The 115,343-nt window shown below is 53.1% G+C and carries 96 protein-coding genes, 1 tRNA gene and 1 other RNA gene (2 of these 98 running past the window's edge); 31 read left to right on the top strand and 67 right to left on the bottom strand.

From position 1 onward, the window contains the following. The 5 genes from uxaC to JYE50_RS14005 all read right to left on the bottom strand — a co-directional run. Positions 1–60: the 5' end (the start) of a glucuronate isomerase gene (gene uxaC, locus JYE50_RS14025; protein WP_084096215.1), read on the bottom strand. The gene continues 1,356 nt to the left of window position 1, outside the view; the window shows 60 of its 1,416 coding nt (coding positions 1–60); the start codon lies at positions 58–60; its stop codon lies beyond the left edge, outside the window. 72 nt (positions 61–132) lie between these two features. Next, on the bottom strand, positions 133–1,230 hold the full coding sequence (locus JYE50_RS14020; RefSeq protein ID WP_084096214.1) for a sugar kinase: 1,098 nt from the start codon (positions 1,228–1,230) through the stop codon (positions 133–135). Positions 1,231–1,235: 5 nt separating this feature from the next. Next, positions 1,236–1,874 (bottom strand): bifunctional 4-hydroxy-2-oxoglutarate aldolase/2-dehydro-3-deoxy-phosphogluconate aldolase, encoded by a 639-nt coding sequence (locus JYE50_RS14015; RefSeq protein WP_084096213.1) that lies wholly within the window; start codon positions 1,872–1,874, stop codon positions 1,236–1,238. Between the two features lie 34 nt (positions 1,875–1,908). Further along, positions 1,909–3,393 (bottom strand): UxaA family hydrolase, encoded by a 1,485-nt coding sequence (locus JYE50_RS14010; RefSeq protein WP_084096212.1) that lies wholly within the window; start codon positions 3,391–3,393, stop codon positions 1,909–1,911. A 13-nt stretch (positions 3,394–3,406) separates the two neighbouring features. After that, positions 3,407–4,897 (bottom strand): tagaturonate reductase, encoded by a 1,491-nt coding sequence (locus JYE50_RS14005; protein ID WP_084096211.1) that lies wholly within the window; start codon positions 4,895–4,897, stop codon positions 3,407–3,409. Between the two features lie 294 nt (positions 4,898–5,191). On the opposite strand from JYE50_RS14005, the gene JYE50_RS14000 reads away from it, so the two are divergent. Further along, positions 5,192–6,880: a bifunctional metallophosphatase/5'-nucleotidase gene (locus JYE50_RS14000; RefSeq protein ID WP_084096210.1), complete on the top strand. Its 1,689-nt coding sequence runs from the start codon at positions 5,192–5,194 to the stop codon at positions 6,878–6,880. A gap of 142 nt (positions 6,881–7,022) precedes the next feature. Then, on the top strand, positions 7,023–7,898 hold the full coding sequence (locus JYE50_RS13995; protein ID WP_084096209.1) for a DegV family protein: 876 nt from the start codon (positions 7,023–7,025) through the stop codon (positions 7,896–7,898). Between the two features lie 209 nt (positions 7,899–8,107). On the opposite strand, the gene JYE50_RS13990 is transcribed toward JYE50_RS13995, so the two are convergent. The 14 genes from JYE50_RS13990 to JYE50_RS13925 form a co-directional block, all read right to left on the bottom strand. Further along, positions 8,108–9,034 carry a SufB/SufD family protein gene (locus tag JYE50_RS13990; protein WP_084096208.1) on the bottom strand — a complete coding sequence of 309 codons (927 nt, stop codon included), beginning with the start codon at positions 9,032–9,034 and terminating at the stop codon, positions 8,108–8,110. Continuing rightward, on the bottom strand, positions 9,028–9,783 hold the full coding sequence (locus JYE50_RS13985) for an ABC transporter ATP-binding protein (protein WP_084096207.1): 756 nt from the start codon (positions 9,781–9,783) through the stop codon (positions 9,028–9,030). Before JYE50_RS13985 ends, JYE50_RS13990 begins: the two co-directional genes overlap by 7 nt. Before the next feature lie 62 nt (positions 9,784–9,845). Continuing rightward, entirely contained in the window at positions 9,846–10,760 is a 915-nt protein-coding gene (locus JYE50_RS13980) for a Ppx/GppA phosphatase family protein (RefSeq protein WP_179138359.1), read from the bottom strand. 11 nt (positions 10,761–10,771) lie between these two features. Then, complete coding sequence (locus JYE50_RS13975; protein ID WP_084096205.1) at positions 10,772–11,110, bottom strand: hypothetical protein; 339 nt, start codon at positions 11,108–11,110, stop codon at positions 10,772–10,774. A 167-nt stretch (positions 11,111–11,277) separates the two neighbouring features. Beyond that, positions 11,278–15,741 carry a PolC-type DNA polymerase III gene (locus tag JYE50_RS13970; protein WP_084096204.1) on the bottom strand — a complete coding sequence of 1,488 codons (4,464 nt, stop codon included), beginning with the start codon at positions 15,739–15,741 and terminating at the stop codon, positions 11,278–11,280. A 58-nt stretch (positions 15,742–15,799) separates the two neighbouring features. Further along, entirely contained in the window at positions 15,800–16,864 is a 1,065-nt protein-coding gene (ispG, locus tag JYE50_RS13965; protein WP_084096203.1) for a flavodoxin-dependent (E)-4-hydroxy-3-methylbut-2-enyl-diphosphate synthase, read from the bottom strand. Between the two features lie 37 nt (positions 16,865–16,901). Further along, on the bottom strand, positions 16,902–17,972 hold the full coding sequence (locus JYE50_RS13960) for a M50 family metallopeptidase (protein WP_084096202.1): 1,071 nt from the start codon (positions 17,970–17,972) through the stop codon (positions 16,902–16,904). Between the two features lie 100 nt (positions 17,973–18,072). Further along, positions 18,073–19,236 (bottom strand): 1-deoxy-D-xylulose-5-phosphate reductoisomerase, encoded by a 1,164-nt coding sequence (locus tag JYE50_RS13955; protein ID WP_283399226.1) that lies wholly within the window; start codon positions 19,234–19,236, stop codon positions 18,073–18,075. A 127-nt stretch (positions 19,237–19,363) separates the two neighbouring features. After that, entirely contained in the window at positions 19,364–20,182 is an 819-nt protein-coding gene (locus JYE50_RS13950) for a phosphatidate cytidylyltransferase (protein ID WP_084096200.1), read from the bottom strand. A gap of 162 nt (positions 20,183–20,344) precedes the next feature. Further along, entirely contained in the window at positions 20,345–21,106 is a 762-nt protein-coding gene (gene uppS, locus JYE50_RS13945) for an undecaprenyl pyrophosphate synthase (RefSeq protein WP_084096199.1), read from the bottom strand. Between the two features lie 72 nt (positions 21,107–21,178). Further along, positions 21,179–21,736, bottom strand: coding sequence for a ribosome recycling factor (gene frr, locus JYE50_RS13940; protein WP_084096198.1), 558 nt, complete (start codon positions 21,734–21,736; stop codon positions 21,179–21,181). Positions 21,737–21,911: 175 nt separating this feature from the next. Then, a complete protein-coding gene (locus JYE50_RS13935) occupies positions 21,912–22,712 on the bottom strand; it encodes an ABC transporter permease (RefSeq protein WP_084096197.1) in 801 nt (266 codons plus the stop codon). A gap of 4 nt (positions 22,713–22,716) precedes the next feature. Beyond that, positions 22,717–23,469, bottom strand: coding sequence for an ABC transporter permease (locus JYE50_RS13930; protein ID WP_143763639.1), 753 nt, complete (start codon positions 23,467–23,469; stop codon positions 22,717–22,719). Positions 23,470–23,774: 305 nt separating this feature from the next. Continuing rightward, positions 23,775–24,584, bottom strand: coding sequence for an ABC transporter ATP-binding protein (locus JYE50_RS13925; RefSeq protein ID WP_084096195.1), 810 nt, complete (start codon positions 24,582–24,584; stop codon positions 23,775–23,777). Between the two features lie 241 nt (positions 24,585–24,825). Between JYE50_RS13925 and JYE50_RS13920 the strand changes: the two genes are divergently transcribed. Then, on the top strand, positions 24,826–25,374 hold the full coding sequence (locus tag JYE50_RS13920) for a hypothetical protein (protein ID WP_143763638.1): 549 nt from the start codon (positions 24,826–24,828) through the stop codon (positions 25,372–25,374). Next, positions 25,371–25,874 (top strand): hypothetical protein, encoded by a 504-nt coding sequence (locus JYE50_RS13915; protein WP_084096193.1) that lies wholly within the window; start codon positions 25,371–25,373, stop codon positions 25,872–25,874. The genes JYE50_RS13920 and JYE50_RS13915 overlap by 4 nt, the downstream gene beginning before the upstream one ends. 67 nt (positions 25,875–25,941) lie before the next feature. Here the strand turns inward: JYE50_RS13915 and JYE50_RS13910 are convergent, their stop codons facing one another. The 6 genes from JYE50_RS13910 to JYE50_RS13885 all read right to left on the bottom strand — a co-directional run bounded on the left by JYE50_RS13910 (position 25,942) and on the right by JYE50_RS13885 (position 33,678). After that, positions 25,942–26,211, bottom strand: coding sequence for a hypothetical protein (locus tag JYE50_RS13910; protein ID WP_084096192.1), 270 nt, complete (start codon positions 26,209–26,211; stop codon positions 25,942–25,944). Then, positions 26,192–27,202, bottom strand: a complete 1,011-nt coding sequence (locus JYE50_RS13905; protein ID WP_084096191.1) for an ABC transporter ATP-binding protein — start codon at positions 27,200–27,202, stop codon at positions 26,192–26,194. Before JYE50_RS13905 ends, JYE50_RS13910 begins: the two co-directional genes overlap by 20 nt. Beyond that, complete coding sequence (locus tag JYE50_RS13900) at positions 27,199–28,215, bottom strand: ABC transporter ATP-binding protein (protein WP_366212359.1); 1,017 nt, start codon at positions 28,213–28,215, stop codon at positions 27,199–27,201. Before JYE50_RS13900 ends, JYE50_RS13905 begins: the two co-directional genes overlap by 4 nt. A 152-nt stretch (positions 28,216–28,367) precedes the next feature. Continuing rightward, complete coding sequence (locus JYE50_RS13895; RefSeq protein ID WP_084096189.1) at positions 28,368–30,131, bottom strand: ABC transporter permease; 1,764 nt, start codon at positions 30,129–30,131, stop codon at positions 28,368–28,370. Between the two features lie 19 nt (positions 30,132–30,150). Then, positions 30,151–31,146 carry an ABC transporter permease gene (locus tag JYE50_RS13890; RefSeq protein WP_084096188.1) on the bottom strand — a complete coding sequence of 332 codons (996 nt, stop codon included), beginning with the start codon at positions 31,144–31,146 and terminating at the stop codon, positions 30,151–30,153. A 114-nt stretch (positions 31,147–31,260) separates the two neighbouring features. Beyond that, on the bottom strand, positions 31,261–33,678 hold the full coding sequence (locus tag JYE50_RS13885) for an ABC transporter substrate-binding protein (protein WP_179138358.1): 2,418 nt from the start codon (positions 33,676–33,678) through the stop codon (positions 31,261–31,263). A 317-nt stretch (positions 33,679–33,995) separates the two neighbouring features. Between JYE50_RS13885 and JYE50_RS13880 the strand changes: the two genes are divergently transcribed. Beyond that, a complete protein-coding gene (locus tag JYE50_RS13880; protein ID WP_084096187.1) occupies positions 33,996–35,030 on the top strand; it encodes a M42 family metallopeptidase in 1,035 nt (344 codons plus the stop codon). 232 nt (positions 35,031–35,262) lie between these two features. On the opposite strand, the gene JYE50_RS13875 is transcribed toward JYE50_RS13880, so the two are convergent. Continuing rightward, positions 35,263–36,726 carry a C69 family dipeptidase gene (locus JYE50_RS13875; RefSeq protein ID WP_084096186.1) on the bottom strand — a complete coding sequence of 488 codons (1,464 nt, stop codon included), beginning with the start codon at positions 36,724–36,726 and terminating at the stop codon, positions 35,263–35,265. An 89-nt stretch (positions 36,727–36,815) separates the two neighbouring features. Then, complete coding sequence (locus JYE50_RS13870) at positions 36,816–38,384, bottom strand: alpha-amylase family glycosyl hydrolase (protein WP_084096185.1); 1,569 nt, start codon at positions 38,382–38,384, stop codon at positions 36,816–36,818. Between the two features lie 121 nt (positions 38,385–38,505). On the opposite strand from JYE50_RS13870, the gene JYE50_RS13865 reads away from it, so the two are divergent. The 6 genes from JYE50_RS13865 to JYE50_RS13840 all read left to right on the top strand — a co-directional run bounded on the left by JYE50_RS13865 (position 38,506) and on the right by JYE50_RS13840 (position 47,021). Continuing rightward, a complete protein-coding gene (locus tag JYE50_RS13865; RefSeq protein ID WP_084096184.1) occupies positions 38,506–39,540 on the top strand; it encodes a hypothetical protein in 1,035 nt (344 codons plus the stop codon). Then, positions 39,537–41,498 (top strand): glycosyl hydrolase 53 family protein, encoded by a 1,962-nt coding sequence (locus tag JYE50_RS13860; RefSeq protein WP_084096183.1) that lies wholly within the window; start codon positions 39,537–39,539, stop codon positions 41,496–41,498. Before JYE50_RS13865 ends, JYE50_RS13860 begins: the two co-directional genes overlap by 4 nt. Positions 41,499–41,711: 213 nt before the next feature. Then, complete coding sequence (locus JYE50_RS13855; RefSeq protein WP_084096182.1) at positions 41,712–43,232, top strand: extracellular solute-binding protein; 1,521 nt, start codon at positions 41,712–41,714, stop codon at positions 43,230–43,232. A 107-nt stretch (positions 43,233–43,339) separates the two neighbouring features. Then, positions 43,340–44,875, top strand: a complete 1,536-nt coding sequence (locus JYE50_RS13850) for a carbohydrate ABC transporter permease (RefSeq protein ID WP_084096181.1) — start codon at positions 43,340–43,342, stop codon at positions 44,873–44,875. Further along, complete coding sequence (locus JYE50_RS13845; RefSeq protein WP_283399225.1) at positions 44,875–45,744, top strand: sugar ABC transporter permease; 870 nt, start codon at positions 44,875–44,877, stop codon at positions 45,742–45,744. The genes JYE50_RS13850 and JYE50_RS13845 overlap by 1 nt, the downstream gene beginning before the upstream one ends. 149 nt (positions 45,745–45,893) lie before the next feature. Then, the gene (locus tag JYE50_RS13840; protein WP_084096180.1) at positions 45,894–47,021 is read left to right on the top strand and encodes an ABC transporter ATP-binding protein; all 1,128 of its coding nucleotides are present in this window, start codon (positions 45,894–45,896) and stop codon (positions 47,019–47,021) included. Between the two features lie 271 nt (positions 47,022–47,292). Here the strand turns inward: JYE50_RS13840 and JYE50_RS13835 are convergent, their stop codons facing one another. From JYE50_RS13835 to JYE50_RS13825, 3 genes are all read right to left on the bottom strand, one after another. Beyond that, positions 47,293–47,997 carry a CvpA family protein gene (locus JYE50_RS13835; protein ID WP_143763637.1) on the bottom strand — a complete coding sequence of 235 codons (705 nt, stop codon included), beginning with the start codon at positions 47,995–47,997 and terminating at the stop codon, positions 47,293–47,295. Between the two features lie 5 nt (positions 47,998–48,002). Continuing rightward, entirely contained in the window at positions 48,003–49,787 is a 1,785-nt protein-coding gene (locus tag JYE50_RS13830) for a L,D-transpeptidase (protein ID WP_084096178.1), read from the bottom strand. Between the two features lie 112 nt (positions 49,788–49,899). Beyond that, a complete protein-coding gene (locus tag JYE50_RS13825; RefSeq protein WP_179138357.1) occupies positions 49,900–52,872 on the bottom strand; it encodes a transglycosylase domain-containing protein in 2,973 nt (990 codons plus the stop codon). Between the two features lie 782 nt (positions 52,873–53,654). Here JYE50_RS13825 and clpB point away from each other — a divergent pair. Further along, positions 53,655–56,252 (top strand): ATP-dependent chaperone ClpB, encoded by a 2,598-nt coding sequence (gene clpB, locus JYE50_RS13820; RefSeq protein WP_084096176.1) that lies wholly within the window; start codon positions 53,655–53,657, stop codon positions 56,250–56,252. A gap of 94 nt (positions 56,253–56,346) precedes the next feature. Here the strand turns inward: clpB and JYE50_RS13815 are convergent, their stop codons facing one another. From JYE50_RS13815 to JYE50_RS13785, 7 genes are all read right to left on the bottom strand, one after another. Then, positions 56,347–57,150, bottom strand: a complete 804-nt coding sequence (locus tag JYE50_RS13815) for a DUF4367 domain-containing protein (protein ID WP_084096175.1) — start codon at positions 57,148–57,150, stop codon at positions 56,347–56,349. Next, a complete protein-coding gene (locus JYE50_RS13810; RefSeq protein ID WP_179138356.1) occupies positions 57,147–57,710 on the bottom strand; it encodes an RNA polymerase sigma factor in 564 nt (187 codons plus the stop codon). The genes JYE50_RS13815 and JYE50_RS13810 overlap by 4 nt, the downstream gene beginning before the upstream one ends. 151 nt (positions 57,711–57,861) lie before the next feature. Continuing rightward, complete coding sequence (locus tag JYE50_RS13805; RefSeq protein WP_143763636.1) at positions 57,862–58,236, bottom strand: hypothetical protein; 375 nt, start codon at positions 58,234–58,236, stop codon at positions 57,862–57,864. 101 nt (positions 58,237–58,337) lie between these two features. Beyond that, positions 58,338–59,000, bottom strand: a complete 663-nt coding sequence (locus JYE50_RS13800) for an ABC transporter ATP-binding protein (protein ID WP_084096173.1) — start codon at positions 58,998–59,000, stop codon at positions 58,338–58,340. After that, positions 58,997–60,736: a hypothetical protein gene (locus tag JYE50_RS13795; RefSeq protein ID WP_143763635.1), complete on the bottom strand. Its 1,740-nt coding sequence runs from the start codon at positions 60,734–60,736 to the stop codon at positions 58,997–58,999. Before JYE50_RS13795 ends, JYE50_RS13800 begins: the two co-directional genes overlap by 4 nt. 209 nt (positions 60,737–60,945) lie before the next feature. Further along, positions 60,946–61,797, bottom strand: a complete 852-nt coding sequence (locus tag JYE50_RS13790; RefSeq protein WP_143763634.1) for a hypothetical protein — start codon at positions 61,795–61,797, stop codon at positions 60,946–60,948. 203 nt (positions 61,798–62,000) lie between these two features. Continuing rightward, positions 62,001–62,375, bottom strand: coding sequence for a hypothetical protein (locus JYE50_RS13785; RefSeq protein ID WP_084096170.1), 375 nt, complete (start codon positions 62,373–62,375; stop codon positions 62,001–62,003). Positions 62,376–62,846: 471 nt separating this feature from the next. Here JYE50_RS13785 and JYE50_RS13780 point away from each other — a divergent pair, with 471 nt between their 5' ends. The 6 genes from JYE50_RS13780 (at position 62,847) to JYE50_RS13755 (ending at position 67,801) form a co-directional block, all read left to right on the top strand. Next, the gene (locus tag JYE50_RS13780) at positions 62,847–63,365 is read left to right on the top strand and encodes a sigma-70 family RNA polymerase sigma factor (RefSeq protein ID WP_283399224.1); all 519 of its coding nucleotides are present in this window, start codon (positions 62,847–62,849) and stop codon (positions 63,363–63,365) included. Further along, positions 63,352–64,329, top strand: coding sequence for a hypothetical protein (locus JYE50_RS13775; protein WP_084096169.1), 978 nt, complete (start codon positions 63,352–63,354; stop codon positions 64,327–64,329). The genes JYE50_RS13780 and JYE50_RS13775 overlap by 14 nt, the downstream gene beginning before the upstream one ends. 172 nt (positions 64,330–64,501) lie before the next feature. After that, positions 64,502–64,978, top strand: a complete 477-nt coding sequence (locus JYE50_RS13770; RefSeq protein WP_084096168.1) for an RNA polymerase sigma factor — start codon at positions 64,502–64,504, stop codon at positions 64,976–64,978. Positions 64,979–64,981: 3 nt separating this feature from the next. Then, a complete protein-coding gene (locus JYE50_RS13765) occupies positions 64,982–66,106 on the top strand; it encodes a hypothetical protein (RefSeq protein ID WP_084096167.1) in 1,125 nt (374 codons plus the stop codon). A gap of 191 nt (positions 66,107–66,297) precedes the next feature. Beyond that, positions 66,298–66,822 (top strand): RNA polymerase sigma factor, encoded by a 525-nt coding sequence (locus JYE50_RS13760; protein ID WP_179138355.1) that lies wholly within the window; start codon positions 66,298–66,300, stop codon positions 66,820–66,822. Continuing rightward, entirely contained in the window at positions 66,815–67,801 is a 987-nt protein-coding gene (locus JYE50_RS13755) for a hypothetical protein (RefSeq protein ID WP_084096165.1), read from the top strand. Before JYE50_RS13760 ends, JYE50_RS13755 begins: the two co-directional genes overlap by 8 nt. Before the next feature lie 94 nt (positions 67,802–67,895). On the opposite strand, the gene JYE50_RS13750 is transcribed toward JYE50_RS13755, so the two are convergent. The 7 genes from JYE50_RS13750 to JYE50_RS13720 all read right to left on the bottom strand — a co-directional run bounded on the left by JYE50_RS13750 (position 67,896) and on the right by JYE50_RS13720 (position 74,799). Then, positions 67,896–69,188, bottom strand: a complete 1,293-nt coding sequence (locus JYE50_RS13750; RefSeq protein WP_084096164.1) for a helix-turn-helix domain-containing protein — start codon at positions 69,186–69,188, stop codon at positions 67,896–67,898. A 137-nt stretch (positions 69,189–69,325) separates the two neighbouring features. After that, positions 69,326–69,928: a class I SAM-dependent methyltransferase gene (locus tag JYE50_RS13745; RefSeq protein ID WP_084096163.1), complete on the bottom strand. Its 603-nt coding sequence runs from the start codon at positions 69,926–69,928 to the stop codon at positions 69,326–69,328. Then, a complete protein-coding gene (locus JYE50_RS13740; RefSeq protein ID WP_283399223.1) occupies positions 69,925–70,647 on the bottom strand; it encodes a pseudouridine synthase in 723 nt (240 codons plus the stop codon). Before JYE50_RS13740 ends, JYE50_RS13745 begins: the two co-directional genes overlap by 4 nt. A gap of 10 nt (positions 70,648–70,657) precedes the next feature. Then, positions 70,658–71,479 (bottom strand): hypothetical protein, encoded by an 822-nt coding sequence (locus JYE50_RS13735; protein ID WP_084096162.1) that lies wholly within the window; start codon positions 71,477–71,479, stop codon positions 70,658–70,660. Positions 71,480–71,593: 114 nt separating this feature from the next. Next, on the bottom strand, positions 71,594–72,121 hold the full coding sequence (locus JYE50_RS13730) for a hypothetical protein (RefSeq protein WP_084096161.1): 528 nt from the start codon (positions 72,119–72,121) through the stop codon (positions 71,594–71,596). Positions 72,122–72,158: 37 nt separating this feature from the next. Next, positions 72,159–72,665, bottom strand: coding sequence for a hypothetical protein (locus tag JYE50_RS13725; protein WP_084096160.1), 507 nt, complete (start codon positions 72,663–72,665; stop codon positions 72,159–72,161). Positions 72,666–72,828: 163 nt separating this feature from the next. Further along, positions 72,829–74,799, bottom strand: a complete 1,971-nt coding sequence (locus JYE50_RS13720) for a clostripain-related cysteine peptidase (RefSeq protein ID WP_084096159.1) — start codon at positions 74,797–74,799, stop codon at positions 72,829–72,831. A 142-nt stretch (positions 74,800–74,941) separates the two neighbouring features. Here JYE50_RS13720 and JYE50_RS13715 point away from each other — a divergent pair, with 142 nt between their 5' ends. Continuing rightward, positions 74,942–75,694, top strand: coding sequence for a LytR/AlgR family response regulator transcription factor (locus tag JYE50_RS13715; RefSeq protein WP_084096158.1), 753 nt, complete (start codon positions 74,942–74,944; stop codon positions 75,692–75,694). After that, complete coding sequence (locus tag JYE50_RS13710) at positions 75,691–76,992, top strand: ATP-binding protein (protein ID WP_084096157.1); 1,302 nt, start codon at positions 75,691–75,693, stop codon at positions 76,990–76,992. Before JYE50_RS13715 ends, JYE50_RS13710 begins: the two co-directional genes overlap by 4 nt. A 59-nt stretch (positions 76,993–77,051) precedes the next feature. Here JYE50_RS13710 and JYE50_RS13705 read toward each other — a convergent pair whose 3' ends face one another. Beyond that, positions 77,052–78,980, bottom strand: a complete 1,929-nt coding sequence (locus JYE50_RS13705; RefSeq protein WP_084096156.1) for an aconitate hydratase — start codon at positions 78,978–78,980, stop codon at positions 77,052–77,054. Positions 78,981–79,251: 271 nt separating this feature from the next. Here JYE50_RS13705 and JYE50_RS13700 point away from each other — a divergent pair, with 271 nt between their 5' ends. The 4 genes from JYE50_RS13700 to JYE50_RS13685 all read left to right on the top strand — a co-directional run bounded on the left by JYE50_RS13700 (position 79,252) and on the right by JYE50_RS13685 (position 84,431). Further along, positions 79,252–81,087 (top strand): alanine--tRNA ligase, encoded by a 1,836-nt coding sequence (locus tag JYE50_RS13700; RefSeq protein ID WP_283399222.1) that lies wholly within the window; start codon positions 79,252–79,254, stop codon positions 81,085–81,087. A 167-nt stretch (positions 81,088–81,254) separates the two neighbouring features. Continuing rightward, positions 81,255–81,827 carry an NUDIX domain-containing protein gene (locus JYE50_RS13695; protein WP_084096155.1) on the top strand — a complete coding sequence of 191 codons (573 nt, stop codon included), beginning with the start codon at positions 81,255–81,257 and terminating at the stop codon, positions 81,825–81,827. Positions 81,828–81,941: 114 nt separating this feature from the next. Then, positions 81,942–83,054 (top strand): alanine dehydrogenase, encoded by a 1,113-nt coding sequence (gene ald / locus JYE50_RS13690; protein WP_084096154.1) that lies wholly within the window; start codon positions 81,942–81,944, stop codon positions 83,052–83,054. A 3-nt stretch (positions 83,055–83,057) separates the two neighbouring features. Beyond that, positions 83,058–84,431, top strand: a complete 1,374-nt coding sequence (locus JYE50_RS13685) for a DEAD/DEAH box helicase (protein WP_084096153.1) — start codon at positions 83,058–83,060, stop codon at positions 84,429–84,431. A 141-nt stretch (positions 84,432–84,572) separates the two neighbouring features. On the opposite strand, the gene JYE50_RS13680 is transcribed toward JYE50_RS13685, so the two are convergent. The 7 genes from JYE50_RS13680 to JYE50_RS13650 all read right to left on the bottom strand — a co-directional run bounded on the left by JYE50_RS13680 (position 84,573) and on the right by JYE50_RS13650 (position 91,584). Further along, positions 84,573–85,451 carry a phosphodiester glycosidase family protein gene (locus JYE50_RS13680; protein WP_179138354.1) on the bottom strand — a complete coding sequence of 293 codons (879 nt, stop codon included), beginning with the start codon at positions 85,449–85,451 and terminating at the stop codon, positions 84,573–84,575. A gap of 19 nt (positions 85,452–85,470) precedes the next feature. Beyond that, on the bottom strand, positions 85,471–87,882 hold the full coding sequence (locus JYE50_RS13675; RefSeq protein WP_084096151.1) for a homocysteine S-methyltransferase family protein: 2,412 nt from the start codon (positions 87,880–87,882) through the stop codon (positions 85,471–85,473). Further along, positions 87,879–88,490 carry a vitamin B12 dependent-methionine synthase activation domain-containing protein gene (locus JYE50_RS13670; RefSeq protein ID WP_084096150.1) on the bottom strand — a complete coding sequence of 204 codons (612 nt, stop codon included), beginning with the start codon at positions 88,488–88,490 and terminating at the stop codon, positions 87,879–87,881. The genes JYE50_RS13675 and JYE50_RS13670 overlap by 4 nt, the downstream gene beginning before the upstream one ends. Beyond that, the gene (metF, locus tag JYE50_RS13665; protein WP_084096149.1) at positions 88,490–89,371 is read right to left on the bottom strand and encodes a methylenetetrahydrofolate reductase [NAD(P)H]; all 882 of its coding nucleotides are present in this window, start codon (positions 89,369–89,371) and stop codon (positions 88,490–88,492) included. The genes JYE50_RS13670 and metF overlap by 1 nt, the downstream gene beginning before the upstream one ends. A gap of 217 nt (positions 89,372–89,588) precedes the next feature. Continuing rightward, positions 89,589–89,990, bottom strand: a complete 402-nt coding sequence (locus JYE50_RS13660; protein WP_143763633.1) for a hypothetical protein — start codon at positions 89,988–89,990, stop codon at positions 89,589–89,591. Then, positions 89,981–90,340 (bottom strand): hypothetical protein, encoded by a 360-nt coding sequence (locus tag JYE50_RS13655; protein WP_143763632.1) that lies wholly within the window; start codon positions 90,338–90,340, stop codon positions 89,981–89,983. The genes JYE50_RS13660 and JYE50_RS13655 overlap by 10 nt, the downstream gene beginning before the upstream one ends. Before the next feature lie 320 nt (positions 90,341–90,660). Next, positions 90,661–91,584, bottom strand: a complete 924-nt coding sequence (locus JYE50_RS13650) for an NlpC/P60 family protein (protein WP_084096147.1) — start codon at positions 91,582–91,584, stop codon at positions 90,661–90,663. Between the two features lie 238 nt (positions 91,585–91,822). Here JYE50_RS13650 and JYE50_RS13645 point away from each other — a divergent pair, with 238 nt between their 5' ends. Both JYE50_RS13645 and cysK read left to right on the top strand, forming a co-directional pair. Then, positions 91,823–92,383, top strand: coding sequence for a hypothetical protein (locus JYE50_RS13645; protein WP_084096146.1), 561 nt, complete (start codon positions 91,823–91,825; stop codon positions 92,381–92,383). 220 nt (positions 92,384–92,603) lie between these two features. Further along, positions 92,604–93,533: a cysteine synthase A gene (gene cysK / locus JYE50_RS13640; protein WP_084096145.1), complete on the top strand. Its 930-nt coding sequence runs from the start codon at positions 92,604–92,606 to the stop codon at positions 93,531–93,533. Between the two features lie 71 nt (positions 93,534–93,604). Here the strand turns inward: cysK and JYE50_RS13635 are convergent, their stop codons facing one another. Then, the gene (locus tag JYE50_RS13635; RefSeq protein WP_084096144.1) at positions 93,605–94,186 is read right to left on the bottom strand and encodes a replicative helicase loader/inhibitor; all 582 of its coding nucleotides are present in this window, start codon (positions 94,184–94,186) and stop codon (positions 93,605–93,607) included. Further along, on the bottom strand, positions 94,149–94,922 hold the full coding sequence (locus JYE50_RS13630; RefSeq protein WP_084096143.1) for a hypothetical protein: 774 nt from the start codon (positions 94,920–94,922) through the stop codon (positions 94,149–94,151). Before JYE50_RS13630 ends, JYE50_RS13635 begins: the two co-directional genes overlap by 38 nt. Before the next feature lie 385 nt (positions 94,923–95,307). Here JYE50_RS13630 and JYE50_RS13625 point away from each other — a divergent pair, with 385 nt between their 5' ends. Then, on the top strand, positions 95,308–95,973 hold the full coding sequence (locus JYE50_RS13625; RefSeq protein WP_084096142.1) for a hypothetical protein: 666 nt from the start codon (positions 95,308–95,310) through the stop codon (positions 95,971–95,973). Positions 95,974–96,040: 67 nt separating this feature from the next. Here the strand turns inward: JYE50_RS13625 and JYE50_RS13620 are convergent, their stop codons facing one another. Then, on the bottom strand, positions 96,041–96,466 hold the full coding sequence (locus tag JYE50_RS13620; protein WP_084096141.1) for a zinc ribbon domain-containing protein: 426 nt from the start codon (positions 96,464–96,466) through the stop codon (positions 96,041–96,043). Between the two features lie 417 nt (positions 96,467–96,883). On the opposite strand from JYE50_RS13620, the gene JYE50_RS13615 reads away from it, so the two are divergent. Continuing rightward, positions 96,884–97,720 (top strand): MerR family transcriptional regulator, encoded by an 837-nt coding sequence (locus JYE50_RS13615; RefSeq protein WP_084096140.1) that lies wholly within the window; start codon positions 96,884–96,886, stop codon positions 97,718–97,720. A gap of 234 nt (positions 97,721–97,954) precedes the next feature. Here the strand turns inward: JYE50_RS13615 and JYE50_RS13610 are convergent, their stop codons facing one another. From JYE50_RS13610 to JYE50_RS13595, 4 genes are all read right to left on the bottom strand, one after another. Continuing rightward, positions 97,955–99,598 (bottom strand): hypothetical protein, encoded by a 1,644-nt coding sequence (locus tag JYE50_RS13610; protein WP_084096139.1) that lies wholly within the window; start codon positions 99,596–99,598, stop codon positions 97,955–97,957. A gap of 34 nt (positions 99,599–99,632) precedes the next feature. Next, positions 99,633–100,538, bottom strand: coding sequence for an exonuclease domain-containing protein (locus tag JYE50_RS13605; RefSeq protein WP_084096138.1), 906 nt, complete (start codon positions 100,536–100,538; stop codon positions 99,633–99,635). After that, the gene (locus JYE50_RS13600) at positions 100,535–101,026 is read right to left on the bottom strand and encodes a hypothetical protein (protein WP_084096137.1); all 492 of its coding nucleotides are present in this window, start codon (positions 101,024–101,026) and stop codon (positions 100,535–100,537) included. The genes JYE50_RS13605 and JYE50_RS13600 overlap by 4 nt, the downstream gene beginning before the upstream one ends. A 237-nt stretch (positions 101,027–101,263) precedes the next feature. Beyond that, on the bottom strand, positions 101,264–103,387 hold the full coding sequence (locus JYE50_RS13595; RefSeq protein WP_084096136.1) for a zinc-ribbon domain-containing protein: 2,124 nt from the start codon (positions 103,385–103,387) through the stop codon (positions 101,264–101,266). A 394-nt stretch (positions 103,388–103,781) separates the two neighbouring features. Here JYE50_RS13595 and JYE50_RS13590 point away from each other — a divergent pair, with 394 nt between their 5' ends. Together JYE50_RS13590 and JYE50_RS13585 are read left to right on the top strand one after the other, a co-directional pair. Further along, entirely contained in the window at positions 103,782–104,630 is an 849-nt protein-coding gene (locus tag JYE50_RS13590) for a hypothetical protein (protein ID WP_084096135.1), read from the top strand. Between the two features lie 118 nt (positions 104,631–104,748). Continuing rightward, positions 104,749–106,446: an AIPR family protein gene (locus tag JYE50_RS13585; protein ID WP_084096134.1), complete on the top strand. Its 1,698-nt coding sequence runs from the start codon at positions 104,749–104,751 to the stop codon at positions 106,444–106,446. A gap of 73 nt (positions 106,447–106,519) precedes the next feature. On the opposite strand, the gene JYE50_RS13580 is transcribed toward JYE50_RS13585, so the two are convergent. The 8 genes from JYE50_RS13580 to ffs form a co-directional block, all read right to left on the bottom strand. Beyond that, positions 106,520–106,602: transfer RNA gene (locus tag JYE50_RS13580), tRNA-Leu, on the bottom strand. A 52-nt stretch (positions 106,603–106,654) separates the two neighbouring features. Next, positions 106,655–108,415 carry a VanW family protein gene (locus JYE50_RS13575; RefSeq protein ID WP_084096133.1) on the bottom strand — a complete coding sequence of 587 codons (1,761 nt, stop codon included), beginning with the start codon at positions 108,413–108,415 and terminating at the stop codon, positions 106,655–106,657. A gap of 24 nt (positions 108,416–108,439) precedes the next feature. Further along, the gene (locus tag JYE50_RS13570) at positions 108,440–109,693 is read right to left on the bottom strand and encodes a peptidase U32 family protein (protein ID WP_084096132.1); all 1,254 of its coding nucleotides are present in this window, start codon (positions 109,691–109,693) and stop codon (positions 108,440–108,442) included. Continuing rightward, complete coding sequence (gene mltG / locus JYE50_RS13565) at positions 109,693–110,874, bottom strand: endolytic transglycosylase MltG (RefSeq protein WP_084096131.1); 1,182 nt, start codon at positions 110,872–110,874, stop codon at positions 109,693–109,695. Before mltG ends, JYE50_RS13570 begins: the two co-directional genes overlap by 1 nt. 3 nt (positions 110,875–110,877) lie before the next feature. After that, on the bottom strand, positions 110,878–111,228 hold the full coding sequence (locus JYE50_RS13560) for a YlbF/YmcA family competence regulator (protein ID WP_084096130.1): 351 nt from the start codon (positions 111,226–111,228) through the stop codon (positions 110,878–110,880). Positions 111,229–111,338: 110 nt separating this feature from the next. Next, the gene (locus JYE50_RS13555) at positions 111,339–113,015 is read right to left on the bottom strand and encodes a ribonuclease J (protein ID WP_283399221.1); all 1,677 of its coding nucleotides are present in this window, start codon (positions 113,013–113,015) and stop codon (positions 111,339–111,341) included. Between the two features lie 333 nt (positions 113,016–113,348). Then, positions 113,349–114,584 (bottom strand): serine hydroxymethyltransferase, encoded by a 1,236-nt coding sequence (gene glyA, locus JYE50_RS13550; RefSeq protein WP_143763631.1) that lies wholly within the window; start codon positions 114,582–114,584, stop codon positions 113,349–113,351. A 61-nt stretch (positions 114,585–114,645) separates the two neighbouring features. After that, an RNA gene (gene ffs, locus JYE50_RS13545) (signal recognition particle sRNA large type) lies at positions 114,646–114,839 on the bottom strand. A 156-nt stretch (positions 114,840–114,995) separates the two neighbouring features. Here ffs and JYE50_RS13540 point away from each other — a divergent pair. Further along, on the top strand, positions 114,996–115,343 hold the 5' end (the start) of the coding sequence (locus JYE50_RS13540; RefSeq protein ID WP_084096128.1) for a DUF1846 domain-containing protein. It continues 1,137 nt past the right edge of the window; the window shows 348 of its 1,485 coding nt (coding positions 1–348); its start codon is at positions 114,996–114,998; its stop codon lies beyond the right edge, outside the window.

The raw sequence follows: 115,343 nt of genomic DNA, 5'->3' as shown, positions 1-115,343 counted from the left end.
GTAAAGCTTTTTCGCCGCTTCCGTGTTCAGCAGGAAATCCCGGTCCATAAATGCTCCCATAATCTCTCTTCCTTCCCCTTGCTCAGATTTTTATATAGTGCCTGTTTCTGTAATCTTCCGAACAGAAACCGATTACCGTTTCACACGGGCGCTGCCATTCCTGATAATGGATTCGACTTCTTCCTTGCTGGCCATGCTGGTATCCCCGGGCGTGGTCATGGCCAGTGCGCCGTGGGCGGCACCGTAGTTCACAGCCTGTTCCGGATCGCCGGTGGTCATCAGGCCGTAGATCAGACCGGAAGCAAAGGAATCGCCGCCGCCGACACGGTCCAGGATCTCCAGTCCGTCAAAAGCCTTAGACATATATACTTTCCCATCCGCCCAGCAGATGGCTTTCCAGTCATTCACTGTCGCTGTACGGACCGTGCGCAGTGTAGTGGCGATCGCCTTGAAGTTGGGATACTGCTTCGCAGCTTCCGCGATCATTTTATAGTATCCGTCCAGGTTCAGCTCCTTCAGGTTTTCGTCATTGCCTTCCACCTGCAGACCCAGGCACGCTGTAAAGTCTTCTTCATTGCCGATCATCACATCCACATACCCGGCAACCTCCCGGTTGACTTCACGGGCCTTCTCCAGGCCGCCGATGGCTGACCACATGGAGGGACGGTAATTCAGGTCATAGGAGACCAGCGTGCCGTATTTCTTTGCAGCCTTGCAGGCGGCAATGACTGTCTCACAGCTCTGCTCGGACAGTGCCGCGTAAATGCCGCCTGTATGCAGCCACCGTACGCCGAGTTTACCGAAGATGTAGTCAAAGTCAAAGTCATCAGGGGTAGCTTTGGAAATAGCGGTGTTGGCACGGTCGGAGCAGCCTACCGCTCCCCGGATACCAAAGCCGCGCTCGGTGAAATTCAGGCCGTTCCGGCAGACCCTGCCGATACCGTCTGTCTTTTTCCAGCAGATCAGGCTGGTGTCCACGCCGCCCTGCTCGATCAGGTCCTTCATCAGCTTGCCGACCTCGTTATCCGCAAAGGCAGTCATGACACCGGTCCTCAGGCCGAAGCACTTGTGCAGCCCCCGAACCACGTTGTATTCGCCGCCGCCTTCCCACACTTTAAATTCCCGTGCGGTACGGATCCGGCCTTCACCGGGATCCAGGCGCAGCATGATCTCACCCAGGGATACCGCGTCATAACGGCACTCTTCGGCGGCTTTCAGATTCAGTTCCATTTTTCTTACCCCCTGATTTCCTTAACAATATCTGCGGCTTCCCGCACCAGTTTCTCAATTTCATCAAACTTGCCTTCTTTGACCAGCTTTCCGCTGACCATCCAGCTTCCGCCGCAGGCCACAATCCTGTCATAGGCCAGGTAATCCCGGACATTTGCCGCGTTGATGCCGCCGGTGGGCATAAAGTGAAGGCCCACATACGGTGCCGCCAGGGCTTTGATCATCTTCAGGCCGCCGGCCGGTTCCGCAGGGAAGAACTTCAGCACATCCAGGTCAAACTGCAGCGCCGCTTCGATCTCCGTCGGGGTGCATACGCCGGGTGTCATGGGAACGCCCTTCTTCAGCACATGCTCTGTCACCTTCGGATTAAAGCCGGGGCTGACAATAAATGTCGCACCGGCGTCGATAGCCCGATCCGCCTGCTCTGTTGTCAGCACGGTTCCCGCGCCGATGATCATTTCCGGAAAAGCCTTGGCCATCCGGCGGATCGATTCCTCCGCCGCCGCGGTCCGGAAGGTCACTTCCGCGCAGGGCAGTCCGCCGGCCATCAGCCGTTCAGCCAGCGGAACCGCGTCATCCGCGTTTTCCAGTACCACCACCGGCACAATGCCGATTCCCTGCAGTTTTTTCATCATATCCGTCATTTTCCTGTCCTCCACAGTTCATTGTATTTATTCATCACAGCGTAACACCCTGTTTGAAAATGGCCATATCATGGAATCCGTTCCGTTCACCGCGGGTCTGTTCCCCGGAAGCAGTCCGCAGCACCAGGTCCAGCAGTTCTTCTCCCATTTCCTTCATCGTCCTGCCTGCCAGCAGCCTTCCGGCATCAAAGTCGATCCAGTTCCGTTTCTTTTCCGCCAGCGGTGTATTGGAAGCAATCTTCACCGTTGGTACCGGGCATCCGAAGGGTGTTCCCCTTCCGGTGGAAAAAAGCACCAGCTGTGCGCCGGAAACCGCCAGCGCGGTGGACGCAACCAGGTCATTTCCCGGAGCGGACAGCAGGTTCAGCCCCGCTGCTTCCGCCCTCTCTCCGTAAGCCAGCACACCCTTCACTGCGGAGTGTCCGCTCTTCTGGGTGCAGCCCAGCGCCTTGTCCTCGAGTGTTGTAATACCGCCGGCCTTGTTGCCGGGAGACGGGTTTTCATACACCGGCATATGATAGCTCTCGAAATACGCCTTGAACCCGTTGATCAGATCCACAGTCTTCCGGAACAGCTCCTCGTTCTCGCAGCGGTCCATCAGGATCGTTTCCGCACCGAACATTTCCGGCACTTCCGTCAGGATCGTTGAGCCGCCCATAGCTGTCAGCAGATCGCTGAACACCCCGATCACCGGATTCGCCGTAATGCCTGAAAGCCCGTCGGAACCGCCGCACTTGAGTCCCACCGTCAGCTGATCAGCAGTACAGGGGACCCGTTCGTCCTGCCGCATACGCTGCGCCAGTTCTTCCAGCAGCCGCATTCCCTCTTCCTGCTCGTCCCCGCACTCCTGGCAGACCAGGAAACGAACCCGGCTTTCATCAAAGCTGCCCATATAGGGCCGGATCTGTTCTATGCCGCTGTTCTCACATCCCAGTCCCAGCAGCAGAACACCGCCGGCGTTGGGATGCGTTGCCAGTGCGGCCAGTGCTTTACGGGTGTTCTCCTGGTCATCCCCCAGCTGACTGCAGCCGTAAGGATGCGGGAACGCGTATATTCCCTCCACCGCGCCGCCCGCCAGCGCCTGTGCTTCCCGGGCAAGTGCCTTTGCCGCGTCGTTCACGCAGCCCACAGTCGGCAGAATCCACAACTCGTTCCGCACTCCGGGCCGGCCCGCCTTCCGCGGATAGCCCATAAAGGCTGCCGGACGGCATTTCTCCTCCTGTGTCGGATACACAGGATGCCACTCATATTCCTTTTCCCCGGACAGCAGAGTATGCAGGTTGTGGACATGTACATGTCCGCCGACCGGGATATCCTCTGTCGCTTCCCCGATCGGATAGCCGTACTTGATGACTGCTTCTCCTTTTCGGATATCCCGCAGGGCAGCCTTATGGCCCATGGGCAGGTCATCCCGCAGGGTGACCGTTCCATCCCCGAAAGAGACCGTTTTCCCGGCTTCCAGGGGTGCCAGTGCCACCGCCACCGTATCCGCGGGATTGATGCGCACCATTTCGTTCATGTTCTTCCTCCCGTCAGGCCAGGCAGTTTTCAAACGCCTTCAGGGCGCCCTCCGTGCGGATGGTTTTCAGGATTCCGGCCGCCGCAGCCTCAAACCCGTTCACTTTCGTCAGGTCTGTTCCCCACATGTCTTCATTTGTCATCACGGCATGAATCAGCTCCTCAGGGCTGTCATTCCTGTGCTGCCAGTAGAACTCCAGCACAGACCGGTCATCATTCACCGTGTACTCATTTCCCTTCGGCCGGCGGCAGATAAGCCCCTGTTCCGTCAGAGCCTGCGATTCGCTGGAATAAAACGCCACATAGGCGGCAAAGCTGGTGGTCAGGCAGGGCGGCAGTGTCCCCTTTCCCTGTACATAGTCCAGGAAGGATGGCATATTCCGTGCCCGCCACTTGCTGGTACTGTTCAGGCTGATACTCATCAGCTCATGGTTGACAAAGGGATTGTTAAACCGGTCCTGTACCGCCCGGGCAAAATCCTCCAGGTCTTTCTTCTCCAGCGGAAGGGTGGGGATCACTTCGTCATAGAGCATCCGGTTCATATATCCCAGTATGGTTTCATCATGCATGCAGTCCCGAACAATATCATATCCGGCCAGGTAAGCGCCGGGCACAAATCCTGTGTGCGCGCCGTTCAGGATACGGACTTTCCGTTTCTTGTACGGTGTCACGTCCGGTACCACGATCACAGGAACGCCGGCCTTCCTGAAAGGAAGCCGCTCTTCCAGTTCCTGCGGACCTTCGATGACCCAGATGCCGAAAAACTCTCCCACATCCGTCAGCGGATCCTCGTATCCATTGGCAGCAGCCAGCGCCTCCGCTTCCTTCGGATCACGGATCCGTCCCGGAACGATCCGGTCCACCAGTGTGGAGCAGAACAGGTTTTCCTCATTTACCCAGGTGCGGAAACCGCTGTCCAGCTTCCAGTCATCTATGTACTGATTCACGCATTTCTGCAGTTCCCTGCCGTTGTTGTCGATCAGTTCACAGCTGAGCACCACAACTCCTTTTTGTCCCGCCGTATACCTTTCATACAGCACACGGGTCAGCTTCGCCGGGAAACTGACCGGCGGTTCCTGGTCAAAGGCGCTCTCCGTATCATGGACAATGCCCGCTTCCGTTGTATTGGATACAACAATCTCCAGGTCCGCGCTCCGGGCCAGTTCAAGCACTTTATCCCAGTCTCCGTAGGGATTGATACAACGGCTTACCGCGGAAATGACCCGTTTTTCATCTACCTTCACACCCTTGTCGCTGCCGCGCAGATACAGCGTATAAAGGCCTTCCTGTTTGTTGATCAGGTCAGTCAGTCCCTGGGCGATGGGCTGTATAAGCGCCACCTTGCCGTTAAATCCCGCTTTTTCATTCGCAATGTCAAAAAAGTTGTCCGCAAAAGCGCGCAGGAAGTTTCCTTCACCGAACTGCATCACCTTTTCCGGCGCGTTTTTCAGGATAAATCCGTCATATCCGGACTGTTCCAGGACCCTGTAATTCAACTGTGCCATTTTCCTGCCCTCCGACATGGAATTTCTAATACTAATTTACACTACAAAACGGCTTTTCGTCAAGGATTCATACATCTCTCCATCCGGTGTACAAAAAGGAATATTCGTCCGGAAAGCAAGGAAAATCAAGGGCTTTCAAACAAGGGCCTCTTATATGGACAAAACGGATATTCTTTGTGTGTTTTCGGAGAAAAATGTTTTTCCCCGGGTCATTGATTTTCCCTGGTTCCTTTGCTATACTTTTCGAAGACCTACATATTCATATCAACCATGCATCTAAGGAGGGTATTTTGCATGAGGAAACTTCTTGGTATTCTGTTGTCCCTGTGTCTTCTGCTGGGTTGCTGCGCCGGCTTTGCGGAGGAAGCTGACTGGTCTTCCGCGGATTACGCCGCGAAAGCGAACATCCAGTATGAACTGGCCAAGGACTACACCGGCAAGACCGTCATCCTGCATTCCAACGACGTACACGGTCAGATCGACGGTTATGCCTATATCGCCGGCCTGCGCGATTACTTCAAATCCCTGGGCGCTGAAGTGATCCTGGCCGACTCCGGCGACTTCAGCCAGGGCACCGTTTATGTCAGTTCCAGCAAGGGCGCTTCCGCCATTGACATGATGAATGCCGCCGGCTACTCCGTCGTCACCCTGGGCAACCACGAATTCGACTTCGGTTATGCCCAGCTGATGGAAAACCTGTCCAAAGCCAGCTTCCCGGTGATCTGCGCCAGCGTCACGCTGGATGAGACCGGTGAGACCATCCTCCCCGCTTCCACCATCATCACCACTGAAAGCGGCCTGAAGATCGGCTTCGTCGGCGTGGAGACTCCCGAAACCGTCACCAAGGTCAATCCCGGTCTGATCAACATGATCACCTTTGCCGCCTTTGACAAGCTTTATGAAACCACCCAGAATGCCGTGGATGCGATCCGTGCTGACGCGGACCTCGTGATCGGTCTGTTCCACCTGGGTGTTGACGCTGAATCCAAGGTAAACGGCTACCGTTCCGTTGACGCGCTGGCCAGGGTGACCGGCATCGATATGGTACTCGACGGCCACAGCCACACCGTCATGACCGCCGGCCAGGACGGCCAGTCCATCCAGTCCACCGGCACCAAGTTCGCCAACATCGGCGTCGTGGTCATTGACAACGAATCCAAGGGAATCGAAAGCAATTTCCTGATCCCGACCTACATCGGTTCCAAGCTGTACAGCTTTAAGTACATTGACCAGACAGTCCTGGCTGCTGCCCAGGAGATCACCGCTAAAGTAGATGAGGAATACAACACTGTATTCGCTGCCACCGATGTCCTGCTCAACGGTGATAAAGCTCCCGGAAACCGTACTGAAGAAACCAACCTGGGCGACCTGATCACCGACGCCATGGTCTGGTCTGTTGTGAAGGAAGGCGGCATTGAACAGGTTGAACCCAATGCGGTTGTTGGTATCACCAACGGCGGCGGCATCCGTGCTGCCATCGCGGCGGGCGATATCACCAAGAAGGATATCAACACCGTGCTGCCCTTTGGCAACACCGTTGCCGTGGTTTATGTCACCGGTGCCGAATTGCTTGAAGCTCTCGAAGCTTCCACCTTCTGCACACCTGACGCGATCGGCGGTTATCCCCAGACCTCCGGTATCGAGTGGACCCTCGACACCACCAAAGCCTTCGACCAGGGAAATGTATACACGCTTGACGGCAAGGAAAGCAGCTACTTTGCTCCCGCTTCCATCAACCGTGTCACCATCACCAAGATCAACGGTGAGCCCTTCAATCCGGAAGCCACCTATGCGGTTGTGACCAACAACTTCTGCGCTGCCGGCGGCGATACCTACAATGTATTTGCCCGTTCCAGCGCCAGCTTCGACACCGGTATCCCGATGGACGAAGCGGTTATGGCTTACGTCGCTGAAGTGCTCCAGGGCAAGGTCACTGCGGAAGCCTATGGCCAGCCCCGCGGTTCCGAAACCCAGATCAAATAATTACCAGGCGCTCCAGGCCGGGCAGTGACAAACTGCCCGGCTTTTCTGTTTCAACGGCTGTACTTGCTTTTTTCCAGTTCCTGCTATAGAATAATTTTGTTATACGTCATCATCATACTTATCCCTTGAAGGAGGCACCGCCATGGAACAGACATACGTTTTTATGACAGACAGCGACAGCGACCTGCCGTTTCACCTGAAGGAGCAGTACGACATTCCGGTCGTCTACATGCCCTATGCCCTGGATGGCAAAGAATACTTTGATGATCTTGGCCAGATGCTTGATCACAAAAGTTATTTCACCGCCATGCGCAACGGCGCCGTTCCTGTCACCTCCGCCCTGAACGAAGCGGCTTATATGGATTATTTCGAGCCGATCCTGAAGGAAAAGGATCTGCTCTTTGTTGCTTTCTCCAGCAAGCTCAGCTGCACCCTGCAGGCGGTTTACAGTGCCCGTGAAAAGCTGCTCGAGCAGTATCCGGAACGGAAGTTCATCGTTGTGGATACCCTGCGGATTTCCGGTCCCATGACTCTGCTGGTCCTGAAAGCCCATGAGATGTACCGTGCCGGAAAATCCATTGAGGAAGTCGCCTCCTGGCTGGAGGAGAACAAGCTCCGTGCCCAGGCGTACTTTATCGTGGACGACCTGAAATACCTCAAGCGCGGCGGACGGATCTCCGCCACAGCCGCCACCGTCGGCACCATGCTGGACCTGAAACCCATTATTTCCGAAGCTGTTGACGGCACCCTGTCCGCCAACGACAAGATCCGCGGCCGTAAAAAGGCCATCGCCTTCATCGTGGACAAGATGCTGGAGTTCGCTCCCGATCCGGAAGAAAGCCCCATCATCGTCCTGAATGCGGACTGCCTCGAAGATGCCGAACGCGTCAAAACCCTGATCGAGCAGAAGCTTCCCGGTGCCAATGTGCTGATCGAGAATGTCGGCCCGGTCATCGGTGCCCATGCCGGCCCCGGAACCATCGCGCTGTGCTTCATCGGCACCAAGCCCCAGGTTTAACAGCACAATCAAATGTAAAGACAGCAGAGCATTCGCTCTGCTGTCTTTTTGTCATTCAGTAACTATCACATTCGCCGCTTTGCGGCGAATAATTCACATCTGCCAAAGGCAGATATTTCACATCGGGCGGTACGCCCGATAATTCATATTTTCCGAAGGAAAATAATTCATTTAATCCCTGTTCTGCTTATGCAGAACAGGGATTAACTTCACTGCAGGAATCCGTTAATAATCTGTTCCTCGGCTTCCGCTGCGGTCAGTCCCAGGCTCATCAGCTTGATCAGCTGTTCCCCGGCAATCTTGCCAATGGCCGCCTCATGCACCAGCTCTGCGTCCACGTTGTTGGCCTCCAGGGCAGGTACTGCCAGGATCCGGCCCTCATCCATTATGATGGAATCGCATTCCGTATGCCCGTGGCAGGCAGCATTGCCGACGATCTTCGCGTCAAACTTCTGGAAGGAATGATCCCGGGCTACCGAGCGGGAAACCACGTCCGCGCTGGCACCTTCCCCGTTCAGGTTCACCACATAGTTGCTGATCGCCCTCTGTTCCCCGTGGGTCATCAGCCGTTCCCGGACCACCAGTTTGGATCCGGCTGCCAGTTCCGCCGTCGTTGTGCGCACCGTATCATCCACGCCTTTGATCTGGACCATTTCCATCTCGGCGTAGCTTCCCTCTTCCATGTATACTTCCGTACCCGGATTCAGGATCCGCTTCCCGCTGCCGTCTCCGGAACCGTAATGCTTTTCCACATACCGGATCCGGGCGTTCTTCCCGACAAAGAAGCGGTGAATACCGTCATGCTGGGAATCCTGGTTGCCGCAGTTGTCAATGCCGCAGCCCGCGATGATCACCACGTCCGCGCCTTCACCGATGAAGAAGTCGTTATAGACCACTTCCTTCAGTCCGCTCTGGGTCATCACCACGGGAATATGCACGCTCTCGTTTTTCGTTCCGGGTTTGATCCGGATTTCCAGGCCGCTGACGTCTTCCTTGGAAGTGATCTCAATATTGGCAGTTGACTGCCGGCCCGCGGAAGCGCTGTTGGAGCGGATATTATACGCGCCTTCCGGTATTTCATGCAGGTCTGCCACCTCGCGAAGCAGCCGCTTCTGAATCTCGTCCAGCTTCAGCATTCCGTCTCCCCCTTTACCGGTGCCTTGAACGGACCTTCGCACAAAGCTGCCTTTTCATTAATCATCAGGTGCGGGAAAACCTCATCCCGCGCTCCCTGTTTCTCCACCTGGCCGTCCTTCAGCACAATGATCTCGTCCGCGATCTCCAGGATCCGTTCCTGATGGGAAATGATCAGGATGGAGCTGTCCCGGATATCCTCCCGCATCCGCTGGAAGACCTCCGTCAAATTCCGGAAGCTCCACAGGTCAATACCCGCTTCCGGTTCGTCAAACACCGACAGCACGGCCTTCCTGGCCAGCACCGTGGCAATTTCAATCCGTTTCAGTTCGCCGCCGGACAGGCTGGCGTTCACTTCCCGGTCCACATAATCCCGGGCGCACAGGCCCACAGAGGACAGGTATTCGCAGGCATCGGATATGGAAAGGGTCTTTCCGGCCGCAATGCGGATCAGGTCCAGGACCCGGATGCCCTTAAAGCGTACCGGCTGCTGGAAGGCATAGGCAATGCCTTTCTGCGCCCGTTCCGTAATTCCCAGTTCCGTAATATCTTCCCCGTTGAAAAAAATATGCCCGCCAGTGGGCTTTTCAATGCCGGCGATCAGCTTCGCCAGGGTGGATTTGCCGCCTCCGTTCGGTCCGGTCACAACAACCAGTTTCCGGTCCGGTACCGTCAGGCTGACATTCCGGATGATCTCTTTATCCTTTCCCTCCGCGTCCACCAGGAAGGAAACATTCCTTAACTCAAGCATTTCTTTCTCCCGTTCAACACTATGACATTTTTAAGTTTTATGTCTTCATTTTTCAGTTTTCATTACAAAGAATTACGGCAGTAATTCTTTGTAATATACCCGTCCAGGTTTCCCCACTCGCTGACGGTGATCTGATCCATCCCGAGCCGTCCCATGACACCCAGCAGGATGCAGATGCCGTGCACCACAATGTCCGCGCGGCTCGGCTGAAGTCCCGGAAGCTGTTTCCGTTCCTCAACGTTCATCCCGGCCAGTTTCTCACCGATTTCCCGGATCTGGCCGCAGGTGATCACGGTTCCCTGTACGTTTGTCCGGTTTGTCCAGGGCTGCTGCAGCGCCATTGCTGCCAGGGTCGTAAAGGTTCCGCCGGTGCCGACCCAGTTTTCCGGCAAGGCCAGTCCCGGAAACTCACGCAGTTTTTCATCCAGGATCTCCGCCGCCGCGACTTCCACCGGCCTCATGTCTTCTTTGCGCTCCAGGCGCAGCCGCCGGTACAGCCGAACCGCTCCCATCTGGCAGGAGAACGCGCATTCAATGCCCGCCGGGGTTCCGATAGCGATCTCTGTGCTGCCGCCGCCGATATCGATCATCCCACAGCGATCCGCGGATGCCGCCGCTGACGCGCCTAGAAAACTGAGTTCCGCTTCTTCCTCTCCGCTGATGATCCGCAGCGGAATACCCGTGGCTTTCTCTACCGCCGCCATGAACTCGGCTCCGTTAGCCGCGTCCCGGGCAGCGCTGGTCGCGAAGATGGCCAGTTTTTCAGCGCCAAGTCCCTTTGCGTCCAGTGCCATTCGCTGGACCGCGGATACGGTTTTGTCCATGCTGTCCCGGTCCAGGTTGCCCGCCTCATCCAGGCCGGCAAACAGGCGTGTTCCTTCACGGTCCCGCTTGAGACGCTGGAATCCGGTCCCGCTGACCTCCGCCAGCAGGCTCCGCACTGAATTGGATCCGATCCCGATCACAGCAGTTCTCACGGTGTGCCTCCTCAGTTGTTCATTTCATCCATCAGAATCTGCAGTTCCTCTTCCGTATAGGCGTACAGCGCCTCCGGATTGGTATATTCAAAGCGGATCGCGTCCTTCTGGACATAGGCGTAATCCCTCACCGCGCTGGTCATGATATAGTCATCTGTACCAATGATGTTCAGTTCATTGTTCAGATTCTTAAATTCTTCTTCCAGCTTCGTTTTCTGGATCTTCAGGAGCTGCGCCTTTTCCGCCTTCTCATCAACGGCGCTTTTCATGGTCAGGTGAAAAACAAGAAAAATAACCAGCATAACCGCCAGGATCAGCACAAAGCCCTTCAGATTCATTGAGCGATACATGCCTGTCATCCCTCCTTAACCGTTATCTTATACATTTCGCCTTTCCTGCCGTTTTTTCCTGCTCAATCCCTTGAAATATAACCTTTTAGTCATTTTCAACCATTCATATTCATTAAGAATTATGAATTGTGAATTATGAATTGATCAGTATGTTCTGAACCGTTGGTTCAGAACATACTGATCTGGTTGGTTTCGCTCAGTCCCTGCAGTGCGCCGTGCGTGCGCAGCATTTCAATTACGGATGAACCTACTTTGCCGCGGACCTGCAGGTCTTCAATGCTGATAAATGGTCCGTCTTTCCGCGCTTCAGCGATCGGGATTGCGGCGCTTTCACCCAGGCCCGGCAGGCTGATAAACGGACAGCGGATGTTTCCGTCTTCAATCCTGAACTTCTTGACATCGCTCTTGTACAGATCCACCGGCAGGAACCGGATTCCGCGCATATTCATTTCCAGCACCAGTTCCAGGCACGTTGCCGTATCCTTGTCCCGGGCTGTCGGTGAATCCATGTTCCGGATTTCCTTGATCTTTTTCCGGGCATCTTCCGGCGGCAGGATCATTGTGGAGGCATCAAAGCCGTCGCCGCGGACCGTGAAATAGGCACAATAGTAAGCCAGGGGTTCATGCAGCTTGAACCAGGCAACGCGCAGGCTCATGGTCACGTAGGCCACCGCGTGTCCCTTCGGGAACATGTATTTGATCTTCTTACAGCTGTCCATAAACCAGTCCGGAACGTTCTGGTCCAGCATGGCCTGTTCCATTTCCGGCTTCAGGCCCTTGCCCTTACGGACGCTTTCCATCGTGGTGAAGGCCAGCTTCGGCTTCACGCCCTTGTCGATCAGGTAGTTCATGATATCGTCGCGGCAGCAGACGCATTCGCTCAGCGTTGCCGTACCGGACGCGATGATCTCCTGGGCGTTACCCAGCCACACGTCTGTACCATGGCTCAGACCGGATATCCGCAGCAGTTCCTCCATGGTGTGGGGTTTGGTTTCCTCCAGCATGCCCCGGACAAAGCCTGTACCGAATTCCGGAACGCCGTAGGTGCCGGTGTTGCACAGGATGTCCTCCGTGGTGACGCCCAGCGCTTCGGGGGAAGCAAACAGGCTCCGCACCCCCTGATCGTCCAGCGGAACGTCCTTGAAGTTGATCCCCGTCAGCAGCTCCAGTTCATGCAGCATGGTCGGGTCATCATGACCGAGGCAGTCCAGCTTCACCAGGATGTCGTGCATGCTGTTAAAGTCGAAGTGCGTCGTGGTGAAGTCGCTTTCCAGGTCATCCGCCGGATGCTGTACCGCGGTAAAGTCATAGATCTCATATTCCAGGGGCACAACAACCATGCCGCCCGGGTGCTGGCCGGTGGTCCGCTTGACACCTGTACAGGTCAGGGCCAGCCGTTCCTTTTCTGCGTTGCCCGCCTGGATGCCGCGTTCCTCCAGGTATTTCAGCACATAACCATATGCTGTTTTGTCCGCCAGGCCGGAAATCGTACCCGCGCGGAACACGTGGTCATGTCCGAACAGTTCTTCCACATAGTGGTGCGCCCGGTTCTGGTATTCACCGGAGAAGTTCAGGTCGATATCAGGTACCTTGTCTCCCTCAAAGCCTAGGAAAACTTCGAAGGGGATATCGAATCCGTCCTTGGTCAGGGGCTTTCCGCAGTCCGGGCAGTCCTTGTCCGGAAGGTCCACACCGACATGATACTGGCTCTTATCCACGTCGAAGAAGCCCTTGTGGCAGTGAGTACAGCGGTAATGAGGCGGGAGCGCGTTAACTTCCGTGATACCGCACATCCGGGCCACCAGGCTGGAACCGACACTGCCGCGGCTGCCGACCAGGTAGCCATCCTGCAGGGAGCGGGAAACCAGCTTCTGGGCAATGGAATACAGCGTGCAGTAGCCATAACCCACGATGGATTTCAGTTCCTTCTTCAGCCGCGCCTCGACGATCTCCGGCAGGGGCGAACCGTACAGCTCCTCCGCCGTATCCCAGGTCATCTGCTGGATCATGTCCTCCGCGTCATCCCAGAAGGGCTGGAAAGTATCCTCACCCTTCGGATGCTTCGGGAACAGCTTGATCTCCTCCACCTGCTCCGCGATCTTCCGGGGATTGTCAATAACGATCTCCTTCGCCTTTTCCGGGCCCAGGTAGGAGAATTCCTCCAGCATTTCATTGGTTGTCTTGAAATACAGCGGGGGCTGGTTGTCCGCGTCATCGTATTTCATGCCCGCCTGGATGATCGCCCGGCCGATGGCGTCCTTTGGATCCAGGAAATGCACGTCGCCCGTTGCAACAACCGGAATATTCAGTTCTTCACCCAGCTTAATGATCTCCCGGTTCAGGTCCCGCAGCTCTTCCTCGGAGGAAACCTGTCCCTCCCGGAGCAGGAAGGCGTTGTTTCCGATGGGCTGGACCTCCAGGTAGTCATAGAAGGAGGCGATTTGTTTCAGCCGTTCATGGTCTTCCCGGTTCAGCACCGCCCGGAACAGCTCGCCCGCTTCACAGGCGCTTCCCAGGATCAGGCCTTCCCGGTATTTCTGTATCATATGCCGCGGCATATGGGGTACACGTTTGAAATAATCCAGGTGCCCGATGGAAACCAGCCGGTTCAGGTTCACCAGGCCGGTCCGGTTCTTTGCCAGCAGGATGATATGCCAGCTTTCCCCGATGGCGCCACTCGTCAGTGCGGCATTCAGTTCCTTCTCGCTTTGAACACCCGGATGCGCGGCCCGGGTGTCCTCAAACATGCGTTTCAGGCACAGGGCCGTGGCGGTCGCGTCATGCACCGCCCGGTGCGCGTTCTTCAGGCTCACTCCCAGGTGCTTGCACAGGGCTGCCAGGCGGAAGGATTTCAGGTCAGGATAAAGCTTCCGGGCATAGCTCAGGGTATCCATCACAGGATGGTCAAAGGTCAGCCCCAGGCGTTTCAGTTCCGCTTTCAGCAGGCTGGCGTCAAAATGCGCGTTATGCGCCGCGATCGGCAGATCGCCGATAAACTCCAACAGTTTCGGCAGCGCTTCCTCTGCCTTCGGCTGTCCCTCCAGCATCGCGTCGTTGATGCCGGTGATCTCCGTAATCTTCGGACCCACAGGTTGTCCGGGATCCACCAGCTGCTCAAGACTATCGATCACCGTACCGTCCTGCAGTTTCACAGCGCCAATCTCAATGATCCGCGCCTTGCCGGTGTTCAGACCCGTGCTTTCGAAGTCCAGCACAACGATCGGGCCGTCATAGGGCCGCTCGTCCGGATCCTCCACAATCGGTTTTTCGTCAATCAGGTAGCCTTCGCAGCCCGGAATCAGTTTGATCTTGCCCTTTGCCGCCCGGAACGCCGCCGGGAAGGACTGAAGGACACCGTGATCCGTCACAGCCACAGCCGGATGACCCCACTTTGCCGCCCGGGAGATCAGCTTCTCCACCGGCGTCAGGGCATCCATCGTGGACATGTTGGTATGCATATGGAGCTCAACCCGCTTTTCTTCCGCGGTATCCTCGCGCTCCTCTTTCTTTGTCTCCACCATGTCACGGACCGAAATGCTCAGGTCCCTGGCATAGTTGTCATACAGGCATTCACCCCGGACCCGGACACACATGCCTTCCTTGATCCGGTCCACCTTTTCCTTAACTGCCGCGCGCTCCTCATCGGTGATCGGCGTTGCTTCCGCCTCTTCCTTCTTCATGTAGCGGGCACGGTAACGGAAAAAGATCTTGCACAGCACGGAACTGGTGTAGTCGGTCACCGCGAAGGTCACCAGCAGCATTTCGCCGCCCTTCAGTTCTTTTTGTTCCAGCTTGAACACTTCGCCCTGGACCACTACCAGGCCGCTTTCACCGGTCAGTTCTTTGATCTCAACAGGCTTGTCCGCAATGCTGCGGCCCATGATCGGCTTACCAACAGGCGGTTCCGGAGCCGCCGGGGCAGCGGGTTTTGCCTTGGCACCCTCCGTCTTTGCCGCCGGCTTTCTCTCACCTGCCGGTTTTTTCGGAGCTGTTTCCTTCTCGCCTCCGATTCCGGTTCCGTAGCGTTCCGCCATTTCTTCCGCCGTCACGGTCAGCACAACGTTCTGGCGCTCTTCAATCATCCGGCGCAGGCGTTCTTCCCGCGTTCCCTCCACGGTCATCTCCACCCGGAGATTCGCCGCGAAGATCTCCCGGATCGCCACTGACAACCGTTCGGCAACGTCGCTTTTCCGCATCACCTGCAGACTGATATCATCCGGGAAAACAAGGGTCAGCAAACCTTCCTCCCGGTTTCCGCCGGGAAGATCCGTTGTTTCCGTCAGCTGGTTTTTCTCCATCCGCCAGTCGATCTTTCCGATCCAGCCGCGGGCCATAGGATAATTCCTGCGCAGGAAATCATCCAGTACCTGCCGGTAGGGGGACGGATCCTCCAGAAAGGCGGATTTCAGTCCGGGAGAAATGATCCGTACAGCCAAAGGACGACCGGGAAACAGATCCCGCAGGATCGATTCCAGCTTCAGGAATTCCCTCTCTCCCGCCAGTACGGAGCTTTCAAAGGTAATATATGCTTTTTTCAAAGATTTGACATAGGTTACCCGCGGTGCCGACAGTTTTCCCGCCAGTGCCGGGATTTCCCGCGCTATTCGCGCCATCAGATCTTCGTAGCTCATTTCCACTCCAGGTATTTGCCCGAAGAAAGAGCCTCATGCTCTTTCTTCGGAGCCACCATTAATTGTTCATTGTAAATTGTTCATTGTTAATTATTTTTCTGACTTCTTCAATCAGTATTTCTGCCAGATCGCCCTTCACTTTTCTCGGTTCCTGTCCTTTCACGAACAGTACCCCGCCATCCTTCCCGCCGGCAATGCCTACATCCGCTTCCCGGCCTTCGCCCAGGCCGTTCACAACGCAGCCCATCACGGCCACTTTCAGCGGAACTGTCACATCCGAAAGCTCCGCCTCCACCCGGCGGGCAATCTGCTCCACAGGAATGCACGTCCGTCCGCAGGTAGGACAGGCGATCAGCTGTACGCCCCGCGTCCGCAGGTTCAGTGCCCGCAGGATATCCCAGGCCGCCTTCGCTTCCGGTACCGGATCTCCGCTCAGGCTCACCCGGATCGTATCACCAATACCGTCCGCCAGCAGCGCACCGATACCGATGGCGCTCTTGACAGTTCCCTGTCCGGGCAGTCCCGCTTCCGTAACGCCCAGGTGCAGGGGATAATCACAGCGTTCATGCGCCAGCCGGTAAGCATCGATGGTCAGCTTCACATCGCTGCTCTTCATGCTCAGCACAATATCGTCAAAACCGGCTTTTTCCAGTATCCTCGCGTGTCCGAGCGCACTCTCCACCAGGCATTCCGCCGTGGGACCGCCGTACTTCGCCAGCAGGTTCTTTTCCGCCGATCCGCTGTTCACACCGATCCGGATCGGGATGCCATGGGCTTTGGCGCAGTCCGCCAGTTCCCGTACTTTGGCTTCCCCGCCGATGTTGCCGGGGTTGATCCGCAGCTTTGCGATACCGTTTTCCGCGGAGCGGATAGCCAGTTTATAGTCAAAATGAATATCGGCAACCAGCGGCACAGGGCTCTTCGCGGCCAGTGTCTTCACCGCTTCCGCACAGGCCTCGTCGTAGACGCTCACCCGTACAATATCGCAGCCCGCGTCATGCAGCGCGCAGATCTGCTTCAGCGTTGCCTCCGCGTCCCGGGTATCCGTATTTGTCATGCTCTGGACCAGCACCGGGTTCCCTCCGCCGAGCAGCAGCTCTCCGACCTTCACTATTCTGCTCATGATTTCCCTCCTACCTCCTACTTCCTACCTGAAATTGTCACCCAAACAGTTTCATAATGTCCTTAAATGTGATAAATATCATAAACCCGAACAGTACCACCATGCCCGCCAGGTGCACCATAGCTTCTTTTTCCGGCGGCACAGGTTTTCTCCGGACAACCTCCACCAGGCCGAATACCAGGCGGCTTCCGTCCAATCCGGGAATCGGCAGCAAGTTCATCAGGCCAAGGTTAATGGAGATGACCATCAGCAGCCTTATAAAAGCTCTCAGCCCCTCTTCCTGGACTTCAGTCGATACCATGCTGACAATTCCAACCGGTCCGGAGGTCTGGTCAAGGCCTTCCCCTGTGGTCACCAGGTCTTTCAGCGCCCGAAGCATAACACCCGAAGCATAACTGCACCAATCCCAGGAATCCTTTATGCCGCCCAGGAAGGTTTCCGGCTCGGTTTCTGTACGGTATTTCCCGCCAATGGTCACGCCGATCCTCATTTTCTGTTCTTTCTCATCCCAGACCGGAGTAAGTTCTGTTTCAACTGTCTCCTCGCCCCTCAGGATCGTCATTTTCAGCGGCGCGTCGCCTTCTTTCCAGTTGCCGATGGTATCCAGCAGCGTTGTTTCTGTACCATCCAGCATGTTCACGCCGTTGATTTCCGTCACCACGTCCTTTGCCTGGATTCCGGCGGAATAAGCCGGTCCTGCAGCCATAACATCAACAATATATGGATCGATGCCTGTTATTGTCTCAACGCCGTTCACCCAGAAAAAGACGGTACCCACCACAAAGGCCAGTACAAAGTTCATCACCGGGCCCATCAGGATGACAAACAGCCGCTTCCAGACATTCTGCTTCGGAAACGCCCGGGGATCGTCCTTTGAAATACCCTTCGCGTCATCCTCTCCGTAGAAAGCACAGAATCCGCCCAGCGGGATCGCCCGGATGCTGAAATCCGTATCGTACTTCTTGCTCTTCCAGCCAATCAGCTTCGGCCCCATGCCGATAGCAAACTCCCGAACCTCGATCTTCATTGCCCGGGCTGCCAGGAAATGTCCGAATTCATGCACCGTGATCAATATTGCCAGTAACAATAACGCTAATATGATATACAAACTAACGCCCTCTCAAATAATCTGTTAAATCATAATGTTTGTTTAACCGTACGCCTGTACAATCCGCCATACTCTCATAGTACGCAAAATGCCGCAGGCATTATAATTCTGAATTCTGAATTCTGAATTCTGAATTGGATACAGCTCTGGCGAGCCGATCAGCCTCCCAAATGTCCTCAATGCAGTTTGCCGGCAGTCCGGCCAGTTTCTCCAATGCCCGTTCCACCCGTACGGCGATTTCCCCGAAGGGAATCTCTTCCCGCAGGAAAGCGGCAACCGCTTCTTCGTTCGCTCCGTTGAACACGGTGCAGGCCGCACCGCCGGCCCGCAGGCATTCCCTTGCCAGTCGCAGCGCCGGGAACTTATCCTCATCCGGCTTTTCAAAGGTCAGGCTGCCCAGTTTGAACAGATCCGGCGCGGGTACGCCGGTCTCAATGCGTTCCGGATAAGCCATGGCGTAGCCGATCGGCACCCGCATATCCGGCTCACCCAGCTGGGCCAGTACCGCGCCATCCTGATAGACCACCGCGCTGTGCACGATGCTTTGGGGATGGACAACGACCTCTATTTTGTCTTCGGGCATGTCAAACAGCCACCGGGCCTCCATGATTTCCAGGCCCTTGTTGAACATGCTGGCACTGTCCACGGTAATCTTGGCGCCCATGTTCCAGTTGGGATGTTTCAGCGCTTCCGCCTTTGTCGCCTTCCGGATCCTTTCCTTATCCCAGGTACGGAAGGGGCCGCCGGAAGCGGTCAGCAGGATCTTCATCGGCTTATTGGTTCCGTCTGCCTGCAGACACTGGAAGATTGCGCTGTGTTCGCTGTCCACCGGCAGCAGGGGCTTCCCCGCTTTCCGGGCAAGGTCTGTCACCAGGTGGCCGCCGGTTACCAGCGCCTCCTTGTTGGCAAGCAGGACCTGTTTTCCGGCTTTCAGCGCATCCATCACGCCCTGCAGTCCGGCAATACCCACGATGCTGACCAGCACCATGTCCGCGTCCGTTTCAGCGGCAGCCGCGTGCAGTGCTTCCTTTCCGGAAAGGAAACGGCAGAATTTCAGGTCTTCCGGGATTTCCGCGGGATCAAAGCCTTCCGTCAGGCCTGCGGTCTCCGGCCGGAATTCCCGTACCTGTTCAAACAGCTTTTCCTTGCTTCCCCGAGCAGTCAGCGCGGTCACCTTATACCTGTCCGGATGTCTCCGGCACAGATCCAGCGCCTGCGTCCCGATGGACCCCGTAGACCCCAGAATAGCAATACTTCTCATCATACTGCCTTTCTTTTCATTATCCGATTCATAATTTACAATCACAAACTGTACTGGCTATTGGAATAGAACAATACATAATTGTTCATTGTTCATTATTAATTGTTCATTGAGTATTGCTGTTTAATGTTCATTTGAACATTAAATAGCAATACATTAAAACTGCCATAAACAGCACGCTGTCCAGCCGGTCCAGCATTCCGCCGTGACCCGGGAACAGGTTGGAGAAGTCCTTCAGTCCGCTGTGGCGCTTCACCAGGCTGGCAAACAGGTCGCCGATCTGTCCGGCGATGCCGCCCGTGAAACCAAGCACCAGGTAATGCCACCATACAGGCAGTTTAGCTAGGGTCGACGCGTTGCAGATAGCAACACTCAGTCCGTATACAGCCATTGCGGCAATTACACTGCCTGCCAGGCCGCCGATACTGCCGGCGATCGTCTTCTTCGGGCTGACAGCCGGGCAGAACTTCGGTCCGCCGATCGCGCTGCCGACAAACAGCGCCATCACGTCACCGAGCAGCGGTACCGCGAAGGTCAGGCAAAGAAGCACCACTTCCACGGCCTTCTGGTCCGGGATCAGGCTCAGGGCCACCAGGCTCAGTCCGGGCAGTGCCACCGTCAGCAGCGGCAGCGCGCTCATACTCAGGTCAGTCAGCTCCGGCTCCTTCCGGAACAGGATCTGTGTGATCATAATAAACAGTGCCAGGGCCAGCAGCGGCACGATCACCTTCACGCCGAAAAGCCAGGTCAGCGGCATTGATACGCCCAGGATCACCCAGGTAGGCCAGGTCACGACCCGGTGTCCGGCTATGGACAGCGCGTGATATTCTTCCCATACAGCGAAACAGATGCAGACCAGTGTTGCCAGGGCCATGCACCAGTTCGGCAGCCACAGATTGATCGCCAGAAAAGCCGTCAGCATCAAACCCGTAATAAACCGTTGTTTCATTCTTCGTCCTTCTCCTGTAATGTATATATCATGTTCGTCGCCAGACGAACATTTCACATTTGCCGAAGGCAAATATTTCACATCCCGCGAAGCGGGATATTTCACATCGCGAAGCGATATTTCATTGATTCGAAAGCAGAATCAGAGATTCTGTTTTCGAATTTATCGTCCTCCGAACCGTCTTTCCCTGTGCGCGAACGCGTCCAGCGCTTCATCATAGTCATGCACAGTAAAGTCCGGCCAGAGAACCGTCGGGAAAACGAATTCCGCGTACGCGTTCTGGTACAGCATGAAATTGCTCAGCCGCTGTTCCCCGCTGGTCCGGATCAGCAGGTCCACGTCCGGCTGTCCCGCGGTATACAGGTAATCGGAGATCGTCTGCTCGGTGATCTCGTCCTCCCGCAACGTCCCGTTCCGGACCAGTGTTGCGATCTGCCTCGCGGCCCGCACCAGTTCCGCGCGCCCGCCGTAATTCACGGCGATATTCAGCCGGAGTCCTGTATTCTTCTTTGTCCGGTTTTCCGCCTCGATCAGCGTTTCCCGCTGTTTCTCCGGCAGGCCGCCCTTGTCTCCCAGGATCAGGATCCGTACGTTCTTGGCATCCAGCTCATCGATCTCGGAAGCAAAGAAATCCAGGATCAGCTGCATCAGCGCGGCTATTTCCTCTTCCGAACGGTTCCAGTTTTCCGTGGAGAAGGCATAAAGACTCAGGGCGCCGATCCCCAGGTCATCCGTATGGCGGATGATCTCCCGCAGGGTTTCTGTTCCCTGCCGGTGCCCCTTGGACACGTTCAGCTTATGCTTCTTTGCCCAGCGGCCGTTCCCGTCCATAATGATAGCTACATGCTTCGGCAGCTTGTCAAACTCATCCGATGTCCTTGGCGTCTTTTTCAGTGCCAGTGACAATGCCGTCTTCAGCTTCATGCGTTTATCTCCTCATAATACTGCCAAAAACCCGCCTTCCGGCGGGTTTTGGTTTTCTGCCGGAGTTGTCCGTCAGACCTCCATGATCTCTTTTTCTTTTTTAGCTAAGATCTCGTCAACTTCCTTAACGGCCTTATCGGTCAGCTTCTGCATATCTTCTTCGGCGTCCCGCTGGTCGTCTTCGGTGATCTCGCTGTTCTTCTTCAGCTTCTTGATCTGTTCAATGGCATCCCGGCGGATGGAGCGGATGGCAACCTTCGTTTCTTCCGCGCCCTTGGACGCAACCTTGGTCAGGTCCTTACGGCGTTCCTCGTTCAGTTCCGGGAACACCAGGCGGACGATCTTTCCGTCGTTGGAAGGATTCAGACCCAGGTCACTCTTCTGGATGGCCTTCTCCACCTGGGGGATCATCTTGGGTTCCCAGGGAGCGATCACAAGCAGCCGGGGTTCCGGGGAAGAGATGTTGCCGATCTGCGGAATCGGAGTGGGTGTGCCGTAATAGTCCACCATAATCCTGTCCAGCAGTTTGGGATTGGCGCGGCCGGCCCGCAGTCCCATCATATCCCGCTCATAAACTTCGCAGGATTTTTTCATTTTGTCTTTTGCGTTATTTATAATATCCTGAAGCATGGGGTCCCCTCCTCGTTTCAGTATCCGAAAATGTCTGCGAATATTATACCGTTTTTTGCCTTCTCTGGCAACTCATTTTTCGTTTCCATACGGGCTGTTTCACCGTCTTAAGCTTTTGCCCTGAGGGCTGTTATTTCATTTCACAGAACACAGTCGGACCATCTGTATTTTGTGATCAGTTTCCCGTTGACCGATAGTACTTCATCGCTTTCCTGAACAGCAGATACATCACGCCGAACAGTACCACCCCCGCCAGGGGCGTCACAAGCCCGGTCCATACCGGCCAGCCGAACAGCGGCTTGTCCAGGATGATGGATGCCGGCACATGCATCACCAGTGCGAACGGCGCGATAACCGTAAACAGCACTCGAAGAGGCCTGGGATAGATATCGCTCGGATACTCGCAGGCACTGCGCCCGCCGTAGGTCAGTGTATTGGCCAGTTCAATGGACTTCACACTGTGGATGGTCAGAATAGCCTCTACCATAAACAGCCCCAGGATCAGCCAGAAGCTGAAAAAGACGGATTCCGCCATCATCAGCGCTTTCAAAGGAGACCAGGTAATACCGGAAATCCGGCTGCCCATGATCAGGCTCACCGTACCTACGGCAATGCAGGCAATCCGCCTGGGATCCGCCCCGCTGCACAGTACCTGCGTGAGGATGCCCCTGGGGCGCAGCATCAGCGTATCCAGCTGTCCGTTCCGCACCATGGACGGGAAATTGCCCGTCAGTCCCCTGCCGAAGATTTCCGTCAGGTAAAAAGAAACTGACATCAGGCCGAAAAAGAAATACAGGTCTCCGGGTCCCCACTGGTTTACCCGGTCAAACCGGTCAATCAGCAGGATCACTGCCATCAGTTCGCCGCCTTCCATCACCAGCTGGGCCAGCGTCTGCATCAGGAAGGAAAGCGGATACTGCAACTGGCTTTTCATCAGCATTGCCATGGACCGGCAGTACAAGCGAAGGGTATTCATCTTCTCAGCCTCCCTGTACAATCATTTTCTTCTGGTTCGCGCGCCACAGCAGGCATCCGCCCGTCACCAGCAGCCCAGTCCAGCAGATCTGGATGATCATCACTTCAGGCACCTTATCCAGTGCATATTCTCCGTTATACAGCCGGATCGGCGCGTCCAGCATCTGGGCATAGGGCAGCAGGGTAATTACCCGCTGCCAGCTGTCCGGGAACAGTGTCAGCGGCAGGATATTGCCGCTGAACGTCATCAGCAGCAGGTTCAGCATTGCCTGCACACCCCGGGGATCCAGTGTACGCATTGTCAGTCCCATCGTAACGTTTTCCAGTGCGCAAATACAGAACAGTCCCAGGATCAGGGCCGCCAGGGCAGTCAGCAGTGCCGGCACGGAAGCCGGCAGGGCAAGTCCCCATCCCTCCGGCAGCAGCGCCGCGATCACCAGCATCGGCAGGGCACGCAGTATGCTCCCGGTCATTTTCATTGCCAGAATCCGGGAATAGTAATATCCATACAGGTGCAGCGGCCGGCACAGGTCATAGGCAATCGCCCCTGTCCGGATCCTGTCCAGCAGATCTGTGTCCATACTCAGTAACATTCGGAAAAACGCCTGCTGCAGCCATACATAGGTGGTAATACTGCTCAGCGGCATGGGCTGCGGTTTGCCTGCGTACATAGCCCGGTAGATCGCCACCAGCACCAGTCCGAAGAACGTCTGGCAGATCAGTCCGCCCAACACCGCTCCCCGGTACTGCGTCTCCATTTTCCGCCTCATCCGGAATATCGAATAATATGCTTTCATCTCTACCTCTTTTTCTTCCTGTTCAGAGTAATCATCACTTTTACCGAAGGCAAATACTCCATCAATTCCCGGGCCTTTCGCCCGGTATCAGATAACAATCTTCCCTTTTACATCGTTACTTCTGATTAGCTTAGTCCAAAGTAACTATCACATTCGGCGTCAGCCGAATATTTCACATCGGCGAAGCCGATATTTCACATGGAACGGCATCGCCGTTCCATATTTCACGTCTGACGAAGTCAGACATTTCATTGGGATCTCGGGTTTCACAGCCCGAGATCCCTGTACATTGCCGCAATAACCTGATCAATATTCCGATGTTCTTCCACCTGTACCGTCTTTGTCGTATCATACTGAGACAAAAGCTCCTGCAGCCCGCCGTCATACAGCTTGCTGCCATGTCCCAGCACCATCACCCGGGAGCACAGGGCCACAATATCTTCCATATCATGCGTTGTCAGCAGAATTGTGGTTCCCTTTTCTGCGTTTTCCCACCGCAGAAAGTCACGCAGAGCCAGTTTGCTCACAGCGTCCAGGCCAATGGTCGGTTCATCCAGGTACAACAATTCCGGGCTGTGCAGCAGGCTGCCGCACAATTCCGCCCGCATCCGCTGACCCAGACTCAGCAGCCGCAGCGGCGTCCGCAGCAGATCACCCAGCTGCAGTGCCCCGGTCAGCTCGTCCAGCCTCTTTCGGTACTTCTCCTCCGGCACCCGGTAGATGTCCTTCAGCAGGGAATAGCTGTCCAGCAGCGGCACGTCCCACCACAGCTGGGTCCGCTGGCCGAACACAACACCGATGCGGCTCACATGCTCCTTCCGGTTTTCCCAGGGAACCCGCCCGCCCACGGTCACCGTACCGCTTTCAGGCACCAGGATCCCGGAAAGGATCTTGACCGTAGTGGACTTTCCCGCGCCATTCGGCCCGATATAGCCCACCAGTTCCCCTTTCTCAATCTCAAAGGAGACGTCATTCAGCGCGTGTACTGTCTCTTTTGGGCGCAGCAAAGCACCCTTCTCCCGCTTTTTGCGGACAACAAAAGACTTGCAGAGATGGTCAACAAAAATATAGCTCATGAAAAAATCCTCCGGATGTTCTCCCGTATATCATCGGGAACTGTCTCGCAGCGGATTATCCTGAATTCTTTTGTATGAATCCTGAATCATCATTACGACGTGAGCAGGAATATATCATATCCTTTCAGGGAAGTCAAGAACAAACATGCTGCCCGTTTCCTGTTTATCACGGTTTCAGTATCTGTGCGGATCTTTTTCCGGTAATATTGACACAGTTCCTGCCGGTCTGTACAATGACGTCATGAAGGAACGCAAGTATAAGGAAGATTGGGTCAACGAGACCCGCTTCGATGATCGCGGAAAGGAAAAACGGGTGCCCGTGTATCGGGGTCCCGTATTTGGTCTTGCCCCTGACTGTGACAAAAAAAGCCTTCTTTTGCGGGCCCTGTTGCCCTGGCTTGGCTGCCTGATACTTCTGGTCCTGTTTTTCTGGCTGGATTTCCCCGGTACCCGGATCCTTTATGTATTTCTTCCCGCCGCGCTGGCCCTCTTCCCCTGTTTTTACTGGGCTGCCGGGCTCTGGGCACTGTTCCGCGCACCGGACAGAATGACCCGCTTGCAGAAGGAAAACAGCATCGGACGTATACTCCGTTCCGCTGTGGGCTGCACCGTCTTCTCCTTTGCCGCGTTGGCGGGTGAAGTCATCTTTCTTCTTTCCGGCGGAGACGCTTCCCGGGAATATCCCGGGTTGCTGATACTGCTGGGTGCCGCCATCCTTGCCCTCGGAGCTGTAAATATGTTCCGTACCGTCCATTCACGCCTGTCCAAGGAGGATAATATCCAATCATGAAGATCACCCGTATCCTGGTCATACTGACCGTCCTGCTGCTGGTTGCCGCGATCGGCTTTATCGTTTATGCCGTCCATTCCAGGACAGCGATCCCCAATTATCAGTTCCAGGTTGATGCAGTACTCTCCGCCGCTTCCATCGCCAATGAGGATAATCCCCTCACCACTGAGTCGGACAAATGTGTCATAGCTGAATACGAAGGCCGGCGGGCTGTTGTGGTGCCGGATAATTACCTGTCCCTGTCCTCTTACCTGAAGAAAGACGCAGCCTGCCCGCTGTTTGTTTCTGTTAATAAGGATAAGGCCCTGAAACTGTCCGTATGCGATATCGCTGTCTTCTACATTATGCCTGAAGGCGATTCAACAGATATTGTCCTTGTGGAAATGGATTCCTCCGGGAAGCATTTCGGCATGCGCATTGACGGCGGCAATCTCTGGCCAAACCTGCTTGAATCCTGTATGAAAGGCACCTATCACGGTCAGAACATCCCGCTGGACTGATTTTCTTCGGATCCCGCACAGATAAACAAAAAGAGAGATCTTCACGATCTCTCTTTTTTGATGTTTATCAGCGGAGCCAAATGAACTGGCAGAACAGGATGAACAGCGCGATCCCGCCGCAGATCGCCCCGGTCACCAGCAGGGCCGCCTTCAGCGCGCCCCAGGTATAGTACCGGGATTCTTCCTTTGTCAGCAGAGGCTGGCTGTTATCCCCCTGTTTCCGCTCCGTTTTCGGCAGCAGATTCTTCGGGGTATACCAGGGCATTCCCTCCACATTCATGTCCGCGACGGTCCTGCCGTCATCTCCTTCGGGCAGTTCAGGCTTCTTCTTTGTCATATCCGCTCTCCGGGTCATAAATATGGCAGGCCACAGTGTGTCCGTTGCCCATGTCCATCACCCGCGGTGCCTTCTGGCTGCATACTCCGCGGCATTCTTTGCAGCGGGTATGGAACTTGCATCCGCTCGGCGGGTTCGCCGGGGAAGGAATGCTTCCCTCCAGGATGATCCGGTTCATCTTCACCGTGGGATCCGGGATCGGGATAGCGCTGAACAGGGCCTTGGTATAGGGATGCAGCGGGTTTGCGAAGATCTCTTTCTTATCGGCAAACTCAACCATGTTGCCGAGGTACATCACGCCTACCGTGTCGGAGATGTGCTGCACCACGGAAAGGTCATGGCTGATGAACAGATAAGTCAGGTTGAATTCCTTCTGCAGGTCTTCCAGCAGGTTGATGATCTGTGCCTGGATCGAAACGTCCAGCGCGGATACCGGCTCATCGCAGACGATAAAGTCGGGATTCAGCGCGATAGCACGGGCAATACAGATCCTCTGGCGCTGTCCGCCGGAGAACTCATGCGGATAGCGGTCCTTCTGGTAATCAAACAGGCCGCAGCTCTTCATGATCCGGGAAACATAAGCATCCAGCTCGTTGTCCGGAACAATGTGATGCTCCCGCACCGCTTCGCCGATGATCTCACCGACAGGCAGACGGGGGGACAGGCTGGCATAGGGATCCTGGAAAATGATCTGAATCTTCGGCCTGAATTCACGCAGCTGTTTTGAAGACAACTGGTCCAGATGGACATTTCCGTTGAAGATCACTTCCCCGCTGGTCTTGGGAGTCAAATTCAGCAGTGTCTTGCCGACCGTGGTCTTGCCGCAGCCGGATTCACCCACCAGACCCATCGTGGTGCCGCGCTTCAGGGTAAAGGAAACATCCTCCACCGCGTGCACGTGGCCCACAACGCGGCCGAAAAGACCGGCCTTAATCGGGAAATATTTGCAGAGGTTGCGAACCTCCAGAACGTTTGTGCTCGCTTCACTCATTCGTTGCCACCTCGATTCGGATCGTCAAGATACCGCCAGCAGCTGACGATATGCGTGTCGGTCACATGGATTTCCGGCGGGTACTCTCCCTTGCACTTTTCGACACACTTTTCACAACGGTCACGGAAATAGCAGTAGTCCGGCATATTCACGGGATTCGGAACGGAACCCGGAATGGAATAAAGCCGGTCCACTGTCTTGTTGATCACGGGTTTGGATTCCATCAGGCCGATCGTATAGGGATGGCGGGGATCCAGGAACACTTCATTGGCCAGTCCTTTTTCCACCACGCGGCCGGCATACATGACAACCACGTAGTCCGCCATCTCCGCGATCACGCCCAGGTCATGGGTGATCAGCATGATGGACGCGTTGATCTCGCCTTTCAGTTTCCGAAGCAGTTCAAGGATCTGGGCCTGGATGGTCACGTCCAGCGCTGTCGTGGGTTCATCCGCGATGATCAGCCGCGGGTTGCATACCAGCGCCATGGCGATCACGATACGCTGGCGCATACCGCCGCTCAGTTCATGCGGATAACGGTTGTAAATGCCTTCAGCGTCCGGGATGCCCACCATCTTGATGGCGTCCACAGAGCGCTGCTTCACGTCCTCGTCGCTCAGTTCCGGGTTATGCAGCTTGATGATCTCATCCAGCTGGAAACCGATGCGGAAAACGGGATTCAGGCTCGTCATGGGCTCCTGGAAGATCATGGAGACCACATTGCCCCGGATCTTTTCCATGGCCTTGATCGGCATCTGCGCCACGTCATAGGCCTTATCTCCCAGGTTCAGCCGGATCTCACCGGATACGATCTGTCCGCTGGGCCGCTGCAGGAGCTGCATCAGGCTCAGGCTCGTCACAGACTTGCCGCAGCCGCTCTCGCCCACAATACCGACCGTCTTGCCGACCGGCACGTTGAAGCTGACACCGTCTACCGCCTTCACCGTACCAACATCGGTAAAGAAGCATGTATGAAGATCGTCAAATTCGACAACGTTGCCTTCATCATGCATCTTCGTCAGGTATTCGCTTTCGCTTACATGCTTCCGGTTCAGTTTGTCGTCCAGTTTTTTGGTGATCTTCGCGTTCGCCTTGCTGATTCTGCGCGATTCACGGGCAGAAATAAAGTTGGAATTTTTCTTTGCCATCTTTCTTTCCTCCCGTCTTACCGTTTCATCTTGGGATCAAACGCGTCACGCAGGCCGTCGCCCACGAAGTTGAATCCCAGAACTGTCAGCACGATCAGCAGACCCGCGGGGATCCAGATGTGCCAGCAGTTGGTCATAACATAAATATTGGAAGATGCGTTGATAATGCTTCCCCAGGATGCCAGCGGATACTTGATACCCAGGCCCAGGAAGCTCAGGGTCGCCTCGGCCAGGATGATACCGCCCAGGCCCATGGTGGCCTGCACGATCAGCAGGGGCATCACGTTCGGGACCAGGTGACGGAAAATCCGCCTGGACACCTTGATACCGGTTGCTTCAGTCGCCACCATGAAGTCCTGCTCACGCAGGCTCAGGATCTGGCCGCGGACCACACGGGCCACGCCCGTCCAGCCCATGATACCCATGATCGCCATCATCATGTACAATCGCAGGTATGGGTTAACCTCAAAGCTGTCCATGATCGCGCCGGCAATGATCATCATCGGGTAATACGGGATCGAGTTGAACAGGTCCACAAAACGCATCAGCAGCGTATCCACCCAGCCGCCGAAGTATCCGGAAACACCGCCAACGATGATGCCGATGATGTTTTCCAGGATCATAACGATGAAGCCCACCATCAGGGAGATGCGGCCGCCGTACATCAGGCGGGTCAGCACATCCATGCCGTGGTCGTCCGTTCCCAGGGGATGGGCAGCGCTGGGCTTGGAATACATGTCGATCAGATAGGTCTGCTGCATCGTATAGATGACGTAGTTGTTGGCACGCATCGTGATCGTATGCTTTTCTGTCTCTCCGGCCGCGTTCACATACTCGAAGCTTGTCTTCTTGTTGGCGATCGCGTCAACCAGTGCTTCCTTATAATCAGCCGGCAGCACCACACCGTTCGTCACCGGGTTCACGATGATGTTGGATACCTTGGCCACATCTTCGCCCGCAGCGTTACGCACTGCTGCGTCCGTCTCGCTGACGATCTCCAGGGCATATTCCACTCCGTCTGCTGTGAAGGAGGTTTCCCCGGCATGCATGGCCGTCTCACAGTTCCTGCGGAATTCATAGGACGCAGCGGTCTTTTTGTATTCATTTCCGGCAGCATCGAAGTTCAGCATACTGGCCAGGGCTACTTCGCTCATTCCGCTCAGCTTGTAGCTCTTGCCGATATCCTTTGTCAGGGTGTAGCTGACGCCATCCAGTTCAAAGGCTGTCTGCTTGCTGCTGATAGCTGACGAAGCCGCGGCCTGCAGCTCAGCGGAGATCTCTTTGCCCTCCGCCGGCTTCACATCCACGATCTTACCCAGCAGTGTCACGGTGCCCAGTTCCTCACCGGCCGTGATCACATAGAAGCCGTCATCGATTTTCTTTGCGGTATAGGTGTTTTTATCCGCGGTAAAGGCAATCTCACTGCCTTCCTTCCCCTTCACCTGGCTGTTGAACGTGGCCCTTACCATGGTGGAAAGCGTGCTGCCGTCCACGGTCGTGAAGCGGTAGTCCGTGTTCACCACTGCACCGGCATACTCCTTGTTCGCCGCGTCCACTTTGTAGAAAACCTGGTCCTGGCGGTAGGGTGAGATCACGCCTCCCAGGAAGGAGAACGTGAACATGAAAACCAGGATACAAATTCCCGCGATCGCCAGTTTGTTCCGGATAAAACGTTTGAAAACCATCATTCCGGGAGAAAGCACCTTCACCCGGCGGCCGTCGTCCAGGGCCAGCTGTTCCTGGTCCTGCGGTTCCATTGCCTTGTTCTTTATATCGCTCATTTCAGTCTCCTCCTGTCCGTCAGTTCACACGTACCCGCGGATCCACCACGGCATACATGATATCAGCCAGCATAAGGCTGATCTGGGTAAGGATCAGACCGAACACGGAATAGAACATCGTAAAGGGCAGGTCTCCTGCCACCATGGCGTCATATGCTATATAACCGATACCCGGGATCTGGTACAGCGTCTCCGTGATCATCGAGCCGGAAAACAGGCTCGGGATCAGGTAGCTCATGTAGCTTACCAGCGGGATCAGGGTGTTCCGGAAAGCATGGCGGTTGATGACCGTCTTTTCCGGCAGGCCCTTGGCCCGGGCAGTGCGGATGTAGTCTGCGTTAAGTACTTCCAGCATGTTCGTACGGGTATACCGCGTCAGGCCGCCGATGTTCAGCATGGCGAGCGTCAGCACCGGCAGGAACATGTGGTGGATAATATCAAGAATCTTACCGCCCTGGCTTAACTGCTCATGGAATCGTCCGACCATACCATACAGGTCAAACCATCCGAGTTTGACCGCAAAGCCGAATTTCAGCAGTGTTGCCAGGAAAAATGTAGGCAGCGAAATACACAGCATCGCAAACACAGTGATGCCGTAGTCAAAACCGCTGTACTGATGCCGCGCCGCTTTGATACCCAGCGGGATACAGATCAGTACTTCCAGGATGATCGTCACGAAGTTCAGGGCCACGGAATGCCAGATGACTTCCTGGAATTTCTGAATTACCGGGACACCATATTTCCAGCTGTCACCAAAGTCTCCATGAATCACCCTCCCCAGCCAGCGAACAAAGCCGGTGAAGATATTGGTATTCATCTCGTACGATTCATTGAGCTGTTCCAGCCATTCCTGGTACGTCGGTCCGCCCGTCGTGGCGCTGGCGGCAGCCCGCTGCCGGGCCATCGCTTCCACAAAGCTCGTAGGCATGGCGCGCATTACGCCGTAGATAATGAAGGACCCCAGCACCACAATTACAATAGCCAGAAAAACCCTTCGTACAATAAACTTCCACACGTTGACATTCTCCCCCAGACCCTGTAAAGCAGAATTTTCCCTGGCCGGCCCCCGTCCGCAGGGGCAGAGACCGGCCAGGGATGATATTTCAGTTCCTTGGTTGATTACCAGAACTTACTTGGTCGCGTTCATTTCCAGCGTTTCGATCTCGCTCAGCCATCCCCAGTAGGTGGTGACGTCAGGCGTGACAGTGTCGATGTTCACGCGCTGAGAGCTGGCGATAACGATGTTCTGACGCTGATAAGCAGGAATTTCGACCGCCCAGTCCATGATCTCGTTCAGAGCGTCTTTGTAGACTTCCTTGCGGTAAGCCTGGTCAGAGCTCTGGCGCGCGTTCAGAATCATCTCATCCAGCTTTTCGCTCTGGATGTGATAGTGGTTGCTGTCGCTGCCGCCCTTACCAACGATGTTGGAGCTGTGATAGACCTGATACATATCAGGATCGATGGTGGAACCCCACGCTGCGCACCACAGGTTCTGGGTGCCGGCATCCAGGGCATCCCACAGCACGTTGGAATCGGCCGGGTCATTGATCTTCAGTTCGATGCCGAAGGAGCCAAGGGCTTCGCGGGCATCGGTCAGAACTGCGAAGGACGGGTGATCACCGGTACCATCGCCGGGGATGATCACTTCGTAGCTCAGGCTGGCGCCTTCGGGAGCCTCGGTGAACTTACCGGCTGCTTCATCGAAGGTGTAGCCGGCAGCCTTGAAGAAGCCGATAGCGGCCTTCTTGGCGGCTTCATACTTATCTTCAGCGGACATTTCAGCAGTGTAGATATCATTGCCTTCCGCATCCACGGAGTAAGCTACGCGGTATCCTTCGTCGGTGGCCTGCGGGGCAGCCCAGCTCGTGGAGGAGATCGGGTAGTTGATCACAGCCGCGGCATCGCCGTAGTAGCTGTCAAACGCGGTGTCACGGTACACAGCCAGGATAGTCGCCAGACCCTTGCGCAGGTTCTTGGAGGCTTCGCTGCCGGGTTCGCCCGCCACGTTCACGGTGTCAGCGTTGATACCGATGTAGCCGTAGCCCAGGTTGGCCACGCTGTAGGTGGTCACCACGTCGCCGGTCACTTCGTTGTTGCTGTTGAAGCTCTTCAGCAGTTCGAAGTTCGTCTTGCTGCCGGTCATTTCGCCGCCGTCGGCGGTGCCGGTCTGCACAGCGGAAGCAACTTCAGCGGCGTTGGTTTCCTTGAACTGCATGGTCTTGGTCTTCGGAGCTCCCTTGTAGTAGTACTCGTTCGCTTCGTAGTAGACAACACGGTTGTCATACTTGACAAACTTGTAGGGGCCGGCGCCCATGGGAGCGTCGGTCTTGCTCTGCGCGATGCTCAGATCGCCGAAGGGATGACCGAACTTGTTGTTCTCATAGTCATACTGGGCGGGATCGCCGTAGTAATGCATAGGAGTGATGTTCAGGCCCAGGATGCTGTAAACAGCGGGAGCGCTGAAACCCTTCACCTGCACTTCAACCGTGTAGTCGTCCACACGCTTGATACCGGCAATGTTCGGCACGCCTGCATCCATGTCAACACCCTGATCTTTAGCGACCATGGTCATCGTGCTGGCAAAGATTTCATCGGTGGTGGCGCCGACAGCGGATTCGGTGCCCAGGTAATTATCGATATTGCCTTCATAGGCAGCGTAGGTGGCGTTGAAATAGTCGTCGATCACGGGACGCTCGCCATCGGTCAGGTTGAAGGCCTTGCCGTCAGAAGTCGTGAAGACTTTCTTGCCGTCAGCTTCTTCGACCTTGCCGAATCCCCACATAACCATACCGAGAGCGACCTTCAGGCCTTCGTCAGCGTTCACTTCATCGACAGTGTAGCCGATCTGGGCTTCAGCGTAATCAGCGGCGTACTTCGCCATCACGTAGTCAACGATGCCCTGGGTGTCGTTCTTCCACAGTTCAGTGGCGGCATTGTAATAGGCATCATATTCTTCCTGCGTGAAGGAATCGCCTTCCTTCAGTTCATAACCGAAGCCGGCTGCCTTGATGTCGTTAGCGATCTTGGTAACGGATTCCAGGTTCGCTTCCGGAATCTGGGTCCGGTAGGCCTGCAGACCAACGATGTCATAGCTGCTCAGTGTGGTGGAGCCGTTGTAAGCGGGATCCAGGTACACATAGTAGGTGAAGATGACGTCGTCAATCGTTACGGGCTCTCCATCGGAGAACTTCAGGTCGTTACGCATTTTGTAGCCGTAGGTGGTGATGTCGGTGGCCTCGTCATAGTTGACGGTCAGGTCGCCGGTGCCGTAGTAGGTGTAATCAGTTCCGTTGTAGGGAATGGTTTCGCCTTCAATACCATTGTAGATGATACCGCCCACACGGTCGGTGGTCATCATGCTGATCTGGGTCATGGAGACCACATCCTGGTCATAGGCAGTATCAGCGAAATAGGGGCTGAATTTCTGGGACAGTGTGCTCGTAGCCACAACCAGCGGGATATCCGCGGAAGCAGCTTCTTCTGCGAAGACGGCAGTCACGCTCATGAGCATGCATGCAGCCAACAGCAGAGCAAAGAGTTTCTTCATGGGGGAGCCTCCTTTAAAATTTTATTAATCGGGATCATTCCCGATGTAATACAAAATAAATACTGGTTTTTTTGTGTATGAAGTTGTGTTACAGCATAATAACATATCCTTTTTTGAATTGCAAACGTTGCTGGCTATACATTTGGGCGGTTTTTCCATAGATGTAGTAGCATGTTTTTACAGTTTTTTCTGTATGTTGTATCCGAAAAAAAATTATCCTGATTTTTCAATTTGTTTTGACGTAACAATACCTTATTATGTACAATGAAAACAGGCAGGGATGTTCCCCTCCCGAATGATGAAAAGAGGATATCCGCATGAGTTATTTTGATGAATCCTACACCCTTGATACTTTCCAGACGCTGCTTTCCGTGGATTCCACCACAGGTCAGTTCCGCGCCATCCAGGAGAAAACCGCTGATCTGATCCGTTTCCTGGGCTTTGAGCCTTCCTTTACTCATAAAGGCGGTGTCCTGACGGATCTCGGCGGCGAAGGTGATCCGCTGGTGATCACCGCCCACCTGGACGATATCGGCCTCATGGTCCGCCGGATCAATCCGGACGGCACCCTGAATGTCTGCCCCGTCGGCGGGCTGTATCCCTTCTACTGTGTCACGGAAAACGTTCGGGTTTACGCCGGCAGCGGGGAAGTCTTCACCGGCACCGTCTGCCGTACGCCCAACTCTATTCACGTAACAGAAGAGGAACTCCGCAAGAACATGGGCGATTTTCGGACCAATGTCTGCGTGGTGCTGGACCGGCCGGTCAGGTCCGCGGAGGACACACGTGCCCTCGGCATTGAGACCGGGGATTATATTGGCCTTGAACCCCGCTTCACCCGGTCCGGCGGATACATCAAAAGCCGGTTCATTGATGACAAGGCCTGCGCTGCGGTACTGCTGAACGTCATGAAAGCCATCCGTGATAACGGCCTGAAGCTCAACCGGAAAGTCATCGCCTACTTCGCCTGCTATGAAGAGCTCGGTCACGGCACCACCTGGCTTCCGGACGGTGTAAAGGATATCCTGGCGCTAGACATCGCCCCTACGGGACCGGACCAGAATTCAGAAGAGCATAAGGTTTCCATCTTTGCCAAGGACAGCCGTTTCCCCTATCACAGCGAAATGACCGCGGAACTTCGGGAAACTGCGAAAAAGGCCGGTCTGGATTACGTCATGGACGTGTTCACACCCCACTACGGTTCTGACGGAGACGGTTCCGTGCTCGCCGGTTATGATATCCGCCACGCCGCCATCGGTCCCGGCACTGCCAACAGCCACGGCTATGAACGCACCCATATTGACGGATTGCGCAACACCTTTGAACTGACCCTGTCATACATTACAGCATAAGAATTCCCGCGTTTTCTTCCCCACCGGCAGGTTCTCTGCCGGTGTTTTTGTATACAGTTGTAAAAAGATAGCCTGTTTGGGAGTCTTCCTCTTCGTCCTTTTTGTGTCTACCGGATACTGTCTTTTGTATTCTGTCTACTGGATACATACTTACAATACAAGTTTCACCTTCCCTGCCGGTACGTAAAAAGGCCGCCTGTCCGTCTGAACAGGCGACCTTTCAGCACATTATTCAGTTATCAGCCAGGTTGTATCCGTTCTTCATTTTCTCGCTGGCTGTCAGCAGCACTTTGTTCAGGGTGGAGACCGTCTCCTCCTTTGCCATGGCGCTGAGCTTTTCGTTGGCTTCCTCTGTCATGGAGTAGTTCCCGGTTGACATCATCATCTGGTCGTATTCCCGGATCAGCTTCCGGCCCTTGGTCATCACCGCCAGCTCATACCGTTCGATGTTCTGAACTGCGGACGCGTAGCAGGGATCAGCCAGCGCGCCGATCAGGCGGCTGCTCCAGTAATAGTTCTCCGTGGAGGTGTCCAGCGTCACCTTGCTCAGGTAATCAGGCATGCGGCTGACGTTGGTGTAGACAGGCAGCGCCGCGCTGAAGGTGGTGGAGCCAAAGATGATCCACTCGATGCCTTTGATGGGATCCGGGACGTCCGGCCGGATCTGACAGATGGATGTGACACCGGTTCGGTTGATACCGATGGACCGGTACATCCCCCGCTTTCCGGTATCCCGGCTGATATAGGGATCGTACGGGGTACCCTGGTAGTGACCGGACAGCATATACTTCACGTCTTCCGCCGCCACCTTCCGGTCCGGCTTCAGGCTCCAGGGAATGTTGTCGCTTTCCGGGGTAAACTCCGCGTCCGGCCCATCCCAGCGATGACTTTCCGGGGTCAGGTACCTGCCCATGAACCAGGCCCGCGGCGTGTTGTAGATATGGTCCATATCCCGCCGGCTTCCGAATATATACCGGGGATTGAACACACCGTCCTGGTTCAGGTCCAGATGGTTATCCCGGATAAACTCCTTCAGGTCCGCGGAACACAGGTTTGCTTCCTGTTTTCCGAAGGCATCTTTCAGGTCAAAGCCGTCCATCCCGAACTGGTTTGGATTGATCACCACAGAGTCCTCCGGGATCTTCCGGGCCATCCAGTGATGTCCGCCGATGGTCTCCAGCCACCAGACCTCATGATCATCATTGAAGGCAATCCCGTTAGACTCATAGGTGCCGTATTCCTCCAGCAGCTTTGCCAGCCGCAGCACGCCTTCCCGCGCTGTGCGGATATAGGGCAGCACCAGCACCACGATATCCTCTTCCCCGATGCCGCCGGGCACGTCTTTTTCCTTCCGTGTCTTTGCCTTCTTGTAAACCACCAGCGGATCCGCCGCCAGCACCCGCGGATTGGAGGTGATGGTTTCCGTAGCCGTCATGCCTACGTTGGCTTCATTGATGCCGGTGGCTGCCCAGACGCCTTCCTTCGGATCCACACTGGGGCAGGAAGTATAGCGCAGCGGATTGTCCGGCAGGTCGATCTCCACATGGGAGATCTTGCTGGTGTATTTCTTCGGCTGATCCTTGGGGTTGACCACGATCAGCTTCTTCACATCAAAATGTCCGTCGTCCGTCCGGGCGATCATGGTTGAACCGTCATTGCTGGCTTTCCGTCCCACCAGCACTGTTGTACAGGGCATTGTTCTTTCCTCCGTTTACTTTTCTGAATACCGCGTCACGGTATTCAGAAAAAACATTTAATTGTTCATTGTTAATTGTTCATTGTTCATTACTTTATAACCGCGCTCGTCTGCGCTCCAAGCGTCAGCACGGTTCCGTCCAGTTCGGCATAGCCTTCGAAGGGATCCACCGACAGGAACGCGGCGATCTCCGCGAAAGGATAGTCCGTTGCCTTGGCAAGGTCCACCTTCAGCGTCTTCTCCGTTGTGTTGTGGAAAACGCCGACTGTGCTGCCGTCCAGCGTGCAGAGGAACCCGCCGAGCTTGGTGTCCTTGAACTCCAGCGCGGTATAGTCACCCCGGGCGATCTCCGGGAATGCCTTCCGGATCGCGATCAGCTTCCGGTAATGCCACAGGATAGACGTGCCGGTTTTGATCCGGTCTTCCACCGTGGAGAACTTGGATTTGTCATAATTGCTGCCCACCGGATCCTGTACGGTATCCCCGTCTCCCCAAGGCATGGCCAGGCGCCGGTTGGCATCCGTGTTGGATCCGCCCCGGGAACCGCGCAGGCCGATTTCCTCTCCATAATAGATGAAGGGAGATCCGGGCATCAGGATATACAGGTTCGCCGCCATCTGCATACAGCCGCTGGCCACGGTCAGGAAGCCCGCCGCCCGGTCTGTATCGTGATTGGCCACAAAAGGAATGTTCATCGCTTCCGGATTGATGGAATGAATGTTGTCCAGGTAAGCCTGGGTGGACTGGACAAACTTGTTCACGTTCCCGCCCAGGGCGGTCTCCGCGATCAGGCCGTCCACCGTCGCGGTGGCAAAGCGGAAGCAGTTGAAAGCCTTCAGGTACCGGTCCGTAATGGCATCCCCGTCCCAGACCTCCGCCACGGCATAGATCTCAGGCCGGATCTTTTTCAGTTCACCCATATACCAGGTCCAGAACTCCGCGTTCTTGTCATGCTCCCCGAAATAGGGATATTTCGCGGCGTCAAACCGGAAACCGTCCACACCGATGTCCAGCCAGTAAGCCGCCACATCCAGAACAGCCTGCCGTACCTGTTCATTGTCAAAGTTCAGTTCCGGCATCTGGTCGGAGAAATTCGCTTCCACTTTCAGGTCCGGATTGCTCATTTTCCGGAAGCGCCTGCCGGCAGGCGTTGTTTCGTCCGATGGGATCCAGGTATAGAAATCATAGAACGGATCCTCGGGATCTCCTGCCTGGTGCGCCTTTTTGAAATTGATAAACCATTCGTTGTTCTCACCTGTATGGTTCAACGGAAGATCCAGAATCAGCTTCACGTTCCGCTCGTGGCACAGGGTGATCAGTTCCTTCAGGTCCTCAATCGCCCCGAACGCCGGGTCGATCTGGTAGTAGTTCGTCACGTCATATTTGTGATAGGAAGGAGAGGCAAAGACCGGCGTCAGCCAGATGCCCTCAATACCCAGGCTGTTTCCGGATTCCGGATCCCCGTCGTTCAGGTAATCCAGCCGGTTGATCACGCCCCGGATATCGCCGATACCATCCCCGTTGGAATCCGAGAAAGATCCGACAAAGATCTCATAAAAAATCCGATTGTTATTTTCCATATCCAGACTCTTTTCCTCCGCGGCGGAAGCACCGGTCAACAGTGTCAGCACCAGCATCAGGATGACGAATCGTTTCACAGTTATTCCCTTCTTTCCGCAGTTTTCACCTGTATCATGAACCAAAAGGCGGCAGGTTGTCAAGGAAAGCAAAAGATGCTATATTGCGGTTAAACAAAGGAAAAAAGGATGTACCGCTTATATGGAATGGTTTTCTACCGCAGAAGAACTGTCCTTGTGGCAAAAACGTGAAAAAAGGCTGACCGCCGTTTTCCGGATTCTGGCCTTATGTGCCGTTATCGTGTTCGTTGTGCTGTGCCTGATGATACATACCGGGAACGCGCAGACTCTCCACTGGATCCTTATCGCCGTAACCTGTGTCCTGGGATGGATCTGTATTTCGCTCCATGTTCCGGGCATTCAGGAAGCCAGGACTCAGGCGGGACATCTGGATATGCTTCTCCAGGGAGAAAAGGAAACGTACACCGGCCGCATGACCCTGACCCGGGAATCCATATCGATCCCGAAGAGTATTCGGATCCGGAAGGTCCTGCTGGACACCGGTGAAGGGGAACCGAAGCGGCTGAACCTGGATGAACGCTGGGTTTCCCGTATGCCCGCCGACGGAAGCCTGGTGAACCTGTCCGTCGTTCACAGCTACATTGCCGGGGTGGAAACCCTGGAAGAAGCTCCCGCTGATACAGCCGAAAGCAGCGCTTCCCGCCGTCCTGCCCGCTCCTGGCAGTTGAAAAAGCTCCTGCCCCTGCTGGGGATCTGGGCCCTGGCCGCGTTCTTCTTCAGCTCCTTTGTTTTCTACCAGATTACGGATACGGATCCGGTCCATAAGCTGGCGCTCTATGTAGACGGAGAGGTGCGCAATGAGGCGCAGCTGGCCGCCCGCCTGGAAAAAGGACTGGGTGAACCCATCCGTATGGTGCAGGTTCATCCTTTCATGTATGCCATGTTCGGATCGGAAGCCCTCAAAACTGCTGATCTCTATATCGTCCCGGACAGCGACAGGGAACAGTATGCTGACTGGTTTGCCCCCGGGGAGGAAGGCCTCCCGGTATATGATCCGGAAACAGGAGTTTCCGTTGCCGGCACCTGGATCCTCTATGCGCCGGAGGAAACCTACCGGCTGTATATCGGTGCCGGATCCCCCCATCTGACAGACGGCCTGGCACAGCTAGGCGCCGAATTGCTGATGAATCTGAATACAGAGGAGGAAATCCAATGAACGGACGGACTTTGCTGATCCTGACCCTGGTCCTTTTCCTGCTCCTGCACTGCCTGTGTGCCGGGGCGGAAGCCGTTTCCGACACCCTCTATGTGAAAAAAGTGGAAAACCTGCCGGAGGATTTCATCTTCGGCATGGATATTTCCAGCGTCCTGGCGGAGGAAGCCAGCGGCGTGAAATACTATGATTATGAAGGAAAAGAAACCGATCTTTTCCGGTTGCTGGCGGATAACGGTATCAACTATATCCGTGTCCGGGTCTGGAATGATCCATGGGATGCCGAAGGCCGCGGTTTCGGCGGCGGCAACTGTGACATCCGCAACGCGGTGGAGATCGGCAGGCGGGCCACCGCCTGCGGCATGAAGCTGCTGGTGGACTTCCATTATTCTGATTTCTGGGCGGATCCCGGCAAGCAGATGGTTCCCCGCGCCTGGAAAGGCCTGGATATCGACGAAAAAGAAATCAAACTGTACGAATACACGCTGGACTGCATGAAGCAGCTGAAGGATGCGGGCGTGGACGTGGGCATGGTGCAGCTGGGTAATGAAACCAACGGTGCCCTGTGCGGAGAAAAGATCTGGCGGGATATCGCCCACCTGATGGACGCCGGTTCACGGGCCGTCCGGGAAATCTATCCTGATGCCCTGATCGCCCTTCATTTTGCCAACCCCGAAAATCCCGACAGCTACCGTACCTACGCTTCCAAAATGGCCTACTATGAGCAGTACGGTCTGATTCAATATGACGTTTTTGCCACTTCCTATTATCCTTACTGGCACGGAACCCTGGACAACCTTTCCGCGATCCTGACGGAGATCGCTGAAACATACAACAAGAAAGTCATGGTGATGGAAACGTCCTACGCCTTCACCGCGGAGGACACTGACTTCTCCGCCAATACCATCGGCGACACCGGCGGCATTGTGAAGGATTATCCCTTCTCCGTCCAGGGGCAGGCAAATTGCATCCGGAATATCACAGACACTATTGTCAACCGCACTCCCGCCGGCATAGGCGTCTGCTATTGGGAAGGCGCCTGGATCACTGTCGGCACAAGCAGCTGGGAAGAGAATCATGCACTTTGGGAAAAGTACGGTTCCGGCTGGGCCTCCAGCTATGCCGCCGTATACGATCCCAAAGACGCGGGCAAGTATTATGGCGGAAGTGCCGTTGACAACCATGCCTTCTTTGATGCTGCGGGGCACGCTCTTGAATCACTGAAGGTTTTCCGGCTCATGCGGACCGGTAATGAGATTACCCCGGTTCCGGACGCCCTGGAGGAACCCTCCGTCCTCTGCGACCTGAACATGCCCCTCAGCCTCCCGGAAACGGTCAATGCCGTCATGACAGATGACAGCCGGCAGGCCGTTCCGGTCACCTGGAACCTGTCAGAAGAAGAGGATAGGAAGATGCATGAAGGCGGCCCCGCGCAGTATGTGGTCACGGGGGATGCCGGCGGCATGGAAGCGAAATGCTTTGTTTCCATGATCGAGTATAACTACCTGGAGGATTACAGCTTTGAAGACGGCGGCGATGCCTGGATCGTCACCGACCTGAAGAGCGCCAGCGAACTGTATGTGGAAGATAAGAAAACGGATTCCCTGACCGGCAGCAAACACCTGCACTTCTGGAGCGCCGCGCAGGACAGCGTGGAATTCACTGCCGAGCAGACCGTCAGTGACCTGCCCGAAGGAAGGTTTAAGTTCTCCATATCCGTTATGGGCGGTGACTGCGGAGCCACCGATATCTATGCGTATGTAAAGGTCGACGGTACAGAGGTCGCCCGTTCTGAACAGATCCCGATCACCGGCTGGAACAGCTGGAACACGGGTACCGTTCCGGCATTTGATCATCCTGCCGGAAGCGAAGTGACCGTCGGAATCTATGTCAGATGCCAGGGAACCGGAAACGGAGCCTGGGGAAAAATTGATGACGCGATGCTCAATTCTTTGCAGTAAAAGGGCTCCGGGGCTCAAATCTTCGGAAACGATACCAATTACGTAAAATAAGGGGTTTCAGAAAATTTCCTGTTGACAAAACGGTAACTGTGCTTTATGATAAGCACACAGTCGAAACGGAATAAATTGAACCAAAAGTCACATGGCTCTTTGGAACAATTTGTCGTCCGACGAAAAAGAATAATGATATTTTTATGAAAGGATGATCTCTCCATGAAAAAATTCCTCGCTATCGTACTGGCGGCCGTCATGGCACTTTCCATGGTTTCCTTCGCATCCGCTGAAGGCCTGGCCGGCGAATACGAAATCAAGGTCTGGGTGGCCGATGCTATCGTCGACCTGACCACCAAACAGCTCGACCGTTACAACGAAACCAACCCCGACGGCATCAAGTTCAAGTACACCATCGAAAAGATGGGTGAAGGCGACGCCGCCAGCAACATGGTTCAGGACGTTGAAGCCGGCGCTGACATCTACTGCTTCGCGCAGGACCAGCTGTCCCGCCTGCTGACTGCCAAGGCTCTGGCCAAGCTGGGAACCAAGGCTGCCGAATTCGTCACCGCGAATTACGACGCTGACTCCGTTGAGTCTGTCACCGTGGACGGCACCATGTACGCCTACCCGCTGACCGCGGACAACGGCTACTTCATGTACTATGACAAGAGCGTCATTCCGGACGAGGATGTTGACTCCCTTGAAAAGCTGATCGAAGACTGCGAGAAGGCCGGCAAGTACTTCTCCTTCGACCTGCGGAACGTTTGGTACTCCGCCGGCTTCTTCTTCGGAACCGGCTGCACCTCCACCTGGATCATGGACTCCGAAGGCAATGCCACCGACGTTGTGGATACCTTCAACAGCGACAAGGGCCTGATCGCCCTGAAGGGCATGAAGAAGCTGCTGGATTCCGATGTCTGGAACAACAGCTCTGAAGTTTCCTCCTTCGAAAGCAATTCCGCCATCGTAGTTTCCGGTACCTGGGGTTCCGATACCGCGAAGAAGATCCTGGGCGACAACCTGGGCGTTGCGGATCTGCCCTCCTATAAAGTGGACGATGCTAAATATCACGTCGGCAGCTTCTTCGGCTTCAAGCTCATGGGCATCAAGCCGCAGGAAGACCCGGTGAAGAACGCCGCCCTGAACAAGCTGGCCCAGTACCTGACCGGCAAGGAATGCTCCCTGGAGCGTCATGAATCCAACGGCTGGGGCCCCGCCAACCTGGAAGCCCAGGCTGATGAGTCTGTGAAGAACGACCCGATCCTGGCCGCCGTGTATGAGCAGAAGGCTTACGGTGCCATTCAGCGCGCTATCAGCGGTGCCTGGTGGAACATCGGCAACGTCATCGCTGACGAAGCGAAGGACGCCACGGATGAAGAAGGCCTGAAGCAGGTTCTGGTCAATTATCAGAACAAGATCAGCGAATCCCTGTCCCTGGATGCCAACGCCCTGCTGTTCGTGGGTGCCTGGAACGGCTGGAACAACGCTGATGATGCTGACACCTACTACCTGAAGGACGGCAGCGTGACCCTGGATGTGCCGCAGAGCGACTACATGGGCGGCCGTATCGTCAAGCCCGCTGACTGGGGCAATGACAAGGGCTTCCTCCAGGTCACCGAAGGCAAGGAACTGATTCAGGATCTGGGCGATGACGTCGGCGACAACAACATCGTCTTCCTCGAGCCCGGCAACTACACCGTGACCTGGGACGGCGAAGCCATCACCATCGTCAAGAACTGATAGCAGAACCAGCATAATCTGACTCGAACCCTTTCGGCCGGAGCTGAAGAACATTTCGGCTCCGGCCGATTTCGGATTTCCCATCAGGAGAGGAGTGGATCACGGATATGGCACAGCTCAGTGACCTGGAATACCTGAAGCTGTCCAAAGGACGGAAACTCGGGTACAAGGCAGGGCGCTTCTTCGCCGGGATTCCCGTGGCGGTCCTGAATGTCTTTCGGCGGCTCGGGGAATTGCTGAAGAAGGGCGTCACCGCCATCGGCCGGGAGATAAAGGACATTGTGATGACCTTTGTCAACGGCGACTGGAAAACCAAACTCAGTTACCTGGTCATGGGCTTTGGCTGCCTGGCCAGGGGGCAGATCCTGCGGGGTCTGCTGTTCCTGCTGTTTGAAGTTGTTTTTATCGGATACATGATCCTGTCCGGAGCATACTGGCTGTCCATGATGCCCTCCCTGGGCAAGGTTGGACCCACCGAGGAGTATAACGAGATCTTTGATGCTTATGTCACCAAGTACAACGATAACTCCTTCCAGATCCTGCTCTACAGCGTGCTGACCATCTTCTTCATTATCGCCTTCATTTATACCTGGCGCGTCAATATCCGCCAGAACAAGATGGCGGAGAAGATCCTTGCTTCAGGCAAAAAGCTGAAGAGCTCAAAAGAAGACCTGCGCTCCATGGTGGATGAATCCTTCCACAAGACGCTGCTGGCACTGCCCATGACAGGCATCATCGTCTTCACCGTTTTGCCGCTTATCTTTATGATCCTGGTTGCCTTTACCAACTATGACGGTGCCCATGACGGATACATCAGCAACCTTTTCCACTGGGTGGGACTTGATAACTTCAACACCCTGCTTTCCTGGAAAAGCGCCAACGGGACCCAGAGCTATGCTGCCACCTTCGGTGAAATCCTGTCCTGGACGCTGATGTGGGCTTTCTTCGCCACCTTCACCAACTACTTCCTCGGCATGTTCGTGGCAATGGCCATCAACAAAAAGGGTATCAAGGGCAAAAAGATCTGGCGGACCATCCTGGTTATGACCATCGCTATTCCGCAGTTCATTTCCCTGCTGTATGTGTCCAAAATGTTCGCCAAGGACGGTATCGTGAACGGCGCCCTGCTGAGCCTGGGCTGGATTAATAAGGCCCTTCCCTTCTGGGAAGACGCAACCTGGGCCCGGATCACCGTCATCATCATCAACATCTGGATCGGTATTCCGTATCTGATGCTGATGGCCACCGGTATCCTGATGAATATTCCGGCGGACCTTTACGAATCCGCCAGGATTGACGGTGCAAATCCCTGGCAGCAGTACACCCGGATCACCCTGCCCTATATGCTGTTCATCACAGGGCCGTATCTGCTGACAAGTTTTATCGGCAATATCAACAACTTCAACGTAATTTTCCTGCTCACAGGAGGCGCGCCGGCAAACCCGGCAGCATCCTCAGCCGCAGGTTCCGTGGGTTATACGGACCTGCTGATCACCTGGCTGTTCAAGATCTCCACCGGTGCGGAATCCAAGTACTACCTGGCCTCCGTAATCGGTATCCTGGTCTTCGTGGTGGTATCGATCATCGCCCTGATTGTCTACAATGTGCTGCCGAGTATTAAGAATGAGGAGGACTTCCAGTGATGAGTGAAACAAGTATGAAGCGTCACATGGGACTGCGGGCCTCCAGAAAAATGGGCAACACGCTGATCTATATTCTGCTGATCACCATCAGTGCAATCTGGCTGATCCCGTTTTTCTGCATCGTGCTGCAGTCCTTCCGGGTGGAAAGTACCTGGCAGGTAGGCTACGTTAAGCCGAATGTCTGGGGCCTGGACAACTACCGGAAGCTGTTCTCCTCAGACTTTACCCGCTGGTATACAAACACCTTCATTATCTCCGTCTTTACCGCGCTCTTCCAGACGGTCATCGTGCTCTGTATGAGCTACACGCTGAGCCGTTTCCGTTTCAAGATGCGCAAGCCCCTGATGAGGTTCATGCTTGTCCTGGGCTTCTTCCCCGGTATGCTGACCATGCTTATCCTTTACCGGGTTCTGAAGGATCTGGGCCTGACCCAGGCCAACGCCGTACCCGGACTGATCCTGGTCTACGTTGCTTCCTCCGGTATGGGCTACTATGTGTCCAAGGGGTTCTTTGACACCATCCCCAAATCCCTGGATGAAGCAGCCCGCGTAGACGGTGCTACCCGTCTCCAGGTGCTGAAAAAGATCATCCTGCCGCTGGCCAAACCCATCGTTATATACACGATCCTGACAGCGTTCATGGGCCCCTGGGGCGACTATGTCTTTGCCCGCTACATTTCCTTCGGCGCTTCCGCCGGTATGAACGTGGCGGTCGGTCTGTATAACTGGCTGACGCCGGACCAGATCAACAACAACTACACCATGTTCTGCGCAGGCGGTGTACTGGTGGCCATTCCCGTAACACTTCTGTTCCTGTTCTTACAGAAGTACTATGTGGAAGGTGTCACCGGAGGAGCTGTTAAGGGGTGAGCATTCGATGACTGCCAGTGGCAGAAATTTCATCGGATGCGAAGTCAAGCGAAACAAGCGGACTCCACAGTGTGGAGCCGCGACGATTGAGCTTGCGGGATTGTTCAGAAAGCTTCAAGCATCAAGAATTCGGAAGGAGCAGTTATAGTATGGCAAGTGTAAAACTGATCGATGTCAAAAAGATCTATGACAATAAAGTCACGGCAGTCCATGACTTCAACCTGGAAATCGCGGATAAAGAATTCGTGGTTTTCGTCGGACCTTCCGGCTGCGGCAAATCCACAACCCTGCGGATGATCGCCGGCCTGGAGGACATCTCCGAAGGCACACTGGAAATCGACGGTGAAGTGGTCAATGACCTTCAGCCAAAAGACCGGAATATCGCCATGGTTTTCCAGAACTACGCCCTGTATCCGCATATGACGGTATACGACAATATCGCTTTCAGCCTGCGGCTGAAAAAAATGCCGGAAGATGAGATCTATGAGCGCGTGACCAACGCCGCCCAGGTACTGGGCATCACCGAGTACCTGACCCGGAAGCCCCGCGCCCTCTCCGGCGGCCAGCGCCAGCGTGTGGCCATCGGCCGCGCCATGGTTCGCAACGCCAAGGTATTCCTGATGGACGAACCCCTGTCCAACCTGGATGCCAAGCTGCGCAACCAGATGCGTGCCGAGATCATCCTCCTGCGTCAGAAACTGGACACTACCTTCATCTACGTGACCCATGACCAGACGGAAGCCATGACCCTGGGTGACAGGATCGTCATCATGAAGGATGGTTTCATTGAGCAGGTCGGCACTCCCCAGGAAGTGTTCGATACGCCCGTGAACCTGTTCGTGGCCGGCTTTATCGGCAGCCCCCAGATGAACTTCCTGAAAGCCAACCTGATCAAGGAAGCAAACGGCTATGTTGTGGATATCCTCGGCGTAAAACTTCCGCTGAACGAGGATCAGAACGCGGTCCTGGAGCAGAAGGGCGTCGGTTCCCAGGAAATCGTCCTGGGTGTGCGTCCGGAGCATACCGCCGTCCTGTTTGATAATCAGGAAGGCGCTATCGAATGCACCATCGATGTCAATGAAATGATGGGCAGCGAGCTGCACCTGCACCTGTCCAGCCAGAATAATGACAAGATCATCGTCCGTCTCCCCACCGTGGATCTGACCAAGGAACAACGTGAAAGCCTGACCTTCGGCAATAAGCTGTACATCACCTTCCCCGCGAAGGTCATGCACCTCTTCGATCCCACCACCGAGAAAAGTCTGATCGACGCCTGACGCTGTCAATCAGACAAAAGTATCAGTCAAGAAAAAACGCTTACGAATGATTCGTAAGCGTTTTTTCATCGTTCTGCATTTATACTATCAATGTCATCAGAGGAAGAGTCTTGTTCCTCCCCCGTTTACAGGCCGCCAGTAAATATCACATTGGCCGAAGGCCAATATTTCACATCGCGAAGCGATATTTCACATTATGCGGCATAAGCCGCATAATATTTCACATTTGCCGAAGGCAAATATTTCATTGTTCTGATTTTTCCATGAAAAATCAGAACAGCTTCCCATTCATAATCGCCAGGATCAGGTTCCCGCTGTTGAACAGCGGTGCCAGCGTACTGGCTTCCACCAGCTGGTTGATGTTTTCCACCGGCAGCAGGGTCTGGATCAGCGGAAGCATGGCGAACGCCACGAAGCACAGCAGCGCGCCGCGGATCAGTCCGAAAGCACCGCCGGCAATGGAATTCAGCTGCTTGAGCACCGGGAACTTAAAGACAACCTTCAGGAAATTGATCACAAAGTGGATCACCAGCAGCAGAGCCAGGAAACACACGATGAAGCAGATCACATTCAGGATGGCTCCGACAATCGTCTGGGAAACATAGGTACCCACATCAGCGGCCGCGCCGTAAACCTGGTTGGTCAGGTTGTTCTGCAGCAGGGTGTTCAGCGGTGCCGGCAGGGAGACTTTGTTAATGATCTCGGAAATGCCGGTTTCCGTCAGCGTGGTAACGTTGCTGCTTGCCAGGGCCTGGTCTCCCAGCTTTGTCGCGGCATCGGTATAGGATGCCAGTGTCTTCAGGATATCCGGATTGCTCTGGATCGCTGCTGCCAGTTTCGGACTCAGCCAGAAACTGAGTCCCAGGGACAGCAGGCATCCGCCCATGGAAGCCACAGAGGAGATAAACCCCCTGTACAGTCCAACCAGGACGCTCAGTCCCAGGATCCCCAGGATCACAATGTCAACTACATTCATCTCTGTCACTTTCCCTTCAGCTTCCTCGGGCAGTTCTTCCGTGCTTCGGTCATCACCGGATCATGGTCGCCGCCCTCCGCGTATTTCGTATTGATCGACTGGATCGTATCCTGCCTGCCCGGCGCGGCGCAGAGCGGACAGGGCTTCAGCTTCCGGTAGGCTTCTTCCTCCAGCTGGCCGTAGGTCAGGGTTTCCGTTTTCTTGCCTTTCACCGTACCGCACTGATCCGTCGTATGGTAATACCCGCTTTTCTTTTTCAGGCTGTACAGGACCATGTCATCCTCCGGTACCGGAATCTGCCTTCCCTGCCAGTCCTCCCAGATCAGGATCCGGGTATTCTTCTTATAGTTGTTCCACAGCCACTTCTGGTTTACCCCTTCCGGCGACTCCTGCCGCTGGACCCGGATGCATCCGTGGCTGGCCTTGGTGCCAAGCTTCGGCTCAGTGATGCTGTAATCCTTGTATCTCCCGTCCGATCCGGTGATATAAGGCACTTCGTGCAGCAGGTCCCCGTCATTGAACCGCAGGGCCAGCGCGCATTTCATGTTATCCGAGGAAAATTCCCCTACCTTGCTGACCAGCAGGAACTCCCCAGACCGGGTTTCGTTATAGGGCTGCTTCGCGTTGGCCAGTCCCGTTGAGACCGACAGGGTGGAGAACAGCCTTCCTTCCCGGAACACATAGAGCCGCTGGGTCAGTTTGTCCACCACAAGTCCCATCTCCTGGTTCGGGATAACCTCCTTCAGGTAAGCCGTCGGAACATATCCCTGAACCAGTACATTCCAGTTCAGGATGGCGCTGTCATGGAAGGATGAGGAGTAGCATTCGATCAGGGACCATTCTTCTCCTCTTTCCAGCACATGGACTCCCTGGCTGATACAGGTGACCATTCCCACACCGTCGCTGGTATCCAGGGGTTCCGACCGGATAATGACCTGCGTTTTTTCCGCGTTCTTCCTGCCGTTATCCAGCACGGTAATCGGCACGGTCAGCGCTTTCCAGACCGCTTCCTCATCCGTAATGTCCATGGGAAGCGTCCAGTAGTTCAGGGTTTTGTCTTCTCCCCGGTACGGACTGGTATGGGCCGGCGTGAATCCGTTTTCGGCCTTTTCCCGCAGGTAGTCCGGCAGGAGTTCCGATGCCGGTGTCGCTTCCGCGTCCGCCTTCGCCTGTACTTCCAGGGTCAGGTTCACCGGTTCGGAAGCCATCCCGTCCTCTCCAACCAGGGTCAGCGTGAGTTCGTGCAGCCCGGGTGCCATCTCCGCCTGGAAACCGGCTTCCCCGGCTCCGGCAGCCACGTTATCCCAGTACAGCGGTTCCGCTTCGCTTCCTTCCTGAAGCACCAGCGTTCCCTCCTCCGTGGAGTAAAAGCTGAACAGAACCGTATCTCCTTCCTCCGCCACCGGGTTTTCCACGCTGACGGAGATCAGGCAGGGAACCTTTTTACCAACTGTAACAGGTGTTTCAGCTGTCATTTCGTTCATCCGGATGATCATCCGCCAGTTTCCGGCCTGCACCGGCACCCCGTTGCAGGTTCCGTTCCAGTACATGGCGTTGTACCCCGCCGTTACAGTTCTGTTTTCTGTCACATTCAGGAATACTTTATCTACTTCATCCGTCAGTCCGATACTGCAGGTACCGTCTTCTGGAACCGTAAAGGACACGACGACCGCACGCCCGGGATGAATTTCCTCCCGGAACGGTTCGATACTCAGGCCTGGTGTTTCCGCCAGGGCAGTACCGATCCAGAGCATTATCCAGATCAGCACCGCCGGTACCAGTCGTCTCATGGCCCCTCCATAAACAAATCAGAATGCACAATTCAGAATGCCGACAAAATCATTATTCATTGTTCATTGTTCATTATTCATTGTTCATTGATTCAGGATCATAAATCCTGAATCAGTATATGCCTCCCATGGCCTGTACCAAAGCCTCCATGGCCGACATCACTTCAGTCTGGCTCGCGCTTCCGCCGCCGATCAGCAGCCGCAGATAATCCGCCGCGTTCTGGATTGCGCGGTACTGCTCGCTGTTCTGATCCATGTATGCCATCTTATTGTCCGCCTGGCTGAGCAGGTTCCGTGCATCCTGGAACGGCTGCGATTCCTGATATCCCTGGTTGCCCTGGTTGTTCTGGTAATCCTGATAGTCCGGATAGTTCTGATAATCCTGGTAGTCCTGATAGTTCTGGTAATCCTGGTAGCCCTGGTAGAATTGACTGTGCAGGGTACAGACCTGGTTGCTTGCCGCAGCGGTTGATCCGAGATACTGCTCGATCACATCCTGGTACTGGTCCTTGAGGTTGTACAGCGGATGACCCATAGGGATCGTCACAACACCCCGCTGAACCGGATTGGGACAATACTCGGATGCGATCATTCCTGTCTCGCTGCAGACCATCTGGATAGTGTGCATCGAGCAGTTGACTGTCGGTTCCGTTCCCTTCGCCCACCAGTCTGTCACTGTGCCGTATCCCATGGCGTCATTCTCGCACGCCGCCGTAGCCAGCTGACCGCTGACCGCGCAGGTTTTCACCTTGACCAGGCCGTAATCGGAAGGATTGCCGTCCAGGATATCCCGTTTCTCCAGGCCCTGGTGGATCTTGCTCATATAGGCCTGCCACAGCGGCGCGGCCGCACCGGAACCTGTGGACTTGGAGGAAAGGGCTTTATAGTTATCATGTCCGACCCATACGGCGGAAGCGTAATACCCGGTGATGCCGGAGAAGAAAACGCCCTTCTGGTCGGAGTTGGTACCCGTCTTGCCGCCCACGATCTGTCCGCTGATCTTCGCGCTTGTACCTGTACCGCTCTGGACCACGCTCTTCAGCATGTCCACGATCATCCAGGAAGTACTGGGCTGGAAAACCGTGCGGCGTTCCTGGTGCTGGTGTCCGTCCCAGACCACATGGCCCGCGGAGTCTGAGATGCCCAGCACGGAGATCGGTTTCTGGTAAACGCCGCCGTTGGCCAACACGCCAAAGGCAACGGTCATCTGCAGCGGTGTGATACCGGAGGAACCAAGACTGAGGCCAAAGGGTGTCGCGTCAATATGGCCGTCATCAATACCCAGCCGGTGCAGGAAATCGACACTGCGGTTCACGCCGACCATGTTCATCAGCGTGTATGCCGCGGCGGTATTATGGGATTTCGCCATGGCGGTCCGCAGCGTTTCCGGACCGGCATAGCCTCCACCGCCGTAGTTCTTCGGGAAGGAATTGTTGCCCTTGGCGTCTTTCCATCCCTCAATGGGAAGCGGCATATTGTAAACCACAGTGGCCGGGCTGGCGCCCAGTTCCAGTGCCGGAGCGTATACCGCGATCGGTTTGATGGACGAGCCAACCGGCATCTTCATGTCCGTGGCACGGTTCAGGGTCTTCTTTACCGTCACTTCATTCCGGGAACCGACGATCGCCTTCAGCTCGCCTGTCCGGTAATCAAGCACAACAGCGGCCGCCTGGGGCTGAATGGTTTCTGTATAGGTACCATCGGAATTTTTGGTCCGGAACACCTTGTCGGACGGATCACGCAGGGACGGATATTTACTCCAGTTCTGCAGCGTGGATTCCACCGTTTCCTGGATATTCGTATCAATAGCCAGCTTTACCCTGTATCCGCCGGTCCGGAATTTGTTTTCCATCGCGGCACGGTTCTTGGCATTATCCTCCAGTCCGTTCAGCTCCAGCAGGATGTCCACAACTTCCTTTACGGCGTATTCCACATAATGGGGATACTTGTACATGCTGTTGCCGGAAGAAGGAGCTTCCTCAAGCACATGGGCCGTAGCCGGGTTCAGGGCTTCCTCATACTGTTCCCGGGTAATGAACTGGTTCTCATACATGCACCGTAGCACATAGTCTGTCCGGTTGTTGGTTACCTTCGCGTAGTCCTTATCATCGCTCTTCCGGGTATACAGGTTCCGCCGCGGATTATAATAATAGGGATTGTTGGTGGCGCCGGCCAGAATAGCGCATTCCCGCAGGGTCAGGTCACCCAGGTCCTTGCCGAAATAGCCCTGTGCCGCCACCTCTACACCATAGTAGTTTTCACCCAGGAAAATGGTGTTCAGGTAGCACTCCAGGATCTGGTCCTTGGTATACCGGTTCTCCAGCTGCAGGGCCAGGTAGGCTTCCTGGATCTTTCGCTTATAGCTCTGTTCCGAAGAAAGCAGGGTGTTTTTGATCAGCTGCTGGGTAATGGTGGATCCGCCCTGGGTTCCGGAGGAAGTCAGGTTGGAAACAAGCGCGCCGACAATACGCTTCAGGTCCACACCGCTGTGGGAATAGAAGCGGGCATCCTCCACAGCGATAAACGCGTTGCGGAGCATCTTCGGCATGGCGTCCAGGGACACCAGCACGCGGTTTTCCGTTCCTTTGTATTCCGTGATCAGGTTGCCGTTGGAATCATAGATAAAGGAGGTCTGCGCCTGGGTGTCCATTGCCACCAGGTTCAGCTCGGGAGCCGTGTCCACATAGCCCTTGGCGATTCCCGCCAGCGCGCCGAGACCGGCCACACCGGCCAGCACCAGGATCACAAGCAGCACACGGATCGTATTCAGCAGAACGCTGACAACAAAGTTCGGTTTCCGGGTTTCAGGCCGGAATATCGTGCGGGTCTTCAGCTTGTCTTCCGGTTCCTCGTCGTACTCCTCGTCATCTCTGCCCCAGGAAGCTTCTTCCTCGTAGGGTTCTCCCTCATCATAAGCTTCCTCATATTCATCATATCCGGATTCCTCAGGATAATACGCTTCGTCCGCGGAATCATATTCCGCTTCCGCGTCTTCATCTTCCGGAAAAAACGGCTCATTGCCTTCTTCAGAAGAAAACTCTTCGTATTCCTCAAAGTCTTCTTCGTGTTTCTTCTTTCCGAACATCTTTCTCCTCCGGTTCATTACTGTGCAAAAAGGTCTAAACCAAGACAGTATATAATACCATAGATCGCCCGGGATGTCCAAAAACACCCCGTCTCCAAAAGCAACGATTTCCGCGCCCCTGCCGTTCCCGGTTGCCAACGGCAACTCTTAAGTTGAGCAGCTGTCCAAATCTTTGATTTGGGTAACGGCTGCCATGCTACAGCCGTCAAAGTGCCTTAGGCACTTTGGTAACGGCGATCGCACTTCACTCTTCACTTTTCACTGAAGAATTCATCAATTCAAAGGATGGCGGAGCCATCCATCCACCATTATTCATTTTTAAATCTTCAGTCTTAAGTTTTAAGTAAAACCTCCTACCTCCTACTTCCTATCCGCAACCTCAATCGTCGCTGCTCACGCTTGGAGCGCGCTTGCCGCTCGTTTCTGTTGACTCGTTCGGGTCGTTTTCTGCTTCGCAGAATGCCACACCGTGGCACCACTTCCCTCTCTCCCCTCCTACCTCCTACTTCCTGCCTGTCTAGGGTGTCATCTTGAGCAAATCCGCAGGCCGCGTCGGGAAATGCCTTACTGCAATATGCCCGGAGGGCATAATTCATATTGAACAGCTTGCTGTTCAATAATTCATATCGACGAAGTTGATAATTCATATTTCAAAGCATTCCCGATGCTTTGAAATAATTCATTGCGCAATTCTCGAATTGCGCTTGACATCCTCCCCGAAAGATGTATAATGTTCTCGAAGGTCAAAGTTAGTCAAACCGCCTTCAAAGGAGGAATGCCCTATGAATATGAACCAGTTCACGCAAAAGACCGTCAATGCCCTGCAGCGGGCCCAGTCTCTTGCCATCGAATATCAGCATATGCAGGTAGAGCAGGAGCACCTGATGCTCGCCCTGACCGAAGATGAAAGCGAGCTGATTCCGCAGCTGCTTTCCAAGTGCGGTATTTCCGTGCCCGCGTTTGTTGCCGGCCTGAAAGAAAATCTGGACCGCACTCCCCGTGTCTCCGGTTCCGGCCGTGAGCCCGGCAAGGTCTACATCGCTAATGATGTGGAGCAGGCCCTGGTAGAGGCTGAAAAGATCGCCCAGCGGATGAAGGATGAATACCTGTCTGTTGAGCACGTCTGGATGGGCCTGACCGCCAAGGCGTCCGCCAATGTGAAGCGCCTGCTGAAAGCCCAGGGCTACCGTGATGACGCCTTCCTGAAAGCGCTGAGCGAAGTCCGCGGTGCCGCCCGTGTCACTTCCGATACCCCGGAAGACACCTATGACGCGCTGAAGAAATACGGTTCTGACCTGGTGGACCTTGCCCGGAAGCAGAAGCTGGATCCGGTCATCGGCCGTGACAGCGAAATCCGGAACGTCATCCGGATCCTGTCCCGGAAAACCAAGAACAACCCTGTCCTGATCGGTGAGCCCGGTGTCGGTAAAACCGCCATCGCCGAAGGCCTTGCCCAGCGGATCGTCCGCGGGGATGTCCCGGACAGCCTGAAGGATAAAACTGTCTTCTCCCTGGATATGGGTTCTCTGATCGCCGGTGCCAAGTTCCGCGGCGAGTTCGAGGAGCGCCTGAAGGCCGTCCTGGCGGAGATCAAAAAGAGCGACGGCCGCATCATCCTGTTCATCGACGAGCTGCATACCATCGTCGGTGCCGGCAAAGCTGACGGTGCCATGGACGCCGGCAACATCCTGAAGCCCATGCTGGCCCGGGGTGAGCTGCACTGCATCGGTGCCACCACCCTGAACGAGTACCGTCAGTATATCGAGAAGGACGCCGCCCTGGAACGTCGTTTCCAGCCCGTCATGGTTTCCGAACCCACTGTGGAGGATACCATTGCCATCCTGCGCGGTCTGAAGGAACGGTATGAAGTTTTCCACGGCGTCAAGATCCAGGACAACGCCCTGATCGCCGCCGCCACCCTGTCCAACCGCTACATCACCGACCGCTTCCTGCCGGACAAGGCCATCGACCTGGTGGACGAAGCCTGTGCCATGATCCGCACGGAGATCGACTCCCTGCCCACAGAGCTGGACGATATCCGCCGCCACATCATGCAGCTGGAGATCGAGGAAGCCGCCCTGAAGAAAGATGATGATCCCCTTTCCCGTGCGCACCTGGAAGAGGTTCAGAAGGAACTGGCAGAGCAGCGGGATGAGTTCAACACCATGAAAGCCCGCTGGGAAGCGGAAAAGAACGCCATCGGCAAAGTCACCGCCCTGCGGGAGGAAATCGAGCGCGTCAATGCCGAGATCGAACAGGCGGAGCGTTCCTATGACCTGAACCGCGCCGCGGAACTGAAATACGGCGAACTGCCGAAGCTGAAGCAGGAACTGGAAAAGGAAGAAGCAATCGCCGAGGAAAGCAAGGGCGAAAACAGCCTCCTGCGCGACCGGGTCACCGAAGAGGAAATCGCCCGGATCGTCGGCCGCTGGACCGGCATCCCCGTCTCCAAGCTGATGGAGGGCGAGCGCGAGAAGCTGCTCCACCTGGAAGACGTCCTGCATGAGCGGGTGATCGGCCAGGATGAGGCCGTAAAGAAAGTTTCCGAAGCCATCCTGCGCTCCCGTGCCGGCATCCAGGATCCGAACCGTCCCCTCGGTTCCTTCCTGTTCCTGGGCCCCACCGGTGTCGGTAAGACTGAGCTGGCCAAAGCCCTGGCCCAGGCCCTGTTCGATGATGAAAAGAACATGGTCCGGATCGATATGTCCGAATACATGGAGAAGTTCAGCGTCTCCCGGCTCATCGGAGCACCTCCCGGATACGTGGGATATGATGAAGGCGGCCAGCTGACCGAAGCCGTCCGCCGCCGTCCCTACTGTGTGGTGCTGTTCGATGAAGTGGAAAAAGCCCACCCGGATGTCTTCAACGTCCTCCTGCAGGTGCTGGATGACGGCCGTATCACCGACAGCCAGGGCCGTACCGTGGACTTCAAGAACACCATCCTGATCATGACCAGTAACCTGGGCAGCGAATATATCCTCGAAGGCATTGCCGACGGTGAAATCACCGCGGAAGCCCGGGAGCAGGTGGACCGTCTGCTGAAGACCCGCTTCCGTCCCGAGTTCCTGAACCGGATTGATGAAATCGTCTGCTACAAGCCCCTGACCCGGAACGAGATCGGTTCCATCGTGGGCCTGATGATCAAAAACCTGAACCGCCGCCTGGAAGATAAGCAGCTGAAGGTCACCCTGACCGACGCCGCCCTGAATGCCGTCATTGACCGGGGCTTCGATCCCGTCTTCGGCGCCCGTCCCCTCAAGCGTTACCTGCAAAGCAAGGTGGAAACCCTCATTGCCCGCAAGGTCATCGCTGCCGACGTGGCTCCCGGCACAGAACTGACCGTCGACCTGGACACCAACGGCGAGATCGTCATCGTATAACCCAAGTATCTTCTGAATATGTGACAAGAGGACGGTTCTCCTGTCACAAAAACCCGGATACCGCAAACGCGATATCCGGGTTTCTTATATCCTCTTACTTTCCTTTTTCGTCTTTGGGTAGGATCTTGCGTACACTTTCCGCCAGTTCAACGGTCTCTTCCCTGGTCATTTTCAGTGTGGTTAACGCAAACCATTTCTCATCATTGGACCATGTAATCCTGTAGAATGTATCCCCGGGAGTGTCATCCGCCACCATGAGCGCCTGTCTGCCGTGAATCGTGATATGGCTTACCTCAGCCTCTTCGATACCTTGTGTGGATACTGTACTGAGCGAATTCTCGTCAAAACGAATAATTCGTCCGTCTGCTGACTTATATTCTACAGACGGCATGTTTGTATGGACATACATATCTGACACCGCAAAATCATCCGGGATTTTCGAGGGATAATACAGCCCAAGCCAGTCCGCAGGGACATCGAATGCCTCCCCGACATTTTCCTCAAAGCTGATATTTGCCACGCCTTCCTCCTGATCTATCTGGATCAGGAGCTGCATAACCGCTGATCTGAAAGATTCATCTTTGGCAATTGCTATGGTCGTGCCAATAGCCGCGACAAGAATCAGGCAGGCAGCAATTTCCATGATCTTCGGTAAAATCCGAAGTATCTTTGACTTTCTTTTCTCTTTGTTTTTTTGACGATCAGCTTCTTTCAATTCCGCAGGTATCCGTTCACGAAGTCTTGCGGCAATTTCTTCCTGCTCAGGAGTTAACGGTTTCTCGCTCTTTTCTATTATTTCCTGGGTTTCACGAAGTCTTTCCTGTTTGTATACCAGGCGAATCAGATCATCAATATATTCATCCTCAAATTCGTATGATACATCCTCCTGTCTATTCATGCCCGCACCTCCCCTCTGTGGAGCGCTTTCTGAATATGATTTCTTGCCCTGAGAATCGTTTGCCTGACTGCATCCGGGGAAACTTCCAGTATTTCCGCTATCTCTTTACAGTCCAGTCCCATTTCAAATCTCAGGCGAATTGCTGCTTGCTCATTTTCAGATAAAGTGTTGATAATCCCGTGTACGATTTCCAGCTGATCCCGGGCTTCAACCTGTCTCTCAACATCATCTGTTGCAGATATGTTTTCTTTACCGGAGTCGGAAAGATATTTAAAATGCTTATTAATTAGCTTTCTCCTCCTCAGATAACTGAAGGAAGTATTGCGCACCGTAATGACAATATAGGATGTAAGAGCTTTGGGTTCAAGGGATCGGATACGATCTATTTTTTCATACAGAGACAGCAAGCTGTCATTGACTATTTCTTCAACATCCTGATGATCACCCAGATAAAAGGCGGCAGTAGAGATCATCAGTTTATAGTACTTTGTATATAAATCGGTCATCCAATCCTGATCCACGGGGTCTTCTATCATCTGGATAAAGATTGGTACAATCATTTCTCTTTCCCTCCTGTTGATCTGATCATTTCTTTTCAGATCGTCAATAGGCTTTTGTAAGAACTGATTATACCGACCGCAGAAAACAATGTCAAAGATGCACGTACAAATTTTACATATTTTAAATTTTATGCTATGTCGATCACTTTGTTTAGTAATCGAGTGTAGCCGATGATGAAGCATTGCCTTTACTTTCTGTTACTTTCAGACTGGCGCATGCACGATATGATCCAGATATCGCGCATGTGGATGTTTTAGCATCCAGTGTGCCGCTTCCTGAACTCACCGTTATCCATACTCCATTTATTTGTTTCTGAAGATAAATGCTCACAGAAGGATTAGAACCATAATACAGATTCGCCCTGCATGAAGCAACAATATTGCCATTCTGTACACAGATATCGACAGTGATACTGTTTCTTACAATTGCGCGTCGTGAAATCAAGTGTGTAGATGCCATCGATACGCTGGATACACATACCAGGATCAATAGCAAAGCCAGGGCGGTAATCCTTTTTTTTGTCATGCCTTTGTCCTCCTCATTTTTTGTTTATATTGTCCACACATACGTGTGCAGATCAAACAATACCTGTGCTGGTTTTCACCAGCTAACGACACCCTGTAGCATTAATCTCCCGTCTGAATGCCCTGTATCGTTTGTATTTTTCCGGATTCCATCTCATGAACCGTATCACATAATGCCTTGATATCCTCTGCGTGATGGCTGGATAGCAGGATTGTTTTGCCCTCATTCCGCAGATTAACCAGCAGGCTCCGTATTTCTTTTACGCCAGCATTGTCCAGTCCGTTAAACGGTTCATCCAGAATAATAATCTGGGGTTCATCCATAATAGCCTGGGCAATTCCTAATCTCTGCCGCATTCCCAGGGAATACTGGCCGACCTTTTTATGTATCGCATTATCCAGTCCCACATTGTGAAGCGTATTCAGGAGTTTTTCCCTGGTCAGTTTCGTATTCATCGCCGCCAGCATTTGCAAGTTGAACAGCCCGCTGTATGCCGGCAGAAATCCTGGTGTTTCGATCAGCATACCCAGATGCCGGGGATAATCTGTCTTCACACCGATTTTTTCACCATTGACAACAACAGTTCCATGATCAGGCAGCACATAGCCTGCTATCACTTTAAACATCTGTGTTTTTCCACTGCCATTCCGGCCTATGATCCCGTGAATACGTCCTTTCGCGAAAGAAACACTGATATCCTTTAGCACCTGTTGCTGCCTGTAGCTTTTGGAAACATGATCCAGTGTAATAATGCTATCCATCATTCCTTCACCTCACGTTCTGAGATTTTAACTATCCTGGCTGCCAGCACACTGATCCCTGCCAGGATTATCGACACACCCGCTTGCGCTCCCAACGCTCCGTTGACATTAGTAGCACAAAGCGGACTTATCTCTCCTGACTCCTCATAATCAAAAGCCGGACTGAAAATGCTGCTTCGAAGAATCATTCCCCAATTGTATGGAACATATATATTCCTCAGCCTGTCAAAAACAGAAAAAGTAATCAGGCAGGCAATGCATGGCAGAATATAGGAAATAATCCCCAACTGCATCCGCCCGGTCAGCATATGGATCAGCGCCTGCAGCTGAGTCAGCATGATAATCTGTCCTGTAAAAAGGCCAAAAGTCTGGAGCAGCACAAAGTAATTGCTTGTCAGGAAACCATCCTCATCCTCAAGAAGCACACCAATACCATCGGCACCTGTGAGCCATCCGAAAATAGCAACTGAGCAAAACATGACCGCGGAGCACATTATGGTATATATAAGTGTCGCAACGCACTTGCTCCCCCACCAGCGTGTTTTATTTCGAAATCTGTATAACGTCATTTGCGTACGGCTGCTGAATTCCCGATCAAGACTCAGGGCTACCCCCATCATGGGCGGCAGCAACAGCAGAATCCATAGGCCAATCGGTGTAAAGTTAACCTCTGGTTCAAACCAATAGAATCCACCAAAAACATCCAGCCACAAATCTCCGATACTATGTGGGTGTATATGAAACACATTCTTGCACACCACTACCAGAATAGGAATCAGAATAGCGGGCAAAATCGTAGCAAATGAAGTAAATGCCCGGATATCGGTAAATACCTCTCCGGCAAATGTGCCCCGACTCCGGTTTGCAAGATTCCACTCAATCTTTTTCTCCCGTCCGGGCAAATGTGCCGCCAAAATGAGTACCAGTTTCTGTCTCAGCTTCAAAATTCGTTTGGAGGAAAACAGGATTACTGTCATCATGCAAACCGCTGCAGCAATCACCAAATAAAGCAGTTGCCTCCCAAATAAATCTTGAAGCGGAATATGAGTGTTTAAATCGGGCGTTTGCAAGAAAGAAACAGTAAACTCTTCCCCAAGCATCTTTTCCAGTTCCACATCCAGGAAAATGCTTAAACCAAAGGTGGCAACTATTACAAACGCCTTATTAGCCCACAAAATAGAGAAACATGATGCAACCAATGCCCAAGTTGCGGCAGAAACCATCAGCCGTCCATATTGAACCAAAATAAAAAAAGGAAAATGCTCAACTGTGGCAAGCCATTCAAAAGCAGATCCATGTCGATTATTGAGCCAAGCTTCGTTTTCACCTCCCTGTAGCGTACATACGCACAAAAGGAAAAGTGTAAAAAGAACACAGGCAATCAATACAGCAACCATAGCGGTAATAGCCGCTGCAAGTACACGGTGAATAAAATAGCGGCTTCTTGATAAACGATATTCACTCAGGTTCTTAAACCCGCTGTTCAGATCATCGCAATGAAAAAACGTTAAGGGTAGCATAGCCGCAATAGGGACAACAAACTGTGACAATCCCAACCAGAAAGAAATAATAAAGTGGTAATAGAATGTACAATCTTTTCCAAAGTAAATGAGAGGCATCCGAAAAAAAACCGGCGTATCTGTATGTACAAAAAATAATGAATACAACATCAGGCAGATAGAAAACAGGCATCCTTTACTCCGCAGACCCCGCTGTACCTGTAAACCGATATCTCTCAATATCATCACGCCTCCTTGCCAATTCCGATATCATGTTTCAGTTGTATTTTTTGAAATACTACTGTATCTCTTGGTTCGTTCCTTTTCTCTCTTTCTATCGAAGCCGATCCGTTTTGCCTTCATCTAAAGCACGACTATTTTCGGATCAGACAAAATGTCCATATCATTATTTATATAATAAGTAACCGTATAGTCATCCTAATAAAGAATTAATTGATATACCGCCATACTTCATGACCCGTTCTGGCATCATAGGTTAGTAGTAAGTCGTATGAAAATGGACCCGAACTGTTTGGATCCGCAGGTACATAGCAGTCAAAACAATAAGCCCATGCAGGATAAGCTATTTGGTGGGCGTCAACCATCATCACAAATTCAATCTGTTTCAGTGTCAGAGTTGCCCCAGCATCTTCTTTAGTACCAAACTGCTCCATGATCAATCCCTTATTATCCTCAAGGACAGCATTCCAACTTTTGATCATTGTTTGGTTTTCCTTAGTTTTGATTACATTCACAGGATTTCGGATAATAGCCGTTGTCAATTCTCCACTTTCAGTCACAACGAAAAACGCTCCCGGCGTAGGATCTCCATCCCCCATGCTGTCAGAATCACGAGTCCATCCGATTGTTGTATTACATGGCATCCCATCAATGGTAAGCCTGGCTACAATTTCGATTAACCGCACACCCCCAGCATTCTTCCCCATCGGAGCAACGTAATAGAATGGATACTCATAGTCGAGTCCCAATTCATCCAGAAATGCTTTGGTTGTTGCGTTAGCCTTACACTGGCCTTCGTCTGTTTCATCCATCAGGGTATGCGGTGCATATAGATCAACAGCTATACTCCCATAAGCACCAGATTCCTCACAGAAATACAATTCATAGTCGGGATTTTGTTTGCCACCAATCTCACAAACCCAAGATTCCCCTTTCTTCGGGGAGAGACTATATTTTTTTACCAGTTCCATCGTTTTATTTCTATCAAAGCTGCTCCGCTCAACTTTCATCTGTAATACAGTCTCCGGCCATTCAGGTAATACGTCTACATCAATATCCATGTGTGAGTCACCAAGTTCTGTAATCCGTTTTCTGATAGGAACTTCCGCCATTGCAGGTATTATGCAAGTAAAAGAAAACAATAGTATCATACTGAGAAGTACAAACAGTCCAGAACATGGTTTCCTAGTCACTTTTATTTCCTCCGATCTGCAGCTTTCAGGAAGGTTACGCAGTATAAACTGCGTAACCTTCCTGGTTTTGTTTAGAAATTATAAGTATACGTTATAGAAGTGTTGCGCTTTCCTTTACCAACAAGCCAGTATGTTTTACCAACCGTTTTCATGTTTTCCAGATAATTGAGATGGGTTCTCATTGTTCCCTTACTGAAATCTTCGATATGTGTCGCACGTCCTTCATTCTTCTTATAAACATAGGCAGAAGAAGTCTCCCACACACCATCTACATATTTGGCTTTCCAGAAGCTTCCAGAATCAGGCATAGTATGATTCGGGCCTTTTTTCCAATTGCCGCCATCAGTGGGATTAATCTTCCAGGTTTTCGTCCAATCGGCACAAGCAGTAACACACATCGTCAAAATCATAGCAACCAGCAGAACTGCAGAAATCACACGTTTCATAATATATATCCTCCATATTAATATCTCATAAGTTATTTCTTTCTTGCCCATTAACGGACTTGCCATAAATACCAAATCGGTTTACACTTATATAGTTCCCACAGAACGGTCACCGCATTTGCGGTGGATGCTTCGCTGGCATTGTTTTGCGGGAACTTTTTTCATGCCGGGGCTGCGAATCCGAATACTCATCGGTACATTCTCCTTTCTTTGTATATTCCATCTAACAGCATAAAGCTGAGTATGGTCTTTGTTTGAACCTTACACATATTTAAATGCGCAAGCAGGTCATTTTGTGACATCCGTTTTTTGTATTTCGATTGTTTTTCAAACAAATCAGATTTCTCTCAATTCTTTGGAAGCTTAAATAATCCCGCTTCATTGGGTATAATGCATTCCGTATAAAACTTCTGCAAAAAAAATGCAGCTTTGTGATTCTGCTCCGTCTAATAGGTGAAAGGAGTTGGTACTGTGCCTCAGGAGATTCAGGAAAGCAGCCGTTCAGTCATAGAGCGGCTGATGGAACAGTACGGCAGCAGCCTATTGAGAATGTGCGCCCTCTATCTGAAGGACGCGGATCTCGCGCAGGACGCTGTGCAGGAGACATTCATCAGGGCATACCGGCATTTAGACAATTATCGCGGGGAAAGCTCAGAGAAAACCTGGCTGACAGCCATCGCAATGAACGTCAGCCGTGACATGCTGAGAACCGCGTGGTTCCGCCACCAGAGCCGGTCAACAGATATCGATGTGCTGCCCGAACAGCCTGCTGACTTTGAGTTTCCGGATAACACGGTACTGACCGAGGTCATGCATCTGCCAGCAAAGTACCGGGAAGTGATCCTTCTCCGGTATTACGAGGGACTCAAGCTGAAGGAAGTCGCAAGCGCGCTGGGATTATCTGACGGCCGGGTCCGGTCCCGACTGAACAAGGCCAATGAACTTTTACGGGACAGGTTAAAGGAGTGGTATTACAATGAAGAACAATGAATTTAAAGAGCTCGTTGACCAGAACCTTTCCGGGCTCGTATGGGACGAGCGGAAGCGTCAGAAGGTGCTTCACGCTCTCAGCGAGGAGGAAAAGCCTGTGAAGAAGGTTTCTACTACATTTATTCTGATCGCCGCTATTGTCTGCCTGAGTGTGACTGCCCTGGCAGCCGGACTGATCTTTGCCAACAGAGTTACCACGCAGCAGATTGCAGAAAAAGCAGTATATGATCAATATGGCCTTACCAGCACCATGCTCGGAGCTTACTTCAGCCCGTCGGTAAATGAAAAGACAGACAGCGAAGCAACTGTGGTTTATAAGGGATCCTATTATGTGCTTGGGGATTATACAGTTGAAATAAAAGACAAAAAGGCTACCGTTTCCTGGAGTCACGACGGAGAAGACACTTCCGGCATGTTTGACGCGGAAGCCTGGGGCCTGGAACAATTGCAGGAAATGGTCCGGATCGCGACAACAGAACATGAAATCAGTGCCTTCTCCTATAAAGCGCTCGCTATAGATGAAAAGCACAACAATCCCGACAATCGGGAAAACAACCCCATGGAAACAAGTGAACAGCTGGGTAAGGAAAAAGCCATGGCCGCCGCAAAGGCTGCCGGACGGAGCAAGGACGATCTGATCGCGCTGGCCAAAGACGCCGTTACCGAAGCTTACGCCCTGACATCCGAACAGCGCGAAAAGCTGTATGATCCCTATGTCAATCCTTTCGATCCGCAGGAACCGGTTGATCCTGAAGACGTTGAAGACTGGTTTATCGCCTACTATATGAAAGATGAAAAACCGATCTTCAGTATCCAGCTTACCCTGCAGCAGAAGGAAGCTGGTGAGTCCGATGATTATCCGCCTTATACTGAAAAAGACGGTTATTACTGGGTCTATATCAATGTGGAAACAGGCATAATTGAAGACATTCAGTATGAACCCGATCTGAACAGCAACGGCTGACCCTGCCAACCTGTGTTAGCCAGCTGTCCCGATGCTTTAGAAAGCAGCGGGGCAGCTTTTTTTATGGGAAAATGATAAAATGATCTGCTTTTTTCGTTTATTCAGTGAACCTTTTTCCCGTCCGGGGTGTCTATAGGGTGTATCGGCCGATACAGGAAAGGATTGGACGTCCATGACTGAATTCGAATTTGAACAGCAGGTAACCGCGCTGACCCAGCAAATGTACCGGGTCTCTGCCAGCCTGCTGCGCAGCCCCCAGGACCGGCAGGATGCCGTGCAGGAATGCGTATGGAAAGCCTGGCGCAAGCTGCCCCAGTTGCGCGATGAGAGTCTTTTTAAGGCCTGGATCATGCGTATTCTTGTCAACGAATGCAAACGGATGCACCGCGCTCACTGGCGTGAAGTGGCAGTGGATGAGATAGAGATCGAACAACCGGACGGCGTGGATAACCGCCTGCGGGATGAAGTGCTTCACAGTGCTGTGATGCAGCTTCCCGAAAAGCTGCGGCTCGCCGTGACACTCTTTTATATCGACGGCTTTTCCATGCGCGAGACAGCACAGATACTTCGCTGTCCCGAAGGCACAGTCAAGCAACGATTGCATCGGGCAAGAACTGCACTGCGTATTTTGCTGGAAAAGGAGGTGTAAGGAATGAAGGATTTGAACTGGAAAGACTGCTTTGAGCCTGCCCCGGAAGCTTTTGAGGCCTCCGTCCGGTATGCGCTGCAGACCAAGGAGGAAAAACAAATGAAAAGGATAATCCCGCGATCCGCGGTGATCGCTATTGCTCTGATCCTGGCCCTGATGGCCACAGCCCTTGCCTTCAGCGGGGACATCCTGAACTTCCTGCATACAGATAATATCGGCGAAGTACAGATTCAGAAACCGGATGTCAAAGTAGATTACAAGGCAGATGGAATTATAAAGGAGATCCGTGTTGACGAAGCCGTGTGTGACGGCCGCTCTGTTCATATGCTGGTCACCTGTATTGCTGATCCTGAAAAAGGTGCACTGCTCTGGGGTTTTGACTGGGATAAGGATCTGGATACCCTTCCTTACGCCGGCGAACGTGCGGCAGCCCCGAAGGTATATGTTCTTAACCCCTCTGATCTGGTTGTTAAAACCGGCGACAAGCAGTATGAAATAATGCAGGGCCTGGATGAGCGCTATGATTCAGCCTGTTCCATCTCAATGGATATTACTTTCTTTATTGATGAGATGGAACTGGGCGACACCATGACTGTTTCCAGTGCATTCTCGCTCTATAAGTTTGTCCTGAATGATGATTTCACCATGCCGACCGCTGAAAAAGTGCCCTTCAGTGTGACCCTGCCCGTCCAGACTGTTGAGACCCATACATATGAAGCAACCAACCTGCCCATTAAACTGGAAAACTACAAGGTGCTTTCAGCCAGAGTAATCACAACGGATATGGGATGCTACGTCGAAGTGGAAGTGGAAGATGATTATGATCCGGAGGAATATGAAAACTCCATGGTGGAGGATGAGGAAGGCTGTTCCGTTCCCACCATCACCCTGCCGCTCCACGGCAGTCCATGGTTCCGTGTACTGGATAAAGACGGAAAAGAGATTCCCTGCATGACAAACGAGTGGAAAGATCTGGAAAGATTCAGCGATGCTGAAGAATGGATGCATCTGCTGATCAAGGTAATGGTTCCTTCCGCTGATATTGGCAGCACCATCACCGTCCAGCCGCTGGACACTGACACCGGGGAACGCTTTACTCCTTATACCCTTGAGCTGGTAGAACGTTGATTATGCTGACACAATCATCATAAGTCATTCATGCTGTCCCGTTGCTCTGCAAAGCACCGGGACAGTCTTTTTTCTTTTCCGGGGAAATGATAAACTGTTTTATAATTTGACAGGCATCAGCATAATTCTGTCACATATACGATATTTTTCGTTTCTCATTTGTCTATATGAGTACAGGAGGTGATGATCACGTGAGCAGTGTTACGGGCCCGGATACTGCCCCGAATCGAAATCTGAAGTTTGAACAACTCGTAGACAAGTATCAGAAACCGGTACTTCATATGTGTTATCTCTATCTCTGCGACAAATCATTAGCCGAAGACGCCGTACAGGATACATTCCTGAAGGTTTATAAAAGCATGGAAACTTTCCGATATGAAAGCAGCGAGAAAACATGGATCATGAAGATCGCCATCAATACTTGCTGCAACATCAATCGTTCCGGCTGGTTTCGCTTTTTTAACCACAAAGTCACGCCTGAAATGATGCCGGATAAAGAAGTTCAAACAAATGAAAACGATGAAGAGTTGACAACAGCCGTTACTAAGCTGCCGATAAAACTGCGCGAAGTCATTCTTCTGCACTATTATCAGGGACTGAAAGTCAATGAGATTGCTGATGCCTTGGGTATTTCACAATCCTCTGTTTCCGGGCGGCTGAAACGAGGACGTGAAAAGCTTAAGTGTATTCTGGAAGGGAGAGAGCTTGATGAATAATAAGAAGATATCAGCCGATGAATTCCATGCTTCTGTTGAACGCCAGCTTTCCGGCCTGAAGCCCGATCCCTGGCTTGCTCAGCGCATCGAAGCATCTGAGAAGGAGGAAAAGTCAGTGAAAAAAATATCTGCTACGTTTATTCTGCTCGCCGCAATCATCTGCGTCAGTGTGACCGCCCTGGCAGCAGGTCTTATCTTTTCCCGGAAAGTGGACGATATGACTCTGGCAAGCCGGGAACTTGAGAAAGCATATGGCATCACATCCACCATGCAGGGCAGCTATTTTGTAAGAGAAGTTGAACAGACCGATCAGGAAACCGTTGTCTCATTTGCAGGCCTTGAAAACCTGCGCTATGTTCTCGGTGAGTACACTGTAACCGTAAAGGACGGAAAAGCAACTGCGATCTGGAGTCGCGACGGTGAAGACACAGCCGGAGGATTTGAGGCGGATGCCTGGGGCGTGGAGCAGTTGAATGCAATGCTGGACTGGGATAAGAATAATCGCGATCCCAATCAGCCCGATTATTATCCGCTTGCTGCGGAGATTGCCCAAAGGCATCAGGCGGAATACCGCTGTGACGGAATGCCTTCAGAAGATGAAATCAATACCCTCACAAAGCTTCGGCAGGAAGAGGCTGATCAGTCACGTTCCGTAGCAAAGCTTACAGAAAAGGAAATGATCGAACTGGCCCGTCAGGCCATAGCCTCTGTATATAACCTGACCGATGATCAGATGAATCTCTTAAAATGCTTCCAGGAAACCGGGAACATTGATGAAGATACATGCTATTACGGTATTGAAGACGAAAAACCGGTCTTTTCCGTATGGTTCAACCTGTGTCAGGGGCAGACCGGCAGTACTCCGGGCACCCGTCCGGATTTTGTGGAAAAGGACGGAATCTATGTGGTGGATGTCAACGTGGAAACCGGTGTTATTGAATCCACTCTTTACGATTCCGGGCTGTGCGCAAACGAATAATACGGGAAAGAGCCCTTCAGGCTGTCCCTCCGCGTTAATCCGGAAGAAACACCCCGTCCGTACAGACGGGGTGTTTCCTTGTTTCTCCCGGAAATTACAGCTTCAGTTTATCAAAGTTCCGGATGATCCACCGGGTCATTTTGAGATTGGTTTCATATTGGTCCCGGTACCTGTCCTTGTCCGCAAACCAGGCGGTGGAGATCAGCTGGTTGGTCAGGACCATGTACGGAACAGCTTCTTTCTCCTCTGCGGTCAGGCGCACCACGGAATCATACCCGTACAGGATCTCTTTCAGGATCCCGGTCCATCTGGCCAGTTTTGTCTCATTCCCCTCCTCAAAGGTTTCAGACAGGATCGCCGTTGCGGCATAGCAGGGATCAAATGTTCTCACATTTCGCTCGCTCAGCTCAAAGTCAATGAACCCCCATTTATCTCCGGAGACGATGATATTCCCCGGATTGGGATCCCTGTGGATCATCTGCCGCGGCAGCGCACCGTACAGTCTCTCCATTGCCCGCAGATAATTCTCTGTAAATGCGCTGTCAGCGGACAGCGTTTCTTTCAATGCCGGAAGTGCCCAGTCCCGGACTGCCGCAAAGGAATCCGCCTCATCCGCCGGCACATCGATCTGCTGAAGCGCCAGATCCAGCTGGCCGATAATCTCGCCGATAAACCGGCCTTTCTGCTCAAAATCTTCCAGGTAAACCTTGCTGGCAAGAACGCGCTCTCCCTTCACCCGCCGGGTGAGGAAGAAATACAGTTCTCCTTTTTGCACATACTCTTTTCCGTCCTTTGTCGGCACGACGGCCGGCGCATACAGCCCGACATTCTCCAGTGCTTTGGTGATGCGGATCGCCCTGGCCACATTGCCAGGATTTCCTGTATATTTGATCACATAGTCTGTTCCGATATACTTTGCGGTATCGCTGATCGCTCCGCTTTCCGGATATACCACATCCGCGACGGTTTCATCCTCCAGGCCCCAGCAGGCCAGGATCTCCTGGATTTTCCGGTGGCTCATCATGATATGCTCCTCCTGTAAAAGGTTGATTCTGTATGGTTTTTTCGTCCTGAATTCACGGAGGTAATCAGCAGGTGTATAGCCCAGTTCCCGCACAAAGGCCTTGTAGAATCCGGCATACGTTTCAAAGCCGTATTCAGCGACCGCCTCCGTCTTTTTCCGCCCGGAGCCGATATCGTAAATCGCGTTCTGCAGTTTTCTCCTGAGGATATACTGCATCACCGGCATTCCCGTTACGCCCTGAAAGATCCGGTAGAAATGAAAAACGGAATATCCCGCGATATCCGCAAGCTCCGCCGCCGTGATCTCCGTGCGGAGATTGTTTTCGATATAATCGATGATCTCCTGCATCTGTTCCTTATACACGCTGATCCCTCCTTTCCCTGGTTTTGCAGCCGCATACAGATCATAACCCGTTCACAGTTCAGAATCATTTCCTGCCTTGCTGTTCTTTGAACAAAAAAACGGATCCGGTATTCATCAGCCGGGTCCGTTCAGATATCTCATGCCTTTGGTTCGGAAGCCTTCAGGATCCAGAATCCGCCTGATTTGTCCAGCTTCTCAACGCTGTCAAACAGAGTCTTCAGGTACTTCATGCAGCTTTCCGCGCCTTGCTGTTTCCGGATCACCAGATACAGCGCCCCGCCGGGATTCAGGCTCTTTGCTGCATCCGCGAACATCTTGTAGATCACCTGTTTCCCTGCCCGGATCGGCGGGTTGGTCACCACCGCGTCAAAAGTCTTTCCCTCCACGGCAGCCATGCCGTCGCTCTCGATGCAGGTGACTTCCGCCTTGTTCCGTTTCGCGTTGTCCCGGCTCAGGTCCAGCGCACGGGTGTTCACGTCCGCCATGGTGACCCGGGTTTCCGGCCACTTCCGCGCAATGGTGATCCCGATCACGCCCCAGCCGCAGCCCAGGTCCAGGATATCGCCTTTCATATCCTCCGGCAGCGCTTCCAGCAAAAGCCGGGTGCCGGTATCCACCTCTCCCTTGGAAAACACGCCCGCGTCCGTCCGGAAGGTCAGGTTCAGGCCCCGGTAAGCAAACGCGCAGTCCACAGGCTTTGATTCGCTCTGCGGTACCCGGGTGTAATAATGATCGTTCATGCGTCCCCCATGCCTGCGGCCTCCCGCAGGGCTTTCAGCTCTTCGTCTGTCAGTTCCCGCCACTGTCCTTCCGCCAGTTCCGGATCCAGCTCCAGCGGACCGAAAGCACAGCGGTGCAGCTCCAGTACCTCATGGCCCACAGCGGAAAACATCCGCTTTACCTGGTGGAACTTTCCCTCAGAAATAACCACCTCTGCCAGGGACGGTTTCAGGATCGTCAGTTTCGCCGGCTGTGCGGTAAAGTCTCCCAGGTCCATACCCGCCGCGAAGGTTTCAATGTCTTTCGGCTCCAGTTCGCCTTCCACCAGCGCCCGGTACCGCTTGTCCACATGCCTTCCGGGGCTCAGCAGCCGGTGGTTCAGTTCCCCGTCGCAGGTCAGCACCAGCAGTCCCGTCGTGTCCTTATCCAGCCGGCCCACAGGCATACAGCCGATACTCCGGTAAACCGGCGGCAGCAGGTCCATCACCGTGGGTTGTTTCGCGTCCCGGGCCGCAGTCAGCAGTCCGGCGGGCTTATGCAGCATCACATGGCGGACCACCCGTCCGTCCAGGGGCTTTCCGTTCACCGCCAGGCTGTCTTCCTCTGTTTCAAAAGAAAGGGCGGGATCCCGGATGACCCGCCCATTCACCGCTGCCTGACCGCCGCGGATCCATTGTTTGACTTCACTCCGGCTGCCGACAGACAGCGTCGCCAGCCAGCGGTCCAGTCTCATCTTCATACCGGTATTCTTACTCCTTCTCCAGGCCGTTGACAAAAGCAGCAGGGATCAGGGAACGAAGCGGCAGCAGCGGGATCGTCAGGATCGCGCCAACCGCAAGAATGATCAGGGTTCCCCTGAGGGACGGCAGGGACATTGTATTTGTGATAATGGCGTTCAGGTTCTTCAGTGCCGGCAGGTAACGGATGATCACCGCAACGATCGCGATAATGATCGGCAGCAGGGCAATCAGGGAACTCAGCCAGCAAAGCACGATCTTTCCATGATGTCCCTTTACCAGTTTTGGATTATTCCGGACAAACGCGTGCCGGTCACCGCTGTGGAAGGCGCATCCGAAAGCCAGCAGGAGCAGCGCTGCCACAAGGATCAGGATCAGGTACAGGATACCTGTCATCAGCTCCCCGCCGCCGAAACTCTTGATCATACGCATTACGGTAATGCCGTCCGTTGTGCCTGCCATGTGGATCCGGACGATCACCACACAGGCGATCAGCGGAGCTGCCCAGAACAGCAGCATCAGGGCACGCTTCAGCCCGTAAAGCAGCTTCTTCCCATAGGAGGAAGGATCCACCAGCCGGTAGCTGAACAGGCTGCCTTCACCAAAAGCATCCCGCATGGCATCTGCCGCGTTCACCCGCGCCCAGAAAACCAGCAGGATCCAGAAAGGAACCGCCAGCAGCGCAAGCATCTTCAGCTTGTCATCCGTCAGGAACAGCAGCGGGGTAACGGCAGCCAGCGTAATGCAGGCCTCCACAACCAGGAATTTCACGGTTGCCCCGAAGCGGTCGAAATATACCCGGAACGCGTCTTTCAGTGCCGCGGAAATCTTCATGCAGGTTTTCCTCCTGTCCATCTTTTCCCGTGTATTATACCGGTTTTAGCCATTCATTGCAATAAAACAGGACGTACCGTGTCTTCGGTACGTCCTGGCTGTATAAGCTGTAAATTACTGAGCGTCCTGGATGGAAGCGGTCAGGATGCCGGCCAGTTCAGCAAAGCCTTCATCGTCCATGGGAGCAAAGCTGATGGTCAGGATCTTGGTCTCGTCCACATCGATAACCACGTTGGAGGACTTCACGCCGTTCACAACCAGGTCATAGGACAGGGCATTACGGCCGTTCAGGACAGCCACTTCAATGTCTGTGGCACCGGCTTTTTCCAGCTCAGCCACAAAAGCATCGCCGTCCATTTCGCCCAGGTCCTGATAGGTGAAGGAGATACGGCCGGCACCGTCGGCGGTGCTCAGCAGGGCGATCACGCCGGCAGCCTTCTGCTCGTCAGAAACTTCCACGCTTCCGAAGATGGAAGGGATGTACATCATGACGCCGAGATCGGCGATCGGAGCAAACTGACCTTCGATCTGGGCGGCCTTTTCTTCAACATCGGCCCAGTTGATTTCATTGGTTTCTTCGGCGTACGCGCAGGCGCACAGCATCAGGCACAGGGCCAGGAGCAGGGCAAACAGCTTCTTCATAGGTTTTTCCTCTTCTTTCCTTTATGAATCTTGTTTTTTATTTGGCGGACTGGATGGAGCTGACGATATAAGCAACAACAGAAGAAAGGTTTTCATCAGACAGCTTGCCGCAAGTGACTTCCAGGATATAACCCATTTCAGTGGTGAAAGCCACGCAGGCAACATCCTTTTCCTTGAGCATGTAGCTCAGAGCAGGCAGGCCGTTTACGGTGCCGGCTTCGATTTCGGAAACTTCTGCGTCTTCCTTCAGCGCAGCTTCGTATTCTTCCAGGCTCATGCCGTTCATATCGACATACTGAACAGCAACAGCAGAGTTCTCGTCAGCGAAATATCCAATGTAGCCGTTTTCACGGTCGTCATCGCTCAGCTCAACAGCCTGCAGAGTGTCGGGGATCCAGATCTTGACGCTGATTTCGTCAAAGGTCTTGAACTCGCCGGCGATCTGGGAAGCAGCTTCTTCAACGTCGGACCAATTCAGGTCAGCAGCAAAAGCAGCAGAGCACAGCATGCACAGGGCCAGGATCAGTACTACCAGTTTCTTCATTGGGTTCCTCTTCTTTCTTTTCGGGAGTCATTCTCCCGTTTTTTAGGCCTTTCGGCTCACACAACGTTGTATATAATAGGTTTTTTCCTTTCCTGAATCAACAAAACTGGGACAAATGTCCGTAAAACAGGGACGAGTTGCAGAACCCGTCCCTGTCCTTAGATCACAGTTCAAAAGCGATCATATCGCTCATGGTGTAATCACCGAAAATATCGTTGAAAACAAAGCAGAAGAGCATGGGTGTCGGTTCTTCCTCATCGCCCATATCCTCATAGGTAACGGTCATGCCGTCCTGCCAGATGATCGGGTCACCCTCAAACTCCGTTTCCTGCAGGTCTTCCTTGCCGTCTTCCTCATAATACATGGTATAGACCGGGATAATCTCATCCCCGTTCTTCAGCCGTGTTGTGGTACGGATCGGCAGGCCATTATCATCATAACCGGCATTTGCGCCGATGATCCGGCCCTCTGTGCCGTTTGCCGGGAACACGACCACCAGGTAGGTATACTCACCGTTCAGCTTCACCGGAATCAGGCTCCGGCGGCTGTGATCATTGCTGGTCTGGTCGTACAGTGGAACCGGCTGCCCGCCGAACACCGGCCAGGTACCGTCAAACAGGCTGACCACTGTACCGGTGTTCCAGTCCACCAGGTTGTTCTGCATCGTGCCGAAGTCCACATAGCATTCCATCTCGTCATCGCTCATGTCCATCAGCAGCATACCTTCCACATAGTCCAGATATGCCAGGTCCTCCTGGCTCAGCTCCGCGGTAAAGCCCTGGTCATCATCGTCATAGCTGAAATCATCCCACCAGCTGTATCCCTCTTCTTCCTCATAGCATTCCTCTTCGTCGTCCCAGAGGAACCCGCCGTAAATGGAGGAATAGGAGGACATCATGCTCTGCGTATCAATGGTATCCGCGCCGACCTGGCAGGTTCCGGAAGCGGAGAAATGATAGTTTCCGCCTACCAGTTCGCTCACATATCCGTTCACAAACTCCACCCAGTTGGGGATCACTCCTGTCAGGTTGAAGCCTTCCCGATATTCATCAAAAGATTCAGCCGTATCCTGGGGCATCAGGATGGACAGGCCGCAGCAGGTATCCAGGTTGTCCGTCTGCGCGCTGGCGATCACCGCTTCGGACAGGCACTTTCGTGCCTCCGCGGCTTTTGCCGTATCAAACTGCGCGTAGGCATCCAGCACAGCGCCCAGGTCCACCATGTCCCAGCTTCCGTCATCAAAGGAGCCGAAGGTATACATCCGGCTGCGTCCGCGGCGGATAAAGGACAGGTTGCCGCCCTCAATTTCCCCGGTCATCACGGAAGCAAACTGTTCCATGCTCTTCGCCAGCTCGCCGACCTTGGACAGCCGCACCGCGCTCAGCGTCAGGTAATCGTCCGGATCGTTCGCCAGTCCGGCTTCCATGAAAGTATCAATGATCGCGCCGCACAGGTCTTCATTGGAAATACCGGGATCATCCTTCAGCATCTCCAGCCAGCCGGTATAATTCCAGCCGGTTCCCGGTTCCAGTTCCTCACTGGCCACATAAAAGTCAACCGGATGCCCGGCCAGCATGGCCGCCATCTCATAGGTACCCATCATACAGGCATCGCAGCCGAAAATATCAATATGGAAATCCGGCACGCTCTTTTCCAGATTTTCAAGTGCCTCATTAATCTCCACAATGGTCAGGCCGTCATCCCCGGCAGTCTCGTCAAAGCAGACGCCGCCTTCCGAACCGGCACCATGGTCCCACAGCACCGCGACCGTCCGGTCTGCCGGATACTCTTTCAGGCCGAAGCTCAGGAACTGCTCCAGGCTGTCCGGGTCGCCCATGGAGCCGCGGCCCCAGTCCTGCAGTTCTTCAAAATATCCGTCCCGGATCACAGCCAGCGTCCGGGAATTGGCCTTCAGGTCATCCAGAAGCCATTCCTTCGCGCCGCCGGCCAGCACCACCACATTGATGGAATCCCCGGCTTCCACTTCCGCCATCTCCACCAGGTCCTGGCAGGCATCTTCCTGCAGGTCTGTTCCGCACATGTAAACCAGCAGGGTGGTGGTTTCGGCGCAGGCAGCTGCTACGGCAAGAAGCAGTGCCAGCAGCACAGCAAAGCCAATACACGCTTTCTTCATATCTATATACCTCCGTTCTGTCCGCCGGATATTGTATGCCGACAGTATTTTCCGTACAAGAAAACTGGGACGAGTGGCAAAAATCCGGGACGAGTGTTATACTGTGTTCCGTGCGCCGCACAGGTAAAGGAGGAAACAGCGCATGCACATTGCACTTGCCGATGATCGTCCGGACGCCCGGAAAAAGCTTTCCGAAGCATTGAGTGACTTTGCTTTCCGGAATGGTCTTCATTTTGATATTCATGCTTTCCCAAGCGGGGAGGCGCTGCTGGAAGCCAGCGTTTCCACCCGCTTTTCCGTCATATTCCTCGATGTCTTCATGGACGGCATGTCCGGTATTGAAACCGCCGCGAAGATCCGGGAAACCGATGAGGATGTCTGTCTGGTCTTCCTGACCACCAGCAACGAGCACCAGGCCCAGGCCATTCACCTGCACGTTTATGACTACATCAACAAGGATGAAGGTTCCGAAGCGGTATACCGGGTCATGGACCGTCTTCTCCGCAGGCACCTGCGCGATACACGTCCGTCCCTGCAGTTTTCCGCCGGCAAAACGGAAATCTCCCTTCCTTATAATGACCTGGTCTGCCTGACCGCCGACCGGAACTATCTGGTCATCCACAGCCGCCAGAAGATGCAGTACCGTCCGCGGATGACGCTTTCCTCCATCTGGCCGCAGCTGGAGCAGGATGGCCGTTTCCTGCAGGTCCTCCGGGGCGTCATTGTCAACATGGACTATATCACCGACATCTCCGGCAACACCTGCTGTCTCCAGGGAGATCTTCGTCTCCCGATCAGCGTCCGGAACCGCCGGAGAATCGAGCAGCTCTGGACAGACTATACTTTCTCAAAGATACGCCGTGAAAGCATGGCGGATGGAGGCAATAACCCGTGATTCCCGCCCTGCTCTCATTTATGATGGTCATTCCCGCCCAGGCCCTGTGCCTGCTGCCCATGTGCCACCAGTTCCGGCGCGGCTGGAAAAGGACCATCCTGATCATGACTGCCCTGAACACGGTTTCCCTGCCGCTGGCCGCTTTTGTCACCTGGCATTTCTCGCTGGACATCAACTATGTCCTGCTGCCCCTGCTGCTGGTCTTTTTCGGGTTCTATCAGTTCTGCCTGAAATGCCCTGTCAGCAAGTCCCTGTCCACTTTCCTGTCTGTCTGCGCCCTGATGGCCATTCTCTGCAACCTGACCTGCGCCATCGAAGCCTCCATGGATCCTTCTATCGGTGCGGACACCCTCAGCGTCCGTTCCGCCCTGCTCCAGCTGGGCGTCAACGCCCTGGCCGCCGGGATCCTGGCTTTTCCCTTCCTGAAATACGGCAGCAGGCTGATGGATCTTCTGAACCTGCAGAAGATCTGGTTTATGACCCTTCCCTTCTCTGCTGTGCTGATCATCTGCAACCTGTTCATCCGGCCTCTGAAGTATGAGACCCTGTTTGTGAACAATGTCTTCCGGTCTTTCCTGTTCTCCATCTTTTCCTTCCTGATCCTGTGGAACCTGCTGTGCGTCATCTACTACCAGATTGTTATGGGCGTTATGAACGCGTCCCGCACAATGGAACGGGTCCGGATGCTGGAGATGCAGGAGAGCCAGTTTGAGTCCCAGCAGGAATACATGGAGTCTTTTTCCCGCGCCCGTCATGATTTCCGTCAGCACATCCTGACCATGAAGAACCTCTATCATGAGGGGTCCTATTCCCGCCTGGGCGAGTATATCGATGAGTATTATGATTCCCTTCCCAGCCCGGAAACAAAGCAGTACTGTCCGAACAGGGCGCTGAACGCCCTGCTGAACTTCTACGCCGGAAAAGCAAAGGAAAGCAGTATCCGCGCTTCCTTCCGTTTCGACCTTCCCCGGAAAATCTCCGTTTCAGATGTGGATCTGTGTACCATCGTCGGCAACATCCTGGAAAACGCCATCGCTGCCTGCATGGACCTGCCGGAAGAAGAGAGAATGCTGTCCCTTTCGGGCCTGACGCAGAATCACCGCCTCTATATCGTGGCAACCAACAGCTTCAACGGTCAGGTCCGGGAGCGGAACGGTGTGTATCTGTCCCTCCGTCACAGCGGAAACGGCATCGGTCTCAACTCCGTCCGGGCTTCCGCGGAAAAGTATCACGGCAAAGCGGAATTCTCCCATAACGAAAAGGAATTCCACAGCAATGTCCTGCTGGTCCTGGAGTAAAGAAACGAATATAAGATGAGGCACGGTTCCTGTCGGACCGTGCCTCTTTCTTATACTGTTCAGCTGTGAGAGCGGATGTAGTTGATCAGTCCGCCGGAGAGGATCATGCCGCGCTGGCGTTCGGTCAGCGGCATCTTCACGGCGTAGGTCTCGTTCTTCGTCTCGTTCTTCAGCTCGAGGATCTCTTCCCCGGCTTCAATCTTTTCACGGATGCCCGGCAGGGTCAGGGTATCGCCCTGGTCGATCCGGTCGTAGTCCTTTTCATCCGCGAAGGTCAGCGGCAGGATGCCGTTGTTGATCAGGTTAGCCTGGTGGATACGGGCAAAGCTCTTGGCCGCCACCGCCCGGATGCCCAGGTACAGCGGCACCAGGGCCGCGTGTTCGCGGCTGGAGCCCTGGCCGTAGTTGGCGCCGGCTACCAGGATGCCGCCCTTTTCTTCCTTGGCCCGTGCCGGGAATGTCTCATCCACGGGGGTCAGGCAGAAATCAGCCAGATGCGGGATGTTGCTGCGGAAGGGCAGCAGTTTCGCGTTGCTGGGCATGATATGGTCTGTGGTGATGTTGTCTTCCATCTTCAGCAGAACCTTGCCGGTTACCGCGTTCTCCAGGTCGTGTCCCAGCGGGAAGGGCTTGATATTCGGGCCGCGGACCACGTCCACGGTATCCTCCTGGCCTTCCGCCACCGGCGGGATCACCAGGTTGTCATTCACTTCAAATTCCTTCGGCTGTTCAACCGTCAGGTCCAGGTCCAGCGTCCGGGGATCGGAAAGCACACCGGTCAGCGCCGTGATGGCGGCGGTTTCGCAGCTGGTCAGGTAAATACCAGCGGAGGCAGTCCCGCTGCGGGCGTAGAAGTTCCGGTTGTTGGTACGCACGGAGATCGCATTGGTCTTCGGGCTCTGTCCCATGCCGATGCAGGGGCCGCAGGCACTTTCCAGGATTCGGGCTCCGGCGCCGAGCATTTCAGCCAGCGCGCCGTTGCGGGCCAGCATCGTCAGCACCTGCTTGGATCCGGGGCCGATGACCAGGCTCACATCCGGATGCACGGTCTTGCCCTTCAGGATCCGGGCCACACGCATCATATCCTGGTAGCTGGAGTTGGTGCAGCTGCCGATGAACACCTGGTCCACCTTGATGGGGCCGACGTTCTTCACGGTATCCACGTTATCCGGCATATGGGGCTGGGCAACCAGGGGCTCCAGGGTGTCCAGGTTGATATCCACGATCTCATCGTATTCCGCGTCCGCGTCAGCGGCCAGTTCACGGAAGTCCGCTTCCCGACCCTGGGCCTTCAGGAAGGCGCGGGTCACTTCATCGCTGGGGAACACAGAGGTCGTCGCGCCGAGCTCCGCGCCCATGTTGGCGATCGTCGCGCGCTCCGGCACGGTCAGGGTCTTCACGCCCTCGCCGATGTATTCCATCACCTTGCCCACGCCGCCCTTGACGGTCAGCCGGCGCAGCACTTCCAGGATGATATCCTTTGCGGCCACACCGTAGGGCAGTTTGCCGCTCAGGCGGATCCCAACCACCTTCGGGTAGGTCAGGTAATAGGCGCCGCCGCCCATGGCCACAGCCACGTCCAGGCCGCCCGCGCCGATGGCCAGCATGCCGATACCGCCGCCGGTGGGGGTATGGCTGTCACTGCCCAGCAGGGTCAGTCCGGGTACGCCGAAACGCTCCAGGTGAACCTGGTGGCAGATTCCGTTGCCGGGCTTCGAACAGAAGATGCCGTGCTTCTTCGTCACGCTCTGGATGTACTGGTGGTCATCCGCGTTCTCAAAGCCGGTCTGCAGCGTGTTATGGTCAATATAAGCAACGCTCTTCATGGTCCTGACCCTGCCGATACCCATGGCTTCGAACTGCAGGTAAGCCATCGTGCCGGTGGAGTCCTGGGTCAGGGTCTGGTCGATCCGGATGGAGACCTCTTCCCCTGCCACGGGCTTGCCGCTGACCAGATGGGCGTTCAGGATCTTCTGTGTTAAATTCATACCATTCCTCCGATAAAAAAACCAGTCGCGGTTTCACATGAGACCATTCTCTGTCCAAACCGTGCTGTTGTACCATTCCATTATCTGCCACAGGCGATGAAAGTCAACGGATTGGGAGCGAAAGAACACAGGAAAAGCAGCCTTGCAAACCAAACCCCTGTTTGATATAATATTGAAGTTATCGCACACATCGCGGCCCGCATGCCCGAAATGGCTGCAGCCCCTGTGGGAAAACGGTTGTATTCTTCACCGCCAAAAGGAGTGTAAGTATATGAACAAGATCTCTTCCAAGGAACTGAGAAACGCCTGGATCCGTTTCTATGAGGAACGGGGCCACATCAACATCGGTGCCGTGTCGCTGATCGGCGATGGAACCACCGGCGTTATGTTCAACGTCGCCGGCATGCAGCCGCTGATGCCCTACCTGCTCGGTAAGGATCATCCCAGCGGAAAGAAGCGCCTGTGCAACGTACAGGGCTGCGTCCGTACGGTTGACATCGAAAGCGTTGGCGACCCCACCCATTTCACCTTCTTTGAAATGATGGGCAACTGGTCCCTGGGAGATTACTTCAAGAAGGAAAAGACCCAGTGGAGCTATGACCTGCTGACCAAGGTGTTCGGCCTGGACAGCAAAGAGATCTGCTCCACCGTGTTCGAGGGCAACGATGCCGCGCCCCGTGATGACGAAACCGCCGACCTGCTGAAGGCCGTCGGCATCCTGCCGGAGCACATCTTCTACCTGCCCAAGAGCGATAACTGGTGGGAACTGGAAGGCACCACCGGCACTCCCTGCGGTCCCGATAACGAGTGGTTCTATCCCCGTCACAACAAGCCCTGCGGCCCCAACTGCGGACCGGCCTGCGGCTGCGGACGGTATGTTGAGATCGGTAACGACGTGTACATGCAGTACGTCAAGAACGCTGACGGCTATGCTCCCCTGGCGAACAAGAACGTGGATACCGGCTTCGGTCTGGACCGTATGCTGGCCTTCCTGAACGGCGTGACCGACGGCTACAAGACCGACCTGTTCATCCCGGTCATCAATCACCTGGAAGAGAAATCCGGCAAGAGCTATGACAATGATCCGGAAGCGCAGAAGGCCATGCGGATCGTTGCGGACCACATCCGCACCTCCACCATGCTGATCGGCGATGTGAACGGTATCCTGCCCTCCAACGTGGGTGCCGGCTATATCCTGCGCCGTCTGCTCCGCCGCGCTATCCGCTACACCCGCCAGCTTGGCCTCGAGTCCTCCGTGCTGGCCGAGGTCAGCAAGATCTTCATCGAGCAGATCTACGATGAAGCTTATCCGCTGCTGGTGGAAAAGGAAGCCTACATTCTGGACGAGATCATGAAGGAAGCCGCCCGCTTCGAAGCGACGCTGGTTACCGGCATGAAGGAGTTCACCAAGTGCATCACCGGCATCCGCCGCAAGAACGAGTTCATGGCCCAGAAGGATCCGTCCTACAAGCCTGAAACCGAGATCAGCGGCAAGCAGGCTTTCCGCCTCTATGATACCTACGGCTTCCCGCTGGAGCTGACTGAAGAACTGGCCGCTGAAGAAGGCCTGACCGTGGATACCAACGGCTTTGCGGAAGCCTTTAAGGAGCATCAGGCGATCAGCAAGCAGGAAGGCGCTGCCAAGGGCGGCCTGACCGAACGGAACGAAGAAACCGCCAAGCTGCACACCGCCACCCACCTGCTGCAGGCTGCCCTGCGCAAGGTTCTGGGCGATGAAGTTGCCCAGAAGGGTTCCAACATCACCACCGAGCGCCTGCGCTTCGACTTCTCCTTCGGCCGCAAGATGACTCCCGAAGAGATCGCTGAAGTGGAACGCCTGGTAAACGTGGCGATCGATGCCCATGTTCCGGTGGTCATGGAAGAGATGACCGTCCAGGAAGCCAAGGAAAAGGGCGCTATCGGCCTGTTCGAGAGCAAGTACGGCGAGAAGGTCAAAACCTACAAGATGGGTGAATACTCCTTCGAGATCTGCGGCGGTCCCCACGCTGCCAACACCGGCGACCTGGGTTCCTTCAAGATCCGCAAGGAAGAGTCTTCCTCCGCCGGCGTCCGCCGCATCAAGGCCACCATCGCGCCGAAGGCTTAATTCAGAATTATAGTTTGTCAGCCAGCCGGACCGAAGGCACATCACCAAAGTGTCATTTCGAATTTGATTCAAAGGATGGCGGAGCCATCCCTCCGCCATTCTTCATTTTTCAGTCATATTTTTACGTTTTCAGTAAAACTCTGCCAGCAGGCACCCTATTACGAATTATGAATTATCACTTTGATCCCGAAAGCGAATGCGCTCGTCTCGTTGAAAAGCCCTCCTCTTCCGAGGACATCTTCAACGGCATTGTCCTCCATGTGAAGCGGGACACCGTCACCCTTTCCAACGGCAGCAGTGCCGTCCGGGAAGTGATCCGCCACATCGGCGCGGTCTGCGTGATCCCGGTCACTGAAAACAACGAAGTGATCATGGAGCGGCAGTACCGTTATCCGCTGGATAAGGTCATCCTGGAGATTCCCGCCGGCAAGCTGGACGCCCCGGACGAGAACCGGCTTTCCGCTATTCAGCGGGAGCTGCGGGAGGAAACCGGCTATACCGCGGACGAGTGGACGGAGATCGGCGATTTTCATCCCGCCCCCGCCTACAGCGACGAGTACATCACCATGTATATGGCCCGGGGACTGCATAAGGGAAAGCAGGATCTGGATGAGGATGAATTCCTGGACGTGTACACCATTCCCCTTTCCGAACTGGTGGAAGACGTCATGGCCGGGAAGATCTCCGATGCCAAAACCCAGGTCTGCATCCTTAAGGCTGCCCGGATCCTGGGACTGTAAATTATCTTCCGTGCAGGAAAAAAACAGAGCCGTCACTTGTTCCTGTTCTCCGGCTCTGTTATTTTATTGGCATAACAACTTACTTTTGCGAAACAGTAGAAAGGAAGATTGCAAATGAAGATCGGCTGTGTCAAAGAGATCAAGAACAATGAATACCGGGTCGGCCTGACCCCTGACAACGTCCGCGCCTATATCGCCGCAGGACATCATGTGTATATCGAGAAGGGCGCAGGCCTTGGCTCCGGATTCACGGACAATGAATATGTGGACGCAGGCGCTTCCCTGATCGACAACGCCGCGGATGTCTGGCACCTGGTGGATATGATGGTCAAGGTCAAGGAACCGCTGGAATGCGAATATCCCCTCTTCCGGGAAGGCCTGATCCTTTACACCTATCTGCACCTGGCCGCCGATCTTCAGCAGACCGACGCCCTGCTGAAGGGCAAGGTCAACGCCGTGGCGTATGAAACCCTGCAGGAGAAGGACCGTTCCCTGCCCCTGCTGGCTCCCATGAGCCAGATCGCCGGCCGCCTGTCCATCCAGGAAGGCGCCAAGTACCTGGAAAAGAAGTTCGGCGGTGAAGGCATCCTGCTGGCCGGCGTGCCCGGCACCCCCAAGGCCAATGTGGTCATCCTCGGCGGCGGCACCGTGGGTATGAACGCCTGCAAGATCGCCGTCGGCATGGGCGCCAACGTCACCATCCTGGATATCAGCCTGAAGCGGCTGGAGGAGCTGGACAACATGTTCGGTGCCCATATCCAGACCCTGGTTTCCAACGACAGCAACGTGGAGCGCGTGCTGAAGGACGCGGATCTGGTCATCGGCTCCGTGCTGATCCCCGGCGGCTCCACCCCGAAGCTTTTCAAGCAGAAATACCTGAAGGAAATGAAAGACGGCGCGGTCTTCGTCGATGTGGCCATCGACCAGGGCGGCTGCGGCGAATCCTCCCATGTCACCACCCATGACGATCCGGTTTACAAGCTGGACGGCGTGGTTCACTACTGCGTCGGCAACATGCCTGGCGCCGTGCCGCGGACCAGCACCATCGCCCTGACCAACGCCACCGTGAAATACGGTCTGGAGATCGCTGCCGCCGGTCTGGAAGAAGCCTGCCGGAAGAGCGAAGTGATCCGCTCCGGCGTCAACACCTATGCCGGAAAGCTGACCAACAGGAACGTGGCGGCTGCCCACAGCTATGAATTTACAGAATTGCAGGAACTCATCTGATATATGGAATTTAAAGATCTCGGTTTAACCCCTTCCCTTCTGAAAAACATCCGCGATACCGGTTATGAAACCCCGACCCCCATCCAGCAGGCCACCATTCCGCTGGTTCTGGAGGGAAAGGATGTGCTGGGCTGCGCCCAGACCGGCACCGGCAAGACCGCTGCCTTTGCCCTGCCCATCCTGCAGCGGCTGAAAGTGATTCCCCCGCGGCGGAACGCCAAGGTGATCCGCTCCCTGATCCTTTCTCCTACCCGGGAACTGGCCCTGCAGACCTGGGAGAATTTCCAGCTCTACGGCAAGGGCGAAGGATTGGACAGCGCTGTCATCTTCGGCGGTGTCGGCCAGGGCAGCCAGGTGGAAGCCCTGCACCGCGGTGCCGATATCGTCATCGCCTGCCCCGGACGTCTGCTGGACCTGATGGGTCAGGGCCTTGTCCGTCTGGACTGGGTGGACATCTTTGTGCTGGATGAAGCGGACCGCATGCTGGACATGGGCTTTATCCACGACGTACGGAAGATCGTCCGCTGCCTGCCGGAAGAGCGCCAGACCCTGCTGTTCTCCGCCACCATGCCGCCGGAAGTGGAAAAGCTGGCCATGGACCTGCTCAAAGAGCCGGAAAACGTCAAGGTTGACCCCGTCACCTCCACCGTGGACGCCATCGACCAGTGCCTATACTATGTGGACAAGGTAAACAAAAAGCACCTGCTGGCGCAGCTGCTGGAGGATCCAGAAGTGGAAAGCGCCCTGGTCTTCTCCCGCACCAAGCATGGTGTAGACCGGATTGTCCGGGACCTGAAGCGCAAGGGAATTGAAGCTGCCGGCATCCATGGCGACAAGAGCCAGAATGCCCGCCAGACCGCCCTCAATCGTTTCCGCACCGGAGAATGTCGGGTGTTGGTTGCCACGGACATCGCTGCCCGCGGCATCGACGTGGCCGGCCTCAGCCATGTGTTCAACTATGATATGCCCATGGAGCCGGAATCTTATATCCACCGCATCGGCCGTACCGGCCGTGCCGGACGGACAGGCAAAGCCGTTTCCTTCTGCTGCATTGATGAAGTGAAGCAGCTGAACCAGGTGGAAAAGCTCATTGGCAAGCGCCTCCCCCTGAAGGAAAGTGACTGGCCCATGGAGGTCACCACCCCCACGCCGCCCAAGGTTCGGGAACCCCGGCCTTCCAGGCTGGACAGGCAGGGCAACGCCCTTGCGGAGCGCCGCCAGGCGGCTGTTTCTGCTGCCGTGCCTTCACGCCCTGCCCGCACCCGTCCTTCCGGCAAAGTGACAATCGGCAGAGACGGACAGGTTCATTCCCGTCCCTCCGGTCATGGCACCGGCCGTCCCGTCCACCGGGTTAATCGCCAGAAACGCCGCGGTTAAGTAACTGTCACATTCGCCGCACAGCGGCGAATATTTCACATGCGAAGCATATTTCACACGGCGAAGCCGTATTTCACATTGGCCGAAGGCCAATATTTCACTCAGGAACAAGAGAAGCCAGGACAACTGTCCTGGCTTCTCTTATTCCGTAAATGCCATGATATCAGCAACTTTCGCGCTGCCCCCGGTGATGATCCGGGGCTTTTTCTTGTCCCGGGTCCGGCACAGCAGTGCCGAGGAATAACCGCCGTCCAGGTTATACACCCATTCGGCCTGGAAGTTCTCCTGGAAGAACTCCTCCGCGCGCCGCAGGCTGATGCCGCGCTTTTTCTCCGTGGAAACCGTAAGGATCACATAATTGTTCTGATCCAGCCGGGCAATGATCGTCCGGGCAGCCTTCTGGTCAGCAAACTTCCAGTCTGCCGGCAGCAGGTCCTCGTTGTCCCGCAGCATCGGGCAGCCGACATAGAAGGACCAGGTCTGGCTGGGTTCCGTTGCCAGTACCGCCTCGTTGTCTTCCCCGGTATACATCTGCAGGCCTTCCGCGTCCAGCGTGATGCCGTAATAGGGTACGCCCTCCAGGTTGCGAAAGACTTCCCCGTCCGTCACGGTCAGGGAGCCCAGAGGCGTGTAATAATAATCCTCACTTGTGCCCGGATAGTTTTCCGGGATTTCCGGATACCGCGGGCTGACATACCCGCTGCCGTTGATGATCACGGCCGCCTCCGGGATCTTTTCCGCGATAAACCCGGGTCGGCTGATATTCTTTTTCCATGCCGCGGTGGCTTTCCGGATCTGTCGGGTCGGATCCTGCACCCAGATTCGGGTCAGGTAGCACCGCTCCTTTTCCATGATGAACTGCTCCACCGTATACTTAAGTGTCGGTGAATCATAGGTTCGGATGATCTTGCCGACAGCTTCCGCCTCGGCATTGTCAAAGAAATCCGCCGGCTCCTCTGCCGCTGCCAGCACAGGACACAGCATCAGGCACAAAAGCAGGCATAAAAGACGTTTCTTCATCCGGAACACCTCCCTTCCGTCAGGCTTGCTCCTGCATAAAGCGTTCCGCAAGGCGTACGGAGGCCATTGCGTCCTTGCCGTATCCGTCCGCCCCGATATCCCGGGCATATTCTTCCGTCAACACAGCGCCGCCCACCATCACCCGGCACCAGGGGGCTTTCTCGTGCACCAGCGCCACGGTTTCCGCCATAGCCGGAACTGTGGTGGTCATCAGGGCGCTCAGGCCGCAGATCGGTGCGTGCAGGCGCTCCACCGCCTCGAGTACTGTTTCCGGCGGAACGTCCTTGCCCAGGTCTGCCACCGTAAACCCGTAGTTTTCCAGCAACAGCTTTACAATGTTCTTGCCGATATCGTGGATATCACCCTTCACGGTTGCCAGCACCACGGTTCCCTTGGATTCCTGCGCGTCCCGGTTTCCCGCTTTTTTCTTAATTTCCGCCACGGCCGCCTCCGCGGCTTCCGCACTCATCATCAGCTGGGGCAGGAAAATCTTCTTGGCTTCAAAGCCCTGGCCCACCTCGTCCAGTGCCGGAATAATCTCTTCCTTCACCAGGTCCAGGCTGTCCCGTCCTTCTTCCAGGGCTGTCCGGGTCAGGTTTGCCGCTTCCTTGCACAGTCCCTTTACCACCGCCCGGCGCAGTCCCTTTGCTTCAGTTTCCTTCGCGGGGCCGGTCCCGGCCGTCGGGGCTACCGCCTGCATGGTGGGCAGGTCATTGGCGTATTTGATATAGGCAGCGCAGTTCTCATCCCGGCCCGTCAGGGTACGGAAGCTGATCATCGCGCCCATCATCCGCTCGTTCAGCGGGTTCATAATGGCTCCGGACAGGCCTCTTTCCAGCGCCAGCGTCAGGAAAACACTGCCCAGCACTTCCCGCACCGGCAGGCCGAAAGATACGTTGCTCACGCCCAGCACCGTGCCGCAGCCGGTCTTTTCCCGGATCATCTTCAGCGCGTCCAGCGTTACCTTCGCCGCGTTTCCGTCCGTGCTGACCGTCATGGTCAGGGTATCAAACAGGATGTCTTTCGGACGGATCCCGTACTTTTCCGCTTCCTTCAGGATGCGCTCAGCGATTGCCAGCCGGCCTTCCGCCGTGCCGGGAATGCCGCCTTCATCCAGCGTCAGGGCCACTACCGCCCCGCCGTATTTCTGCACCAGCGGGAAGATGGCATCCATAACCTCCTGCTTCCCGTTCACAGAGTTGATCAGGGCCTTGCCGTTGTATACCCGCAGAGCCCGCCTCATCGCTTCCGGATCAGAGGTGTCCAACTGCAGCGGCAGATCTGTCACCGCCTGCAGTTCCTGCACCGCCTGCTCCAGCAGTGCCGGTTCATCCACGCCCGGCGTGCCGACGTTCACGTCCAGCACCTCGGCTCCGTGTTCCTCCTGCACAATGGCCTCATTCAGCACATAGGCCATGTCGCCTTCTTCCAGGGCTTTGCGGAGCCGCTTTTTGCCCGTCGGGTTGATCCGTTCGCCGATGATCACCGGATTCTTCCCCAGTTCAATGATCTGGCCCCGGGAAGCGATCACGGTACGTTCTTTCGGTTCAATGGGCCCGGGGATCATGCCTTCGGAGGCGCTCTTTACTGCCCGGATGAAATCCGGCGTTGTTCCGCAGCAGCCGCCGATGATCCGCAGGCCTTTTTCGATCAGCGGAATAATCTGGGCGGAGAATTCCTCCGGCCCCACGTTATAGATCGTTTTGCCGTCCTTTTCCTGCGGCAGGCCGGCATTGGGCTTCATCAGCACCGGCACCGAAGCCGCCTCCAGGTAGCGTTCCACGATCGGTGCCAGGGCGTCCGGCCCCAGGGAGCAGTTCACGCCCACTGCGTCCGCGCCCAGGCCTTCCAGCATGGCCACCACTGACTCCGGCGTACCTCCGGTCATCAGCTTTCCGTCCGCCCCGTAAGCGCAGGAAACCAACACCGGCAGGTCGCAGTTTTCCTTCGCCGCCAGCAGGGCTGCCCGGGCTTCCGCGCCGTCATTCATGGTCTCAATAAAAACACAGTCAACCCCGTACTTACTGCCGATGCGCACCACTTCCGCAAAGCCCTGCACCGCTTCTTCAAAGGGCAGGTTGCCCAGCGGCTTCAGCAGCTGTCCGCAGGGACCGATATCCAGTGCGATAAACCGTTCTTTCCCGTCACCGACAGCCTTCCGGGCCTTGTCCGCGCAGGCGACCGCCGTCCGGATCATCTCTTCGCATTCAGCCAGGTCATAGCGCAGCGGATGCACCCCGAAGGTGTTGGTCAGCACCATATCGCTGCCCGCTTCATAGTATGTCCGCTGAATATCGGTGATCACGTCCGGATGGAGCATGCCCCACCGTTCCGGTGCCTCGCCCGGTTTCAGGCCCCTTGCCTGCAGCAGCGTACCCATGCCGCCGTCCAGGAAAAACGGTCCCTTCCTCAGCAGTTCCTTCAGTTTCATTCAGGCTTTCTCTCTTTCATTCCGATAATGGCTGTTACACTTTTGCTCGGTGTCATCAGCAGGCTGTCCGTCAGCGTTATGCCAACGGTCCGCCCGCAGTCCAGTGCTTCCATCACGTCCCGCTGCATCGAAAGCGGCAGGTCCCCGTATCCCGGGGAAAACCGATCCGTCAGCTGTTTGTCCGGAAACATCTCCGCCAGCTGCGCGCACAGCCGGTCACAGGCGCCTTCCACCTGCTGCGCCCCGATGGCGTGCATCAGCAGGCCTTTCGCCGGTGAACCCAGCTTCGCCCGGATGATCCGGCGGTCCATTTCCGCGCCTGCCGTGCAGGCAAACAGGATAATCTCTTCACAGCCTTCCAGGTGCCTCCGGAGGCCTTTGGAAGTTGTCTTCGCGAAACCCAGGTCCAGTTCGTCCCCGTTCCGTTTCAGCGGAAACCGGCACCAGACCGCCCGGCACTGCGCCGCGCCTTTGGCCGCCTCCAGGCTTTCCTTCAGCGGCAGCTCTTCCGGCGGCGGCGCGAAGGAGGGCAGCATGGCATAATGCAGGATCTCCTTCTCGTCAAACGGAATCACGCCCAGCTCCGCAAGCCGCAGTCCTTCCTTCATCAGAAGGCCCTCCCCAGCATACCGGACAGGTGGTTCTGGATCGCCGCAGCCACATCCGGCTTGTTCATGGTATAAACATGCACGTGCCGGATCCCGTTGGCGTACAGGTCGATGATCTGATCACAGGCATAGATGATCCCGGCCCGTTTCATGGCGTCCGGCGAGGAACCGAATTTGTCCACCAGGCTGGTAAACCGGCGGGGCATAAAACTGCCGGACAGCTTCAGGGCGCGCTTCACCTGGTTGGCTTTCGTAATGGGCATAATACCCGGCACCACCGGCACCGTCACGCCCGTCTCCCGCAGCTTGTACAGGAAGTTATACAAAAGGTTGTTGTCAAAGAACATCTGGGTGGTCAGGAAATCCGCTCCCGCGTCCACCTTTTCCTTCAGATAGTGCAGGTCCTCTGCCTGGACCGTGCTTTCAGGATGGACTTCCGGATAGCAGGCGGCGCCGATGCAAAAATCCCCTGACCTGCGGATTTCCCGGATCAGGTCGGATGCATGGGGATAGGGACTCTTTTTCATGTCCTCCGGCGTCATGCCTTCCGGCAGGTCTCCCCGCAGGGCCATAATGTTCCGGATCCCGGCATTTTTCATGGCCTGAAGGTATGTGCTGATATCTTCCTTTCCCGCGCCTACGCAGGTCAGGTGGGCCAGGGTTTCCACCCCGTCCGCGTTCTGCAGTGTGCGGGCGATCTCCATGGTATATTTCCCGCCCTTGCCGCCGGCTCCGTAGGTTACGGAGATGAAAGACGGCTTCAGCGCGGCGATCTCTTCCGTTGCCTGCAGCACTTCCTCAAAGGCAGCATCGGTTTTCGGCGGGAAGACTTCGAAGGAGAGCGTCAGCCGCTCGTCCCGGACTGTTTCAAGTATCGTCATGGTACCCTGTCCTCTCTGTGTATAATCAGCATTCCATCCCATGATCAGTATAACGCATGGAAAACCGACATTCAATTGCTCCCGGCAGAACCGGCTGTCTTTCTCTCGTTCCTTCTTTCCCGGACACGCCACAGCATTTGTATCTTTTTTGACGTACACGGCCTGTTTTGATATGATAGATACAGATGATCATATTCTCCTGACCGACCAGAACTGTTCAAAGGATGGTACCGGACATGAGCAATGGTGATACCGCTTCCCATAAACACAATTCCAGTCTTTCCTGGACGAAGAGCTCAGTAAAGTCAATGGCACCCGTCACCTGAAGGAGGTACAGCGGAGCAACAAGGAAACCCTGCCCCAGAAGCTTCCCAATCGCTACCAGATCTCCCTGCACATCGATGATGAAGAGATCATTTGTTCCTCCGCCGGCCAGTTCGGCTTCCGGGCCTACCAGCTGAATGCCCAGGATGACAACTGGGGAGAGAAGATCATTGAGCAGGCGGATCACATCCGGAAGCTGGAGCATTTTGACTGAACCATCATCCCAAAAGTAAAAAGATACCGCCGGACTGTGATCACAATCCGGCGGTATTTCTGTTCTGTCGGTCAGTCCCAAAGATCGATGCTGCCGATTTCGTCTCCGCGTACCCAGTGTGCCTTGTTCTGGTCCACCCGGACGTACACTTTGTCCACCTTGCCGACCCGCTTCAGGATCTCTTCGGGGGTAATGATACCGCCCATGGGAGACTGAATGATCACTTCAGGCTTTTTCGCGGCCTTTTTGGTGGGAGCAGCTTTCTTGGCGGGAGCGGTCTTCTTGGCGGGAGCCGCCTTTACAGCTTTCGCGGCTGTCTTGGCAGCGGCCTTCGCTCCGGTCTCCACGGCGCTGGCAACGGTCTTCGCCACAGCCTTTTTCACGGTCTTCTTTTCAGTTTCCTTTTTCACGGCTTCTTTTTTCGCAGGCATACGCGTCCCTTCCTTTCACGTTGTATGCTTTATTTTATCACAAATCCGGCATTTTTAACAGTCCGCTGTGTTTATCACCTCTTCCTCTTCCCGGTATGTCATTCCGGGGTTCGTAGCGCCCGGAAATAGAGCCAGTGGCTCTATTTCAGTGGAGAACGGGCGGCAGCCCCGGGCCACGCAGTGGAGTCGAGGAATCCCTTACTACGCCGCAGGCTCATATAATCAAAGAAACAGCACCCAAGGTGCTGTTTCTTCAACATTTTTCAGTAGCGTCTGCTTGCAGACGCAATAATTCTGAATTCTGAATTCTGCATTCTGCATTATTCTGGTCTGTACCAGCAGTAATACTTCACATCACTCATATTCACCGCTGTCAGGATGTATCCCCCGTCATTCATCACAAACCAGTTATAATCTGTTTTCTGTACGTGTTCGTGTACCGGGGCGTCCTCCGGTGCCGGTCCCAGGATGGACACAGCCACACCGCCGTCTGTTGTTGTACACCTGCCGTATTTCTCCGGGCACCCGTCAATCAGCTTCTGGAACCTTTCGCCGTAGAAGGGGCTCAGCCCGCAGTGGATCACCAGCGGATAATCCAGCCAGGCTGCCAGGGCGGGTTCCTCCTCAGCGGTATAGCCGAAATCCCGCAGCGTCCCGATGTACATCATGATATGCCTGGACCGTGTTGCCTCGTGCTTGATTACCAGCAGGTCGCCGATCTGCAGCGTATCCTTCAGCTGTTCATAGGGCGGCATCTCATTTCCTTCCCGGGAATCATACACATGATACCGGCGCAGCTCCCACAGGGTCATCATATCGGACAGGGTGGGATGCGCCTCCCTGCCGCAGGCCTTGTACACATGCCGGGTAAATCCTGTGCAGTCCAGGCCGTAGAAGTATCTTTTCCCGGGCTGAAAATATCCGGAACCTTTCTCGCAGAGTTTCACAAAGTAATCCGGGTAGGCCATGTAAAACCAGCCGTTTCCCTTTGATCCGCTCAGTCCGCCGAAGAAATAAGGAACCCCGTAAGGAAACAGCGGTTCAATGTCTTTCCCGGTCATTTCCTCATACCGCCTTACAAAGGGATTCCCCTCCTCCAGCAGTTCAAAGGCGGCTTCCAGCAGGTCCGTGTTTTTCTTTTCCGCTCCCGCCGTTCCAATAAGGGAAACCAGCAGCATCACCGCCAGCAGCATCGCCGCGGCTCTGATCCGTTTCCCGTATCGTCCTGCCATCTGTACCGCCATTCCGGAATGCCTCCCGACCGTTTTTCTTTCCTGCCGCCCAGTATACCACAAACAGCGGGCAGCGGCAGGCCGGCCATCCGGTTTTTTATAGAAAAGCCGGCCGTTCTCTTATCCGGAGACAGGGCGGTAATGAACGTTTCAGAAAAAATGCAGCTGTTCAAGGTTATTTAAAGGTTCCTCCCGGATAATACAGTTGTTCCCGATGGGAACAGAATAATCCGAAAGGAGAACAAAAATCATGAAAAGCAAAAAATCCATTCTGATCGTACTGGCACTGATGATCGCGGCCTGTCTGAGCGTTGCCGCGCTGGCCGAAGAACCGGCTGAAATCGCCGCTGATACCGCGGCCGCTGATGCGGCTAAGGCAGCCGCCGAGGATGCCCAGGCCGCGGCTGATGCCGCGCAGGCTGAATCCACTGCTCTGACCGAAGCCCTGGAGGCATACAGCAAGGCGAAAGCCGAAAGCAGGAAGCTCGAAGTCCTGACCAGCCTGAAAGAAGAACTTGATGGCTACGTGGCTGACGGAGCCCTGACGCAGGAGCAGGCTGACCTGATCCTGAAATACTATGCCGAACAGCTGACCCTCATGCAGCAGAACGGTACCGGTTTCGGCCGGGACGGCAGAGGCGGACACGGCGGGAAAGGTTTCGGAAAAGACCGGATGGACGACTCCTTTTCCGGCAGCGGTCTGAACGGCCGGAATGGCTTCGGCGGAAGACAGGGCCGCTTCGGCACCACTGTCCCGGCACAGCAGCAGGCTCCGGCAGCTCCTGCTGACCAGGACACCAGCGGCATCTGAGTCCGGATGTCCCCGGCATCGCCCAAACGGGCGGTGCCTTTTTGATATGGCTCCGTTCTGATCCTCCGGCGGATTCATCGGGTGGTTTCAGATCTCCCGGGCCGTATCCTTAATACATAAAAACTGCTGCTTCCTGTTTGTTTTTTCACTTGTATACAATCCCTTCCTTCTGTATAATAGTCCTACATGTTATAGGGTAATTCCCGGAGGTGTATCGGTTATGGTATATAACACAATCCTTGACGCGGTGGGCAATACACCCATGGTCCGGCTGAACCGGATGCCGGAGGAAGGCAGTGCCGAAATCCTGGTCAAGGTGGAAGCGCTGAACGTCGGCGGCTCCATCAAAACCCGTACCGCGCTGAATATGATCGAACAGGCGGAAAAGGAAGGTCTCCTTTCCCCGGACAGCATCATCGTAGAGCCCACCAGCGGCAACCAGGGTATCGGTCTGGCGCTGGTCGGTGCGGTCAAAGGCTACCGGACAATCATCATCATGCCGGACTCCGTCAGTGAGGAGCGGCGGAAACTGATCCGTCATTACGGAGCGGAAGTCAAGCTCATCCATGACGCCGGAGATATCGGAAAGTGCATGGAGGAGTGCCTGAACTGCGCCATGGAAATGAAGGCGAAAAACCCGAAGGTCTTCGTTCCCCAGCAGTTTGAAAACCCGAACAACACCCTGGCCCATAAAAAGCATACCGCCCTGGAGATCATGGCCCAGGTGGCCGGACCGATCCACGGCTACTGCAGCGGCATCGGCACCGGCGGCACCCTCACCGGCATCGGCGAAGTGCTCAAAGCCCAGTATCCGGACCTGGAGATCTGGGCCGTGGAACCGGAAAACGCTGCCATCCTGGCCGGAGGCACCATCGGCACCCATATCCAGATGGGCATCGGCGACGGCATCATTCCGGATATCCTGAACCGGGAAATCTATGATGACATCTACGTGGTCACAGACGCGGAAGCCCTGGAAACCGCCCGCCGCCTCGCCAAAGAAGAGGGCCTGGTCTGCGGCATCTCCAGCGGCACCAACGTTGCCGCCGCCCTGAAGCTGGCCAAAAAGCTCGGGCCGGGGAAAACCGTGGTCACAGTTCTTCCCGACACCGCCGAGCGGTATTATTCCACCCCGCTTTTCGGAGTATGATTATCAAACACCTTCCGAATCAACCGGAAGGTGTTTTTAACCTAAAGATGATAATGTGTTTTCTATTGCTCTTAGAACTCTCTCTTCTCTTGCTCCCCCAGATGCATCTGCGGGATTCCTGCCAGAGGCATCAGCTCCTGTTTCAGTTCCTGGCGTGCGCGCCAGGAGCGTTTGAATCCGGCGGCAATGATGGTGTTAACCTCGCTGCTGTCCATCTGTGCCCATTCATGGAGCATGCGGGAGTTGCCGACAATTTCACGGATATCGGGAGGAAGCTTTTCATACTCTTCCCTGCTGTTATATAAACCTCGTGAAATGGCCCGGTATACCATGGCCCACGCCTCATTCTCCGTAGGTCCGTTCATCTGCTGTGTCTTTGCGATCCACATATTCAATGCACCGGGAGTAGGTGGAAAGCCCTTTGTGTCCGTGGCAATATAAGCCATAAGCGCCTGGTTCACCAGCTGATAGGGTGTAGCGTTAAAAACCTGCTGCCAGACTTTTGCCAGGGTTCTGGCATCCCTGTCCCGGACAAAAACAGGATAGATCGCCGTAATGGACGCAAGGATCTGATTAGTTTCTTCCATGTTCATCGCGTATATTTCCCCTTTCCGCTCATAAAGAAAAGGCCGGCTCAGCTTGCCTGTCTTCATTTGCCTCTTCCTTCAGGATGCTCAGGAACGGATTGATTGGAATGGACTTGGGAACGGAACGCGGATTGCTTCCGTCCTCATTCTGTGCTCGTGCCAGCCAGCTGTTGATAAACTTTTTCACCCCGCTTCTGGTTTTTCGCTTCTGGGGATTGGACAGACTCCATCCCCGCATGTTCCGCAGTTCCTGGAGTATATCAACTGCGGGATACAGTGTGGTATATTCTTCGACTTCTTCCCGGGTAACACCGTAGACAGAATTATCATTCAACGGTATTTCTGCCACCGGCAGTTCCTTCACTTCAGGTTTCGATCGCTTTTCAGCAATAACAACTGTCTTTTCAGCAGGTTTCTCCGGTTCCTCCGCAGGCTGAACTTTCACAGACTCATCCAGTTTTGTATTGTCCGCCTGTTCCGGAGTCGGATACTTATGCCGGGTATTCCGCAGCCGTTGGTCGTTCTCCCAGGAACAGATTTTCAGGTATTCCTCTTCATTTGCCATATATATGCAGAGCAGACCAAGCTTCTCCATATGTTTCAGGCTCTTCCGAATTGTTTCTCCGTCTATATCTGTTTTTCTTGGAAACAGGATATGAGACAACAGCGTCGGGTCCGCATATAAAACTCCGTAATCATCCACGCTTACAAGCAGGCGATGATATATCGATTCCTCCAACAAAGAAAGCATATTGAATTTCTTATCTGTCAGGATCGATTCCTTCAGAATTCTGTTTGGCATTTTTGAGCCTCCTTATTCGGTTTTATAAAGAATTCTTTTACTCCATTTTAATACTAAACCCGGCATCTGCTGTATTTCAAGTGTACAGTAACTGTCAATTACTTTCTTTTCGCTGTATATTTACTGCCTGCTTACTGCCAATTTGCTGCTGTCAGGAAACTGCTCCGCCATTAGCCCTTCTGTCAATGAACAATCAGAAAGATGTTCAGATCAACAAAGATTTACTTCGAAGCAGTTGGATTCGTATTCTATTCTCCTTCGGATTCTATATGGATTGGTATATAGCGGCATTTTGCGGCAGATTGCGGCAAGTTGCCGCAGGAATGAAAATACCGGCTTCGCCGTTCTATTTACAGTATCCTGTAAAACAAAGGAGGAGTTGATTATGAAAAAGCTGATTGCACTTCTTACCGCGTTGATCCTTTTATTCTCTTCTGTAGCATTTGCCGCAGACACTTATCTCCCTGCTGATGCACCGTTCGATACAGATGAATCCGGTCATCCCGTATTCACAAATCTGGAAGACGCGAATCAGCACGGTAATGGTGGTATGCTTGAATCAGATTACTATATAATCATTGTCGCAAAGGATAATACATATTATCGTATGATAGCGGATTTCGATGAAAACGCAAAAACGCTTTGGGAAGATTATATCTATTACCTCAGCACTGGTGACACTGATAAAATGAATGAGGCCTTCAGAGCATATCATAACTATAGTTCCACTCTTCCGGTGCGGTATGACAGTGAATTTACCGGTGATCCGACTGAACAGGCAGAGCTGGATATACTGACAGGTAAAACTGTGAGGGAAGTTAAAGAAGAAGGATATACTCTGCTCCCTTTCCACTATAGCGAAGAACCTGGTATCGCTTTTTTCATGCTCGAAAAGGGTTTCTTCAGATATAACATCGAACTGAATGAATCCTCTGATACTATTCAGGAATGCGCCGACCAGAGCAACTATGATGATCTGACGATCAAAAGCGTAAAATGGAGTGGTTCCTTTTCCTCGGATGCATATAAACTGGAATCTGTAAACAAATAATCCTGGTCCTGAATAATAGAAGCCCTGCAGAATCAAATCTGCAGGGCTTTGTATTATCATATATCATTTACTTCCGCCTGCCGGCGCCGCAGCTTTCGCAGGTTTTATAATCTTCATCCTGTGCTGTTCCGCAGTACGGGCAGAATACCATTTTCTTTTCCCTGGGCTTTTCCACCCTTACCACCACAGGCGCAGGCGCCGGGGCCGGCTTTTCCTCATGCGCAAGCCTTTCCGTAAAGTCCTCCACAGGTTCGGCCCCATAGTCCTCATAGTCCTTGCTTTGACCCGCCACGCGGACAATGCCGGCTCCAATAACCGCCAGAGCGACCAGGACAAGCACAACGATAAGAGCACTTCCTGCATCGTTTTGGGAGGAGAATGAGGAGTACGAATACCATCTGTCTGCGCTTGTTTTTACAGGGATGACAATCCCGGCAATAAGCACCGCAAAGCCGCCAATGATGATCTCTGTCAGAATTTTATTCTTTTTCATCGCTTCTCCCCTCCTGTATCAATCAACCGGGGCAGGTGTCCGCGTCGTTCTTTTCTTCCTCGCTTTCACCTGCCCCGGTCTATGGTTTTATCATACACGCGTCAGGTTTTATAATACAGGATGCAATCCGCAAATTACAAGGCTGTATTTTTCGTTCCGCGGCTTACGGTTCAGTGCCCTTGCAAACAGGTTACTGCTATTATAAGCAACAGGAATGGCAGACGCCATACCTCAGGGCAAAACGTTACTTAAACTTTACATGTTTTACAGCTTCAAAGAAAGCTTCGCCAATTCACAATTCATCACTCATCATTTATAATGAGTAACGATCAAAAACTGCTGAAAACTTTTTTGAAAAAGCTGTTGACCTTCCCCTGAACTGTAATGATACAACGTGGTTGAAAGGAGGAGCCGGATATGACAATCAAAGAATTCTCACGTTTGTGCGGCTGTAATCCCAAGACCATCCGGTACTATGACCACGTGGATCTGCTGAAACCGGTTAAGGTGGATTCCACTACCGGCTACCGGTACTATGATGAGGATCAGGCCCTGCAGTACGTGAAAATCAAAAATCTGCAAATCGCTGGATTCTCCATTGAGGAGATCAAAGGCCTTCTCGATGCCGATAACGATACGGTGTTCAACGCGTTCTCGGAAAAGATCAAAGATCAGGAAGACCGTCTCCGGAAAACCAGGGAAATCCAGCAGTCATATCTGGACGAAGTCAATCGTATGAAGGAAAAGGTAAGTCAATTCCGCAAAGGAGTACTGAATCTCACGGAAGACTACGATCCGATGGAGGAATTCGGAATCTCCGCAGAAGAATATAAGGAGATTCTGGACTCCCTGACCGGGTATCTGGAAAACCGTAAATTGTCGGAAATTCATTTTGATTATGATCTGCCTTCCGATGGAGTACAGCCTGAAGAAGAGCCGGAATACCTGGATATCCTGAACAGCCCGGACTATGAAGTGCTCTGTGAACAGCACGGATGGGAGCATGTACGGGAGGTCATGGACCGGTTTACTGTCCCTGATGACGGGAAAGAATACATGCTGCTCTTTGCCTTCTCTGAAGAGAAAGAGAACCAGATGTCATTGGCCACAGTCCTCGCCGTAATACTCGCGCGGAATGCGACAAAGCGGATGGAAACCCGCAAGGCCAATCCTAACTTTGGCTGCAATGTGACAAAGTCTGAAGACGGAAAGAATCACTTCTGGGTGCTGGTTGAAAAAAAGGAAAAAGAGTGAAACCCAGAAAATCCGTCTATAACAGCACATAAGAACAGCCCTGTGAACTTGAGTTCACAGGGCTTTATATCGTGCCAAAGGCGGGACTTGAATTATAGGGGGCCTGTAAATAGGCATATTTCCTTGTATCTGAGCCTTTTATCCCATACATTATAGTCAAATATATAAAAGGTCAAATGGGATCTTCGGATCTGTAAAGGGTAAACTTAAGGGTATAAATCATTATCTGCTTCTTTATGACAAATCAACATTCTCCAAAAAAGTTTCCTTCATGCAAACCAAGAATTGATTCGCTTTCCTAAGTATATCTGTAAACACATCGGCATAAGTTTTTTCATTCAGTTGAAAAACCTCAGAGATTTTTTCATATCCTTTCCCTTTTCGGTGACCAGTTCCTGTAGATCGAAGTTCCTGTAAATCCCGAAGAAATTTTATATGATCTTCAAACCCTTTGGCACCTTTGGCATATATCCAAGCTTCAAGCTTTCCGATGCCCTTAAGCGAATTTTTTTCATCATCTGGTACATTAGCTTCCCTAATTATGACCTTTTCGTTCAAAGAATCAATTAATACCTTTACAAGCGATAACACAAGATTATCAAACTCTTGTTGACTGTTTACCACTGGAATCCGGATGCCATTAAAATTATAATCATCTGAAACAGACAATGAAAGGAATAGTGGCCAGCCAAATTGTTGTTCCCATTTTTCATTTAATTCTATATAATTTGCAATAAATCGATGATCTTCCATATTTGAATCAACAAATGTGCATAGAAAATCTCTTTTATATGTCACTTCACTGATTCCTTCATCGCTGATGATATTATAAATCTTCCATACTTTTTGTTCTTCTTCAGGCAGATAGGTACCCAAATCCCCCAGAAAAGCAGAAATAATATCAGAATCCGTATGATGATTGTCTATTTCCATACTCCAAAATGATCCGCAAGTTATTCGCCCGTCTGTTATCTTATACAGTTCCGATTTTGATATATATTTTTGTAGCACTTCCCTACGGAAAAAAACAGGTGTGAAATATAAAGGCTCATCAGGATTTGAATTAAAGAAATTATTCAGCGTATTAGGATCACAGGAATGAGTTATCTTTTCACCCGTTGGAGCTTCACCTATAATAAAGTCCTCGTATTCCTTTTCTGGTTCAAAAGGCCAGTAACCACACTTCTCAATATTCATAGGCGGGAAGAGTTTCTTTCCCATAAGAACGCTATAACTCTTGTTCCTTGGTAATGATGATAATTCATTCCCCCAAAGACCATACCTGATGAATTCATCCGTATAGTCTTTATCAAAGGGTTCAAGACCATTTTCACTTAATGAGCCAGGCAATTCAGTGCGTATATCATAAAACAGAACTATGTATTTTTGTTTAGCAGCTGCATATTTATATAGGTATGTAGATCTTATATATATACTATCTTCATCTTCATATTTGATAACTGGTTCACATTCCCCATTATTATGAATTGCATAAAAACCATTCTTTTTTAAGTCCCAATATAAATTGTTTAGCAAGATGAATTCCTGTGATATCTCTATATAGTCCGGTCGAACGCCATAAAACTCACGATCAAAAATGATAGGTTCATACCCATCGTCTAACAAACACTTTTTATATACTGTTTTTCCCTCAGCTTGTTCGAAACCTGGATACGCACTTGTTCCGCGGCCAATGTCCCAAGATGCCCCTTCTTTAATTGCTAAAACCTGCTCTGCATCAACCAATCCGCACCAAAATGCAGCATCAGAATTGTTTATTGTTCTCCTACCTGCTATTTGTATCCATTGTTCCGTTCCTAGTGTATTTTTTATATACTCAACATTATCTTCCTGATAATAATACTCTTTTGCTGTCATAAAAAGATTCTCCAATTCTTTCACATAATATATATCAATTACCAATTAACAGAAAAAACTCTTCTGGCGATAAAATCCGTATTTTCCCTCCCTGTTCAATTATCTCCATGGCCTTTTTCTGTTTGCCGGAGATAAAACCAGGTCCATAATCAGGATAAACGCCTACAACAAGGTAGTCTGTTTTCCCTGATACAGATGTCATGGCTCTGCCGCCATGAATCATTATTAGCTTTTCCAAATCAGCTCGCTCATAGCCCTTTATATCTCCAGTGATACAGATTTTTAAGCCTGCTATTTTCCCATCCTGTACCTCGACATCTTCCCGGCAATGCGAATGCACCGGAAAGGTTGTTTCCGGGACAATATCATGTGGTATAAATGTGTTTGTCTTTGTATGTTCCGCCCGGACAGGGATGCGAGCAATAAGCGCTGCAAGATCTTCCATTTCAAAATGGTCTCTTATATGAAACAAAACATGTGCCAGCGCATCTACATCTGCAGCTGCGTTATGTACCTGATATTCATAACCAATCATTGCAGCAAGATCACATAATTTATATGAAGGAGCCTTTACTATGTTTTTAATCAAAGCGAGACTATCCAGATAAAAAATCCCTGGATCTTCCACTCCTGCCAGATAAAGTGCCTGCTCTGTTGCAGATAGGTCAAATCCGGCATTATGCGCAATCACAAGAGAAGAAGCCATCATATCTTTTAATGTTGACTCCCAATACTCAGCAAAACAAGGGGCATCTTCCACATCAGCTGCTGTTATACCATGTATGGCTACATTTGTTTTGCTGAAGGCACAATGAGGATTTATCAAGGAATATCCCTTGTTAACCAGCACATCATTATCAAGCAACTGCCAGCCTACAGCACATATAGAACCAACATTTTTCGCCTGAGCCGTTTCAACATCATAAAGCAGTATCTTCATATATCAGCCCCCGCATTCTTGTTTTTTCCATAGAAGATACGGCCAGCTTCAAGATTTGTGCGGTACATACAGCCATTATAAAATCGGTCATCCTTGTGTATGCATTCCTTTGCATCTGAACACCTATTAAAATCGTTGCAGCATCCAAAGGTGTCCGATATAAGATTACGGAAGATGCGCTGCTTCTTTGTCTTTAATGCTTGAAGACACTTCTCCAATTCGTTTGCAGCTGTGTTATTCGGTTTTAATGTAATGGGTTTCTTATCTTCTCCCATTATTTTCAACCGCGCTTGATCGTTATCACCCGGAATAAACTCAAACACCTTTTGTCCATAGAAAAAATAACTGCGACCATTTTTAACTTCCGATGAAGTAAAAACATCGTTATCCGTTTCTCCTTCAAAGATATACTGTTTATACAATGAATCAATATCATCATATGACATTGGAAAAGAAGGTCCACCTTCAAACATGGATAACTGTTCCATAAACAAACCTCCCTAGACCATATTCAATATTTTCACGTATACCCATAATATAGGGCTCTAAAGCACAGAGATAGAAAACATATATTTTATGATTTATGTCATAATACCATATTTTATATTGTGTATCAAAGGTTGCATACGATAGCAATATACTTTTACTGTTTTTTCAGAACACCAATACAGCAGATAAAGAGCTCATAACGGATAGCATACTTTTTTCATGTCTTGATCTCGCTATCAGTGTTTTTCTCTGCCCCTTTTTTGTTGTGCACAAATCGGGCAACCCTTACCCTTGTTTCGGGAATAGACAATAGCCTGCCATTCATGCCCTTTATCGCACTTCCACCATACCTTCTTTTCTGTGCCGGCAGGAATCATCTGAGGAGTCAAGTCTCCGTTCTTGGTTGGATGCCATTCTTTTGCTAGTTCCGGATTTGTTGTCGCCAGATCATTATAACCGGGAAGTACTTTTTGATTTGTACAATAAGGGCACCCATATCCCCCTACACGATCGTTTGGTGAAGACTGCCATTCATGTCCTTTTTCGCATATCCACCATACACGAACATTTGATCTAGCCGCAAACATTTCAGGAAGAAGCTTCCCATTCCTGGCTGGATGCCATTGCTTAGCTATTGCCGGATATTTCTGAGCTAATGAATTGCTCTGTATAACCTGCATATAACTGCTGCGTATATCATTAATATCTCTTTCTGTAGAAATGTCCGGTTCAAAAATCGCCAGTATCTGGAAAAGTGTATGGAGCATTGCATCAAGCTCAGCATATGTTGGATCAGGATTTATCTGTATCAAAGCATCACAAACTTTTACAGTATTTTCCTGTTCAAATTCACGGATACGAATCAGTCGTATTCCTTTTTCGTGGCAAATGTTATATTTTCGTTTGTCGCTTGCGGACTTATCATTACCCTTATGCCACGCTATACCATCATATTCAATTCCTGTTGAAATGGACGGCAAAAAGATATCAATTTCCATGGGCCCAATAAAAATATCCCGATATCCATTTATTGCATCAGGAAACACTCTCTTCAGATAGAAGAATACAACTTGTTCCGGCAGAGATGTATGATATCTTCTTGCACAGACTGGACAGTCATGACCTTGGCTTCTAGTCGAAACAGATGCTTTCCATTCATGGCCATACACGCATTGCCACCATATCTTTTTTTCGGACATAGTGGTAACTGCGTCTGGTGTCAAATCTTTGTTCTTTGTCGGATGCCATTCAGCCGCTATATCTGGGCTTTGTGAATCAAGATCATTAAAGCCTTTCAACACCATCAATCCACGACAAATAGGGCATCCTCTACCTGCTTTGCGACTATAGAGCAAGCTTTCCCATTCATGGCCACATTTCCCTAGCCACCATACCCTTTTTTCGGCACCGGCACTAACCATATTTGGTGTCAGAAATCCGTTTTTTACCGGATGCCATTCAGCTGCCAAATCAGGATGTGTTGTTTGAAGATCATTATAGCCAGGAAGCACTTTCTTTCCGGCACAGAATGGGCAGCCATTACCATTGCTTCGATTGCCAACTTGTTCCTGCCATTCATGCCCTTGCGAACAGATCCACCATACTTTTTTATCTGAATGCTCTTTTATATCATAAGGCATTAATGGCAAGTTTTTCGTTGGATGCCATTCGAGAGCCAACGAGGGATTTGTTGTCGCAAGATCCGTTTGCCCTTTAATCGGTAGCTTACCGCTACAATATGGGCACCCGTTGCCAGAAGATCTGCTATAAACTGCACAGCACCACTCATGGCCAAATTGATCTCTCCACCATACCTTTTTCTTGGATCCATAGCTTATCACATCGGGAGTATCCTCCCCGTTTTTTGTAGGATGCCATTCCGCAGCTAAATCAGGATGTGTTGTTTGAAGATCATTATATCCAGGAAGCACTTTCTTTCCAGCACAAATTGGGCAACCATTACCACTGCTTCGATTAGAAACCTGTTCCTGCCACTCATGCCCTTGCGAACAGATCCACCATACCTTCCTGTTTGAGTACTCTTTTATGTCTTCAGGTTTTAGTGGAGCGTTTCTCGTCGGGTGCCATTCAGAGGCCAAGAGTGGATTGGTAGTCCCCAAATCTGTTTGACCTTTGACAGGTAATTTCCCATTACAATAAGGGCATCCGCTTCCTTTAGCTCTATTATTAACAGAACTGCTCCATTCATGACCAAAGCTATCACACCACCAGACTTTTTTACCCGATCCAGCACTTATTTTATCGGGAGTCAAATCCCCATTTTTTGTTGGATGCCATTGTGCTGCTAAAGAAGGATATACCGATTGCAAGCTCTTTTCATCACACATTCCCTCTTGCATGGATATCACCTCTTTTTATATATATCCTCATGTGTAAGTAATTATAGCATGTGTATAAGAATAGCATATCATAAGCATCTGAAAAACAGCAACAACTACAAAATCAAAAATCCCTGTAAGTAATCATTTACAAGGTTTTTATATCGTGCCAAAGGTGGGACTTAAATTATAGGTGGCTTTTTAATAGGCGTATTCCGTTGTGTTTGAGTCGCGTTCATTATACATGAGGATCAAATACAAAAGATCAAATACGGTTGCCAGATCTTTAAAGAGTATATTAAACGATAATCTATTCACCATTCATCCCTTTATTCTCGGTATTCCTTTTCCCTTTCAGGCTTAAACTTTTTATGATAATATTATCATGAAAATATAAAAGGGTTGGGCATGAAAAATGATAGAAAACAAAAGCGATCTTCATTGTCCCTCACTAGAAGCACCTCTCATCATAAAGAATTACGTCAAAGGCGATATTGATTGCAATTACGAAAAATATTTACTTGAAATGATAAATCATTCAGTTTGGTTTCATCAGCATTTCAAAGCACCATTTATACCACCAGATAATGAAAATAACGGGCAATGTGATGCTTATTCTGCGGATTATGGACTAGACTTCAAACTAATTGCGAGTAAAACCCATTTACAAGCAATAAGTACACGTTCAGAGCAAATTGTCATTATGACAAAAGGACTGTATGCACATTGCGCGTCTAAAAACACAGGCCCTATGACTTATACACGTTTAGCACAAGCAATTAGAGGACTATCTATTGAAGAATTAATGATGATACAAAACAAAAAAACACGTGTTCAAGGATTAGAAAACGACATAAGTGAATATTTGGATACACTTAATACAAACAAAAATCTTCTATTGCTTTTCCCTTTTAGGTTTAGATTTGAAACGCCTGGTAATTCTAAAAATGATATTCTTACTATTGTGAAATTATTGAATAATAATTTCTCTGAATCACTTCAATATAGATCAAAACAATATGAGTCACTAGATACATTCTTCTCCTTTTTCTATGATTATACATTTGTTCTATGTAAATGGGATAAAGATCATTTATTATTCATAGAATCAATTCCCGTGGAAAAATCAAAAACTTTTATGCATCTTGCTTCAACCTATTGCCATAATTGGGATAAAAAATATGACTTTTTTCTCCAAAGATTAAAAGAAAAAAATACAACAATGAAACAGATAAGAGATTGTCTGATTAGCATGGATATATGACTCAAACAGAAAAGAATGTATAATAATGGCAGACACCTTGACATAAGAATAGTGAAGTAAATATATGTCATTAATCCGATCTAAGAATACTATTTTTTTAAAAAGGAGAAACAATAACATGGCAAAGAAAGGCTCACTCTCAAACAATCAACTCCTTCTTACAGAATGCATTGAACAAGAATTCAAAGAGTCTTCAGGATTTGCCAGTATTGATTTATTTTTTGAACATTTTGCTATTTCCGAATTGCTGAAAAATTACGGATTGACAGATGATGAAGTCGATGGAGGTATCGTTGGTGGCGGGGGCGATGGCGGTTGTGATGGCTTTTATCTATTCCTCAATGAAGAATTAATTTTACCGGATCAAATTGAAAATTTGTCAGCTCCAAGAGGCTCTACACTTACGTTATGCATTGCCCAAACTAAAAATGAATATCGCTTCAAAGAAGATGCCATAATGAAATGGAAAACAATCTCTGAGAATCTAATGAATATGTCATCGTCATTAACTGATTTCTCAAAGCGTTACAATGAGCAAATAATCGATTCTTTTAAAATGTTCAGAGATGTTATTACTAAGCTAATAAGAAACCCGATAAAACTACGAATCCAATATTATTATGTCACTTTGGGCACTGATGTTCATCCAAATGTAGTACAACAAGCTGATGAATTAAAAGCAATTGCTAAGCGTTGTTATCCTTCAGCAATCGTAGATGTTTCATTTATTGGCGCAGATGCATTAATGGATATGTACACAACAGATACCGAAATACGAACTGAGTTAGAACTTGCTTATCAACCGATTTCATTAAGTAAAAAAGAATACGTTGTGCTTGTAAATCTAGGAACATATTATAAATTTATTACGGATAATTCTAATAATTTAAGGAAAAGCTTTTTTGAAGCTAACGTCAGGGATTATCAGGGAAAGAATAGTGTAAATAGTTCTATAGCTGATACTTTAGAACATTGTATCACAGAAGATTTTTGGTGGTTTAATAATGGTGTCACCATTTTGGCTTCAGAAATAACGCTTATGACAACAACATCACTCCAATTAGTCAATCCTGAAATTGTTAATGGATTACAAACATCAAGGGAAATATATAATTATTTCTATGATAATCCCGCCAAATTAGAAGAAGAAAAACGCCATCTTCTGGTGCGAATTATTATGCCAGAAAGTGAGGAATCTCGCGATAATATCATTTTTGCGACAAATAACCAAACCAATATTCCCAAGTCTTCCCTACGTGTCACAGATCCTATTCATCTGCAAATTGAGATGTATTTTAAGAGTCGTGGACTATATTATGACAGACGAAAAAATTATTATAAAAATCAAAAGAAAAAAGCAAATGATATAATAGGCGTTTCTTTCCTAGCTCAATGTCTTATAAGCCTTATCCTTAGGAAGCCTGATTTTGCAAGAGCAAGGCCATCCACATTATTAACAGATGAAGACACTTATAAGATGTTATATGAAGACAATCATGATCTAGAAGTGTTTTATAAAGCTGCAAAAATAGGACAGATGGTCAGAAGTAATCTAAGGCTGTGTGCAGATCTCACTTCCCCAGAAAAAAACGATATATTATTTTATTTGATATATTCTGTTGTGGCTAAAAGATTAGGAAAAAAAAGCATCACCTTTGAAGATATTAAATCATTTGATATTAATACTTTATCAACAGAAGAAATCGATGAGATGAGAGATCTTATCTATACAAAATACAAAGAGCTTGGTGGCAACGGGCAAGTAGTAAAAGATAATACGTTTGTTGGTATTGTCGATTCACTTATTGGAATCTAATTTCGCTGTAGTTGTCGTATTTGATTCTTTTTGAAAAAAGAAAACCCTGCAGGTTCTTCTACAGGATTTTTAGTGCCGAAGGCGGGACTTGAACCCGCACGCTTTTGAGGGCAACGGATTTTGAATCCGCGGCGTCTGCCATTCCGCCACTTCGGCATCGAAGGGATTATAGCATAATCCCTAAGGCGATGCAATGAAAAGGTATGGCTCAGCGCGGGTTGTACTCAACCGTCTCCTGGTATGCCTTGTAGGTGGTGTTGAACAGGACTTCCCGCCTCAGCTCCCGGTCTCCCTGGTACCAGACTTTCCAGGTGGTCACCTCATAACCCTGCCGGCCGGTTATTGTCTTTTTGCTCTCACCCGGTGCCAGGCTGGTATTGACCACATAATTGGTGCCTTCCGGCTGGGGAATTGTCCGGATCAGGTCGCTTTCCAGGTCGATCTTGACTCCAGGCCCGAGGCTCATGCCGTAGATGTTGACCGTGATCTTGCGGTTGCTGTATCCAGCCACAATGAAGATCGGCTGGTTGGTATTGTTTTTGAACTTGAAGTCCAGACCAGGCCAGTTAACCGTAGCGTCAAAGCCTTTCTCAATATAATGCGAAGGCCAGGCATGGGCATGCCGCTCAACAATTTCCAGGTCCGCCCGGGCCACTGCGTTGAACAGAGTGGAACTGGTCTGGCAGACACCTCCGCCCACCTCATCCTTGCTCTGTCCACCGGAGATTGCCGGTGCTTCCTTGTATCCCTTGGCCGCGGTCCGCTCTCCCGTCGCGCCGTTAAAGGAGAAAGTCTCTCCCGGCTGCACGGTGATCCCGCTGATCGCCTCCGCGCTCAGCTTGATATTGGTGTTCCGGTTGTTATCCTTTGTTGTCTGGGTCGTGTAGGCCGAGATCAGACCGAAGCTGTTCATCAGCTCCGCCTTGGTGATGTCCGCCGTGATCTTTTCAGGAACAACCCGTACTTCTTTCCGGGTTTCGCCGCTGTCCAGGACCTCTGTCAGCTGCCTGTACAGGTCATCCGGATCAATTTTGGCACCCGGTCTGTCATCGGTAAACGTAAAGGCTTTTGTTTCGAAATTGAAAGACTGCACCATGCTGTTAACCGGTTCCCGGTTGACATAGTTCACAATTCCGTCCGTCAGGGCCCGCAGCGCCTCATGGTCATAATCCTGCTTGGTCACAAAGGTCACCGGGTAAGACCGCAGGTTCGAAACCTGGTCGATCCTCTCCTGGAAAGGCGTCACCGCTCCACCCGCAAGACCGGCGGTATTGGTCCTGCCCGTTGCCCAGGCGCGCTGCACCATCTCTTCCGTGTTCCGGGAAACAGGCACCCTTTCCGTGTTGACATGCCAGCTCTCATTGCCGACCGAAACGGTGATATCGAAAGCCCTGGAGTCTTCCCCGTTCAGACGCGCAATAGCTGCCGCGGCTTCCTCGCAGGTCATTCCGCCCACATGCTGGTCATCGATATAGATGCCGGGGTAGATCCGGCCGGTATAAAGCTCCTTGCGGCATTTGTCGAAATTCTCCTGCCGCTGGGTATCCAGGCTGATCAGGTTCCCGTTTACAAAAGCGATATTCGGAAGGAAGTGATAGCGGATACCGGTCAGCTGCGGGATCACCGTGATCCCGATGAACGCCAGCAGGAGCAGACAGGTTACGATCACCGCCGCCCATGCGCCGCGGTTTTGATCTTTCCGTTTGTATTTCGGCCTGGAAGTACGTATCGGAGCCGGAGATTCAAAACGGTCAAAATCGTCAAAAAGGGATGAAGGCGCACCCAGCCCGTCATCCTTTTCGTTGGAGGCAAAATAACGCCGTTTCCTGGCTTCCTCCTCGACCTGGCGGTCATACTCGTCCCGGGCCCTGAGACCTTTGTCCCTTCCCAGTGGCTGTTTTCCCGGCAGGGAGGGTGAGATCAGGTCGTCATCCCCCTCATACAGGTCATACCGTTTCAGTTTCGCCATTTTTCTCAGTCCTGTTAATCCGTGTCAGTTCTTGTTTCCGTTATTGTTTTCTGTCCGGTGGTTACGGACCGGCCCCCGCAGCATATCCCCGCAGCGGCTGTCCGGCAGTTCCATCCGGATGGTTTCGCCGGCGACACCCAGCGTCTCCAGGGTTTCCCCGGTCTTTTCCCGCACAAAGGGCTTTGCCTGGATCTTCCGGACTCCGGAAGCAGTCATCAGCTCCAGCTCATCCCCGGCGAAAAACCGGTTCTTCAGCATCAGGCGGGCGGTTCCGTCCTCTCCCGCGTCTTCCACAACCCGGGCGATATATTCCCGGTCCTGCCAGAACCCCTCGGCTTCCCCGGGCGTTTCCGGATTACCCAGCAGGAAGCCTGTATCGCTCAACCGGTGGCTGGCGCAGCGCAGTTCTTCCATCAGTGCGGGAAGCTTTTCCGTGAAGCATTCCCGACCCTGTGCCAGCAGGTCCAGGGCCTGCCGGTAAGCGCCCGTCACCACGGCCACATAGTATTCCGTTTTCATCCGGCCTTCGATCTTCAGGCTGGAAACACCCGCTTCGCAAAGATCCGGCAGCAGCGGCATCAGGCAAAGATCCCGGGCGGAAAACAGGTAGGTTCCCCGTTCATCCTCCGCCACCGGCAGGTATTCTCCCGGTCGTTTTTCTTCCATCACCGCGTACTGCCAGCGGCAGGGTTGGGCACATTCGCCCCGGTTTCCGCTGCGTCCTGTCAGGTAGGCTGAAAGCATGCACCGGCCCGAGTAGGCCATGCAGCTGGCTCCATGCACAAAGGTTTCAATCTGAATGCTGTCCCCAATGGCTTCATGCAGGCCGCGGATCCGGTCCAGGCTCATTTCCCGCGCCAGGATCACCCGCTCACAGCCCAGATCCCTGTACAGCTCCACAGCCGGTACATTCACTGTATTCGCCTGTGTGCTGACATGAACCGGAAGCTGCGGTACCTTTTTACGCAGCGTGACGATTGCGCCGGGATCCGCCACGATGGCTGCATCCACACCAATCTTCGCGGCAAGGCCGGCCGCCTCCGCAAATCCGTCCAGCTCATCGTCGAACGGATAACTGTTCATGGTCACGTAAAACTTTTTTCCGGCACTGTGGACAAGCGTTACCGCTTCCTTCAGCTCATCCGGATCATAGTTTCCCGCAAAAGCCCGCAGGCCGTATTTCTTCATTCCCCCGTAAACAGCATCCGCGCCGAAATGCAGTGCCGCGCGAAGGGAATCCATGCTGCCCGCCGGGGCAAGCAGTTCAGGGATCCTCATCAGTGGATCCCCCTGTCTTCATCATACTTCTTCCAGTACGGTGCGTAGCTTTCCACTGCCCGCTTGTGCTGGTCCAGCGTCTTGGAGAAATACAGTTCGCCGCTCTCCGGCTCCTTGGCGCAGAAGAACAGGTACTTTTCATTCACCATGCTTTCATCCGGATACAGCGCCGCGCGGACCGCCGCCGCGGACGGGTTGCAGACCGGTCCCAGGGGCAGCCCGGTCACCTGATAGGTGTTGTAGGGGCTGTTCACAGTCAGGTCGCTGTCCGCCAGGGCCATCTTCCGCACCCCGGTGATATAGTGGATCGTAACGTCGCTTTCCAGCTTCATACCTGCCTTCAGGCGGTTGTGGAACACGGCGCTGACCTTTGCGAAATCGCTTTCCTTGGCTTCCTTCTCGATCATGCTGGCCAGGGTCAGCACCTGGTCCATGGACATGCCGAGTTCTTCGGCCCGTGCCTGGTTTTCCTCCGTAAACACGGCTTCCGTCTGGCTCAGCAGCTTTTTGATGATCTCTTCTTCTGTCGCCGTCACATAGACTTCATAGGTGTTCGGGGACAGATAACCTTCCAGCACATACTTGCGCTTTTCGGGCTGTCCGGAAGTCAGCACATCTTCGATATAATAGTAATCCTTGAACGCCTTCCCGTCCTTACAGGCAGCAAGGAAGGCATCCGAACTTTCCAGCACGCCGTTGCGTACCAGTTTCGCTGCAAATTCTTCCACGGTTTCGCCGGGGATCAGCGTGATATTCCGGACGATCGGATTGCCGTCGCCGGTCGTCAGCAGGTCCGCGATCTCCGTCATGGTCATATCTTTTTTCAGCGAATAGGATCCGACCTGGATCTTCTGGCTCATGCCGGCGAAATCGCAGTAGTATTTGAATACGCTCTTGCTCCGGATCAGTCCCGCGTTTTCCAGGTTGGTCGCAACCTTGTTCAGGCTGTCCCCGCTGTTGATATCAAAGGAGTATTCCTGCGTATCCTCCAGATCCACAGGCGCAAGAAAACTGCCGTATACTTTATTCCATACGGTCATTCCAATCCCGATCACCAGCACGAGCACCGTCAGGCCTACCAGGATAGGGCGGAGAATGTGCCACAGTCCGCTGTACCAGTATAGGCCGTATTCACGCTCGTTCCGCTCTTCGCGGTAAGAATAATCCTCTTCGTTTCTCAATGCTCAGCCCTCAATCCCGGGAAAATTGATCTCCAGGTTCGCCGCCTCGGTGACGATCCTGAAAATATCCGCCAGCATCTGTTGCAGCCGCATCTCAGAAAGCAGGAAGCTGCTGACTTCCGGTTTGGAGAAGAGCAGGTTTGAGATACCGGAAAAACGCTGCACATCCTCTTCACCGGCCGCGTTTCCGCTCATGGCGGACATCTGGATGGTCATCTGCAGTTTCCGGTATTCCCGGATCAGCGCGGCGGTCGTTTCCTCGGCCATCACGGACTCCTTCAGTTCGTGATAGGTCTTATATTCTTCGCTGTCGCGGATATCCTGCGCCAGCCGGTAGGTCGATGAATAATCCATTCTCTTCCTCCTGTATAATTAAACGGTCAGAAGGCCGTCATGCTTCCTTCTGACCGTTATTATATCCATTTTCTGCCGAATACGCAAACAAATCAACCGTTCCGGGCGGTTTACACGTCCAGGATGATCGGCAGGATCATCGGGTTCCGCTTGATCTTGTCGAAGATGAAGCGGTGCACCTCATCCTTGATGGTATTCTTCAGTTCAGGCCAGTTGTCGCCGTCCAGGCTGTTCTTCGAAAGGATCTCCCGGACCAGCTCCTGGGTGTTATCGATAATATCTTCGTTTTCCTTGACGTAGATAAAGCCGCGGGAAACGATATCCGGACCGGAAACCAGCTTCTGCTCGTCCCGGTCGATGGCCAGCACAACGATCAGCAGGCCGTCCTGGCTCAGGTGTTTCCGGTCACGCAGCACAACGTTTCCGACGTCGCCGACGCCCAGGCCGTCCACCAGCACGCCGCCCACCGGCACCTGCTCGCCCAGGGCAAGCACGTCCTGATTCATCTCGATCACCTGGCCTAGTTCCGGAATGACGATGTTCTGGCTCGGCACGCCCATGGCTTCCGCCAGTACGGCATGCTGCCACATCATGCGGTATTCACCGTGAACCGGGATGAAGTACTTCGGCCGGATCAGCGCGTGCAGCAGCTTGATCTCTTCCTGGCAGGCGTGGCCGGAAACATGAACCTCGGCCATCCTGCTGTAGATCACCTGCGCGCCCAGCCGGTACAGCTGGTTGATCACGCGGGAGATGAATTTCTCGTTGCCGGGGATCGGGGTGGAAGAAATGATAACCATGTCGCTCTGGCGGATCTGCAGTTTCCTGTGCTCCGCGTAAGCCATACGGGTCAGGCCCGCCATGGGTTCGCCCTGGCTGCCTGTGGTCATCACCAGCACTTCGTTGTCCGGATAATCATCCAGCACGTCCATATCGATCAGCCAGCCTTCAGGGATCCTCAGTTCCCCGATGCTCATGGCCACGCGGCTGACGTTCACCATACTGCGGCCGATGAAGCAGACGCGGCGTCCGTAGCGGATCGCGTTGTCAATGATCATCTGCATACGGTGGATGTTGCTGGCGAACATGGCCACGATCACGCGGCCGCCCGCCTGGGCAAACAGATTGTCAAAGGTTTCGCCGACCTTCAGCTCACTCATGGTGTAGCCGGGGCGTTCCACGTTGGTGGATTCGCACAGGAAGGCCAGCACACCCTGCTCGCCGTATTTCGCAAAGGTCTGCAGGTCTGTGATCTGTCCGTCAATGGGGGTGTAGTCCACCTTGAAGTCACCGCTGCAGATTACCGTGCCCGCAGGACAGGTGATCGCGATGGCGCACGCGCCGGCGATGGAGTGGCTCACGTGGATAAACTGGCAGGTGAACTGGCCCAGCTGGACCACATCCCTGGGCTGCACCACATGCATCGGAATGCCTTCAACCCGGTATTCCTTCAGCTTCAGGTCCACCAGCGCCAGTGTCAGCTTGGTACCGTAGATATGCGAAGGCGCCTGCTTTAAAATATAAGGCGTGGCACCGATATGGTCTTCATGGCCATGGGTAAACAGGTAACCGCGGATATGATCCCGTTTCCCCATCAGGTAGGTGATATCCGGAATCACAAGGTCCACTCCCAGCATGTCCTCCTTCGGGAACACACTGCCGCAGTCCACGACGATGATGTCATCTTCATATTCAAAAACGTACATGTTTTTGCCGATTTCATCCACACCGCCGAGAGAGACGATCCGAAGCCGGCTGGCTTCCTTCTCCTTACTCTTCGCGCTCACAGTGAACCTCCTTTCGTACGTACAAATATTCAATAATTTCAGAAAACACGATGGGCATAAACGTATCCCTGTGCCTTCATGGTTCGCTGTATGAAGCTCGCACTTTGCAGTATTATAACACATATTTTCAAAAAGCGCTACCCCTTGCCACACAAAGTTTTCAGGGCACAAAGCCCCTGTCCTTAACGGCAAAAAACCAGTCAATACCGACATTTCCGGCTTCGTGTCATTTTTCGTACAAGGAGCTTTCATTCACAATCTGTACGAACAAGTTATAAAAATACAAACAAAAAACGGGCTGTCCTTTCGGACAGCCCGTATCAAAGTCTTTGATTAGGCGTACAGGGGATAGTTGGCCATCATGGCCTCGACCTGCTTCTTGATTTCCGGAACGGCAGCTTCGCCCTCACGCAGCACTTTGGCAATCCAGCTGGCGACCTTCGCGAATTCCGCTTCCTTCAGTCCCCTGGAGGTGGCAGCCGGCGTACCCACGCGGATACCGCTGGTCACGAAGGGGCTGCGGGTTTCATTGGGAACGGTGTTCTTGTTCACGGTAATGTTGGCCGCTTCCAGCAGGTTTTCCATCTGCTTGCCGGTCATTTCCGTTCCGGTGAAGTCCAGCAGGAGCAGGTGATTGTCCGTTCCGCCGGATACCATGCGGACGCCTTCCTCGCGGAAAGTCTTTTCCATGGCCTTGGCGTTCAGGATGATCTGATGCTGGTAGGTGCGGAAGTCATCCTTCAGGGCTTCGCCGAAGCACACAGCCTTACCGGCGATCACGTGTTCCAGCGGGCCGCCCTGGGTTCCGGGGAAGATGGCCTTGTCGATTGCCTTGGCATACTGTTCCCGGCACAGGATCATACCGCCGCGGGGACCGCGAAGGGTCTTATGGGTGGTGGTCGTCACAAAATCAGCAAAGGGGACGGGGCTGGGATGCTCACCGGCAGCCACCAGACCGGCGATGTGGGCCATGTCCACCATCAGCAGGGCACCGACTTCGTCCGCGATCTCACGCAGCTTCGGGAAGTCAATCACCCGGGGATAGGCGGAAGCACCGGCAACGATCATCTTCGGCTTGCATTCCAGGGCAATGCGGCGGACCTCATCATAGTCGATCATTTCCGTCTCGGAGGAAACACCGTAAGGAACAAAGTTAAAATAGGAACCGGACATATTCACAGGGCTTCCGTGGGTCAGGTGACCGCCGTTGGAAAGTCCCATGCCCATTACAGTATCACCGGGCTTCAGCATGGCAAAGTAAACCGCCATGTTGGCCTGGGCACCGCTGTGGGGCTGGACGTTGGCGTGTTCCGCGCCAAAGAGCTTGCAGGCCCTGGTCCGTGCCAGGTCCTCAATAATGTCCACGCACTCGCATCCGCCGTAATAGCGTTTACCCGGATAACCTTCAGCGTATTTGTTTGTCAGGCAGGTGCCCATAGCCGCCATAACCGCGGGAGAAACAAAGTTCTCGCTTGCGATCAGCTCCACATGGGTCCGCTGACGTTCCAGTTCAAGTCCAATAGCTTCGGCCACCTCAGGATCAGCCTGACGGATCAGTTCCAGTTCCATTGCAAATCACCCTTCCCTCTCGAATTGCACCAAGCCAGTATAGCATATTTCCATACACTCTCAAGGCCCGGAACAGAAAAAAAACCGCCTGCGCTCAGACCGGGCAGCCCCGCAGCACATCCTCGCAAGCGCTTACTGCTGCTTCCGTCAGGACCTGACAGGGTTCACACCGGAGGATCGCACAGGACCCAATCCTCATCGCGCAAACGGCAATGGATAGTATACCGTTTTCTTCCATGAAAAGCAAGAGCCCGGGGCTTTTTCCCCATGCTCTTTTTTCTCTCCTGTCCTGTACTGATCGGATTGTATTTTTTTACTCACCGGCCGGATTTTTCCTTGACCGGGAACGGCCCGGAAGCGTAAAATAATTTTATTGTGTTGATCTTTTCGTACAAGGGGGAAAGACGGAAAATGAAGCTCGGTTTTGACCATGACAAATATACCAGGATGCAGTCAGAGCGCATTATGCAGCGCATCGACGAGTTCGGCGGAAAGCTCTATCTGGAGCTTGGCGGCAAGCTGTTTGACGACTTCCACGCCAGCCGTGTCCTTCCCGGTTTCAAGCCGGACAGCAAGGTCCAGATGCTGCTGAAGATGAAGGACAAGGAAGAAATCCTGATCGCGGTCAACGCCAACGATATCGAAACCAGCAAAATCCGCGGGGACCTGGGCATCACCTACGACCTGGACACCCTGCGGCTGATTGACGCCTTCCGGAGCATCGGCCTGTATGTTGGCTCCGTGGTGCTGACCCGCTGG

The organism is Aristaeella lactis, from assembly GCF_018118585.1.
In the GTDB taxonomy this organism is placed as follows: Bacteria; Bacillota; Clostridia; order Christensenellales; family Aristaeellaceae; genus Aristaeella; species Aristaeella lactis.
Note: the sequence above shows the minus strand (reverse complement) of the source record. Positions and strands in the feature narration are given on the sequence as shown.

Excerpts from the sequence above, each read along its gene's own strand:
- JYE50_RS14020 (WP_084096214.1), bottom strand. The coding sequence starts at position 1,230 with ATGGAACTGAATCTGAAAGCCGCCGAAGAGTGCCGTTATGACGCGGTA.
- JYE50_RS14015 (WP_084096213.1), bottom strand. The coding sequence starts at position 1,874 with ATGACGGATATGATGAAAAAACTGCAGGGAATCGGCATTGTGCCGGTG.
- JYE50_RS14010 (WP_084096212.1), bottom strand. The coding sequence starts at position 3,393 with ATGAACGAAATGGTGCGCATCAATCCCGCGGATACGGTGGCGGTGGCA.
- JYE50_RS14005 (WP_084096211.1), bottom strand. The coding sequence starts at position 4,897 with ATGGCACAGTTGAATTACAGGGTCCTGGAACAGTCCGGATATGACGGA.
- JYE50_RS14000 (WP_084096210.1), top strand. The coding sequence starts at position 5,192 with ATGAGGAAACTTCTTGGTATTCTGTTGTCCCTGTGTCTTCTGCTGGGT.
- JYE50_RS13995 (WP_084096209.1), top strand. The coding sequence starts at position 7,023 with ATGGAACAGACATACGTTTTTATGACAGACAGCGACAGCGACCTGCCG.
- JYE50_RS13990 (WP_084096208.1), bottom strand. The coding sequence starts at position 9,034 with ATGCTGAAGCTGGACGAGATTCAGAAGCGGCTGCTTCGCGAGGTGGCA.
- JYE50_RS13985 (WP_084096207.1), bottom strand. The coding sequence starts at position 9,783 with ATGCTTGAGTTAAGGAATGTTTCCTTCCTGGTGGACGCGGAGGGAAAG.
- JYE50_RS13975 (WP_084096205.1), bottom strand. The coding sequence starts at position 11,110 with ATGTATCGCTCAATGAATCTGAAGGGCTTTGTGCTGATCCTGGCGGTT.
- JYE50_RS13970 (WP_084096204.1), bottom strand. The coding sequence starts at position 15,741 with ATGAGCTACGAAGATCTGATGGCGCGAATAGCGCGGGAAATCCCGGCA.
- ispG (WP_084096203.1), bottom strand. The coding sequence starts at position 16,864 with ATGAGCAGAATAGTGAAGGTCGGAGAGCTGCTGCTCGGCGGAGGGAAC.
- JYE50_RS13955 (WP_283399226.1), bottom strand. The coding sequence starts at position 19,236 with ATGATGAGAAGTATTGCTATTCTGGGGTCTACGGGGTCCATCGGGACG.
- JYE50_RS13950 (WP_084096200.1), bottom strand. The coding sequence starts at position 20,182 with ATGAAACAACGGTTTATTACGGGTTTGATGCTGACGGCTTTTCTGGCG.
- uppS (WP_084096199.1), bottom strand. The coding sequence starts at position 21,106 with ATGAAGCTGAAGACGGCATTGTCACTGGCACTGAAAAAGACGCCAAGG.
- frr (WP_084096198.1), bottom strand. The coding sequence starts at position 21,736 with ATGCTTCAGGATATTATAAATAACGCAAAAGACAAAATGAAAAAATCC.
- JYE50_RS13935 (WP_084096197.1), bottom strand. The coding sequence starts at position 22,712 with ATGAATACCCTTCGCTTGTACTGCCGGTCCATGGCAATGCTGATGAAA.
- JYE50_RS13930 (WP_143763639.1), bottom strand. The coding sequence starts at position 23,469 with ATGGAGACGCAGTACCGGGGAGCGGTGTTGGGCGGACTGATCTGCCAG.
- JYE50_RS13925 (WP_084096195.1), bottom strand. The coding sequence starts at position 24,584 with ATGAGCTATATTTTTGTTGACCATCTCTGCAAGTCTTTTGTTGTCCGC.
- JYE50_RS13920 (WP_143763638.1), top strand. The coding sequence starts at position 24,826 with ATGAAGGAACGCAAGTATAAGGAAGATTGGGTCAACGAGACCCGCTTC.
- JYE50_RS13915 (WP_084096193.1), top strand. The coding sequence starts at position 25,371 with ATGAAGATCACCCGTATCCTGGTCATACTGACCGTCCTGCTGCTGGTT.
- JYE50_RS13910 (WP_084096192.1), bottom strand. The coding sequence starts at position 26,211 with ATGACAAAGAAGAAGCCTGAACTGCCCGAAGGAGATGACGGCAGGACC.
- JYE50_RS13905 (WP_084096191.1), bottom strand. The coding sequence starts at position 27,202 with ATGAGTGAAGCGAGCACAAACGTTCTGGAGGTTCGCAACCTCTGCAAA.
- JYE50_RS13900 (WP_366212359.1), bottom strand. The coding sequence starts at position 28,215 with ATGCATGATGAAGGCAACGTTGTCGAATTTGACGATCTTCATACATGC.
- JYE50_RS13895 (WP_084096189.1), bottom strand. The coding sequence starts at position 30,131 with ATGAGCGATATAAAGAACAAGGCAATGGAACCGCAGGACCAGGAACAG.
- JYE50_RS13885 (WP_179138358.1), bottom strand. The coding sequence starts at position 33,678 with ATGAAGAAACTCTTTGCTCTGCTGTTGGCTGCATGCATGCTCATGAGC.
- JYE50_RS13880 (WP_084096187.1), top strand. The coding sequence starts at position 33,996 with ATGAGTTATTTTGATGAATCCTACACCCTTGATACTTTCCAGACGCTG.
- JYE50_RS13875 (WP_084096186.1), bottom strand. The coding sequence starts at position 36,726 with ATGCCCTGTACAACAGTGCTGGTGGGACGGAAAGCCAGCAATGACGGT.
- JYE50_RS13865 (WP_084096184.1), top strand. The coding sequence starts at position 38,506 with ATGGAATGGTTTTCTACCGCAGAAGAACTGTCCTTGTGGCAAAAACGT.
- JYE50_RS13860 (WP_084096183.1), top strand. The coding sequence starts at position 39,537 with ATGAACGGACGGACTTTGCTGATCCTGACCCTGGTCCTTTTCCTGCTC.
- JYE50_RS13855 (WP_084096182.1), top strand. The coding sequence starts at position 41,712 with ATGAAAAAATTCCTCGCTATCGTACTGGCGGCCGTCATGGCACTTTCC.
- JYE50_RS13850 (WP_084096181.1), top strand. The coding sequence starts at position 43,340 with ATGGCACAGCTCAGTGACCTGGAATACCTGAAGCTGTCCAAAGGACGG.
- JYE50_RS13845 (WP_283399225.1), top strand. The coding sequence starts at position 44,875 with ATGAGTGAAACAAGTATGAAGCGTCACATGGGACTGCGGGCCTCCAGA.
- JYE50_RS13840 (WP_084096180.1), top strand. The coding sequence starts at position 45,894 with ATGGCAAGTGTAAAACTGATCGATGTCAAAAAGATCTATGACAATAAA.
- JYE50_RS13835 (WP_143763637.1), bottom strand. The coding sequence starts at position 47,997 with ATGAATGTAGTTGACATTGTGATCCTGGGGATCCTGGGACTGAGCGTC.
- JYE50_RS13830 (WP_084096178.1), bottom strand. The coding sequence starts at position 49,787 with ATGAGACGACTGGTACCGGCGGTGCTGATCTGGATAATGCTCTGGATC.
- JYE50_RS13825 (WP_179138357.1), bottom strand. The coding sequence starts at position 52,872 with ATGTTCGGAAAGAAGAAACACGAAGAAGACTTTGAGGAATACGAAGAG.
- clpB (WP_084096176.1), top strand. The coding sequence starts at position 53,655 with ATGAATATGAACCAGTTCACGCAAAAGACCGTCAATGCCCTGCAGCGG.
- JYE50_RS13815 (WP_084096175.1), bottom strand. The coding sequence starts at position 57,150 with ATGAATAGACAGGAGGATGTATCATACGAATTTGAGGATGAATATATT.
- JYE50_RS13810 (WP_179138356.1), bottom strand. The coding sequence starts at position 57,710 with ATGATTGTACCAATCTTTATCCAGATGATAGAAGACCCCGTGGATCAG.
- JYE50_RS13805 (WP_143763636.1), bottom strand. The coding sequence starts at position 58,236 with ATGACAAAAAAAAGGATTACCGCCCTGGCTTTGCTATTGATCCTGGTA.
- JYE50_RS13800 (WP_084096173.1), bottom strand. The coding sequence starts at position 59,000 with ATGATGGATAGCATTATTACACTGGATCATGTTTCCAAAAGCTACAGG.
- JYE50_RS13790 (WP_143763634.1), bottom strand. The coding sequence starts at position 61,797 with ATGGATATTGATGTAGACGTATTACCTGAATGGCCGGAGACTGTATTA.
- JYE50_RS13785 (WP_084096170.1), bottom strand. The coding sequence starts at position 62,375 with ATGAAACGTGTGATTTCTGCAGTTCTGCTGGTTGCTATGATTTTGACG.
- JYE50_RS13775 (WP_084096169.1), top strand. The coding sequence starts at position 63,352 with ATGAAGAACAATGAATTTAAAGAGCTCGTTGACCAGAACCTTTCCGGG.
- JYE50_RS13770 (WP_084096168.1), top strand. The coding sequence starts at position 64,502 with ATGACTGAATTCGAATTTGAACAGCAGGTAACCGCGCTGACCCAGCAA.
- JYE50_RS13765 (WP_084096167.1), top strand. The coding sequence starts at position 64,982 with ATGAAGGATTTGAACTGGAAAGACTGCTTTGAGCCTGCCCCGGAAGCT.
- JYE50_RS13755 (WP_084096165.1), top strand. The coding sequence starts at position 66,815 with ATGAATAATAAGAAGATATCAGCCGATGAATTCCATGCTTCTGTTGAA.
- JYE50_RS13745 (WP_084096163.1), bottom strand. The coding sequence starts at position 69,928 with ATGAACGATCATTATTACACCCGGGTACCGCAGAGCGAATCAAAGCCT.
- JYE50_RS13740 (WP_283399223.1), bottom strand. The coding sequence starts at position 70,647 with ATGAAGATGAGACTGGACCGCTGGCTGGCGACGCTGTCTGTCGGCAGC.
- JYE50_RS13735 (WP_084096162.1), bottom strand. The coding sequence starts at position 71,479 with ATGAAGATTTCCGCGGCACTGAAAGACGCGTTCCGGGTATATTTCGAC.
- JYE50_RS13730 (WP_084096161.1), bottom strand. The coding sequence starts at position 72,121 with ATGAAGAAGCTGTTTGCCCTGCTCCTGGCCCTGTGCCTGATGCTGTGC.
- JYE50_RS13725 (WP_084096160.1), bottom strand. The coding sequence starts at position 72,665 with ATGAAGAAACTGGTAGTACTGATCCTGGCCCTGTGCATGCTGTGCTCT.
- JYE50_RS13720 (WP_084096159.1), bottom strand. The coding sequence starts at position 74,799 with ATGAAGAAAGCGTGTATTGGCTTTGCTGTGCTGCTGGCACTGCTTCTT.
- JYE50_RS13715 (WP_084096158.1), top strand. The coding sequence starts at position 74,942 with ATGCACATTGCACTTGCCGATGATCGTCCGGACGCCCGGAAAAAGCTT.
- JYE50_RS13705 (WP_084096156.1), bottom strand. The coding sequence starts at position 78,980 with ATGAATTTAACACAGAAGATCCTGAACGCCCATCTGGTCAGCGGCAAG.
- JYE50_RS13700 (WP_283399222.1), top strand. The coding sequence starts at position 79,252 with ATGAACAAGATCTCTTCCAAGGAACTGAGAAACGCCTGGATCCGTTTC.
- JYE50_RS13695 (WP_084096155.1), top strand. The coding sequence starts at position 81,255 with ATGAATTATCACTTTGATCCCGAAAGCGAATGCGCTCGTCTCGTTGAA.
- ald (WP_084096154.1), top strand. The coding sequence starts at position 81,942 with ATGAAGATCGGCTGTGTCAAAGAGATCAAGAACAATGAATACCGGGTC.
- JYE50_RS13685 (WP_084096153.1), top strand. The coding sequence starts at position 83,058 with ATGGAATTTAAAGATCTCGGTTTAACCCCTTCCCTTCTGAAAAACATC.
- JYE50_RS13680 (WP_179138354.1), bottom strand. The coding sequence starts at position 85,451 with ATGAAGAAACGTCTTTTATGCCTGCTTTTGTGCCTGATGCTGTGTCCT.
- JYE50_RS13675 (WP_084096151.1), bottom strand. The coding sequence starts at position 87,882 with ATGAAACTGAAGGAACTGCTGAGGAAGGGACCGTTTTTCCTGGACGGC.
- JYE50_RS13670 (WP_084096150.1), bottom strand. The coding sequence starts at position 88,490 with ATGAAGGAAGGACTGCGGCTTGCGGAGCTGGGCGTGATTCCGTTTGAC.
- metF (WP_084096149.1), bottom strand. The coding sequence starts at position 89,371 with ATGACGATACTTGAAACAGTCCGGGACGAGCGGCTGACGCTCTCCTTC.
- JYE50_RS13655 (WP_143763632.1), bottom strand. The coding sequence starts at position 90,340 with ATGCCTGCGAAAAAAGAAGCCGTGAAAAAGGAAACTGAAAAGAAGACC.
- JYE50_RS13650 (WP_084096147.1), bottom strand. The coding sequence starts at position 91,584 with ATGGCGGTACAGATGGCAGGACGATACGGGAAACGGATCAGAGCCGCG.
- JYE50_RS13645 (WP_084096146.1), top strand. The coding sequence starts at position 91,823 with ATGAAAAGCAAAAAATCCATTCTGATCGTACTGGCACTGATGATCGCG.
- cysK (WP_084096145.1), top strand. The coding sequence starts at position 92,604 with ATGGTATATAACACAATCCTTGACGCGGTGGGCAATACACCCATGGTC.
- JYE50_RS13635 (WP_084096144.1), bottom strand. The coding sequence starts at position 94,186 with ATGAAGACAGGCAAGCTGAGCCGGCCTTTTCTTTATGAGCGGAAAGGG.
- JYE50_RS13630 (WP_084096143.1), bottom strand. The coding sequence starts at position 94,922 with ATGCCAAACAGAATTCTGAAGGAATCGATCCTGACAGATAAGAAATTC.
- JYE50_RS13625 (WP_084096142.1), top strand. The coding sequence starts at position 95,308 with ATGAAAAAGCTGATTGCACTTCTTACCGCGTTGATCCTTTTATTCTCT.
- JYE50_RS13620 (WP_084096141.1), bottom strand. The coding sequence starts at position 96,466 with ATGAAAAAGAATAAAATTCTGACAGAGATCATCATTGGCGGCTTTGCG.
- JYE50_RS13615 (WP_084096140.1), top strand. The coding sequence starts at position 96,884 with ATGACAATCAAAGAATTCTCACGTTTGTGCGGCTGTAATCCCAAGACC.
- JYE50_RS13610 (WP_084096139.1), bottom strand. The coding sequence starts at position 99,598 with ATGACAGCAAAAGAGTATTATTATCAGGAAGATAATGTTGAGTATATA.
- JYE50_RS13605 (WP_084096138.1), bottom strand. The coding sequence starts at position 100,538 with ATGAAGATACTGCTTTATGATGTTGAAACGGCTCAGGCGAAAAATGTT.
- JYE50_RS13600 (WP_084096137.1), bottom strand. The coding sequence starts at position 101,026 with ATGGAACAGTTATCCATGTTTGAAGGTGGACCTTCTTTTCCAATGTCA.
- JYE50_RS13595 (WP_084096136.1), bottom strand. The coding sequence starts at position 103,387 with ATGCAAGAGGGAATGTGTGATGAAAAGAGCTTGCAATCGGTATATCCT.
- JYE50_RS13590 (WP_084096135.1), top strand. The coding sequence starts at position 103,782 with ATGATAGAAAACAAAAGCGATCTTCATTGTCCCTCACTAGAAGCACCT.
- JYE50_RS13585 (WP_084096134.1), top strand. The coding sequence starts at position 104,749 with ATGGCAAAGAAAGGCTCACTCTCAAACAATCAACTCCTTCTTACAGAA.
- JYE50_RS13575 (WP_084096133.1), bottom strand. The coding sequence starts at position 108,415 with ATGGCGAAACTGAAACGGTATGACCTGTATGAGGGGGATGACGACCTG.
- JYE50_RS13570 (WP_084096132.1), bottom strand. The coding sequence starts at position 109,693 with ATGAGGATCCCTGAACTGCTTGCCCCGGCGGGCAGCATGGATTCCCTT.
- JYE50_RS13560 (WP_084096130.1), bottom strand. The coding sequence starts at position 111,228 with ATGGATTATTCATCGACCTACCGGCTGGCGCAGGATATCCGCGACAGC.
- glyA (WP_143763631.1), bottom strand. The coding sequence starts at position 114,584 with ATGGAACTGGAACTGATCCGTCAGGCTGATCCTGAGGTGGCCGAAGCT.